We start from the raw sequence: 115,343 nt of genomic DNA, 5'->3' as shown, positions 1-115,343 counted from the left end.
CGCTCACCGACGAGCAGTACCTCGCCCTGGCCACGGCGACCGGGGACGGACTCGCCGCCGTGGCCGGACTCGCCGACCGGATCCGCGCGGACGTGGTGGGTGAGACGGTCACGTACGTGGTCAACCGGAACATCAACTTCTCCAACATCTGCTACACGGGGTGCCGGTTCTGCGCGTTCGCCCAGCGCAAGGGCGACGCCGACGCGTTCTCGCTCTCGGCGGCCGAGGTCGCCGACCGCGCGTACGAGGCGTACGTCGCCGGCGCGTCAGAGGTGTGCATGCAGGGCGGGATCGACCCGGACCTGCCGGTCACCGGGTACGCCGACCTCGTCCGGGCGGTCAAGGAGCGGGTGCCGTCCATGCACGTCCACGCGTTCAGCCCCATGGAGATCTCCAACGGGGCGGCCAGGTCGGGAGTGGGGGTCAGGGACTGGCTCACCGAGCTGCGGGCGGCCGGACTGGACACCATCCCCGGGACGGCGGCCGAGATCCTCGACGACGAGGTCCGCTGGGTGCTGACCAAGGGAAAACTGCCGGCCTCCGAGTGGATCGACATCGTCACCACGGCCCACGAGGTGGGGCTGCGCTCGAGTTCGACCATGATGTACGGGCACGTCGACACACCGCGGCACTGGGTGGCGCACCTGCGGACGCTGAGGGGCATCCAGGAGCGGACCGGGGGGTTCACCGAGTTTGTCCCGCTGCCCTTCGTGCACCGCAGCGCCCCGCTCTATCTCGCCGGCGCGTCCCGCCCGGGGCCGACGCGGGAGGAGAACGTCGCGGTCCACGCGCTGGCCCGGATCATGCTGCACGGTGCCGTCGACAACATCCAGACCAGCTGGGTCAAGCTCGGGGTCGCGGGCACCCGCACCATGTTGCGCGCGGGCGCCAACGACCTCGGCGGCACGCTCATGGAGGAGACGATCTCCCGGATGGCCGGGGCGGAGAACGGGTCGGCCAAGACCCCGGAGGAGATCGCGGAGATCGCCACCGGGATCGGGCGGCCCGTGCGGCGCAGGGACACCGTCTACGGCACCGCTCCCACCCAGATTCCAGTGACCGTGGTCACATAGAGATGCGGGCTCCGGGGCGCCGTCGGCGCGCGCACGAGGTGTGACATACGATGCAGGCCATACCGCTATGAGGAAGGTGGCCGACGTGACCTACACGATCGCAGAACCGTGCGTCGACGTGATGGACAAGTCCTGCGTCGAGGAGTGTCCGGTCGACTGCATCTACGAGGGTGGACGGATGCTGTACATCCATCCCGACGAGTGCGTCGACTGTGGCGCGTGTGAGCCCGTGTGCCCGGTGGAGGCCATCTTCTATGAGGATGACACCCCGGAGGAGTGGTCCGAGTACAACACCGCGAACGTCGACTTCTTCGTGGAGCTGGGATCGCCGGGCGGCGCGGCCAAGGTGGGCAAGGTCGACTACGACCATCCGTTCATCAAGGCGCTGCCCCCCATGAACCAGGAGTGACCTCGGTCGTGTCGCGCCCGGAGCGCCGTCCTCCCGCGCGCGCACTTCCCGTGTTCCCGTGGGACACCCTCGCCGAGGCCAGGACCCTCGCCTCGGCGCATCCCGGTGGCCTGGTCGACCTCACCGTGGGCACCCCGGTCGATCCGGTCGCCCCGGTGATCCGCGAGGCGCTCGACGCCGGATCCGACGAACCGGGGTACCCGACCACCGTCGGGACCCAGGAGTTGCGGACGGCTGCCGTCGACGCGCTCGCCAGGCGCTACGGCGTCACCGGCCTGAACGCCGGCTCGATCCTCCCCGCCATCGGCACCAAGGAGCTCATCGCGGGTCTGCCCGCACAACTCGGACTCGGTCCGGGCCACACGGTCGTCGTACCGGAGGTGGCCTATCCGACGTACGAGGTGGGGGCACTGCTCGCGGGGGCTGCCGTCGTGCGCGCCGATTCGCTGACCCAGCTCGGCCCGTCGTCGCCCACCCTGCTCTATCTCAACTCGCCGGCGAACCCCAGTGGCCGGGTACTCGGCGTGGACCACCTGCGCAAGGTGGTCGAGTGGGCCCGCGAACGCGGGGTGATCGTGGCCTCCGACGAGTGTTACCTCGGGTTGGTGTGGGAGGGGGACGCGCCCTCGATCCTGGACCCGCGCGTGTGCGACGGCGACCATTCCGGCCTGCTGGCCCTGCACTCGCTGTCCAAGACCTCGAATCTCGCCTCGTACCGCGCGGGCTTCGTGGCGGGTGACCCGACCCTGGTGGCGGAGCTGCTGGCGGTCCGGAAGCACGCCGGTCTGATGATGCCGCTGCCCGTCCAGAACGCCATGACCGCGGCGCTGCGGGACGACGCGCACGAGGCCGAGCAGCGCGAGCGGTACCGGGCCCGGCGCGAGCTCCTGCTCCCGGCCGTGGAGGCCGCCGGATTCCGGGTGGATCACTCGCAGGCCGGGCTGTACCTCTGGGCGACGCGGGACGAGCCCTGCCGCGAGACGGTGGACTGGTTCGCCCGGCGCGGTCTGCTCGTGGCGCCCGGCGAGTTCTACGGCTCCGCGGGTGCCCGGCACGTCCGCATCGCCCTCACCGCGACGGACGCCACGGTGGCCGAAGCGGTGCGCCGTCTGGCCTGAGGCCGCTGAGCCCCGGCCGGCGCCGCCGTCGCCCTCGCCCGTCCTCGCCCGCCCTCGCCGGCGCCCGCCCTCGCCGTCGCCGGCCCTCGCCCGTCCTCGCCGTCGCCGGCGCCCGCCCCCGCCGTCGATAAGAGCGTTCCGCACACCCCCACTCGGCCGATGCGTGCGGAACGCTCTTATCGATGTGGGATACCGGACGCGGGATGTCCCCCTGAGGTCAGTCGTTGGCGTGGAGGGCGTCGTTGAGTTCCACGCCTTCCTTCTTCCACGGCACGGCCTCGACTGCGCCGGAGACGGAGTTGCGACGGAAGAGCAGGTTGTCCATTCCGGAGAGCTCGCCGGCCTTGACGGGCTCGCGGTCGGCCCAGGCGCCCGCCCGGACGTCCACCTTCGTACCGGCGGTGACGTAGAGCCCGGCCTCGACCACGCAGTCGTCACCGAGGGAGATCCCTATCCCGGAATTGGCTCCCAACAGGCACCGCTCGCCGATCGAGATGGTCTCCTTGCCGCCGCCCGAGAGGGTGCCCATGATCGAGGCGCCACCGCCGACGTCGGAGTCGGCGCCGACCACGACCCCGGCCGAGATGCGTCCCTCGACCATCGACGGCCCGAGGGTTCCGGCGTTGAAGTTGACGAAACCCTCGTGCATGACGGTCGTGCCCTCCGCCAGGTGAGCCCCCAGACGGACGCGGTCGGCGTCGGCGATCCGCACCCCGGACGGCACCACGTAGTCCACCATGCGCGGGAACTTGTCGATTCCGTATACCGTGACCGGTCCGCGGGCGCGGAGATTGGCGCGGACGAGCTCGAAGCCCGGGACCGCACAGGGACCGAAGTTGGTCCACACCACGTTGCTCAGGGTCCCGAAGAGACCGTCCATGTTCGCGTAGTGGGGCTTGATGAGGCGATGGCTGATCAGGTGGAGCCGGAGGTAGGCGTCGTACGCGTCGGTCGGGGCCTGCGTGAGGTCGTCGATCTCCACCCGGACCGCGACCCGCTCGACCCCGCGGTCGGCATCGGGTCCGGTCAGCGGGGCGAGCTCGGCGGGGACCTCGTCCCCCGACAGGATGCGGTGGCCCCCCTCGGAGGCCGCACCGAGCTCCGGCGCGGGATACCACACGTCGAGAACGGTGTGATCGGACGTCAGGGTGGCGATTCCGGTGGCTACGGCTCCGTGTGCACTCATACCCCGATGCTAGCGGTCGGCCCCGGCGCACAACGGCGACGGGCATCTAAGGTGGACGCCGTGACCGCCGCCCTCGATCTGACCGCAGACCCGGTCGACCTCGCCCGCGCGCTCGTCGACATCCCCAGCCCCTCCCGGGCGGAAGCGGCGATCGCCGGCGCCGTCCACGCCGCGCTCGAGAAGGTGGTCGCCGGTTTCACCGGGCCGGCCGCCGGGCGGACCGAACTCATCCGTGACGGCGACCGCGTCCTGGCCCGGACCACCAGGGGCCTGCCCACGCGCGTGGTACTCGCGGGCCATCTCGACACCGTCCCGGTGGCGGACAACGTGCCGTCCTCGATCACCGGAGAAGGCGAGGACCTGGTCCTGCACGGGTGCGGAGCGGTCGACATGAAGTCCGGCGACGCGGTGTTCCTGCACCTGTTCGCGACCCTGGCCGACTCCGCCGGGCTCGCGCACGATCTCACCCTCGTCCTCTACGACTGCGAGGAGATCGAGGCCACCGCCAACGGCCTGGGGTTTCTCGAGCGCAGCCACCTTGACTGGCTCCGCGGGGACGTGGCGATCCTCGGCGAACCCACCGGTGGCCTGATCGAGGCGGGCTGTCAGGGGACCCTCCGTCTACGGATCCACACCCGCGGCACCCGGGCCCACTCGGCGCGGAGTTGGCTGGGCGACAACGCGGTACACCGGCTCGCCCCGCTGTTGGCGGCGCTCGAGTCGTACGAGCCGCGCTCGGTGGACATCGACGGATGCGTGTACAGGGAGGGGCTGCAGGCGGTGCGGATGTCCGCAGGCGTGGCCGGCAACACCGTCCCGGACGAGGCATGGCTCGACGTCAACTTCCGGTTCGCCCCGGACCGGGATCCCGATGCGGCGCTCACGCACGCACTCGAGGCGCTCGGGCTGACCCGGCCGGACCGCATCCCCACGGGTGAGGATCCGCCGAACGAGCCCGGCGTGTACTGGGAACTGACCGACATGTCACCGGGGGCACTGCCCGGTCTCGCGGCCCCGGCGGCCGCCGACCTCGTTCGTGCGGCGGGTGGGCGGGTGCGGGCGAAGTACGGGTGGACCGACGTGTCGCGGTTCGCTGCTCTGGGCATCCCCGCGGTGAACCTCGGCCCAGGCGATCCCGGGTTGGCGCACACGCGGGAGGAACACTGCCCGGCCACCCAGATCACGGCGGTGGCCGGGATGCTCCGCGCCTATCTCACTGCATCCGACTGAACCCTGCATCCGACTGAAACCCGCATCCGACTGAAACCCGGAGCCGATTGAACCCCGGAGCCGACACGATCCGGGCTCCGATTCCGGGCCGACCACTGTAGGAGATCTGACCCTGATGGCACAGAACGATTCGGTACACCTGCGCGGCCCGCTCCTCCTGCGACGGGACAAGGGCGGCGATCGCACGACCACGGACCAGCGGTTGCTGGACAAGAACCAGGACACCGACTGGTTGCACACCGACCCGTGGCGGGTCCTGCGTATCCAGAGCGAGTTCGTCAACGGGTTCGGTGCACTCGCGGAGCTCTCCGACGCGGTGAGCGTCTTCGGCTCGGCGCGGACGCGCCCGGGCGATCCCGCCTACGAGCAGGCGGTCGAACTGGGTCGTGCGCTCGCCGAGGCGGGGTACGCCGTCGTGACCGGTGGTGGGCCCGGTCAGATGGAGGCGGCGAACAAGGGCGCCTGGGAGGCGAACGGTGAGTCCGTGGGTCTGGGGATCGAGCTGCCCACGGAGCAGGGGATCAACCGCTGGGTCGACCTCGGCCTGCACTTCCGCTACTTCTTCGTCCGCAAGACGATGTTCGTCAAGTACACGCAGGCCTTCGTGTGCACCCCGGGCGGTTTCGGCACCCTCGACGAGTTCTTCGAGGCCATCACACTGGTCCAGACCAACAAGATCACCCGGTTCCCGATCGTGTTGCTGGGTGTGGACTTCTGGACACCTCTGGTGGACTGGATCCGGGGCACCCTCGCCGAGCAGGGCATGGTCTCGGCGTCCGATCTCGACCTGTTCCTGGTCACGGATTCCGTCGACGAGGCCGTCCAGTACATCCGCCGGGCGCACCATCAGGCCGCGCTGACCGCAGAGCAGCGGGAAGACCTGTTCGGCGAGGAGCACCGCGGGGTCGAACGATGATGTCCCCCGTGCCCGGGCGCAGGGTCTGCGTCTACTGCGCCTCCTCGTCGTACGACCCCGAGCTGCTGGGGATCGCCACCGAGGTGGGTGAGGCCATCGCCCGCCGCGGGTGGTCCCTGGTCTCCGGTGGAGGTCACGTGTCGATGATGGGCGCGGTCGCGGAGGCGGCGCGGGACGGCGGAGCCAGGACCGTCGGTGTCATCCCCGAGGGGCTGCGGGTGCGAGAGGTGGCCGACACCGCCGCGGACGAGCTGGTGGTGGTGACCACCATGCGGGAGCGCAAGCGTGAGATGGAGGAGCGCTCCGACGCGTTCCTCACCCTGCCCGGGGGGATCGGGACGATGGAGGAGATGTTCGAGATGTGGACGTCCGCCTCACTCGGTTTCCACCACAAGCCGGTGGTCCTCTACGACCCGATCGGGTTCTACCGTCCGTTGCTGGACTGGGTCGGTGGCCTCGTCGAGTCGGGACTGGTCTCGCCTCAGGCGTTCGAGCACCTCGTGGTCCGTGATGAGCTGGAGGCAGCCCTCGACGCCTGCGGAGGGCGTCGGTGACCCCACCGCCCTCGACACCACCGCCCTCGACCCCACCGCCCTCGCCCCGACTGCCCCCGGCCCCACCGCCCACGCTCTGCGGTCACCCGGTGCCCGTCGACCGGCCCCTGGTGATGGCGATCGTCAATCGCACCCCCGACTCCTTCTACGACCGTGGAGCGAGCTTCACCGACGCGGCGGCGATGGAACGGGTCGAGCGGTGCGTGGCGGACGGCGCGGACATCCTCGACATCGGTGGGGTCAAGGCGGGGCCCGGTGAGCTCGTCGACGCCGATGAGGAGGTGCACCGGGTCGTCCCCTTCGTCGAGGCGGTGCGCAGCAGGTACCCCGAGGTCGTCCTCTCCGTCGATACCTGGCGTGGGTCGGTCGCCAAGAAGGCACTGGCCGCCGGGGCGGATCTGGTCAACGACACGTGGGCCGGACACGATCCCGAGGTCCTGGCCGCAGCCGGTGAGGTGGGGGCGGGGTTCGTGTGCTCCCATACCGGCGGCGCGGTCCCGCGGACCCGTCCCTTCCGGGTCGGTTACCGCGATGTCGTGCTCGACGTGGTCTCGGAACTGTCCGCCGCCGCCGACCGCGCGATCGCCGCGGGCGTCCCGGCCGACGGGATCCTGATCGACCCCACCCACGATTTCGGCAAGAACACCTTCCACGGGCTGGAACTGCTGCGGCGGCTGGACGAGATCGTCGCCCTGGGCCACCCCGTTCTCATGGCGCTGAGCAACAAGGACTTCATCGGCGAGACCCTGGACGCGGGTATCGACGACAGGGCCGAGGGCACCCTGGCCGCGACCGCCGTTGCGGCGATGATGGGCGCCCGCGTGTTCCGTACCCACGACGTGCTCGCGACCCGTAGGGCGGTGGAGATGGTGGCCTCCATCTCGGGGACCCGTCCACCTGCGCGAACAGTCCGGGGCCTGGCCTGACCCCGGCCTAGTCTCCGCGGCCGACGTCGGGGCGGGTGTGCCAGACTGGGGGGGCCGGCCCGGAATCAGAGGGGGACTCGCCCGCATGCTCACCGTCGTCGTCTACGTGGTGCTCACCCTGATCGTCGCGGCAGCGCTGTTCGCCCTGTCGGTCGTGGTCTTCGGCCGCTCCGAGCCACTGCCGGCCGTGGCGCGGGGCCACACGGTCACCTCGCTGCCGGAGGGCCCGCTCCGTGGAGACGATCTGCGATCGGTCCGGTTCGGGATGTCCGCACGTGGGTACACGATGGCGGAGGTGGACTGGGCGCTGGAGGAGGCGGCCGCGGAGATCGACCGCCTCCGCGCGCGACTCGACGGCGCGGGAAAAGGCCCGCAGCCCTCGGACGAGGTGGGCCCAGAACGCGCTCCCGCGTCCGGGCACGGTGTGACGCGCTAGAATCGCAGCATCCATTCAGCAACACCGCACGTGGGCGCGGTCGTCCTCACCGGACGCGGTCCACTGCCAAGGACGAAGGGAATCGACCTGATGGCGGCTATGAAGCCCAGGACCGGTGACGGACCGATGGAAGCGGCCAAGGAGGGCCGCGGGATCGTCATGCGCGTCCCTCTCGAGGGTGGCGGACGCCTCGTTGTGGAGTTGACCCCCGACGAGGCGAGGTCGCTTGGCGAGGAGCTGACCCAGGCCATCTCCTGATCGTTCTCTGCTCTGTCGACTCGACGCACCCGACCCACGTGGCGGGTGCGTCGTTTCGGCTCTACGGAAGGTGAACCCGATGCCCGAGATCCCCTCACGTCCTTTGCCCACCGTCCGGGTGGTCGGCGGATCGGAGGCCGTCGACGGATGGCCCCTGGCCACCCGGCCCGCGACGAAGGACGGATACCTCCGTGGTCGCCCGGCGGAGGCGCGGACGAGCGTGGTCGACGGGCGGCCGGTGGTGGAGGTGGAGGTCGACGCGTCGTCCCCGCGCCCCGGCTGGGCGGGCACGGTGGACGTCGGGATCGGCTACCGCCGGGCGGGGGCGGCCGTGGCGAGGCACCTGCGCGACACGGGCAGGACCGAGCAGGTCACGGTCGCCGTCCCCGGGGTCGTGCCGGTCGACCGGCTGGGGGATCTGGTGCTGGGGTACCTCCTGGGCGCCCGGGGCCAGGACGTCTTCGCCGCCGATCCGACGCCGGTGCCACCGGCCCTGGTGGTGCGGGTGTCGACCGGGACGGGGACGGAGGACGACGACGAGGAGGGCGTCCGCGCCGCTGTGGCGGCCGCCGAGGACGCCGCACGGGCGACCGCCCTGGCCCGCGATCTCGCCGGCGCTCCCGCCGACCTCAAGACCCCTGCGTGGCTCGTGGCGCAGATGGCCGACGTGCTGTCCGGTGCCGGCATGAGGACCCGGGTGCTCGAGGGAGACGAGCTCGTCGAGGGCGGATTCGGCGGTGTCCTCGCGGTGGGTGGTGGGTCCGCCGCGTCGCCCCGGGTCCTGGTGGCGCGCCGACCAGGCCCCGGTACGCGCGTGCTGCTGGTGGGAAAGGGCATCACGTTCGACACCGGTGGGATCTCGGTCAAACCGGCGGACGGGATGAATCTCATGCGCACGGACATGGCGGGCTCGGCCGCGGTCGTGGCGGCCGCGGCCTCGTACTGCGCCGACGCGAGTGAGCGGTACGCCGATCTCGACGTGACCGTCGTGGTGCCCTCGGCCGAGAACATGCTCTCCGGTTCCGCGTACCGCCCCGGGGACGTGGTCACGCACGTGGGGGGTACGACGTCGGAGGTCACCAACACGGACGCGGAGGGCCGGATGGTGCTGGCCGACGCGTTGGTGCACGGCATCGCGGAAAGTGATCCGGACGTGGTCGTGGACGTGGCCACCCTGACCGGGGCGATGAAGGTGGCGCTCGGGATGCGGACGGGTGCGGTGATGGCGACCGACGACGATCTCGCGGACCGTGTGTCGGCGGCGGGTGCGGGGGCGGGGGAGCGGTGGTGGCGGCTCCCGCTTCCCGACGATCTGCGCCGGGCGGTCGATTCCGGCATCGCGGATCGGCGGCAGGCCCCCACGGGCCCGGGCGCCATCACCGCGGCCCTGTTCCTGGAGGGGTTCGTCGACGGTCGGCCGTGGGCCCACCTCGACATCGCCGGCCCGGCGCGCTCGCCGGAGGAGATCGACGAGGTCGGGCCGGTGGCGACCGGTTTCGCCACCCGCACCCTGGTGGGGCTGCTCCGGGATCTCGCGGACCGGCCGCGGCGGTGACCCCGGCCCCGGCCGCGCTGACGAGGGCGGTGCCGCTATTGCGGTGTCCGCAGTGCCGGGCCGGCCTGGAGTCGACAGGGGCCGGCGTGCGGTGCGGCGGCGGGCACGCGTTCGACCGTGCGCGCGGTGGTCATCTGACGCTCCTCGGCGCACGGGGGCGACGGTTCCCCGGCGACTCGGCGGAGCAGGTCGCCGCCCGCGAACGAGTCCTCGGCCACGGGGTGTTCGACGGTGTGGCCGAGGCACTGGTGGAAGCGGCGGTGGAGGGCGTGGCCGGGGTGGCCGGGACGGTCGGCTCAGCCGATCACCCAGTGGTCCTGGACGCCGGTGCCGGCACCGGGTTCTATCTCGACCGGGTCATCGACGCGCTGCCCCGGACCGGTGCCGCGAGTAGTGCGGACGGTGGTGCGGGGAGCGGTGGGGCCGCGGACGCTGCAGGAGGCCCGCTCGGGATCGGCACGGAACTCTCCGTCGCCGCCGCCCGTCGGCTGGCCCGCGTCAATCCTCTCGTCGCGGCTCTGGTCGTCGACACGTGGGACGGACTGCCCCTGGCGGACCGGTGCATCGATGTGGTCCAGGTGGTCTTCGCCCCCAGGAACCCCGCCGAGTTCGCGCGGGTCCTGCGACCGGGCGGGACACTGGTCGTCGCGGTGCCGGGCCCGGGCCACCTCGAGCCCCTGCGGACCCGCGCCGGAATGCTCGCGCCGGCGGCGGACAAGGCGCAACGCCTCGACACCCGACTGGCGGCGGGCTTCGATCCCGGCTCGGTCCGGGTGGTCGATGTCACCACGGCGGTCCCGGCGCGGATCGCCGCGGACCTCGCGCTCATGGGGCCTAGTGGTGTGCACCTGGACCGCGACGGCGTCGAGGCCGCGGTGGGGGCCGGCGACGCTCCCCTCCGCGTCCACGTCGAGGTGCGGTCCTTCCGCAGGTCGCTACAGGAGTGAGGCGTACATCGCGTGGGTCTGCTCGGCGATCGCCTCCCACGCGAACCGGGTCCGGGCCCGCTCCTGACCGGCACGGCCGAAGTCGGCGGCCTTGGCGGGGTCGGCCACCAGCTCGTTGACCGCGGCGGCCAGGCCTGCCTCGAAGGCGTCCGGGTCCGACTCGTCGTAATGGACGAGGATGCCGGTCTCGCCGTCGACGACGACCTCCGGGATCCCCCCGACATCGGAGGCCACGACCGCCGTGTCGCACGCCATCGCCTCCAGGTTGACGATCCCGAGGGGCTCGTACACGGACGGGCAGGCGAACACCGTGGCGGCGGAGAGGATCTCGATGACCTCCTCGCGCGGCAACATGTCACGGAGCCAGAACACACCGTCACGGGTGGACTGCAGATCGCCGACCAGGGACTCCATCTCGGCCGCGATCTCCGGGGTGTCCGGCGCACCCGCGCACAGCACGAGCTGTGCATCCGGGTGGAAGTCGCGGGCGGCACGGACCAGGTGGGGCACCCCCTTCTGTCGGGTGATGCGGCCGACGAACGCCACGATCGGCCGGTCCGGGTCGACACCGTGGCGGCGGAGGACGGAATCCTGGCCCGAGAACGTCTCGACCGGCGACCATACGGAGGTGTCGATACCGTTGAGGATCACGTGGATCCGGCTCGGGTCGACCTCGGGGTAGACGCGGAGGATCTCGTCCTTCATCCGCGCACTCACGGCGACCACCGCATCCGCATGGGCGAAGGCGTTGCGCTCGGACCACGACGAGACGCGGTAGCCTCCGCCGAGCTGCTCGGCCTTCCAGGGGCGGCTGGGTTCCAGCGAGTGCGCGGACACCACATGCGGGATCCCGTAGAGCTCCCCGGCGAGGTGGCCCGCGAGGCCCGCGTACCAGGTGTGGGAGTGGACGATGTCCGCCCCCTCCGCGGCCACACACATGCGCAGGCCCGCCGAGAGGGTGCGGATCGCGGGGTTGGCGTCCTCGCCCAGCTCCGGATCGGGGCGAAACGCCCGAGCGGTGTCCCGGTCGGCGCCCATGCACAGGACGTCGACCTCACACAGCGGCCTCAGGGTGGCCACCAGTTCGGTCACGTGGACGCCCGCCCCGCCGTAGACCTCTGGCGGGTATTCCCTCGTCATCATCGCTACTCGCACACCGGCCAACCTAGCCGCCCACGGCGTCCCCTGGAGCGTTGCGGGTGAACCCCGCCCGACCACGGGGTGTCCTGCCGGGGCGGTGCGGGGGCAAGTCCCGCGATGGCCCGCGTCGGCGGCCCGGAAATCGTTACGGTGGGTGTGTGAGGAACCAGCCGCACGTCCTAGCAATAGTCCTCGCCGGCGGCGAGGGCAAGCGACTCTTCCCGCACACGGCGGACCGCGCCAAACCAGCGGTCCCGTTCGGCGGGTCCTACAGGTTGATCGACTTCGTCCTGAGCAACCTCGTCAACGCCGGCTTCATGCGGATCTGCGTCCTCACGCAGTACAAATCGCACTCCCTCGACAGGCACATCTCGCAGGTGTGGCACATGAGCGGGATGGGCGGTGAGTACATCACCCCCGTCCCCGCGCAGCAGCGGCTCGGGCCGCGGTGGTACACCGGTTCGGCGGACGCCATCCTGCAATCGTTGAACCTGGTCTACGACGAGAGGCCCGACCACATCGTCGTCTTCGGGGCGGACCACGTGTACCGCATGGATCCCCGTCAGATGCTGGAGCACCACATCGAGACGGGAGCCGCGGTCACGGTCGCCGGGATCCGGGTCCCGCGGCGTGAGGCCTTCGCCTTCGGTTGCATCGACGCGGGGGAGGACGACCTGATCCGGGACTGGGTCGAGAAGCCCTCCGATCCGCCGGGGACTCCGGACGACCCGGACGCGACCTTCGCCTCGATGGGCAACTACATCTTCACCGCGGACGCGCTCGTCGACGCCCTCAAGGCCGATGCGGAGAAGCCGGATTCCACCCACGACATGGGCGGGGACATCATCCCCGCGCTGGTGGAACAGGAGCGCGCGTACGTGTACGACTTCGCGCGCAACCGGGTCCCGGGTGAGACGGAGCGCGACAGGGGGTACTGGCGTGACGTCGGGACCATCGACGCCTTCTACGACGCCCACGTGGATCTGGTCTCGGTGCACCCGGTCTTCAACCTCTACAACAAGCTGTGGCCGATCCGTACGCAGCAGGACAACCTCCCGCCCGCCAAATTCGTCAACGGTGGGATGTCCCAGGAGTCGATGGTGGGGGCGGGGACGATCATCTCCGCGGCCACCGTGCGCAACTCCGTGGTCTCCAACAACGTGGTCGTGGAGGACGGCGCCGTGGTGGAGGGCAGTGTGCTCATGCCCGGTGTCCGGATCGGCCGGGGGGCCGTGGTGCGCAAGGCGATCGTGGACAAGAACTGTCAGATCGGGGCGGGTGACGTGATCGGGGTGGACCATGAGCGCGACCGTCTGCGGTTCCCCGTCAGTGCCGGCGGCGTGGTGAGCGTGTCCAAGAACTCGGTCACGTCGCTACCGGGCTGAGACGGGTCGACGGGCACCGGCCGGCCGCCCGGTGCGGTGTGGACTAGCCCGGCGCGGTGTGGATCAGCCCGGTGCGGTGTTAATCAGAGGGTGACGACGGTCAGCCCGCCGCCGACGGGCAGGACGGTGGCGTGAGCGTGCTCGGGCAGGTCCGCTCCCTCCGGCAGCGGAGCGTGCTCACCGATCAGCACCAGCGCGCCACCGGGGCGCAGCAGATGGTGGGCCCTGGCCAGGACCCGGGAGACCGAGTGGTCCGGCACGTCGGCGACGAGCAGGTCGTAGGCCCCGTCGGCGAGCCTGTCCGCCACCTCCAGGGGCCGCGCCGCGATGTAGCGGGCGGCGGACGCGGGGTGGCCGGCGTCCCGCACCGCGGCCCGGGCCGCCTCCAGGTGGTGAGGGTCGTCGGTGATGCAGGTGACCACTGCCCCGGAGCCCTGTCCGGCTGCGGCCAGGATCGCCAACGCGGGGACGCCGGGGGCGGGGGAGATGCACACCGCGGCCCGGGCGCCGGTCAGTCTCGCGACCAACCGGATCACCTCGGCGGTCAACGCGTCCGGAGAGGCGGCCCCCAGTTCGGCCGCGTCCGCGCGTGCGGGGGCGTAGAGCGAGTCGTCGACCAGACCGGCGCTGCGACGCGCGAGATCGGTGAGCCGGGAACGGTCGGTGGCGGGGACATCAGTCGAATCGGGCACCTGATCAGCGTATCGCCGCGTGCGCGTACGACGTGTCCAACGCGCGGTGATCGGATCGGTATGAGACTCTCAGGGGGATCTCAGTACGGGTATACCGTGAGGACAGCCCGATGAGGGAGGGTGGGACCACGTCGCTCCACGAGGGTGCGGCGGAAAACCGCGCGGGCGACTTGCGAGGATCCCGCGCCGGAAGGCGGCGGCAGCGCATGTACTCGCAGACCGTGCACGAGACGTCGATCCTCCCCGGCGGGGACCACGACGAGGCGGTGGGGACCGCGCGCTTCGACGCGAGCGGCGACGCCGCGGACATGCCGTCCTGGTCCCAACTCGTCGCCCAGCACGGGGACAGGGTCTACCGCCTGGCCTTCCGGCTCTGCGGTAACGCGCACGACGCGGAGGACATCACCCAGGAGGCGTTCATCCGGGTGTTCAGGTCCCTGGACAAGTACAAGCCGGGCACCTTCGAGGGGTGGATGCACCGCATCGTCACCAACCTCTTCCTCGACATGGCACGACGCCGGTCCCGGATCCGCTTCGAGGCTCTCCCCGACGACGCCGAGCGGGTGCCGGGCCGGGAACGCAGTCCGGAGCAGGTCCTCTCGGAGGAGACCTTCGATCCGGTCCTCCAGACCGCCCTGGCCAACCTCTCGCCCGAGTTCCGCGCGGCGGTGGTGCTGTGCGACATCGAAGACCTCAGCTACGAGGAGGTCGGGCGCATCCTCGGGGTGAAGATGGGGACGGTCCGCAGCCGGATACATCGGGGACGGTCCGCCCTGCGAGCCGAACTCGAGGCGGCCGGTGTGACCGGGGTGCACCAGGGCATCGACTGATCTCGCGGGGTCTGCGGGGAACCAGCGGCGCCCCCGGCGCGTTGATCCCCTCGGACGGTGGGAGCACCGGGCGCCGGCCGGGATCCGGTGCCGAGGCAGACGGACGAGAAGGGGCGAGGGTGGACCGACACCAGGCGGGACGCGGGTCCACCCCCGAGTACCGGTTGTCCCGGGATTCGGTCCGTGAAGTCGCCGAGAGCACGCCGCCACCTCGCGGGGGACACCACTTCCTGTCCACCGACCACCTCTCCACCGAAGCGGCGGCGGCATACGTCGACGGGTGCCTCCCCGCCGCCGGAAAGGTCCGCGCGGACGCCCATCTCGCTCTGTGCGCGCAGTGCCGCCGCGAGGTGACCGACCAGCAAGACGCACGTCGGGCTCTCCGCGGTTCCGGACCCATCCACATGCCGGGGGACCTGCGCGAGCGACTCCGACGCCTCGGGGAGGGCGCGGCCGAGGCCGTCCCACCGGTCCCGGAGCCCTCGTCGGGCAGCCGATGGTCGAGACTCCTGCGCCGCCTGCGCCCGTCCGGCCGTTAGGCTGGGCCGCGTGGAGGATGAGAATGGAGTACCCGGCCCGGCGGGGCGGGGTGCGGATCCCGACCGGCCGCTCCGCGAGCCGGCCCCGATCCACAAGCCCGAGGTGGACGACGCCGCCGCCGGGCTCTTCTCCCGTCCGCCCGGGGTGACCGGGGGAGTCGATCCCCGGCGCCCGGCGTCTCCGGACGAGCCCTCGTCACCGGACCCCTCGTCACCGGACCACGCGTCCGGGCCGGCGCACAGAGACGAGTCCGACTCCGCGCTGGCCGCCGCGTTCGGCCCGTCCGGGGACACGGACGGGGGGATCGAGCGACACCCGTCGTGGCAGGACCAGACCGAGGAGCCGCCACCCGCATCACCCGACCCCTGGCGCGATCCCCACGCGCCCGTGGGGTTCGGTGCACCCGCCGTGCAGCCGACCGAGGAGTTCGGGCCCCAGGACCTGTCCGGTGACTCTGTGCCCCCGCCCCCGAGGCTGTCGCTCTCCGAGGCCCTGTTCGAACGGCGACTGAGTCGGCAGGCACTCGCGGGAGCAGCGGCCGCCGTTGCCGTCATCGCCCTCGTTGGTGGCGGGATCGGAGCGGTCGTCGCCGATTCGGCGCGAGTGCTCACCACATCGACCGTCCGCATCGCCGACGCGCCGACGAACGTCCTGCGGCCTGACAACCCGGTCGGTGAGGTCGCCCAGCGGGTCCAGCCGGCGGTGGTCAACATCCAGGTCTCGACTCCCTCTGCGCGGGGTGAGGGCTCCGGCATCGTCATCGACCCGCAGGGGTACATCGTCACCAACAACCACGTCGTCACGATGGACGGAGCCGCGGACCGGGCGAACATCGACGTCGTCTTCCCGGACGGGACCAGGGCGTCGGCCGAACTGGTGGGCCGCGACCCGGCGACCGACCTCGCGGTACTCAAGGTCGACGGGGTCCAGAACCTCACCGTGGCGACACTCGGGGATTCCGAGCGGGTCGAGGTGGGCGAGCAGGTGGTGGCGATCGGTTCGCCCCTGGGCCTGGCCAGGACGGTCACCGAGGGCATCGTGTCGGCCACCGAGCGGCCGATCGCGCTGGGGGAGTCGACGTCCGACGGGGACGTCGTGATCGACGCCATCCAGACGGACGCGGCGATCAACCCCGGCAACTCGGGCGGTCCGCTCATCGACGCCAGCGGGGCGGTGATCGGCATCAACACCTCCATCTTCACCCGGTCCGGCGGGTCGATCGGCCTGGGGTTCGCGATCCCCGTCAACGACGTGCGCGCGATCGCGACCTCGCTCATGACCGAGGGGTCCGTGCGCCATGCCACGATCGGTGTGAACGCGCGCAAGGCGGACAACGGCAACGTCGAGGGCGCCGAGCTCGTCAACGTCCGGGAGGGCTCTCCCGCGCGCGAGGCCGGCCTGCGGGAAGGCGACGTGGTGACGATGATCGGTGAACGTCGGGTGCGTTCCTCCGACGAACTCATCGTGGCCGTCCGTCGCGCCGGCGCGGACGTGGACGTCCCGGTGGAGGTCATCCGCGACGGATCACGGATCGAGGTGACCGTCCGGCCCGTCCTCGCCTGACTCCGCCGTGGTCCGAGGTCGTGGTGACCAGGGGCGCCGGGACGACGTATCCTCAGAGACGATGTTCTCAAACGTGGGTTGGTCCGAGCTCCTGGTGTTGGGCGTGATCGCGCTCGTCGTCCTGGGGCCCGAACGCCTGCCCGAAGCCGCCCGGTGGCTCGCCTCCGCGATCCGCAAGGTCAAGGAGTTCGCAGGGACCGCCCAGCAGCAGCTGCGCGATGACTACGGGGCCGACTTCGAGGAGTTCCGCGAACCGCTCAAACAGCTCAGCGACCTGCGGGGCATGAGCCCTCGCGCGATGGTGACCAAACACCTCCTCGACGGGGACGACTCCCTGTTCACGGGCGATTTCGGCGCAGCGGCGCCGGCAGGGGGCCCACAACCCGCCGGCCCCCAGTCCACCGGGCCACAGTCGACCGGACCGCAGCCCACCGGCTCCCAGTCGGCCGGCCCCCAGAGAACCGGACCCCGCCCGGCCGTCCCCGGGTCGAGCGCGCCGACCCCCCCGTCCTCGCCCACGTCTCCGGGCGCCGCGCTCACCTGGGACCCGGACGCCACCTGAGCCACCCGCATCCGTCCCGTCGGACGGGTCGTGACCGCAGTGGCGACGGTCAGAGGTGGCGGGTGGTGTCGATACCGAGGTTCATCCCCGCCAGGCCCCGGGGCCGGACCGCGAGACCGTCCGCGATCTCCCGGTAGGCCCGGCCGGACGGCGAGTCCGGTTCCGCCAGGACGATCGGGGTGCCCTCGTCGCCGTGCTCGCGGACGGCCTGCTCGAGCGGTACCTGGCCGAGCAGCCGGACCGGCGCCCCCACCGACCGGGAGAGGTTCGCGGCGACCTCGGCTCCACCGCCGGTGCCGAAGACGTCCATGCGGGTCCCGTCGGGCAGTTCGAGCCACGACATGTTCTCGATCACGCCCGCGATGCGCTGACGCGTCTGCAGGGCGATCGACCCCGCCCGCTCGGCCACCTCGGCCGCCGCCTGCTGTGGTGTCGTGACCACGAGGATCTCCGCCGACGGGATGAGTTGCGCGATCGAGATGGCCACGTCACCCGTGCCGGGCGGCAGATCCATCAGCAGGACGTCGAGGTCCCCCCAGTACACGTCGGCGAGGAACTGCTGGAGTGCGCGGTGCAACATGGGGCCACGCCAGACCACCGGGGTGTTGCCCTTGGTGAACTGGGCGATCGAGATGACCTTCACGTCGTGTGAGACCGGCGGCAGGATCATCTGCTCGACCTGGGTGGGTCGCGCGTCGGTGCCGAGCATCCGGGGGATGGAGTGCCCGTAGATGTCCGCGTCGAGAACCCCCACGGACAGCCCGCGGGACGCCAGAGCGGTCGCGAGGTTGACGGTGGCGGTGGATTTACCCACGCCGCCCTTGCCCGAGGCGACCGCGTACACCCGGGTCAGGTTGCCGGGCTGGGCGAACGGGATGACGGGCTCGGCCGCGTCGCCCCTGAGGTGTTTGCGGAGTTCCGTTCGCTGCTCGTCGTTCATCACGTCGAGGTCGACCACGACCTCGCCCACACCGGCGACGTCCGCGACCGCGGTGCGGACCCGATCCGTGATGGTGTCCCGCATCGGGCACGTGGCCACCGTCAGGTAGATGCCTATGTCGACCCGGCCGGAACCCTCGTCGATGCTGACGCCCTTGACCATGCCGAGCTCGGTGAGCGGCTTTCGGATCTCCGGGTCGTCGACCTTGGCCAGGGCGGCGCGGATCGCTTCTTCGCTGGGTGCACTCATGATGCCCCCGAGTCTAGGCGTCGGGGTGGGGGCGTCGGGGTGGGGGCGGGCGATTCAGGCGGGTGGTGGCGCGCAGAACGGCGCGATGCAGGGGAGCTCGAAGACCGGCAACGCGGGTGGGGCCGGGGCGACCTGTGCCGGCGGTGCGGGCGGCCGAGGAGCCGGGAAGTTCTCCGGGGACGGGGACGGGGACGGTGGTGCGGGCTCCGTGGGCGGGGCGGGCGTCGGGGTCACCTCGGTACATCCGGGCACCGGGGCACCGGGCTCTCCGGGCTCTCCCTGCCGGGGAGGCGCCGGCGGGGCGGTGGGCCGCCCCACCCAGCCGTCCGGGCAGTGTTCGGGGGTCGCCGGGGGTTCCACGATCGGCTCGGGCTTGTGGATCTCCGGCAGGTCCGCGGGCAACGGGTAGGCGTTGACGGCGTACCCGTGGGCCCAGGCGTTGACGTTGGCGACGTAGGCGAGCGAGTTGTTGTAGGCGAGGATGGCCCGGGTGCGCGCAGCGGGGTCGCCCATCGAACCGCCCTGTCCGCACAGCAGGGTCGCGGCCGCGAGAGCGCCGTCGTAGATGTTGTTGGGGTCGGCAACACCGTCGCCGTTGCCATCCCTGCCCAGCACAGCCCAGGTGGACGGGATGAACTGCACGGGCCCGACCGCCCGGTCGTACTCGGTGTCTCCGTCGAACCTCCCACCGTCGGTGTCGGTGATGACGGCGGTTCCGGGCAGCGACCCGTCCAGGCGGGGACCGAGAATCCGACCGATGGTGTTGCCCTGCGCATCGAAGCGGCCCCGACCCTGGTTGGACTCGACCTGACCGATACCCGCGAGGATGGTCCAGTCCATCTCGCACTCGGGCTTCTCGATCGTGAGGCGGTCGGTGGCGCGGTGGTAGGCGTCGAGGGCGATCCCGGGGATGCCCAGGGGGCCGTCGGGAATCGTCGCCGGCTCGATGTGTGCGGCCCCGGGATCGTCCGTCTCGCTCGGCGGCGGTGTCTCGGTGGTCGGGGAGGTGGTACCGGATGCGGTCGTCGGATCCTGGGCCGCGGTCTCGGCCGCCTGGACGATGCCGGATGCGCCGGTGGGCCGACTGTGGTCCATGGTCAGGCTCACGGCCGTGAGTATGCCGATCACACCCACGGCGACCGCCGCGCTGGTCAGTGCCCGTCGATCAGTATCGTGCGCGATCTTGCGCAAAGCTCCCCCTACAACGTCCGGACGGTGTCTCGAGCGGGGTGCGTCGTGACATCGCTGCCGTGCGGGTCGACGCTACCTCCGGCCCCTGGTGTCTGAATCGCTTTTGACCGGTTCGGTGTTACCGCCATCACAATCCCGGGTCGCGAGCAGGGCCTCGATCCGCTCGACCGAGCTCTTGAGGTCGTCGAGCTCGCGGCGGAGGTAGTCGCGGGTGACCGTCTCACCCACGGAGAGCCGGACGGAGGCCAACTCGCGGGCCAGGAACTCGGTGTCCGCCTTGGTCTGGGTCGCGCGCAACCTGTCCACGGCGATGGACTCCTTGTCCCGGTCCTCCTGCCGGTTCTGTGCCAGCAGGATCAACGGCGCCGCGTAGGCCGCCTGGGTGGAGAAGGCGAGATTGAGGAGGATGAACGGGTAGGGGTCGAAGCGCAGCGCCACCACCGTGACGTTGATGAGGATCCAGACGATGACGACGACCGTCTGGATCAGCAGATACTGGCCGGTTCCGAAGAAGCGTGCGATGGCCTCGCTGTATCGACCCACGGCGTCGGGATCGACGCTGATGCGGGGCCGCCGTGAGGTGACGGGGGTCGAGAGAGTCGAGCGTGTACCGGGTTCGGTCACCGACGTCCCTCTCTGTTGTCGTGCAGGTCCATGTCACGCCAGTCCTCGGGGAGGAGGTGATCGAGGAGATCATCGACCGCCACCGCCCCCAGCAGGTGCCCCTCGTCGTCGACGACCGGGCCGCACACGAGGTTGTACGTTGCGAAGAACCTGGTCACCGAGTCGACCGAATCCGTGGGGCGCAGGGTGGACAGGCTGGTGTCCACGGTCTCGGCGACCATCGTCGACGGCAACTCCCTGAGCAGTGCCTGGATGTGGACACAGCCGAGGTACTTCCCCGTCGGGGTGGCCGTGGGGGGCCGGACCACGAAGACGAGACTCGCCAGCGCCGGGCTCAGGTCGGGATTGCGGCAGTGGGCCAGGGCCTCCGCGACGGTCGTCTGCGGCGACAGGATGATGGGCTCGGGGGTCATGAGCCCGCCGGCGGTGTCGGCGTCGAACGTCAGCAGGCGCCGGACCGGAGCGGAGTCGTCCGGGTGCATGAGCTCGAGGAACGATTCCGCGTCCTTCTCCGGCAGTTCCCCCAACAGGTCCGCGGCGTCGTCGGGGTCCATCGCCTCGAGGACGTCCGCCGCCCGTTCGAGTTCGAGCCGGGTCACGATCTCGGTCTGCTCGTCGTGGGGGAGTTCCTGGAGGATGTCCGCGAGCCGCTCGTCGTCGAGGGTGCGGGCTACCTCGAGCCGGCGCACCTCGGGCAGTTCCCGCAGGGCGTGCGCGACGTCCGCCGGCCGGAGATCGGCATAGCGTTCGACCAGGCTCTCGGCCCCGTGTTCGGGGGTGCCGATGGCGTCGTCGTCCAGCCCCTCGATCCGAGCCCACGGCTGGATCGACACCGGCCCCCGGCGACCGAGTGGTCCGCGCCCGCGTCGAACCCGGACGGCCAGACGGGAGACGAGCCAATCGCGGGTGCGCTGCTGCTCGATCTCCACGTCGACCACCTGGTAGCGCGCCGCCGGCGCCGACAGGGCCGTGCCGGCAGACCCGGACGCGCCGGGGGACGCGATGCCGGTCGTACTGCGGTCCGGATCGACCCCGACGATCGAGTCCACCAGCGCACCGAGCACGAGGTTCTCCCCGGGCCTGGACTGGAACCGGTGAAGATTGATGGTTCCGGAGATGAGCGCGACCGAACGGGGCTCGACCGCCGCGACCCTCAACATCGGGACGAAGATCCGCCGACGGGTCGGAAGCTCCACCACCAGTCCGAGCACCCGGGGCTGCTTGTGCCGGGCACGCATCGTCACCACGACGTCACGGATCCGCCCGATGTCGTCCCCGTCAGGGCCGATCACGGGCAGTCCGGCTAGCCTGGCGACGAAAGCCTTGTTGAGGTTCGCCATGCGGACCAGGTTAGTCACCGGGTGGTGGATCGCACCCCGCCCGCACCGCACCGGAAGGGAGTGCCCGCAGATGACCCCCGCCCAGCACACGGATCCCGCACTGTCGGATTCCGCCGCGGCGACGATCGCCGGTCTCCGCGCCCGCCCACGGCGCACGGTCCTCGCCGTCCCCGGCAGCAGCGTCAAGATGATCGACAAGGCGCGCGGCCTGCCGGTGGACGAGGTGTTCCTCGACCTCGAGGACGCCGTGGCGGGGCCGGCCAAGGAGCAGGCCCGGGAGAACGTCGTCGACGCGCTCACCACGGGGCGCTTCGCCGCGCCGACCGTCGTCGTGCGGGTCAACGCGTGGGACACCGAGTACACGGTCCGCGACGTGACCGAGGTGGTCGGCCGGGCAGGCGCGCACGTCGACGCACTACTGCTGCCCAAGGCGCGGTCGGCCGCGGAGGTCCGGGCCCTCGACCTGGTCCTGACCCAGGTCGAGAAGTCAGCGGGGTTGCCGGTAGGGCACATCGGGATCGAACCCCAGATCGAGGACGCGCTCGGGCTCACCCACATCGATGAGATCGCCACCGCCAGCCCCCGGGTCCTGACGCTGGTGTTCGGACCCGCCGACTTCATGGCCTCGATCGGTATGCGCACGCTCACCGTGGGGGAGCAGCCCGAGGGATACGCGCCGGGGGACGCCTACCACCACGTGCTGTTGAGCATCCTCGTCTCGGCCCGTGCGCACGGGCTGCAGGCGATCGACGGGCCGTTCCTCAAGGTGAGGGACGTGGAGGGTTTCACGCGGGCGGCGGCGCGCACCGCGGCGTTGGGGTTCGACGGCAAATGGGTCCTGCATCCCGCCCAGGTGGACGCGGGCAACGAGGTGTTCAGCCCACGCCAGGACGAGTTCGACAAGGCGGAGGGGATCCTCGCCGCCTACGCCCACTCGACGTCGGCCGAGGGAGGGGCCCGGGGCGCGCTGATGTTCGGAGACGAGATGCTCGACGAGGCCAGCCGCAAGATGGCCCTGGTGGTGTCCGCGCGGGGCCGCGCCGCAGGGATGACCACGTCGGGCGCACAGGAGACCGACCCCTCCGGGTCGGCGACGGAAGGACCGAACTGATGACCACCCCGATCTCCCCGACCTCCGGCAGGCGCGGCCGCGGGCAGACGCCCGGGCTCCCCACCCCACCCACCGGGTGGGTCGTGGGTTCCTACCCGACCTATGCCCAGGCGCAGGCGGCTGTGGACCACCTCGCCGACGAGGACTTCCCCGTCCACGAGGTGACCATCGTGGGCGTGGACCTCATGCAGGTGGAACGTGTCACCGGCCGTCTGACCTGGCCCAAGGTTCTGCTCGGGGGACTGGCGACCGGGGCGTGGCTGGGGCTCTTCGTGGGTCTGCTCATCGGGATCTTCACCCAGCCGATGTGGGGGGTCGTCCTCACCGGGCTCGTGGGCGGTTCGGTGTTCGGTGTGGTCTCGGCGTCGCTGTCCTACGCCGCGACGCGGGGCAAGCGCGACTTCGCCTCGACCTCGCAGCTGGTCGCCGGGCGCTACGACATCCTGTGCGAGCCCGCGAACGCCGAGAAGGTCCGCGACGAGCTCGCGCGCCTCGGCCTCTCGTGACCCTCCCGGGAACCGGATCCGACCCGGCGGCCGTCCTGGCAGCGGTCCGGGAGCACCTGGTCACCCATCTCGGCCCGGAACCGCAGGAGGCGTCGGTCACCTTCCTGGGTGCGGCTCCGATCCGGGTCCTGCGCTTCGTGGACGTGGAGTCTGGGCTGGTCCGCTACGCCTCGCTCGGATGCTCGGCCGATCCCATGGGGGACCCGTCCGCCCTCGTCCCCGACCCGGCGGCGCCACGGGCCGAGCTCTGCCTGGTGCTCCGGGGCGGGGTCGACGGGGTCGTGCGCGCGCTGGCCGTCCTCGCGGCCGCGCCGGCGGTCGAGGGTCTGGTGCTCTCGGAGGGCGCACTCATCGACCTGGGCGAGCCGCTGTGGCCGGGCGCGGCGTTCACGGCCGTCGTCCTGCGCGCGCCCGAGGTCCCCGACGTCGAGTTGAGCGGGGAGGCCGCGCCCGTGCGGGTCTTCCGCGCGGTCCCGGTGACACACACCGAGGCGGCCTGGGTCCGGCTCAAGGGGGCCGCGGAACTCGAGGACGCGTGGACCGAGGCCGGGATCGACGTGACCGACCCCGCGCGCCGAGCGGTGAACCCGGGCCTGGCGCGCTGACTACAGCCAGCGGTTCTTCCGGAAGAGCAGGAACAACCCCGTGCACGCGGCGGCCATGACCCCGAGCACCACGTAGTAGCCGTACTCGGACCGCAGTTCGGGCATGTTGGTGAAGTTCATCCCGTAGATCCCCGCGATCATCGTGGGCACCACGGCGATCGCCACCCACGCGGAGATCCGCCGCATGTCGGTGTTCTGCTGGACGCCGATCATCGCCATGGCGGCGTGGACCAGAGAGGTGATCTGCTCATCGAGAGTCGAGATCCCCGCGGCGACCCGGGTGTGGTGGTCGTGGACGTCGCGGAAGTAGTGCCGCACCACCGAGGGGATCAGATCCAGATGCTCGACCGACAGCCGCCGCAGGGGAAACGCGAGCGGCGCGATGTCGTGCTTGAGTTCGAGGAGCTCGCGCTTGAGCACGTAGATCTGCTCGATGCCGACCCGCGTTCGCGGGGCGAAGACCGCGATCTCGAGATCGTCCACCTCTCGTGACATCTTCTCGGCGACCCGCAGGTAGCCGTCCACCACCAGGTCGACCACGGCGTGCATCACCGCCGCGGGTCCCCGGGCCAGCCTCTCGGGCGTCCCCTCGAGTTCTGTGCGGAGGCCTGACAGGCCCGCGACGTCGCCGTGGCGCACGGTAATCACGAAATCCCGGCCCAGGATCACCATGATCTCCCCGGTGGAGACGATGTCTGTGGTGTCGGTCACCTTCTGATGCTCGAGGTACTCAACCGTCGACATCGCCAGTACCAGGGAGTTCTCGTAGACCTCCAGTTTGGGCCGCTGCCGCCCGGCGGCCGCGTCCTCGGTGATCAGCTCGTGCAGACCGAACACCGACGCGAGCGCCTCCATCTGGTGCCGGTCCGGATCGTGGAGGCCGATCCACACGAAACCCCGCCCGGTCTCGCGGACGCGTTCGAGCGCGGCCTGGTGGGTGACATGGCCCGGCTCGCGGACGCCGTCGACGTAGACACCGCAGCCGACCACCGCGCGTTCGGTGGGGACGGTCAACCGGGAGGGTGGGGGCGCGGGAGCGGTCGTCGTGCTCTGCAGTCTGCGGATACTGGGCACCTGGGCTCCCCTCGATCGTTGCCCTGACACTATCGGGCAATCGCGCGTGGGGCCTGGACACGAGACCGTTAGGGTGCTGCTGGGAGACTGTAGGGCAGGTGCTGCACCAGCGGGTGCGGGCGTGGCGAGGAAGGACGTGGTCGGGTGCGACTGTCGCGGGGTGGGGCCGGGGTCCGGGCACTGGCGATCGCCGGGGCCGCCGTGGTGGGGTTGAGCGGATGCCAGGCGCAGTCCTCGATAATCCCCGCCCACCAGCCCGATCCGGTGGTGGTGATCGAGACCGCATCCTTCGGTGAGGCCGAGATCGTCGGCCACATCTACGGCAACGCGCTGTTGCGCTCCGGCTCCCGGGCCACCATCCGGTCCCAGTCCGGGAGCCAGACCGAGGTTCTCGAGTCGGTGACGAGCGGGGACGCCACCTTCACCATCGGATACACCGGGGAACTGTTGCGCTCGTTCGATCCCCGCTCGACGGCGGTCGACGCGGACGAGGTCTACAGCGCGATGATGGCCGCACTGCCCGAGGGTGTGACGGCGGCCGACCCGGCTCCCGCCGAGGACGCCCCCGTGTACGTGGTGACCCGCCACACCTCGGAGACCCGCGGTCTACGGACCATGTCCGACCTCGAGAGCCGGTGCGGCGAATTCACGCTGGGCGGACGCCAGGAGGCGCTCGCGGACCGCGAGCTCGCCACCGCCGTGGGCGGGACGTACGACTGTGGGTTCGGGCGGCGGGTGGCGCTCGGACCGAACCCTCGCGCGGTCCTCGAGGCGCTGCGGGCGGGCGAGATCGGCGTGGGGTTGGTCCAGTCGACCGACCCGGTGCTGGATCCCGACGACATGGTGGTGTTGGACGACGACGAGGACGCGATCCTGGCCCAACACCTCGTCCCGGTGTTCCGCAAGGGCTCCCTCTCGGAGGACCAGTTGGCCCTGGTCAACCGGATCAGCGGGGAGCTGACCACCGACGACGTCCGGGAACTGCTCCTCGGGGTGGAGTTCGGGACATCCACCCCGACCGCTCTCGCCGACTACTGGCTCGACTCGCACGACTACTGACTCCCGGAGCCGAGTCCCCCCGACGCACGAATCCGCTACCCCCCGGTCGGATCCGCTACCCCGATTCGGGTAGCGGATCCTGCGGTGGGGTAGCGGATTCGGATGATCGGACTCGGGGGCGCGGAGGCCCGCGCCTACCCCGCGCCTACCCCGTGGCCGTGATCAGGAGAACGCCTCGTCGACGAGAGCCTTCTGCTCGACCGCGTGGACCTTGCTGAGCCCGGTCGACGTGGCCGCCATGGCCCGCCGCGACACCCGCTTGATCGGGGGGAACTCCGGGATGACCTCCGGCAGGTTGAGGGCCAGGAAGCTCCACGCGCCCTGGTTGGCCGGTTCCTCCTGCACCCACCGCACCTCGGAGAGGTTCGGGTAGTGCCCGAGTGCTTCGCGGAGACGGCGGAACGGGATCGGGTGGATCTGTTCCAGCCGCACGATCGCGATGTGGTCGTGGCCTTCCTTCTCCTGGCGGGCCGCCAGCTCGTAGTAGAGCTTGCCGGAGACCAGGAGCATGGTCGTGACCTTCTCCGGGTCCTTCCCACCGTCGACGAAGGTGGGATCGTCGAGAACCGAGCGGAACTTGCCCGTCGTGAAGTCCTCGAGGGCGCTGACGGCCTTCTTGTTGCGCAGCATCGACTTGGGGGTGAAGACGATCTGCGGACGCTTGATCCCGTCCGTGGCGTGACGGCGCATGAGGTGGAAGTAGTTCGCAGGTGTGGACGGCTGGGCGACCGTCATCGAGCCCTCCGCACACAGCTGCAGGAAACGCTCCATGCGACCCGACGTGTGATCCGGTCCCATGCCCTCGTGTCCGTGCGGGAGGAGGAGCGTGACCGAGGACTTCTGGCCCCACTTGGCCTCACCGGAGGAGATGTACTCGTCGATGATGGTCTGGGCACCGTTGACGAAGTCGCCGAACTGGGCCTCCCACAACACCAGCGCCTCCGGGTCACCGACCGAGTATCCGTACTCGAATCCGACGCCGGCGAACTCGGTCAGCGCCGAGTTCCACACCTCGAAGCGACCCTCGGCGTCCTCGAGGTTCTGCAGGGGCGAGTACGGCTCCGATGTGGTCTTGTCGACCACAACGGCGTGGCGCTGCGTGAAGGTCCCGCGCTGCGAGTCCTGCCCGGCCAGACGCACGGTCCGGCCCTCCTGGACCAGCGAGCCGATCGCCAGCAGTTCGGCGAACGCCCAGTCGATGTTTCCGTTGTAGGCCATCTTCTGACGCGCCTCGTAGACCGGCTTGACCCGCGAGTGGATGTGGAAGTCCTCCGGCAGGTTGCCGAAGGCGTCGCCGATGGCGTGGATGACCGACTCGTCGACCGCCGTCACCAGGCGCTTGGGCAGCGGCTGGTTGGGCAGGATCGACTCGGACGCCTTGACCGGGTGCTTCTCGAGCTCCCGGACCTCGTTGAAGACCCGCTCGAGCTGACCCTGGAAGTCGCGGAGGGCGTTCTCCGCCTCCTTCTCGGTGATGTCGCCGCGTCCGACCAGATCGTCGGTGTAGGACTGGCGGACGCTCTTCTTGGCGTCGATGACCTCGTACATTCGCGGTTGCGTCATCGACGGGTCGTCGGCCTCGTTGTGCCCGCGGCGGCGGTAGCAGACGAGGTCGATCACGACGTCCTTCTTGAACTGCTGGCGGAAGTCCATGGCCAACCGGGCCACCCGCACACAGGCCTCGGGATCGTCACCGTTGACGTGGAAGATCGGCGAGCCGATCATCTTGGCCACGTCCGTGGCGTACTGGCTCGACCGGCCCGCCTCGGGCGCCGTGGTGAAGCCGATCTGGTTGTTGACGACGATGTGGATCGTGCCGCCCGTGCGGTAGCCGTCGATCTGGGAGAGGTTGAGGGTCTCCGCGACCACACCCTGTCCGGCGAACGCGGCGTCACCGTGCAGCATGAGCGGCACGACCGGGTACTCCGCGCGCCATTCCGGGTCCTCGATGAGGTCCTGCTTGGCGCGCACGATCCCCTCCAGGACGGGGTCGACGGCCTCGAGATGCGACGGGTTGGCGGTGAGCGAGACCTTGATCTCGTTCTCCCCGAACATCTGGTACTGGATCCCCTCGGCGCCGAGGTGGTACTTGACGTCCCCGGAGCCGTGAGCGGCCGAGGGGTCCATGTTCCCCTCGAACTCGGTGAAGATCTGGCGATAGGGCTTACCCACGATGTTGGCCAGCACGTTGAGACGCCCGCGGTGCGGCATCCCGATCACGACCTCGTCGAGGGCGAACTCGGCGGCCTCGTCGATGACGGCGTCCATCATCGGGATGACCGACTCCGCGCCCTCCAACGAGAAGCGCTTCTGACCGACGTACTTGGTCTGCAGGAAGGTCTCGAACGCCTCGGCGGCGTTGACCTTCGACAGGATGTACTTCTGCTCGGCGACCGTCGGCTTGTCGTCGACGCCCTCGAGCCGGTCCTGGATCCACTGTCGCTGGTCGTTCTCGAGGATGTGCGTGTACTCGATGCCGATCTTGCGGCAGTACGCCGCGCGGAGCGCCGAGAGGACGTCGCGCAGGCGCATCTTGTCCTTGCCGACGAACCCGCCCACGGAGAACTTCCGGTCCAGGTCCCAGAGGGTCTGCTCGTGCGAGTTGACGTCGAGATCCGGATGGAAGGTGCGCCGACGCTGGGCGTGCCGACCGTCCAGTGGATCGATGTCCGCCATGAGGTGACCACGGTCGCGGTAGGCCGCGATGAGCTCGAGGACGCGGGCGTCCTTGTCCACGCGCGGGTCGGTGATGTCCTGGCGCCACCGGACCGGCTCGTAGGGGATGCCGAGGACGTCGAAGATCTCGTCGTAGAACTCGTCGGCGAGCAGGAGGCGGTGGATCTCGCGCAGGAACTCGCCGGATTCCGCCCCCTGGATGATCCGGTGGTCGTAGGTGGAGGTGAGCGTGGTGATCTTGCCGATGGCGTTGTTGGCGAGCTGTTCGTCGCTCGCACCCTGGAACTCCGCCGGGTACTCCATCGCGCCGACGCCGAGGATCGCGCCCTGTCCCACGGTGAGGCGCGGGACCGAGTGGACCGTGCCGATACCTCCGGGGTTGGTCAGGGAGATGCTGACGCCGGAGAAGTCCTCCATCGTCAGCTTGCCGACGCGGGCGCGGGAGACGATGTCCTCGTAGGCGTCGAGGAAACCGCGGAAGTCGAGCTTCTCGCAGTTCCGGATGGCGGCCACGACGAGGGTGCGCCCCGCCTTGGTCTTCATGTCGATCGCCAGGCCCAGGTTGATGCCGTTCGGGGTGACGACGTTGGGCTTGCCGTCGATCTCCTCGAAGTAGTTGTTCATGTTGGGGTAGGCCTTGACGGCCTGCACCATGGCGTACCCGATGAGGTGGGTGAACGAGATCTTCCCACCGTGCGTCCGCTTGAGGTGGTTGTTGATGACGATCCGGTTGTCGATCATCAGCTTCGCCGGGACCGCACGGACCGAGGTGGCCGTGGGCAACGTCAGCGACGCGTTCATGTTCTTGACGATGGCGTTGGCCGGGCCGCGGAGGACCTTGTTCTCGGGCTCCTCCGGCGGCGTGTACTCGGGTTTCGTGGTCCGTTTCGCGGCCGGGGCGTCGGGCTTCTTGCGCGTCTCGTTCGATCGGACGGGGGCGGGAACGCCCTGGCCGCGGGCCTTGCGCGCGGGGGTGCTGTCGTCGGCGGGCTTGGCGGCCACGTCTTTCGCCGAGGACTCCGGGGACACGTCGGCCACGGTCAGCTCCGAGGTCTTCTGGGTGTTGGCGTCGGGGGTGGCGTTGTCGCCCCCGGATGCGTCGGCGGAGACCTTCTTGCCCTTCTTCCCGCCACCGTTCCTCTCGCCACCGTTCTTCCCACCGGTGCGTGTGTCACCCCCGTCCGCGGCCCGGCCGGCTCCGGACGAGCCCGTCGACGCATCACGGCCGGCGGCTGCCCCGGGGTTCGCGTCGAAGAACTCGTGCCAGGACTTGTCCACGGAAGAGGGGTCCTTGGAGAACCTCTCGTACATCTCGTCGACGAGCCACTGGTTCTGTCCGAACTGTGAGACGGTTTTGCTCACGATGTTGTGGTGCCTTCCTGATCTGTGGTGGGTTTCACACGCGATGGTCCCAGGCTAGACCTTCCGCGCGTTCCGGGCCTTCCGATCTCACCTGACAGGGGGATGCGGCGACCGGGTGGACGGCGGTCAGGTCGCGGGCCAGCTGTCCGGCGGGGTGCCGAAGGTGGTCGCCGCCGCGCTGACGACGGTCCGACCCAGCCGGCGGTTCCCCCAGCCCCCCACGGCCGCGCCGATGCCGGCGGGGGCCAGTTTGCCCATGGCGAGGGTGGCCCGCTTGACCGCGAACTTCCGGGCGAACCGGGACACCATGCGCCGGTTGACCTCCTTGAGGCCCGGAAGTCCCAGCGACCGTCCGGCGAGTGCTCCGCCCGCGGAGGCACCGCCGTTCGTGCTGACCGCGTTGGCCAGGATCGCGGTGCCCGATGCGCCGAGCATTACGGTCATGACGAGCAGTTCCTCGTGCTCGCCCAACTTGACGTCGATGCCGTGCACCTCCGCGACGGCCAGGGTGTAGAACGCCGCGGCCTCGATGAACACGAGTGACTCGGCACCGATCGCGCCGAACGCGATCACGGTGCCCACACCCGGCACTGCCGCCGTGGCGCCCACGGCCGCGCCGGACGCGGTGACGGCTGCGAGGAAGCGGGAGTCGAGCCGCTCGCGGATCAGTGCGGGACTCTCGTCGGGGTGGCTCTGGCGGAGCTTGCGGACATAACCCCTCGCCGCCCCGGCCTGGCTCCGTATCGCCTTGCGCAGGGCCCCGGTGGCGATTCCTGCGAGCGGACCGGAGACGTCGGTTTCGGCGGGGACGCGTTCTGGCACGGGATCTCCTCGGGGGTGGTCGCGACAGGAACGGCTGACCCTGTCCATCACCCCACGGTACGGAGATTCAAGTGGCCCCGCCTCCTACGGCAGGACCTGTTCGGTGTACTGGTTCGCGAAGACCCGGTCCGGGTCGAGTCGGTCACGTACCGCGACGAAATCGTCGAAGTGAGGCACGGTGGCCGAGAGATCGGCGGCGGTTCGGGTGTGCATCTTGCCCCAGTGGGGCCGGCCGTCCGCGGCGAGGAAGATCTCCTCGGCCGACCGGAAGAGTTCGGTGTGGTCCATCTGGTGGAACTGGTGGACCGCGATGTAACAGACGTCCCGCCGGTAGGCGGTCGACATCCAGACGTCATCCGCCGCGGCGAACCGCACCTCGACGGGGAACGGTGTGACGACGCCGGTGCGGTCGATCATGTCGCGCAGGTCGCCGAGCACGGCGGTGGCAGCAGCCACCGGCACCGCGTACTCCATCTCGCGGAAGCGCACCCGCCGCGAGGACGCGAAGACCCGGTAACTGCGATCGGTGTACGCGCGGGACGACATCGCCCGTGCGGTGACGCGGTTGAGTCGGGGGGTCAGTGACGGCCGCCGTGCGGCCGCCCGGCACAGCGCACCGAAGGCCTCGTTGGACAGGAACTCGTCCGCGACGAGCTCGCGGATGCGGCCGAGCGGACGCAGGTCCGCGTCACCCGGCAACCGGGTGTTGCGTCTGACGGTGACGGCGTCGGTGTGCGGGAACCAGAAGAACTCCGCGTGGTCGGCGGAGCTCGCGAAGCCCTCCAGGTCGGCGAGCGCCGCCGCGAGGGTCCACGGGTGTTCCTCGGCGCTCAGTGCGAATGCCGGCACGCAGTGGATGGTCAACTTGGTGATGATCCCGATCGCACCGATCCCCAGGCGGGCCGCCTCGAACACCTCGGGATCCGACTCGCGCGAACAGTCCAGGACGGAGCCGTCCGCCGCGACGATCTGCAGTCCGACCACGGTGGCCGGCATGCCGACGGCGGTCCGGCCCGTGCCGTGGGTGCCCGTGGACACCGCGCCCGCCAACGACTGCTCGGCGAAGTCGCCGAGGTTCGGCTGGGCGAGCCCGAGGTCCCAGAGCAGGGGGCCGAGTCGGTGGAGTCGGGTGCCCGCCCAGACGGTCACGTCCGCCCCGTCGACGTTCCCCTCTGGATCGCGGGTCGGGACGATCGACTCGATCCCGGTCAGGTCGTCGAGCGAGATCAGCACCCCGTCGGTCGCGGCGGCGGGGGTGAAGGAGTGTCCGGCGCCCACGCACTTGACCCTGGTGCCGCGCTCCGCGGCCGAGATCACGACCCCGGTGACCTCGGCGACCGTCGTGGGGTCGGACCGGCCCGACGGCGAGGCGAGGACGTTTCCGGCCCAGTTGTGCCACCGCGTGGTCGAGGTCGTCATGGGTGCAGAGGCTACCTCCCGGGGCGATCCCGGGGGCCGAACTGGACAACAGACCTGATGCCGGTCCGACGGCTGGCGGGGGCGCGAGGTGTAGTGCGCCCCTCGCCTCGTCGTCGTCGTACCATGGACGGGTGACCAGACGCCTGCCATCCGATCAGCGCCGAGCGCAGCTCCTCCGGGCCGCCCTCGAGATCGCCGAACACTACGGGCTCGGCGCGGTGACCGTCCGCGGTGTCGCGGAGCGCGCCGGCGTCTCCCTGGGGGTGGTGCACTACTGCTACACCGACAAGGAGGAGCTCCTCCGCGAGGTGATCGGTGCGGTTAACGCGGAGGTGCACCAGGCGGCCAGGGCGTTCATCAACGTCGACTTCGACTCGGGCGCCCTCGGCAGGGAGGGTCTGCGACGCAGGTTGTACGAGGCCATCGACCTGATCTGGGCCGTCATCTCCGCCTCTCCGGACCGTCAACTCCTCACCTACGAGATCGTCTCCTACTCGCTCCGCACCCACGGGTCGCCGGAGATCGGTCTGGCACGTCACCAGCAGGAGTCCAACGAGGAGATCATCCGGTCCGTCCTCGAGCGCACCGCGCAGTCGGCGGGTATGCGCTGGGGTATGGGGCTCGACGACATGGTCGGCGTCGTGGAGGCCACGGTGGCGGGGATCGGGTTGCGCTGGCAGATCTGCCGGGATGACGACGAGGCGATCGCGCTCCTCCACCGGGCCGTCGACCTGGTGGTGGCGGACGCGCACCCGGTCGACGGCGACTAGGTCGTCCCGGTGAGGGTCGAGGGGGTGACCAGGACCGTGTCCGGACTCGCGCCAGACGCCGTCGAGGCGGTCGATGTCGCCACCGCCGGACTCGACGCACCGCTCGCCGCGCTCCACCTGCCCACCCTGCGGACGAACCTCGCCGATCTCCGGCGCCGAGCGGGCGGGACGCGGATCCGCATCGCCAGCAAGTCCGTGAGGTCGCGAGGTGTGCTCGAGGAGGTCCTGGGCCCGGGGCTCCGCGGCGACGAGACGGTGCGCGGGATCATGGCCTACTCGCTCACCGAGGCCCTGTGGCTCGTCGGGGCGGGCTGCCGAGACGTCCTGCTCGGGTACCCGACGGTCGACCGTGGGGCGCTCGGCCGGCTGGGCGCGGATCCGGCCGCTCTCGCGGCGGTGACGCTGATGGTCGACGACGAACGCCATCTGGAGATCGCGCAGGAGTCGGGTGCGGGCGGCGCGAGGGTGTGCATCGACGTGGACGCCTCCCTCCGGCTCGGACCGGTCCACCTGGGTGTGAGGCGCTCCCCGCTGCGTGGCCCGGTCGACGTGGAGCCTGTAGTCCGTCGCGCCGTCGATCTGGGATTCAGGGTGGTCGGGGCGATGTTCTACGAGGCGCAGGTCGCCGGCGTCCCCGACGACGTCCGAGGGGTGGGCGTGGTCAAGCGCCTGTCCATGCGCCGCCTGCTGGGAGTGCGTCACGCGGTCGCCGACGTGATCGCCGGGGTCACCGGCGAGAGGCCGGAGATCGTCAACTCGGGCGGATCCGGTTCGATCGCCGAGAGCGCAGCGGATCCGGCGGTCACGGAGGTGACCGCCGGATCCGGTCTCTTCGTCCCCGGTCTGTTCGACCACTATCGGTCATTCACCCCTCGCCCCGCGCTGTTCTACGCCCTGCCCGCCGTCCGGACCCCGGCGCGCGGCCTGACGACGTTCCTCTACGGCGGGTACGTGGCATCCGGGGCGCCGGGGCCGGACCGGCTGCCGGTCCCCGCCCTCCCCACGGGGTTGCGCTACCTCGGCAGGGAAGGCGCCGGCGAGGTGCAGACCCCGGTTCGGGGGGACGTGGCGATCGGGGACCGCGCCTGGTGGCGTCACGCGAAGGCAGGCGAGGTCTGCGAGCGGTTCGACACGCTCCACGTGGTGGACGAGACTGCACAGGGGCCCGCGGTGGTGGACCGCTGGCCCACCTACCGTGGGGAAGGGAAGTGCTTCGGATGACGGACACCGTGCCGATGACCGACGAGATGCGGGCCCTCCTGCACTCCGAGGTCGTCTCGATCACCGCCGACCTCGTCTCCATCGACTCGACCAACACCGGCGACCCCGCCTCGATCGGCGACGGTGAGACCCGCGTGTGCCGACGGATCGCCGAGTACCTGGACGAGGTGGGCATCCCGAGTGAACTGGTGGAGTCCGTGCCCGGCCGGGGCAGTCTGTTCGCCCGTGTGGACGGGTCCGATGCCGCCGCCGGAGGCCTCGTGGTCCACGGCCACGTCGACGTGGTGCCCGCCGTCGCCGAGGACTGGTCGGTCCCGCCGTTCGCGGGGGAGATCCGTGACGGCTGGCTCTACGGCCGGGGAACCGTCGACATGAAGAACATGATCGGCATGATCCTGGCCGTCGTGCGCCACTACCGCCGCGAGGGGATCGTGCCGCGCAGACCCCTGTTGCTCGCCTTCTTCGCCGACGAAGAGGCCGCGGGGACGATGGGGGCACAGTGGGTGGTGCGCGAACGCCCCGAGATCTTCGACCGAATGACCCACGCGCTCAGCGAGGTCGGCGGGTGGTCCGTTCCGGTGTCCGGGCGCCGGCTCTATCCGATCGCGGTCGCCGAGAAGGGCGTCGCCTGGGCACGGGTGAGCGCGAAGGGTGCCGCCGCCCACGCGTCCCGTCCGACTCCGGACAACGCAGTCGCCGCGATCGCCGGCGCCGTACATAGGGTCGCGAGCCGCCACTTCCCCGTCGCACCCACGGAGGCCAACACCGCCCTCGCGTCCGCGGTCGGGGAGCTCGCCGGGACGAGTGGCGACGTCGCGGACCTGCCAGCGCACCTCGGCGTGCTCGGGCACTTCGGCCCGCTGGTCGAGGCGTCGCTCTCGCACACCGCGTCGCCGACCGTCCTGTCCGCCGGGTACAAGACCAATGTCATCCCCTCCGAGGCGTTCGCGGAGATCGACTGCCGCGTGCTGCCCGGGGGAGAGGAGACCTTCCGCGCGGAGATCGAGGCCGAGCTCGGGCCCGACGTCGCGGTCGACTGGATCTGGCAGCCGCCGATCGCCGCGCCCGCGGACGATCCTTTGGTCGCCACCATCCGTGAGGCGGTCCTGGAGGCCGACCCCGGAGCCTTGGTCGTCCCGTACCTCCTGCCGGCCAGCACGGACAACAAGCACCTCGCTCCTCTGGGGATCCACGGGTACGGTTTCGTCCCGCTGAGGGTCCCGGACGAGTTCGACGTCTTCGGCCATTTCCACGCCGTCGACGAGAGGGTCCCCGTCGACGCCCTGCACTTCGGCGCCGACGTCCTCGCCCGGGTGCTCCGGTCGGCGTGAGAGGCCTGTTCCCCGCTTGTCGCCGGACCGCGCATCCGCGGACCCCGCTACCCGCGGATGTGTGGGTGCTGGTCGCCGCCGCGTTCGCCGTGGCAATCGGTTACGGTCTCGTCGCCCCCGTACTCCCGCAGTACGCACGGAGTTTCGACGTCTCGGTGACCGCCGCGTCGGTCGTCGTGAGCGCCTTCGCCTTCTTCCGTCTGGTGTTCGCACCCGCCGGTGGGTTCCTCGTGGACCGCCTGGGCGAACGCTGGGTCTACATGTCGGGCCTGCTCATCGTGGTCGTGTCGACCCTGGCCACCGGCATGGCCCAGTCCTACTGGCAGTTGCTGGTGTTCCGGGGGCTCGGCGGGCTCGGGTCGACGATGTTCACCATCTCGGCGATGGCGCTGCTCACCCGCCTCTCGCCCCCCGGCGCCAGGGGGCGGATCGCCGGTCTGTACGCCACCGCGTTCCTGATCGGCAACATTGGCGGGCCGGTTCTCGGCGGGCTGCTGGCCGGGTTCGGCATGAGGGTGCCGTTCTTCGTCTACTCCTTCACCCTGCTCGTCGCGACCGGGGTGGTGGCGGTGTTCCTGCGGGGAGGGCGCCGGCCCTCGGCGGACGACGGGATGCCCGAGCAGGAGGCGCTCCCGGTGCGGGAGGCGCTACGCGACAGCGGCTACCGCGCAGCGCTCGTGTCCAGCTTCGTCAACGGGTGGAGTTCGTTCGGCGTGCGCGTGGCGATCGTCCCACTCTTCGCCGCCGCGAACTTCGATGCCGGCGCCGGTGTCGCCGGCACCGCGCTGGCCTCCTTCGCCGTGGGCACCGCGGCTGTCGTCTCGGTGGCGGGGTGGTTGTCCGACAGGTACGGACGACGGCCGCTGGTGATCGGTGGACTGGTGGTCTCCGGGGTGGCCACGCTCGCGCTGGGCTGGTGCGATACCGTCCCCCTCCTCGTGGCGGCCTCGGTCGTGGCGGGAATGGGCGCGGGGGTGCTCAACCCCGCGCAACAGGCCTCCGTCGCGGATGTGATCGGCGCGGATCGTGCGGGCGGTAAGGTGCTCGCGACCTTCCAGATGGCGAGTGATTCCGGAGCGATCCTCGGTCCGGTGCTGGTGGGTCTCGTCGTGGACGGGTTCGGCTACACCGCCGGATTCGTGCTCTCCGGAGCACTGCTCCTGGCCGCTGTGGTGCCGTGGGTGTTCGCCAGAGAGACGCATGAGCGCCTCGGCCGGGAGGGCGACGGGGGAGTGACCAGCGCCGCGGTGTCGCGAACGGGGTCGTCGACGCCGTAGCATGAGTCTTCTCATGAGCAACGACAACGAGGACCGTACCGCCACCGCCGGCGACGAGGTCGAGACCGCCGCCAGCGCCCCAGACGCCACTGAGCCCGCCGCGGAGCCTGCGGCGGAGCCCGCCGCCGAGCCCGCCGCCGAGCCCGCGGCCGAGTCCGGGCCGAGGGGAGCCACCTCGGGGAACCGCGCCCCGGCCACGGAGAGCGCGGAGAACGCGGGCGACGACGCCGTCACGTTCGCCGACATGGGGCTCGCCCCGGCCGTCGCCGAGGCGGTCAAGGAGGTCGGGTACGAAGTCCCCTCGGGCATCCAGGCCGCCATCATCCCCCTGGTGATGGAGGGCCGCGACGTGGTGGGGTTGGCCCAGACCGGCACCGGCAAGACCGCGGCCTTCGCGCTGCCGATCCTTTCCCTCATCGACCCGTCGGTGAAGAGCCCGCAGGCGCTCGTGCTCGCCCCCACCCGCGAGCTCGCGCTCCAGGTCGCCGAGGCGTGCATCACCTACTCCGCCAACATGCCCCAGGTCAGCGTCCTGCCGATCTACGGCGGGCAGGCCTACGGGATCCAGCTCTCCGGTCTGCGTCGGGGGGCCCAGATCATCGTGGGGACGCCCGGCCGGGTGATCGATCACCTGAAGAAGGGCACGCTCGACCTGTCGGGACTGCGCCATCTGGTCCTCGACGAGGCAGACGAGATGCTCGCGATGGGCTTCCAGGAGGATGTCGAACGGATCCTCTCGGACACCCCGCAGTCCACCCAGGTCGCACTGTTCTCGGCCACGATGCCGGCTGCCATCCGCCGGATCTCCCAGAAGTACCTCACCGACGCGGCCGAGGTGAAGGTCGCGTCGAAGACGGCCACGGCGCCGACGATCCAGCAGCGCTATGTGTTGGTGAACCACCGCGACAAGCTCGACGCGCTGACGCGGATCTTCGAGGTCGAGGACTTCGACGCGATGATCCTGTTCGTCCGCACCAAGTCGGCCACGGAGGAGCTGGCGGAACGTCTGCGGGCGCGCGGATTCTCCGCGGCACCGATCAACGGCGACATCCCGCAGAACCTGCGCGAGCGGACCATCGAGGCGCTCAAGGGCGGTCGGACCGACATCCTGGTGGCCACGGACGTCGCAGCCCGTGGTCTGGACGTGCCCCGGATCAGCCATGTGGTCAACTACGACATCCCGCACGACACGGAGTCGTACGTCCATCGGATCGGCCGCACGGGCCGCGCGGGTCGCAGTGGTCAGGCGCTGCTGTTCGTCACCCCGCGGGAACGGCGGCTGCTCTCGCAGATCGAGCGGGCCACGCGGCAGCCGCTGACGGAGATCCAGCTGCCGAGCGTGGATGACGTCAACGAGATGCGGATGGCCAAGTTCGCTCAGTCGATCACGGAGAGTTTGAACGACCCGAACCTGGCGATGTTCCGCCGCCTCGTGGAGGAGTACGCCGCCGAACACTCGGTCTCGATGGCTGACATCGCCGCCGCCCTCGCCACCCAGTCCGGGAACTCCGCCGACTTCCTCATGCGGGAGCCGGAGCGGCCGGCCCGGCGTGACCGTCAGGACGATCGCCGCGACTCGCGGCGGGACGACCGGCGCGAGCGCCCCGGGCGGGGTTTCTCGGACGGGCCCCGCCCCTCGCGGTCCGGCAAGGACATGGCGCAGTACCGGATCGCCGTGGGCAAGCGGAACAACGTCAAGCCCGGGTCGATCATGGGCGCGTTGGCCAACGAAGCCGGACTCAGCGGGGGCGACATCGGACGCATCTCGATCCGTTTCGACCACTCGATCGTCGAACTCCCCGCGGGTCTGTCCCGCGACCAGATCGACTCGATGCGCGGGATTCGGGTCGCCGGTACGGAGATCGACATCCGTCCGGACTCCGGTCCTCCCGCCGGCCGCCCGTCCGCGACGAGGGACGACCGCGGAGGCCGTCCCCGCGGTGGGGATCGCGGTGGCCGCGACGACGCCCGGAGAGGCGAGCGTCGCGACGAGCGCGGGGGAGGATTCCGGCGGGGAGGCGACGGCGACGACCGCCGCGAAGGCGGGTTCCGTGGCCGCTCGGGTGGCGGATCGGACAGGTACTGACCGCACGATCAGACCCCGGCCGGCCCGAGCGTCGCCGTCCCGCGGTCACCCGCCGCGAGGACAGCGCCGGACCGCCGCTGCCAACGCCTCCCGGTCCTCTGCGGTCACCGGCAGTCCGTAGGCCACCGCCGCGGTGAGGTAGCGGGCCGCGTAGAAGCAGTGCCTGCCGGGGTCGGGTGGCAGCCAGTCCTCCGGTGTCAAGTCGCTCTTGCGGGTGTTCACGGATCCGGTCACGGCGAGCAGGTTGCGCTCGACGTCGTTGGCGAACGCCGCCCGCCGTCCTGGAGACCATTCCCAGGCGCCCAGGTCCCACGCGGCGGAGAGCGGGAACACGTGGTCCACGTGGATCCCCCGGAGACCGGATCCGCCCACGTCCATGACCCGGCCGGTGTAGGGATCCACCAGGGTCCCCCCGTCGACCGTGCACCCCGAGGCGGGATCCGCGGGGGTGCCCCGGAGGTCACGGGCCAGCACGTCGTGACGCGTGGAGCAGCCGTTCCCCGAGCCCGGCGCTCCCGTCGCGTCGCTCCAGGCCGGCCCGAACACGCACGCGGACGCGCCGGAGCACTCTCGCTCGTAGCCCGGCACCGTTATCCGTTCGGGGACCACGTCGACACGAGCGAGCAGGGCCTCGACGGCCTCTCTGCCCGGACTCCCGGGCGCCGAGTGCCTGGGTTCCGCCCACCACAGGACCACGCAGAGCGACACCGCGACCGCCATCGTGAGACAGAGCGCCCTCGGGCCGATCGGGGGGATGATCCGCCCGGAGCCCAGGGGCCGGGGCCGCGTGGGGCAGTGGTCGGTCACGGGATGAGTATGGGTGACCGCCCGGCCCCGGGGGCCGTTCGTCGGTGGCCGGCGCCCCGGGCCTGTGGACACGGCGACCGGGTGTGGAGCGGCGGCGTCGCGACAAGGGGCGGAGGCCGCCCCGGTCGCGTGCGGTACCGTCCCCGCACTCGGGGGAGTGTCGGACGAACGTGCTTACATGGCGAAGTGACCCCGACCGCCGATCCCCGTCTCCACGCCGTCTGGCACTCCGGGGTCGTGGGGTTGTGGTGCGACACGGGGCTGCGACGGCCGCACTCGGTGGCGCCGGCTGCCGCCGTGACGGCCGTCGCCCGGGCCGGCGCCCCGGATGAGGTGGTGGATTTCCTCGGGCGGTATCGGCTGTCCCACCGCATCGGGGTACGTGCGATCGTGGACGGCAAGGCCAGATCGGCGACGGTGCCGGGGGTCCGGGTGTCCGTCGGTGACGCTGTGGACCTCTGCCGCCTCCTCGGACCGGAGGAGCGATGGGTGGGGGCCGGACTGCAGGCACTGGCCGCGCTGTCCTCGGGCGTGGCGTCCCTCGTGGCCGCGGGTCACGCGGTGCCCCGTCTCACTCGCCTCGACGGGGCGTGGGGCGCCACCTGGGATCTCGTCGCCTCGCCGGTCATCGGGGCCTGGACGGCCGAGAGCCTGCACCGTAGTCACGGGTTGGTCGCGACCCGGGAGGAGCTGGACCGGCTCCTGTCGGAGTTGGCGGATCATCACGCCCGCGCGGCACTGGCTCCCCTCGCGACCGAACGCCGCAGCGAACTCGGCGAGGCGTTGGTCGCGGGTGGTCAGGTGGCATCGGCCGGGCAGGCCCTGGCCGATGCGGTCCGCGAGTTCGGCCGCGCGGCTGCGGCGAAGGACGTGGACGTGGTGTTCCGCGTGGTCGAACCGTCCGACGACGACACGGAGGGCGGGGGAATCGCCGTCGGGGACGCTGCCGTGGACGGGGGCACTGCGGCGGACAGGGGCACGGCGCCGGACAGGGGCACGCTGGACGTCGCCTCCGTGGGGGGTCAGGCCGAGGAGCCACCGGGCGTCGACGTCCTCTGGCGGTTCCAGGTGCTCGTCCGGACGGGCGCGGATTCGCTCCGTCCGTTCTCCGATCTCGCCGACACCTCCTCGGTGGACGGGCCCGTACGAGATGTGGTGGCGCGGGCGGTCCGCTCGTGGCCGCCGTTGTCCCGCGCCACCCAGGCGGCCGGTGCTCCCGATCTGCTGCTCCCGACCGACCTCGTGGTCGACCTGGTCGACGAGGGAATCGAGGCGCTCCGGGGCCGTGGGATCGAGGTCCTCCTCCCGAGATCCTGGACGAGGGTCAGAACCGCGGTGAGGGCGACCGTCACGGAGCCCGGGACCGAGACGGTGGACTCGGGGCAGAGACTCGGGCTCGACCAGCTGGCGGACGTCGACTGGGAGCTGGTGGTCGACGACAGCCCGCTGGACGCCACGGAAGCCCGGATGTTGCTCGACGCCGCCTCGGATCTGGTCAAGCTCCGCGGACAGTGGGTCCGCGCCGATCCCGGCGCGCTACGACGGGCGGCACGCTTCCTCGCGGCCAGGCGAGGTCAGAGGACGACAGCCCCGGCCCTCGTCGCGGCACTGATGTCCGACGAGGCGGAGGGCGTCGAGGTCGAGGCGCCCACCACTCTCGACTGGATACCCTCGTCGTCGTTGCCGATCGCGCTGCCGGAGTGGTTCCGGGCCTCACTACGGCCGTACCAACTGGACGGCGTCAGGTGGCTCGCGGCCCTCTCACGGGCCGGCACCGGGGCGGTTCTGGCCGACGACATGGGGCTCGGCAAGACGATGCAGGTCCTCGCGCTCACGGCGACCGAACACGCGGCCGGGGGGCCCGGTCCCACCCTGGTGGTCGCGCCACTGACTCTGGTGTCCACGTGGGAGCGCGAGGCGTCGAGATTCGCCCCGGAGCTCCGGGTCCACGTCCACCATGGTCAGGGGCGCGACAGGGGGGAGGTGGCCGCCGAGCGGATGACGGACTCGGATCTCGTCCTGACCTCCTATGGAACGGCCACCCGGGACGTCGACCTGCTGGCCGGCGTGGAGTGGCGTCGCGTGGTCGCCGACGAGGCCCAGACCGTCAAGAACCCGGTGACCGCGGTGTCCCGCGCGATCCGCTCCATCCCCGCCCGGCACCGGATCGCGCTCACCGGGACGCCGGTGGAGAACAGGTTGGACGAGCTGCGGGCGGTGTTCGACTTCGCCAACCCCGGGCTGCTCGGGTCGGCCAGTACCTTCCGCGCCCGGTTCGCGGTCCCCATCGAATCGCACAGAGACGAGGCCGCGGCCACCCGGTTGCGCGCCCTGGCGGCCCCGTTCGTCCTGCGTCGGCTCAAGTCGGACCCGCTCGTGGCCGCGGATCTCCCGGCCAAACAGCACATCAGGGTCGACGCGCCCCTGACCCGTGAGCAGGCGACCCTGTACCAAGCGGTCGTCGAGGACATGATGGAGCAGGTCAAGGAGTCGGAGGGCGCGTCACGCAAGGGTGCGATCCTGTCCGGTCTCACCGCGCTCAAGCAGGTCTGCAACCATCCCTCGCACTATCTCGGGGACGGGTCCTCGCTGCTGCGGGGTGGGCGACACCGGTCCGGCAAACTCGCGGCGCTGGACGAGGTCCTCACCGAGATCCTCGACGCGGGGGAGAAGGTCCTGTTGTTCACCCAGTACCGCGCTTTCGGAGATCTCATCCTCCCGCTGCTCGAGCGTCGCGCGGCGACAGGGGTGCCCTTCCTCCACGGGGGCGTCACCGCAGGCGGTCGGGCATCGATGGTCGAGGAGTTCCAGAGCCCGCACGGGCCGCCGCTGATGCTCGCCTCACTCCGGGCGGGCGGAACCGGGCTCACGCTGACGGAGGCCAACCACGTGGTGCATCTGGACCGGTGGTGGAACCCCGCCGTGGAGAACCAGGCGACTGACAGGGTGCACCGGATCGGTCAGACCCGTCCCGTCCAGATCCGGACCCTCGTGGCCCCCGGGACGGTCGAGGACCGCATCGACGAGTTGCTCGAATCCAAACGCGAGCTGGCGGATCTGACACTGGGGCCCCTCGCGGGCGTGCTCACCGAGCTCACCGACGCGGACCTGGCCTCTCTGGTCGCACTGACCGATGAGGGGAGGGACGACGCGTGAGCCGACGCGGCAGAGGCGGGCGGAGCACAGGCGGGCGGACGGGCATCCCCACCAGGTCGAAGGCCGGGCCGTTCGGGACGCACATGTGGAGCCGCCGGTGGTCCTCGGACATCGAGTCCGGTGCGACCCGCAGCGAGGTGTCCCTCGGCCGCAGGGATGCGCGTGAGGGTCGGGTGCTCTCGCTCGAGCACTCCGGCCGGATCGTGCGGTGCGACGTCGACGGCAGCCAGGCGGACCCGTTCACGGTGGAGTTCGAGTTCTCCCCGCTCGACACCACGGACACCGAGGCGCTACGGGTGGCGCTCCGGGGTGAGGACGGGGGAGTCCTGGGCGCGCTCGCCGGTGAGTTCTCCGACACCGTCGGGTTCCTGCTGCTCCCGGCGGTCCACGGCGCCACCCGGTTCTCATGCCGCTGTCCGGTGCAACCGGGTCCCTGTCGGCACGTGCTGTCCGCCGCCTATGTGCTGGTGGAATGGTGGGACGCCACCCCCGAGGTGATGTTCGCCCTCCGGGGACTGAGCGCCGAGGCGGTCGGTGCGGTGCTGGGAGGGCACGCCGACGGAGACGCCGGCGCGATCGCGTTCGATGTGGAGGACAGCCTGTGGGGGCGGGATCCGCTGCTCCCCGCTCTTCCCACACCGGCCCCGGCAGGCCTCGAGGACCTGCTCGACGCGCCGGTGACCAGGAGGCTCGCCGCGGCGGCGACCGGGGACCCGCTCGAGCAGTTGCGGGTGGTGGCCGACCTCGAGGATTTTCTCGACGCCTTCACCCGGTACCGGTACCCGTGATCGGCGCGGCCGGGGTGCATCCCGAGGAGACCGTGTCGGAGCGTCGACCTACGATGCGGCCATGGACAGGCGACGGGACGGCGGCATGATCCGGTTCCTTCATTCGGCGGACTGGCAGCTGGGGATGACCCGGCGATTCCTCGGCACGGAGTCGCAGGCGGTATACACCGCGGACCGTCTCGCCGCGGTGGCGTCGCTGGGTGATCTGGCCGTCGAGCACGGCGCCGAGTTCGTCGTCGTCGCCGGTGACGCGTTCGAGGACAACGCGGTCCCCCGCTCGATCGTGCTCCGTGCCGCGGAGGTTCTGGCCGCGTTCCCGGTGCCGGTGCTGATCCTCCCCGGGAACCACGACCCGCTCGACGTCTCCTCGGTCCTGCGGTGTCGGGACTTCTCCTCGGCGGTGGAGGGCGGAGCAGTCACCGTCCTCTGCGACTCCGATCCCGTCGAGGTGCGTCCCGGAATCGAGGTGGTGGGGGTCCCGTGGACCTCGAAACGCCCGGATCCCGCCCGGCTTCCCGCGCTTCTCAGCGACCTCGAACCGACGGACAACCTGCGAGTGCTGCTCGCGCACGGCGGTACCGATGAGGTCTACGGCGGTGACTCCCCGTCCGTCGAGGCCATCCGCGTCGCAGACCTCGAGGCCGCCGTCGGGTCGGGGCTGATCGACTACGTGGCCCTCGGCGACAGGCACTCGGTCACCCGTGTGGGGACCGGCGACAGGATCTGGTACTCGGGAAGCCCGGAGACCACGGCCTTCGACGATGTGGAGAAGGCATCCGGTCATGCACTCCTCGTCGAGCTCGGGGCGGAGGGGGCGACCGGGGGCCCGGGCAGCTGCCTGGTCACACCCGTGCGCACCGGGCGATGGGCGTTTTGCGCGATCACCGCGGAGATCGAGACCGACTCGGACCTCGATGCGCTCGCGGAGGTCGTCGACGCCGTTCGGGACAAACCCAGGACGGTCCTCAAACTGGGCCTCACCGGAACCGTGGACGTGGCCCTCCGCGCCAGGATCGACGATCTCCTGGAGAGGTGGGCGGAGTTGTTCGCCGCGGCCTACCTGCGGGAGCGGCTCACGCATCTCGTGGTCCGCGCCGACGACTCGGACTTCGCCGGGATGGTCGACGGCTACGCCGAGCGTGCGGTGCGGGACCTCGTGGGGTTGGCGGCCTCGGACGGATCGGACTCCGAAGACGCGGGCAACGCTCTCAGCCTGCTGTACCGGCTCGTGGACGGAGGCACCAGATGATCCTGCACCGACTCCGTGTCGAGGACTTCCGCGGCGTGACCCGGGAGGAGGTGCAGGTGCCCCCTCGCGGTGTGTTCGTGATCGAGGGCCCCAACGAGTCGGGGAAGACGAGCCTCATGGACGCCCTGGAGATGCTCCTCGAACACAAGGCGTCCTCCGGGCGGGCGGAGATCAAGGCGGCAAGCCCGGTGGGGCGTGACGTCCCGGTGGTGGTGGAGGCGGAGTTCACCGTGGACCGCGAGCGGATGCGGTACCGCAAGGAGTTCGTCCGCGGAAAGCGCACGTCGCTCGAGTTCCCTGAGTCGGCGAAGGTGGCGCTGACGGGCGACGACGCCCACGACTACGTGCGGGATGTCCTCGACCGCAGGGTCGACAGGTCTCTGTGGAGGGCACTTCGCATCGCCCAGGACGAGCCCATCGGCCAGGTGGAGGCGGGTAAGGGGATGGAGTCGCTGAGACGAGCCCTGGACACCGCAGCCGGTGGGGCCGATCCCACCGGCGACGACACCCTGCTCACGCGGGTCGCTGAGGAGCGTCACCGCTATCTCACGGCGCGACGGGGAGAACCGACCGGTGACCTCGCGCGGTCCGAGACCCGGCTCGCCGATGCACGGACCGCCCTTTCCGAGGCCAGAGGGAGACTGGCCGAGCTCGATGCCGCGGTGGCCGAGCACGCCCACCACCTCGCAGCCCATTCCAGCAGACGTTCATCCCTGGAGGCCGTCGAGGCGGAGGTGGCGCGATTGGAGGAGTCGGGACGGTCCGTCGACCGGCTACGAGAGGCAGTGAGGGCTGCGGAGGGCGAGGTCGACCGCGCTGCGGTCGCGCACGATGCGGCGACCCGGCTCCAGCGGGAGCGCGCGAGCCTCATCGCACTCCGAGGGGAGGCGATGACCCGGGAATCCGAGCTGCGGGATGCCACCGAGGCTGCGGCGCGGCGACTGGAGCCGGCGGAGAACAGGGCGGGTGAGGCGCGAGCCGCACTTGAGGCGGCAGAGGACCGGGTCACCAGAGCCCGCAGGCTGGCCGACGCGGATCGGGACGCCCGCGACCAGGCACGGCGTCGCGCGGACCTGTCGGGCCTCGATTCTCTTCTCGAGACCCTCGGTTCTGTCGGGCGGGAGCTCGCCGCCACCGAGGCGGAGCTCGCGGCCATCGACCTTCCCGGTGGCACCGTCGACCGGATCCGCGCGGCGGAGGCATCCCTGCGCGAAGCCGTCGTCCGGAGCGCTGCCAGCGCCCCGACGGTGACGGTCGCCGGCGAGGGGACGGCCCGCATCGGCGAGGAGACGATCGATGCGTCCGTGGGCTGGGAGCGCGAGATCGTCGAGGACACGGTGTTCCGGGTGGGAACGGTGTCGCTGACCGTCGTCCCCGCCGGGGACACCGACGCCGTCCGACGCGCGGAAACGACGGCCAGAGCGCGCCTCGAAGAACTACTGCTCGAGTGTGGCTGCGAGTCGCTCGCCGAGGCCGAGACGCGTGAACGACGAGCCGAGGGACTCCGGGCCGACATCGCGGCACACCGGCGACGCAGGGCCGACCTGCTCAACGGGGACACCTCCGAGGACCTGGCCCGACGTCGGGAGGCTCTCGCCGCGGCGGTGGCGTCTGACGAGGATGCGCCCGCGGACTCGATCGACAACCCCACAGTCGCCGGCGAACCGGGCGACGGCGGTTCACCGGATCCGATTGCGGAGGCGGCAACGGCGGAGGAGGAGCTGAGCAGGTGCCGCGCTGAGGACCGGTCCGCGGCCGCTGAGGCCCAGACCCTGAGAACCGACCTCGCCACCCGGGGTGCGTTGGCCGCAGAGGCCGCGGAACGGCTCCGGGAGTCCGAGGAGGCGCTCTCCGCTGCGCGGACCATCACGTCTGACGACGAGCTCGACGCCGACATGGACAGGACCAGACGGGAGCTGGACGCCCGACGCGAGGCCGCGCGGGAGGCGCGAGCCCGGCTGGACGAGGCTCTCGCCGACGCACCTCCGGAACTCCTCGACAACGCACGGGCCTCGCTGGCCGCGCTCGTCGCGGAGGAACGGGAGAGCGCGTCGGCGGTGGCCACCGCGCTCGGCCGGGTCAACGCCATCAGTGACCAGGGACGACTCGGGGATGTCGCGGTAGCGGAGCGTGAGGTCGAGGCGGCGGAGAGGGAGAACGCCGCGTTGTGGCGCAGGGCCCGCGCGGCCGACCTCCTCCACCGAACGCTCGAACAACGTCGGTCCGAGGCGCTCCGGTCATACCAGGAGCCGTTCCACCGCGCGGTGGTCGAGCTCGGGAGACTCGTCTACGGGCGCGATTTCGACGTCCGGCTGGGGGAGGATCTCACCATCCTCAGCCGGAGGATCGGGGACGTCTCCGTGGACTACGAGTCCCTGTCAGGTGGGGCCAGGGAGCAGCTGGCGGTGATCGTGCGGATCGCCTGCGCCAGGCTCGTGGGGGACAACGGTGTCCCCGTGTTCCTCGACGACACCATGGGATACACGGATCCCTCCCGGCGCCTCACGATGGGAGCGGTGATCGCCGCGGCGGCGTCGACCTCTCAGGTCATCGTCCTCACCTGCGACCGTTCACGTTTCGCGGGTGTCGGTGGCGCGCGCACCCACGTGATGCGGGGGACGGGATCGGCCCCCGAGTGAGAGCGGTGATCCCCGGTCGACGGTGGACCGGTGGCTGAAGGTCCTTGCGGTGGAAGGTCGTGCTGTAATAACCCCATGAGCGAGACACGCTGGTTGACCGACGAAGAGCAGTGCATGTGGCGCCGGTACAGGGAAGTCAATCAGTTGCTCGACCTCGCGACCGAACGCCAGCTTCAGCGCGACGCGTCGATGTCCCAGTCCGACTACGCGGTGTTGGTCAGCCTCAGCGAGGCGGACGGTCGGGGTCTGCGCGCCCGGGACCTGGGAGCTGCTCTGGGGTGGGATCGCAGCCGCGTCTCACACCAGGTCCGTCGTATGGAAGCTCGGGGACTGGTGGCGAAGGGCGAATGCGCCGAGGACGGCCGGGGCACGATCGTCACCCTGACCGCCGCAGGAGCCGAGGCGATCGCCAGGGTCGCCCCGATGCACGTGGAGAAGGTCCGGGAGCTCCTCATCGACGTTCTCACGAAGGACGAGATCAGCACACTGACCGGCATCTTCGAGCGGGTGGTCGCGCGCATCGGTGAGGTCGACGGGATCATCCTGCCTCGTTGAGCGTGCTCTGCTGACCCTGCCGTGCCGACCCGGTAGAGCGGGTAGCCGGTGGGCGCCGGTCAAGACAAAAGAGCGGGGCCCGGGCTGATCAGCCCGGGCCCCGCTGTAGTGGTGCCCCCGAGAGGAATCGAACCTCTGACCTTTGGTACCGGAAACCAACGCTCTATCCCCTGAGCTACGAGGGCGGGATACCGGCCCCGCGGGGCCGGAGGCTGACCACCGGGCGGCTGCATCGAACCGCCCTGCTGAACAGCGAGACCGATCGTAGCACCGGGGCGCTCCCGGCCCCGCATCGGCCCCGAACCGGCCCCGCATCGGCCCTGAACCAGCCCTGCATCGGCCCTGCATCGGCCCCGCGCGGCTCGGCCGCCTGGGCACCAGCCGGTGTCCGATTCCGCTGCCGAGATGCTGACACCTAGGATAGGAAGACGTGACTCCCGCCGACCTCGCCGCCGTCATCCGTGCCGCATTGCTGACCGTCCTCTCCGAGCGCGGAACCGACATCTCGGTGGTGCCGGACACGGTGACCGTCGAACGGCCGCGCAATCCGGACCACGGTGACTACGCGACCAACGTGGCGCTGCAGTTGGCCAAGAAGGTCGGGGCCGCGCCGCGGGAGCTGGCCCAGGAGATCGCCACCGCGCTCGCCGCTGATCCCGGCGTCGCGTCGGCGGACATCGCCGGCCCCGGATTCCTCAACATCCGCCTCGACTCCGGCGCCCAGGGGGCGCTCGTGGCCTCCGTCATCGAACAGGGCGAGGCGTACGGCACCGGCGAGGCGATGGCCGGCCGCCGCGTGAACCTCGAGTTCGTCTCGGCTAACCCGACCGGCCCCATCCACCTGGGCGGCACGCGGTGGGCGGCGGTCGGGGACGCCCTCGGGCGTGTCCTCGAGGCGTCCGGCGCGCAGGTGACGCGCGAGTACTACTTCAACGATCACGGTGCCCAGATCGACCGGTTCAGCCGGTCGCTGCTCGCCGCCGCCCGCGGCGAGGCGACGCCGGAGGACGGGTACGCGGGCGCGTACATCGAGGACATCGCCGCTCGCGTGGTCGCCGAACACCCGGACGTGCTCCAGCAGCCGGAGGCCGAGGCCCTGGAGACCTTCCGGGCAACCGGTGTCGACCTGATGTTCACGCACATCAAGGCCTCGCTCGCCGAGTTCGGCACGGTCTTCGACGTCTACACCCACGAGAACTCCATGTTCACCTCCGGCGCCGTGGACCGGGCCATCGAGGTGCTCAAGGGCAACGGCAACCTGTACGAGTCCGAGGGCGCCTGGTGGTTGCGCTCCACCGACTTCGGGGACGACAAGGACCGCGTGGTCCTGAAGTCCGACGGCAACGCGGCCTACATCGCCGGCGATATCGCGTACTTCCTGGACAAGCGGGACCGCGGGTTCGACCTGTGCATCTACATGCTCGGGGCCGACCATCACGGGTACATCGCACGGCTCAAGGCCGCGGCGGCGGCGCTCGGTGACGATCCCGCAGCGATCGAGGTCCTGATCGGTCAGATGGTCAGCCTCGTGCGGGACGGTGTCCCGGTCAAGATGAGCAAGCGGGCGGGGACGGTGATCACGCTCGACGACCTGGTGGAGGCGATCGGCGTCGACGCCGCGCGGTACGCGCTCATCCGCTCCTCGGTGGACCAGACCATGGACATCGATCTGCAGCTGTGGGCATCGGCGACCAACGACAACCCGGTCTTTTACGTCCAGTACGCGCACGCCCGCCTGTGCTCCCTGGCCCGGAACGCCGCCGACCTGGGGGTCACGACCGACGCGGCCGACCTCGCGCTCCTTGTCGAGGACCGCGAGGGCGCCCTCATCAGGACGATCGGCGAGTTCCCCAGGGTCGTGGCGAGCGCCGCCGAACTCCGGGAGCCACACCGGGTCGCCAGGTACCTGGAAGAACTCGCCGGCGCCTACCATCGCTTCTACGACACGTGTCGGGTCCTGCCGATGGGTGACGAGGAGGCCGGTCCGCTCCACGCGGCCCGACTCGCGCTCAGCACGGCCACCCGACAGACCCTGGCCAACGGTCTGCGGTTGATCGGCGTCACCGCCCCGGAGAAGATGTGAGCGCGCACCCGGCCGGGTCCCGGCACGAGTTCCCGCACGCGCCCGGCATCGGCGAGCGTCCCGCCGACGCGGCCCGGGTGATGGCCCTGGACCCGGCGGTCTGGCCGCGCGGCGCGGGTCGACGTGACGACGGTGTGGTGGAGTTCGCCGGGGTGGCCGCGGGTGACCTCGCGGCCGAGTACGGGACCCCGCTGTTCGTGATCGACGAGGACGACTTCCGCTCCCGGTGCCGCGAGATGGCGGAGGCCTTTGGTGGCGCGGACCGGGTCCATTACGCCTCCAAGGCGTTCCTGTGCACCGAGGTGGCGCGCTGGGTGGCGCAGGAGGGGCTGAGCCTGGACGTCGCCTCGGGCGGCGAGCTCGCGGTGGCCCTGCGCGCCGACTTCCCGCCCGCCCGGATCACGGTGCACGGCAACAACAAGTCCGCCGACGAACTGCGACTCGCCGTGCGCAGCGGAGTCGGACACGTCGTCCTCGACTCGATGTCCGAGATCGCGCTGCTGGACCGTATCGCCGCCGAGGAGGGGCTGGTCCAGGACGTCTTCATCCGGGTGACGGTGGGCGTCGAGGCACACACCCACGAGTTCATCGCCACCGCGCACGAGGATCAGAAGTTCGGGTTCTCCCTCGCGGGAGGCGCGGCCATGGCCGCCGTCCGCGCGGTGTTCGACGCACCGCACATCCGGCTCACCGGACTCCACAGCCACATCGGTTCGCAGATCTTCGACGTCGACGGCTTCGAACTCGCCGCGCGTCGCGTGATCGGGCTCCTGCGCGACATCGTCGACGAGTTCGGCGCCGAACGCACGGCCCAGCTCGACCACCTGGACCTGGGCGGCGGCCTGGGCATCAGCTACGTCCCGACCGACGACCCGCCCCCGGTGGCGCACCTGGCCACCGCGCTGAAGGAGATCGTCGACGGGTTCTCGGCCGACGTCGGGCTCGCGCCCCCCACGTTGGTCGTCGAGCCCGGCCGCGCGATCGCCGGACCCGGCACGGTCACCCTCTACGAGGTCGGCGTGGTCAAGGACGTCGAGCTCGCCGGAGGGGAGAGACGTCGCTACATCAGCGTCGACGGCGGGATGAGCGACAACATCCGGACCGCCCTGTACGACGCCGAGTACGACGCCCGTCTGGTGGGCCGCTCGTCGACCGCGGAGCCCGTCGTGGCGAGACTCGTGGGGAAACACTGCGAGAGCGGTGACGTGGTGGTCCGCGACCTGTGGATGCCCGAGGACACCGGGGCAGGGGATCTGGTGGCCGTCGCGGCGACCGGCGCCTACTGCTATTCGATGTCCAGCCGGTACAACCTGATCGGTCGGCCCGCGGTGGTCGCGGTCCGTGACGGACGGGCACGCCTGGTGCTCCGACGTGAAACCCTGGACGATCTGACGAGCCTGGAGGTGGGACAGTGAGCGACGCAACGGCGTCTGGCGTGCGACCCGTGGGAGTGGCGGTGCTCGGAATGGGCACCGTCGGCACCGAGGTCATCCGCTACATGACGGAGAACGCGGAGGCGCTCGCCTCCCGGATCGGGGCTCCGCTCGTCCTGCGGGGTGTCGCGGTGCGCGACCTGTCCCGCGACCGCGGGATCGACCCCGATCTGCTGACGGCGGATCCGTCCTCGCTCGTCTCGCGGGACGACGTCGACGTCGTCGTCGAACTGATGGGCGGTATCGACGTCCCGCGTCCCCTCCTGCTGGAGGCGCTTGGCAACGGCAAGGCCGTGGTCACCGCCAACAAGGCCCTGCTCGCCGAGTACACCGACGAACTGGCGGAGGCCGCGGACTCGACCCGCTCCGACCTGTACTTCGAGGCGGCCGTGGCCGGCGCGATCCCGGTGATCGGACCCCTGCGGCGTTCCATGGCGGGTGACCAGGTCCAGCGGGTCCTCGGGATCGTCAACGGGACGACCAACTACATCCTCTCCGCGATGGGGTCCACGGGCGCCGACTACGCCGAGACCCTCGCCGAGGCCTCCCGGCTCGGATACGCGGAGGCCGACCCCACGGCGGACGTCGAGGGATACGACGCGGCGGCCAAGGCCGCGATCCTGGCCTCGATCGCGTTTCACAGCCGCGTGACGGCGGGCGATGTCTACCGGGAGGGCATCTCCCGGATCACGCCCGACGATTTCGCCTCGGCCCGCGATATGGACTGCACCATCAAACTCCTCGCGATCTGCGAGAAGCTGCAGCGCGAGGACGGCAGTGAGGCCGTCTCGGCGCGCGTCTACCCGGCGCTGCTCCCCGACAGCCATCCGCTCGCCACCGTCAACGGCGCCTTCAACGCCGTCGTGGTCGAGGCGGAGGCGGCAGGCCGGCTCATGTTCTACGGGCAGGGAGCCGGGGGATCCCCGACCGCGTCCGCCGTCCTCGGGGACATGGTCGCCGCGGCCCGGAACAAGGTCGACTCGGGCCGGGCACCGGGGGAGTCGACCTACGCGGCGCTGCCGGTGGCATCGATGGACGAGGTCTCCACCCGCTATCACGTGCGGATGCGCGTGGCCGACAAGCCCGGGGTCCTGGCTCTGGTCGCGGCCGAGTTCTCGCGCCACGGGGTGTCCATCGCCCAGGTCCGGCAGACCGAGGTCGAGTTCCCCGATTCCGAGCTGGACGACGCCGAGCCCACCGCCGAGCTCACCGTCCTGACCCACCGAGCCTCGGAGCGCGCGCTCGCCGACACGGTCTCAGCGCTCTCCGACCAGGACGCGGTCTCGGTCATCACCAGCGTCATCCGACTCGAGGGAGTGGACACAGAATGAGCAGCACCCATCAGCCCGTGCATCACCGCTGGCCCGGTCTCATCGAGGCCTACCGCGACCGCCTCCCGATCGGGGACACCTGGGAGACGGTGACGCTCTTCGAGGGTGGTACCCCGCTCCTGCCGGCCCCCTACCTCTCCGGGGTGACCGGGTGCGAGGTCTACCTCAAGGTGGAGGGCCTCAACCCGACGGGCTCGTTCAAGGACCGCGGGATGACGATGGCCGTCACCGACGCCAGGGCGCGCGGTCAGAAGGCCGTGCTGTGTGCCTCGACCGGCAACACCTCCGCCTCGGCCGCCGCCTATGCGACCCGGGCCGGGATGGGCTGCGCGGTGCTGATCCCCCAGGGCAAGATCGCCGCCGGGAAGCTGGCACAGGCGGTCATGCACGGTGCCACGATCATCCAGGTCGACGGGAACTTCGACGACTGCCTGGAGCTGGCCCGCAAGACCACCGCGACGTACGCGGAGATCGGCCTGGTCAACTCGGTCAACCCGGTGCGGATCGAAGGCCAGAAGACCGCCGCGTTCGAGATCGTCGACGTGCTCGGGCGGGCTCCCGATCTGCACTTCCTCCCGGTCGGCAACGCGGGCAACATCACCGCGTACTGGAAGGGCTACAGCGAATACCACGCCGACGGCGTCATCTCGACCCGTCCCCGGATGATGGGCGTGCAGGCAGCGGGCGCGGCGCCCCTGGTGGACGGCGCGCCGGTCAAGAACCCCGAGACCATCGCCACCGCCATCCGCATCGGCGCGCCGGCGTCCTGGGACGGCGCCGTCGCCGCCCGCGACCAGTCCGGCGGGACGTTCCGCAAGCGCACCGACGAGCAGATCCTCGAGGCCTACCGCACCGTCGCGGGTAAGGACGGCGTGTACGTGGAGCCGGCCTCCGCGGCGTCGGTCGCGGGCCTGCTCGACGCTCACGCCAACGGAGAACTCGAGCCCGGCCAGACGATCGTCTGCACCGTGACCGGCAACGGACTCAAGGACCCGGACACCGCCCTTTTGGGCATGCCTGAGGTGGAGGCCATCCCGGTGGATCCCTCCGCCGTCGCCGGCGCCCTCGGGCTGGAGTGAGCGCCGTGAGCGGTGCCGGTCCGGAGGTCTTCGGCAGCTCCGGGGGACGTATCCTGCCGGTCGGCCGCTCGGTCACCGTCGAGGTGCCCGCCTCCAGCGCCAACCTCGGTCCGGGGTTCGACGCCCTCGGTGTGGCACTGGGACTCTACGACACCATCACGGTGACGACGATCGCGTCGGGCCTGGAACTCGAGGTCTCGGGGGAGGGGGCCGGGCAGGTTCCCGAGGACGCCTCACACCTTGTCGCCAAGGCGGTCGAGGCCGGTCTCCGGGCCGGCGGCACGGGCGCCCCCGGGGTCAGGATCACCTGTACCAACGCGATCCCCCATTCCCGGGGTCTCGGTTCCTCCGCGTCGGCGGCGGTGGGGGGACTCGTCGCGGCGAACGGGCTGATGGGTCAGGTGCTGACAGACGAGCACCTGGTGCAGCTGGCGAGCGAGTTCGAGGGCCATCCTGACAACGCCGCGGCCAGCGTCCTCGGTGGGGTGGTGGTCTCGTGGACCGAGAGGTCGGCGACCGCCGTGACCTACCGGGCGGTCCGCATGGAGGTGGACCCGACGATCGTCGCCACCGTGCTGGTGCCCTCCGAGACCTCGTCGACGGCTCAGACGCGCGGTCTGCTCCCGGAGACGGTGCCCCACGAGGATGCGGCCTTCAACGCCAGTAGAGCCGCGCTGATGTCGGTGGCGCTGGCCGCGCACCCCGAGTTCCTGCTCGCCGCGACCGAGGATCGATTGCACCAGTCCTACCGGGCGCCGGCGCTCGTCGGCACCACGGAGTGGATCGCTAGGCTACGGGGCCGGGGTCTCGCCGCCACGGTCTCCGGAGCAGGACCCACCGTTCTGGTGCTGGGGACCACCCCGCTGCCGACCGACCTGCGCGCTGACGCCGAGGCGCAGGGGTGGCAGGTCCTGGACCTGGAGATCGCCGAGGGCGCACGGGTGCTCGCCGAGCAGTGAGTACGACACCGGCGTGATCAGGTGGCGGAGCCGGGCGAGATGGTCGTGACCCGATAGGCCCCCTCGGCGTGCAGCGAACGGATGGCCCGCTTGTCGTACTTTCCCACCGACGTGCGCGGGATGTCGTCGACGAAAGCCCAGTGATCGGGCCGTTTCCACAGATCGACGTGGCCCTCCAGGGAGTCCCAGAGGGCCCGGGCGGTGGCGGTGGCCCCGGGTTTGAGGTGGACCAGGACCATGGGGCGATTGCCCCAGCGTTCGTCCGGCACCCCGATCACCGCCGCATCGGCCACCCGATCGTCCCGCAGTACCGCGTGCTCGAGTTCTACCGAGGAGATCAGCTCGCCCCCCGAGGCGATGATGTCGTCCACCCGGTCGACCACGTCGAGGTAACCGCGCGGAGAGATGGTGGCCATGTCCCCGGTGCGCAGCCACCCGTCGACGAACCGGTCGGTGGAGTCGTCGCCCAGATAGCGTGCAGTGACCCACGGGCCCCTGAGTTGGAGTTCGCCGACGGACCACCCATCGTTCGGGAGGACCCGTCCGGACTCGACGATCCGGGCGTCAACCCCGGCGGGAAACCGGCCCTGCCCGAGGATCTGGGCGCGGCGATGGGTCGCCGAGGAGTGGGGATCGGCGCGGGCGAAGGTGGCGATCGGGCTGGACTCCGTGAGCCCGTAGGCCTGCATGATGGTGACCCCGTGACGGGTGACGAAGGCGTCGAACAGCGCCTCCGGCACCGGAGAGCCGCCGACCAGGACCTCGCCCAGGTGACCGAGTGGTTGCGGGTGGTTCTCCAGGTGTCGCAGGAGGCGTTGGAGCGAGGCCGGCGTCGTCGCGACCTTGTTGGGCCTGAACGTGGCCAGTAGTTCCGCCAGTTCGCGTCCGGAGTGCATCGCCTGACCCGGCCGCGGCCGGGCGGTGATGATGCTGGCCCCGGTCATGAAGGCCGCGTACGGCAACCCCCAGGACAGCACGTGGTGCATCGGCACGGTCGTCAGGACGCTGTCCCCACTACGGAGCGCGGCACTCTCCGCCATGCACATCTGCATGGAGTGAAGCCATATCGACCGGTGCGTGAACGCGACTGCTTTCGACAGCCCCGTGGTGCCGGAGGTGTACGCGAGCGCGGCGGCGGTGCGTTCGTCCACTGCAGGCCACGGGAAGGTGGTCGGTCGCCCATCGAGCAGTGCCTCGAGGGCGTGGAGCTGCCCGCCCTGTGCGTCCCCGGGCAGTGCGGTGGTGTCCCCGTGGACCTCGTCATCGAACACGACCACGTGGGGTGCGTGCTCCAGATCACCGATCACGTCGAGTGCGCGGGGCAGCAACTCCGGATCGACCAGCAGCACTGAGACATCGTTGTCGCGCAGCGCGGCGAGGAGGAACGAGCGGGACCGGAAGACGTTGAGCGAGAGCACCGCCGCGCCCATCGACGGGATCGCGAACATCGACTCGATGACCTCGGGGCGGCTGCCGGACAGGACGGCCACGACGTCGCCTTCACTCACACCGAGATCCGTCAGGGCGTGCGCGGTGGCCGCGGCCCGGGCCGCGATCACGTCGAACCGGGAGGTCCGCGGCACCATGTCGCCGACGAAACCGGTGACCGTGGACCCGGAGTGTCGCTCCGCGGCGTGGTCGAGGATCCGCGACACGAGCAACGGGGTCTCGAGCATCGTTCCGAACATCCGACCTCCTTCCACTCGGCCGCAGTGGGCTGTTAGATTACCGCCCGCCGGTCGGGATGAGGACACGCCGGGCGGGACTCGCGAGGGGGACGCGTGTAAGGACGGACGGCGGGTAGTATGCTTTTCTGAAGCCACGGACGCCCGGTCGTCCCTGAAGCCCGAGTCATCTCCCGTACGCTTACCCCGCCAGCGGGGAGCAGTCCGCGAGGCGATCCCGGGGGAGCGGCCGAACGGCGCGTGGCCAATCGGGATTGTCGTGCCCGTGAGTGGGTCTCGTCCGACGTCGACGGTCAACATGAAGCCGACTCGGCAGGAATCACCTCGTGCACATCCCCCTCAGACGACTCCGTGTCCGGCCAGTTCGCCGCCACGGAAGGCCTCAGCGGCCACCCGGGACGCGTGTCTGCGTCCCGGACAGTTGCCCGGCGCGGAGCGGTTGACACCGACTCGGCCCGGGCCCAGAAAGGACACCCGTGACCTCGACGGAAACCCACTCCACACCTCCGCAGGGGGCTGCACTGGCAGCCATGCGTCTGGCGGATCTCAAGTCTCTCGCCCAGCAGATGGGCCTCAAGGGCCTGTCAGGCAAGCGCAAGAGCGATCTGGTGGCGATGATCGACGCCGCCCGTGGCGGGCGGCCCCAGGCCGCCGCCAAGTCCTCGCCCACCCAGTCCTCGCCCGCTCAGCCCTCGAACGCCCAGTCCTCGCCCGCCCAGACTCCCGCCGAGGCCACGCCGGCCGCTGCTGCGGACACCGCCCCCCGGCAGGACCGCCAGGAGGCCGCGGACGGGCAGGAGGCCGCGGACGGGCAGAAGACCGCTGCCGGACGGAGGGCCGGGGGTGGTCAGAGGGCCGGGGGGCAGGCGAAGAACGCCGATCAGGAGGCTCGCCGCGACGAGGGCCAGGACCAGCAGGAGTCCCAGAACCAGGGCGCCCGGCAGCGACGGGGCGGCCAGAACCGCGACGAGCAGCAGTCGGGTCGCCAGGACCAGGGTCAGCAGGGCGGTCGCGGTCGTGATCAGCAGGGTCGCGACAACCAGGGCGGTCGCGGTCGCGGTCGCGACCAGCAGGGCGGCGATTCCGGGAACCCTCGTAACCAGGGCAACCAGGGCAACCAGGGCGGAGACAGTGGCCCGCGGGGCGACGGTCAGAACCGTGACGACGACGACGGGGGCGGCCGCGGCCGTCGGAGCCGCCGGCGGCGCGAGCGTAACCGCGGTGGTGGCGGTGGCCGTCCGCAGGAGGGCGAGACCGAGGTGCGGGACGACGACGTCCTCCAGCCGGTCGCGGGCATCCTCGACGTCCTGGACAACTACGCGTTCGTCCGTACCTCCGGCTACCTCGCGGGGTCGAACGACGTCTACGTCTCGATGAACATGATCCGCAAGTACGGGCTGCGTCGCGGCGACGCGATCACGGGCGCGGTCAAGATGCCGCGGGACGGTCAGGGCGACGCCCAGAACGACGGGTCCGGCGGCGGGCAGGGTGGCGGTCGCGGCGGCGGTCAAGGGGGGAAGAACAGGGCGAAGTTCAACCCGCTGGCCCGAATCGACTCGGTCAACGGGGGTCCCCCGGAAGACGCGCGCAACCGCCCGGAGTTCGGCAAGCTCACGCCGCTCTACCCCAACCAGCGGCTGCGTCTCGAGACGGAGAAGAACGTCCTCTCGACCCGGGTGATCGATCTGATCATGCCCATCGGCAAGGGCCAGCGGGCGCTCATCGTCTCCCCGCCCAAGGCGGGCAAGACCACGATCCTGCAGAACATCGCGAACTCGATCGCCATCAACAACCCCGAGTGTCATCTCATGGTCGTGCTCGTCGACGAGCGACCCGAGGAGGTGACCGATATGCAGCGCTCGGTCAACGGCGAGGTCATCGCCTCGACCTTCGACCGCCCGCCGTCGGATCACACCCAGGTCGCAGAGCTCGCGATCGAACGCGCCAAGCGACTGGTGGAGATGGGGCAGGACGTCGTGGTCCTCCTCGATTCCATCACCCGGTTGGGTCGCGCCTACAACAACTCCTCACCCGCCTCGGGACGCATCCTGTCCGGCGGTGTCGACTCCACCGCGCTCTATCCGCCCAAGCGGTTCCTGGGAGCGGCACGCAACATCGAGAACGGTGGCTCCCTGACCATCATCTCCACGGCGATGGTCGAGACGGGGTCCGCCGGTGACACGGTGATCTTCGAGGAGTTCAAGGGCACCGGTAACGCGGAACTGAAGCTTGACCGGCGCATCGCGGAGCGGCGCGTCTTCCCCGCGGTCGACGTGGGGCCCTCGGGCACCCGCAAGGAGGAGCTCCTGATGACTCCGGAGGAGGCCGGTGTCATGCACAAGCTGCGGAGGGTGTTGTCCGGGCTCGACTCGCACCAGGCGATCGACCTGCTGATGTCGCAGCTGCGCAAGACCAACACCAACTACGAGTTCCTCCTGCAGGTGGCCAAGACGACTCCGACCCTGCCGCAGGACGAGGAGTGACGCAGGCCCCGGGGCGTTCGCCGTCCTCCATCGACGACGTCCTCTCGGAGTACGGGGGGCTCGAGGCGCAGCTGTCCGACCCGGCGCTCCACGAGGACCCGGTGGCCGCGCGCAGGGTCGGCAAGCGATTCGCCGAACTGACCCCCGTGGTGCAGTGTCACCGTGCTCTGGAGTCCACCCGGGGCGACCTGTCCGCCGCGCGTGAGCTGGCCGGCGACGACTCGTCGTTCGCCGAGGAGGCCGATCGGTTGGCGGAGGAGGTGACGACACTGGAGTCGCGGTTGGCCGACCTGCTGGCGCCGCGGGACCCCCACGACGCGGATGACGTGCTCATGGAGATCAAGTCCGGTGAAGGCGGGGAGGAGTCGGCACTGTTCGCGGCGGACCTCGCCCGCATGTATACGCGGTACGCGGAGAAGCACGGCTGGGTGGTCGAGGTCCTCGGGGTGACCGAGTCCGACCTGGGCGGGTACAAGGACGCCTCGTTCTCGATCAGGTCTCGTCACCCCTCAAGGGACGGTGTGTGGTCACGCCTGAAGTTCGAGGGCGGGGTGCACCGCGTCCAACGGGTGCCGGTCACCGAGTCGCAGGGCCGGGTCCATACGTCGGCCGCCGGGGTGCTCGTCTTCCCCGAGCCCGAGGACGTGGGGCCGGTCGAGATCGACGAGTCGGACCTGAGGATCGACGTGTACCGCTCGTCGGGCAAGGGCGGCCAGGGGGTCAACACCACCGATTCGGCGGTGCGGATCACGCACCTGCCCACCGGCACTGTCGTCACGTGTCAGAACGAACGTAGTCAACTGCAGAACAAGCAGCGCGCGCTGGAGGTGCTCGCCGCCCGGCTCCAGGCCGCCGCCGAGGAGGCTGCGAGCGCCGAGGCCTCCGAGGGGCGGTCCACCCAGATCCGCACCGTCGACCGGTCGGAACGCATCCGCACCTACAACTTCCCCGAGAACCGGATCGCCGATCACCGGGTCGGGTTCAAGGCGCACAATCTCGACGCCGTCCTCGACGGTGACCTCGACGCGGTCCTCGACGCACTGGCGGTCGAGGACCGGCGCAGACGCATGGAAGACGCCTAGGCGGTGCATCCGCGCCCCGTGCCGGCGACCGCGGTCGTGAGGTCGGCCGCACACGATCTGCGGGCCGCCGGTGTGGACTCCGCCGTCGTGGAGGCGCAGCTGATCTGCGCGCATGTCCTTGGAATAGACCGCTCCGCACTCCCACTGGCCGACGCGGTGGACGCCTCCGGACTCGCGGAGATCGACCGGATGGTCGCCGCCCGCATCGCCGATCGCACCCCGATCCAGTACCTCCTCGGGCGGGCCGTGTCGGGTCGTCTGGATCTCGCGGTGGGGCCCGGTGTCTTCATCCCCAGGCCCGAGACCGAGCTGCTGGTGGAGGACGCGCTGGCCGCGCTCCCCGCCCCGGGCGACGGGCCGGGCCCCGTCGTCGTGGACCTCTGTGCCGGTAGCGGAACGCTGGCCCTCGAGATCGCCCATGCCCGACCCGATGCGCGGGTCCACGCCGTCGAACTGCACGATCAGGCTCTGGATTGGCTGCGGCGCAACGCCGCCGAACGGGCGGCCGCGGGGGACACTCCACTCGTGGTGCACTCGGGGGACGCGACGGACCCCGGCATCCTGGCGGAACTGCGGGGCCGGGTCGACGCGGTGGTGTCCAACCCGCCGTACATCCCGCGGACGGACGATCTCCCTGCGGAGGTCCTCGGGCACGAGCCGGCGACCGCGCTGTTCGGGGGAGTCGACGGCCTCGCCGTCATCACTCCGCTCGTCGGTGTCGCGGCCGGGCTCCTGGCGCCGGGGGGCCACCTCGCCGTGGAGCACGACGAGGAGACCGGCGCCTCCGTCGCGTCGGTGGTCGAGGCGCAGGGACGCTTCGGTACCGTGGAGCAGCACACCGACCTCGCCGGACGTCCGCGGTTCGTCACCGCGACCAGACTCGGCGATCGTGACGACGACGACGAGCTCGACCCGACAGTCCGGAAGGGGACCACCCGGTGACCATCACCTACGACTGCACCGAGGACACCGGTCGAGAGGTCGGCCTCAGTTCCGCGGCCGGGGCACTGCGTGCGGGTCGGCTCGTCGTGACCCCCACGGACACCCTCTACGGCATCGCGGCCGACGCCTTCGACCCGGATGCGGTCACCCTGTTGCTCTCCGCCAAGCGGCGCGGACCGGACATGCCCGTGCCCGTCCTGGTCGGTTCCTGGGAGACCATCGACGGCCTGGTCGTCAGCACACCCGCGACGGCGCGAGACCTCATCCGGGCGTTCTGGCCCGGCGGCCTGAGCCTGATCGTGCACCAGGCACCGTCCCTCAACTGGAACCTGGGACACACGCAGGGCACGGTGATGCTCCGGATGCCGCTGCATCCCGTCGCGATCGAGTTGCTCCGCGAGGTCGGGCCGCTCGCCGTATCCAGCGCCAACGTCTCCGGGCAGCCCCCGGCGACCACTGTCGCGGAGGCTCGTGAGCAGCTGGGGGACTCGGTCGCCGTCTATCTCGACGGCGGCCCGTGCTCGGTCGGCCAGCCCTCGACGATCGTCGACCTCACTGGACCGGCGCCCCGGATCGTCCGGGAGGGGGCCGTGAGCGCAGAGCGTGTCGGGGAGGTCCTGAACACCGACGCCGCGTCTCTGCGCGGCTGACCGGGGTGATCTGAGCGTGGGCATAGGGGTTCCGTTCCGCGAGCTCCTGCTCATCGCGGTCACGGCGGGCCTGGTCACGTTCGTCGTCACAGGTCTGGTCAGGGGGGTCGCACCGGCGATCGGGGGACTGGCCTACCCCCGCGACAGGGACGTGCACGTGGTGCCGACGCCCCGCCTCGGCGGGGTCGGCATCTTCACCGGAATGCTGGTCGCCGTCTACCTGTCCGCGCAACTCCCCGCTCTCAACCGGGCGTTCCCGCCATTCGCCCCGGACGTCGAAGCGACGATCATCGCGGGCGGCGTGATCGTGCTGGTGGGCATCGTCGACGACATCCTCGGCCTCGGAGCGGTCACGAAGCTCGCAGGTCAAGCGGCGGCGGCGGGCGTCCTTGTGGCCATGGGCGTGTCCTGGAACCTGGTGTACCTCCCCTTCGGGGACGGCAACATCCTGGTCCTGGATCAGCTCCAGGCGGGGCTGCTCACCGTGGTCTTCACACTGGCCATCGTCAACGCGATGAACTTCGTCGACGGTCTGGACGGCCTCGCCGCCGGCCTCGGTGCCATCGCGGCCACCGCGATCTGCGTGTTCTCCGTGGGGATCATGCTCGACCAGGGAGGGACGGTCGGGGCGTACCCCCCGGCCCTGGTCACGGCGGTCCTCGCCGGGGCGTTGCTGGGCTTCCTACCGCACAACTTCCAACCGGCCCGGATCTTCATGGGGGACTCGGGGTCGATGCTGATCGGCCTGGTCCTCGCGGCGGCCTCCACCAGCGCGTCCGGGAAGATCTCCCAGAGCCTGTACGGGCCGCAGGAGATGATCGTCCTGCTCTCGCCGATGATCGTCGTCGCCGCGGCGATGTTCGTTCCGATGCTCGACCTCGTGATGGCGGTGGTCCGTCGGGTGGGCGCCGGCCGCAGCCCCTTCGCCCCGGACAAGATGCATCTCCATCACCGTCTGCTGGATCTGGGTCACTCCCATCGGCGGGTCGCCCTCGTGATCTACGCGTGGGTCTCGCTCATCGCGTTCGGCGCCGTCGGCGCGACCATGCTCCCGACCGAGGTGATCGTCCCGCTCGCCGCCGCCGGGCTCATCTCGGTCCTGGCCGCCACGCTGGTCCCGCGATTGAGGAGCTCGCGCGGCGAACGCGGAACCGTCGAAACCGGGGGCTCGGGTTAGGCTGCTGGTCATGACGGACACTCCCGCGACACCCGCGCAGCCCGCCGACAGTCCCCACACCGCAGGTCTCCGCAAGGCGGTCCGGTTCGGCGCTCTGGCGCTGGCCGTACTCGCCGTGGTCAGTGCCGCGGCGTGGACCGCGATCGACGGGACCCCCGGGCTGTGGGGCGCGCTGATGGGGGCCGCCGTGGGCGGGGCGTTCGTGCTGACCACGGCGATCGTGGTCATCGCCACGGCGCACTCGGCTCCGCAGACGACCGCGGCCGTCGTCCTGGGAACCTGGCTGGTCAAACTCCTCGCGGCGATGGGTATCGTCGCCGTGCTCTCGAGGTACGACTTCTACTCGCGCCCCGCCTTCGCGGTCACGGTCATCGCCGCACTGATCGTGGTGCTGGCGGTGGAGACGTGGGCCATCCTCAAGACCCGCGCGCCCTACGTGGAGCCCGCGGCCGCGTGACGGGTCCCCCTGTGTCCCCGCGCCGAGACCAGGATGTTATTCTGATCGACGGTGAGACGAGCACGTCACCGGGCTGCTTCACGGCCCGAGGCGTTCGCGCGGAATCCCAATACGGCCGCGATCACCGGGCCACTCGTACCGAACGCGCTCGGGCGCACGTCGCCCAACACGACCAGGGGAGAACACACTGAGTACCACGCTTCTGGCCTTCAAGGGCGAGTTTCATCCCCCGAACATCGACTATGAGTTCTTCCCCTCCCAGCAGTGGTTGACCGGTTTCGCCGGTGACGCGTTCGTCCTGGACCGGCTCATGATCATCCGGTTGCTCATGACGGTGGTGCTGCTGGGCTTCTTCATGATCGCCATGCGGAACCCCAAGCTGGTCCCGCGCGGGGTCCAGAACTTCGCCGAGATCTGCCTGGACTTCGTCCGGGTCCACATCGCGGAGGAGATCCTGGGCAAGGAGCAGGGGCGCCGTTTCCTGCCGGTCATCGCGACGATCTTCTTCGCGGTCTTCGCGATGAACCTCCCGACGATCATCCCGGGCCTCAACATCTCGCCCAACGCCAGGATCGGCTTCCCGCTGATGCTCGCCGTCCTGGGCTACGTGACCTTCATCTACGCGGGGTCCAAGAGGTACGGCTTCGCCAAGTTCATCAAGGCGAGTGTGGTGATCCCGGGGCTTCCCCCGGCGCTGCACATCCTGGTGGTGCCGATCGAGTTGGTGTCGACGTTCATCCTCCGCCCGGCCACGCTGACCATTCGTCTCATGGCCAACATGCTGGCGGGGCACCTGATCATCGTCCTGCTGTTCAGTGCCACGAACTTCTTCTTCTGGCAGTTGAACGGCTGGTCACTGCTGGCGGTGGGCACCTCGTTGCTCTCGGTCGCCTTCACGCTGTTCAAGCTGCTGGTCCTCTTCCTCCAGGCCTACATCTTCGCGCTGCTGGTCTCGGTGTACATCGACCTCGCACTCCACGCGGAGAGCCACTAGACCCCGGGCCCCCGGGCCCGGCACGACCATCCCGTCTACCCGACACATCACGTCCGACCGGTGCGGACAAGCCCGCACCGGCCATCTGAAAGGGAACTCCCATGGACATCGTCACTCTCGCCCAGGCCGCCGAGACCGTCACCCGCAACGAGGGCTTCGGCGCCATCGGCTACGGCCTCGCCGCCATCGGCCCCGGCATCGGCATCGGCATCCTCGTCGGCAAGACCGTCGAGGGCATGGCCCGCCAGCCCGAGATGGCCGGCACCCTCCGCACCACGATGTTCCTCGGTATCGCCTTCACCGAGGCGCTCGCCCTGATCGGTATCGTCGCCGGCTTCCTGTTCTGATCGACGACCACCGACCTCGTAGGGACGCACCATGAACAACGTCATCGCCATCTTGGCGGCCGAGGGTGGAGAATCGCTCCCCCTGGAGGACAGCCCCAACCCGCTGCTTCCTCCGCTGTATGACATCGTCTGGTCGCTCATCCCGCTCGCCGTCATCCTGTGGCTCTTCTGGAAGTTCATCCTCCCGAAGTTCCAGCAGGTCCTCGACGAGCGCTCCGAGCGCATCGAAGGCGGTCTGCGTCGTGCCGAGCAGACCCAGGCCGAGGCGAAGGAAGAGCTGGCCAAGTACAAGGCCCAACTCGCCGAGGCGCGCAGCGAAGCGGCCAAGATCCGCGACGACGCGCGCGCACAGGGTCAGCAGATCCTCGCGGACATGAAGTCGGAGGCGCAGGCGGAGAGCGACCGCATCATCGCGTCCGGCGAGCAGCAGCTCGCCGCTCAGCGCCAGCAGATCATCGCCGAGCTCCGCAGCGACCTTGGTCGTCAGTCCGTGGATCTCGCCGAGCGGCTCATGGGTGAGCAGCTGTCGGATCCGGTCCGGCGCTCGGGCACCATCGATCGCTTTCTGGCGGACCTCGACCGGGTCCCCGGCGCGGGCAGGAACTAAGGGAAGTGGAGCCGATGCACGCAGCGAGTCGCGAAGCGCTCGACCAGACCCGGAGCGCACTGGAGCAGACCCTGGCGGCGAACCCGTCCGGGGGAGCGACGGGAGCGAAGGTGGGCCAGGAACTCTTCGAGGTCGTGGGCGTCCTCGAGGACAACCGTGCCCTCCGGGTGTCCGTGGCCGACACCGCGGCCCCGGTGGAGGCCCGACAGGACCTGGTCCGTGGGGTGTTCGGGTGGAAGGTCGACCAGGCGACCCTGGACCTTCTCCTCGCTGCGGTGTCCCAGGACTGGTCCACCCCCCGCGAGCTGCGGGAGGGTCTGGTCCTCCTCGGCCGCGAGGCGCTCCTGCGCTCGGCGGACCAGCAGGGCCAGCTCCAGACCGTCGAGGACGAGCTGTTCAGGCTCGGGCGGATCGTCGCCGGGGATCCCCAGTTCGAGCAGCTCCTGGCCGATCGGACCGCCGACGTCGGAGCCAGGCGCGGCCTGCTCGCCGAGGTGCTGTACGGCAAGGTCACGGCGGTGACCGAGGCTCTGGCCTCCCAGGCGGTGGCTCGGCCGTCGGGTATGCCCGCGGACGACATCATGGCGGTCTCGGTGCAGGCCGCGGAGTTGCGCGGCCGGTCCGTCGCGGTGGTGACCAGTGCGGAGCCGCTGACCGACCAGCAGTCGGATGATCTCCGGGCCCGACTGGCGTCGTTGTACGGGCGGGAGATCGCCATCCACAACGATGTCGACCAGTCCCTCCTGGGCGGCGTCGTCGTCCGGGTCGGAGACGAGATCATCGACGGTAGCGTGGCAGGACGGCTCGACGCCATGCGTCGGTCCCTCCGCTGACCTGCCGGGCCGGCACAAGACGAGCTGCGACTCGGCCGTGTTCCAGCGGTAGTGGCTCACGTAAACACCCATAAAGCACAACCCGACTTTGAGAGCAGGAATGACATGGCGGAGTTGACGATCTCCTCCGAAGAGATCCGCAGCGCGATTGCGAACTACACCTCGACCGTTTCGACCGACGCGACGAAGGAGGAGGTCGGCGTCGTCGTCGACACCGGTGACGGCATCGCCCACATCAGCGGCCTCCCCTCGGCGATGGCCAACGAGCTGCTGGAGTTCCCCGGTGGGATCCTCGGTGTCGCACTGAACCTCGAGGACCGGGAGATCGGTGCGGTCATCCTCGGCAACTTCGACGAGATCGCCCAGGGGCAGGAGGTGCGCCGTACCGGGAACGTCCTCTCCGTCCCCGTCGGCGACGGCTTCCTCGGCCGCGTGGTCAACCCGCTCGGCAAGCCCATCGACGGGCGCGGCGAGATCGAGTCCGCGGGCACCCGCGCACTCGAACTCCAGGCGCCGTCGGTCCTGGAGCGTCAGCCCGTCGAGGAGCCGATGCAGACCGGCATCAAGGCCATCGACGCCATGACCCCCATCGGCCGCGGACAGCGTCAGCTGATCATCGGCGACCGCAAGACCGGCAAGACCGCGGTCTGCATCGACGCCATCCTCAACCAGAAGGCCAACTGGGAGTCGGGCGACAAGAGCAAGCAACTCCGGTGCATCTACGTCGCGATCGGCCAGAAGGGCTCGACCATCGCGGGCGTCAAGGCGACGCTCGAGGAGCACGGCGCGATGGAGTACACCACCATCGTCGCGGCCCCCGCCTCCGACTCCGCCGGCTTCAAGTGGCTCGCGCCCTTCACCGGGTCGGCCATCGGCCAGCACTGGATGTACGAGGGTGCGCACGTCCTGGTCGTGTTCGACGACCTGTCCAAGCAGGCCGACGCCTACCGCGCGATCTCGCTGTTGCTGCGCCGCCCGCCGGGTCGCGAGGCCTACCCGGGTGACGTCTTCTACCTGCACTCCCGTCTCCTCGAGCGCTGCGCCAAGCTCTCCGACGACATGGGCGGGGGATCGCTGACCGGCCTGCCGATCATCGAGACCAAGGCCAACGACGTCTCCGCGTTCATCCCGACCAACGTCATCTCCATCACCGACGGCCAGGTCTTCCTCGAGTCGGACCTGTTCAACCGCGGTGTGCGGCCCGCCGTCAACGTCGGTATCTCCGTCTCCCGAGTCGGCGGCGCCGCCCAGACCAAGGGGATGAAGAAGGTCTCCGGGTCCCTGCGTCTCGACCTGGCCGCGTACCGCGACCTCGAGTCGTTCGCGACCTTCGCCTCCGACCTCGACGCCGCGTCCAAGGCGCAGCTCGAGCGCGGTCAGCGTCTGGTCGAGATCCTCAAGCAGGACCAGAACTCCCCGGTGGCCGTCGAGGACCAGATCGTCTCGATCTACCTCGCCGGCGAGGGCTTCTACGACACGGTCCCCGTCGAGGACGTCCGTCGGTTCGAGGGCGAGCTGCTCGAGAGCCTGCGGCACTCCGCGGCCGACGTCTACAGCCAGATCGACGGCGGCGCCGCTCTCTCCGACGAGTCCAAGGCGACGCTCGAGGCCAAGACCAACGAGTTCAAGGAGGGCTTCGTGGCCTCCGACGGCTCCCGCGTGGTCAACGAGCCCGAGGCCGAGGCCCTCTCGGAGGACGAGATCGACCGTGAGACCCTCACGGTCACCAAGAAGAAGAAGGCCTGAGGCCGCGAGATGACAGCCATCCGATTCAAGGCCGAGAGGAGAGTGATCTGAAGTAATGGCGAACATGCGTGAACTGCGCGACCGGATCAAGTCCGTCAACTCGACCAAGAAGATCACCAAGGCCCAGGAGCTGATCGCCACCTCGCAGATCTCCAAGGCCCAGGCGAGGGTCGAGGCCGCTCAGCCCTTCGCCGATCAGATCACCGCCATCCTGACCGATCTCGCCAGCGCGTCGTCGGTCCAGCACCGGATGCTCAACGAGCCGGAGGACGCCACACGCTCCGCCGTGCTGGTGGTGACGTCCGACCGCGGGATGTGCGGTGGGTACAACCACAACGTCCTCAAGGAGGCCGCCGAGCTCATCGCGTTCCTCGAGGAGTCCGGCCGCGAGGTCGACATCTACGTGCTGGGCAACAAGGGCATCGTGTACTACACGTTCCGCGAGATCGAACTGGCGGGGTCGTGGCACGGGCACTCCCAGAAGCCGGACTACCAGGAGGCCCGTCCGGCCTTCCAGCTCCTGTCCGCCGCCTTCGCGGCCGGGGGGGAGGCGACGTTCGACGCGACGGAGTTCCTCGGTAGCGACTACACCGGTGACACCACCCGCAAGGGCGTCGACGAGGTCCACATCGTCTACACCCAGTTCAAGTCGATGCTCACGCAGACCCCGCGGGCACGGCGTCTGGCCCCGATCGAGACCCGTGTCGAGGTCGAGGAGCTGGATCTCGGCGAGGACATGCTCGACACGTCCAAGACGGACTTCAAGCCCGAGGTCACCTTCGAGCCCGACGCGGACACCCTTCTCGACAACCTCCTCCCGAGGTACATGTCGACGCGGGCGTTCGCGTCGCTGCTCGAGTCGGCGGCGTCGGAGTCGGCCGCGCGACGCACGGCCATGAAGTCCGCGACGGACAACGCGACCGAACTGGTGGAAGGTCTGAGCCGCGAGGCCAACCAGGCCCGCCAGGCACAGATCACCCAGGAAATCAGCGAGATTGTCGGTGGCGCTGGTGCGCTCGCCGCTAGCGCAGGAAGTGACTAAGCAATGACCACAGCTGTTACCGATCAGAGCACGACGGGCACGGCCGGTCTCACCGGTCGGGTCGCCCGCGTCCTGGGTGCGGTCGTCGACGTGGAGTTCCCGCGCGGCGCCCTCCCGGCCCTCTTCAACGCCCTGACCACCGAGATCACCCTCGAGGCCGTGGCCAAGACGGTGACCTTCGAGGTCGCCCAGCATCTCGGCGACAACATGGTCCGCTGCATCTCCATGCAGTCGACCGACGGACTCGTCCGTGGCGCGGAGGTCGTCGACTCGGGTAAGCCGATCTCGGTCCCCGTGGGCGACGTCGTCAAGGGCCATGTCTTCAATGCCCTCGGCGACTGCCTCGACGCGCCCGGCACCGGCCGTGACGGTGAGCAGTGGGGTATCCACCGCGAGCCGCCCGCCTTCGACCAGCTCGAGGGCAAGACCGAGATCCTCGAGACCGGCGTGAAGGTCATCGACCTCCTCACCCCGTATGTCAAGGGTGGCAAGATCGGCCTGTTCGGTGGTGCCGGCGTCGGCAAGACCGTGCTGATCCAGGAGATGATCACCCGTATCGCCCGCGAGTTCTCCGGCACCTCGGTGTTCGCCGGCGTCGGTGAGCGCACCCGTGAGGGCACGGACCTCTTCCTCGAGATGGAGGAGATGGGCGTGCTGCAGGACACCGCGTTGGTGTTCGGCCAGATGGACGAGCCGCCGGGGACGCGTATGCGCGTCGCACTCTCGGCGCTGACCATGGCCGAGTACTTCCGCGACGTCCAGGGGCAGGACGTCCTGTTGTTCGTGGACAACATCTTCCGCTTCACGCAGGCCGGCTCCGAGGTCTCGACCCTGCTCGGTCGCATGCCGTCCGCCGTCGGTTACCAGCCGACCCTGGCGGACGAGATGGGCATGCTGCAGGAGCGGATCACCTCGACGCGTGGCCGGTCGATCACGTCGCTGCAGGCGATCTACGTCCCCGCCGACGACTACACCGACCCCGCGCCGGCGACCACGTTCGCCCACCTCGACGCGACCACCGAGCTCTCCCGCTCGATCGCCTCGAAGGGCATCTACCCGGCCGTCGACCCGCTCACCTCGACCTCCCGCATCCTCGAGCCGGGCATCGTGGGGGAGGAGCACTACCGGGTGGCTCAGAACGTCATCCAGATCCTGCAGAAGTACAAGGAGCTCCAGGACATCATCGCCATCCTCGGCATGGACGAGCTCTCCGAGGAGGACAAGGTCACCGTTCAGCGGGCCCGTCGCCTCGAGCGCTTCCTCGGCCAGAACTTCCTGGTCGCGGAGAAGTTCACCGGGCAGGTCGGTTCGGTCGTCCCGCTGTCGGACACCATCGAGGCGTTCGACAAGCTGTGCAAGGGCGAGCTGGACCATCTCCCGGAGCAGGCGTTCAACGGTATCGGCGGTCTGGACGACGTCGAGGCGGCCGCCAAGAAGCTCTCGGGGAAGTGACCGCTGACCATGGCTGACATCGAGGTCGAGTTCGTCACGGTCGAGCAACGCTTCTGGTCCGGTACCGCCACCATGGTGGTCGCCAAGACCACCGAGGGCGAGATCGGTATCCAGTCCGGGCACGAGCCGCTGCTCGGTGAGCTGGACGCCGGCGGCACCGTGACGGTCTACACGGACGAGGGCAAGAAGGTCGCTGCGGTACAGGGCGGGTTCCTCTCCGTGACGGCGAACAAGGTCAGCATCCTCGGCGAGACCGCGGAGTGGGCGGAGTCCATCGACCGGGCCGAGGCCGAACGGGCGCTGTCCGAGGCCGGGGATGACCAGCAGGCCGCCGCCGCCGCACGCGGTCGTCTCCGGGCGGTCGAGAAGGCCGGCAGCTAGCTGTACGATTCGGTCCTCCCGTGACCTGACGGCCGCGGCCACCGGAAGGGGTTGGGTAGATGGCGATCCCCGGGATCATTCTCGGTGTCGTCGTGCTGCTCGTCCTCGCCCCGGTGGCCGCGGCCGTGGTGTATCGCCTGGTCGTCGTCCGCAGGAATTCCACCTCGGTCCTCGTCAGGCGGGACGGTGAGGATTCCTGGCGGCACGGCGCCGTTCGGTATTCCGATACCGATCTGGCCTTCTACCGGTTGGTCAGCGTGAGATTCGGCGCGGACGTCCGGTTGGACCGGCGGAGCCTCGAGCTGGGCCCCCGGCGACAGCCGACCGGCCACGAGCTCGACATCGCGGAGTCGGGGGAGCTGATCGTGTCCTTCGCGGGTCGTGACCGCAGGCGCGGGATCAGAGAAGGCGAACTGTGTGTGGGCCCGGCCGAGCTGACCGCGCTGCTGGCGTGGGTGGAGGCCTGCTCCACCGATCAGATCCGCTCCGCCGACCAGTTCCGCTCCGCTGACCAATTCCGCTCCGCGGACCGCCGACGGCGGTGACGGTCTCGAGCACCGCGCTCGGCGACGACTGTCCGGAGGGCGGTCCCGCACACCCCGAATCGAGGAGGATCCGTGCGTCTCGTCGTCGCCACATGCCAGGTCGATTACGTCGGCCGTCTGACGGCCCATCTCCCCATGGCACCCAGGCTGCTGTTGCTCAAGGCGGACGGGTCCGTCAGCGTGCACGCCGACGACCGCGCGTACAAGCCGCTCAACTGGATGACGCCACCCTGTTCGCTCGTCGAGCAGGAGCATCCGGAGGATCCCGAGCACCTGCTCTGGGTGGTGGAGAACAAGGCCGGTGAACAGCTCCGGATCACGCTCTCCGAGGTCCACCACGACTCCCGTCACGAGCTGGGGGTCGACCCCGGCCTGGTCAAGGACGGGGTGGAGGCCCATCTCCAGGAGCTGCTGGCCGAGCACCTCGAGACTCTCGGCCCCGGGTACACCCTGGTCCGCCGCGAGTACATGACGGCGATCGGGCCTGTGGACATCCTCGGCCGGGACGCCGATGGCGTGACCGTGGCGGTGGAGATCAAGCGCCGTGGTGAGATCGACGGCGTGGAACAGCTCACGCGCTACCTGGAACTGCTCAATCGTGATCCGTTGTTGTCCCCGGTGAGAGGGGTGTTCGCGGCCCAGGTGATCAAGCCGCAGGCCAGAACCTTGGCCGAGGACCGGGGCATCCGTTGCGTGACCCTCGACTACGACTCGCTCCGCGGCATCGAGTCGACGGACCTGCGGCTGTTCTGAGGTGAGGGGACCAGGTGCCGAGACGTCACAGACGCGCGGGGGGTGACCGTCCGGCGCCCCGGAGGGACGGCCTCGGAGGCGCCGCACTGGAATCCGGCCCGTCGGGGGATCCGGACGACTACCACGTACGGCGAGTACCTGGCTCGCGCGCCGCGAAGGCCTATCGCTGTCCGGGATGTGACCAGGTCATCACCGCGGGTTCCCCGCACGTGGTCGCGTGGCCCGACAGGCCGGGAGGCGAGGACGACCGGCGCCACTGGCACAGCGGATGCTGGTCCGGGAGGGCGAACCGCGGCCTCACCCGTCGGTGGAGCTGAGCCGACGATCGTCACCCTGAGAATCGTCACGCTGCGGAGTGTCGACAAGGGGATCGGCGGGCAGGACCGGATCGTCGCCCAGGCGGCCGGGGATCGGTTCCAGCCGGGCTCGTATCGACGCGAGGTCGGCGACGATCTGCTCGCGCACCGACTTCAGCTGCTCCACGTGGGCACGCGCCTTCGAGACGAGAGCCGCCGCCTCGGAGGAGGCCCGGTCGATCGTCCCGCGAGCCTGCTCCTCGGCCTCCCGCCGGACCGCCTCCGCGGCGGCCTCTGACGCCTCCCGGCGGTCGCGGTCCTCGAGCAGGGACCGCGTCCTCCTCGCGTCGGAGGCGATGCGGTGGTCCTCGTCGATCAGGTCGCGCCGGTGGGCGGCCTCGAGGTCGAGCCTGGCGGCCTCCCGCTCGGCGGCGAGGACGATCTCCTCCGCCCTCGCCCGCGCCGCATCGAGGATACCGGTCTGTTCCGTCCGCACCGCTGCAGCGCGCTCTCGCGCAGCGATGAGCTCCGCGGCGGCGGCCCCCCGGTCGGCCTCGGCGTCTCGTCGGGCCGAGTCACGCAGGTTCCAGGCGTCGTCCTCGGCGTCGGCCCGGATGCTGTCGGCGGCGGCGAGGGCGGCGTCGCGCATCGACTCGGCCTCGGCGGAGGCGAGGGACAGCATGGTGGACAGTCGGTCGGACATCTGTTCGTTGGTCACCGGGGTCCGGCCGAGTTCCGCGACGCGGGCCTCGAGGGACGCGGTCCGGGCCCGTTCCTGCGCCGCCTCGGCCGCCGCCCGTTCAGCCCTCTCGACGGCGGCGTCGCGGTCCGCGCGGAGGAGTTCCACCTCGGCCTCGAGGCGTTGGAGCGCTGAGGTCACCTGCTCGCGGTCGAAGCCCCTGCGGACCACCGCGAACGGGCCGGCGCCCGTGGCGGCCATCTGTGTGCTCGACATGACCCCACCCTAGCGGGGCGGCCACGCCGGGGGACTAGTGCGATCCGGCGGCCGGCTCGACCAGTTCGAGCAGGACGCCCCCTGCGTCCTTGGGGTGGATGAAGTTGATCCGCGAACCCGCGGTCCCGTTCTTCGGAGCCGGGTACAGCACCCGCACCCCCCGCCCGGTGAGGTGGGACGTGATCGCGTCGATGTCGGTTACCCTCACCGCCATCTGCTGGATTCCCGGACCGTTGCGGTCGAGGTACTTGGCGATGGTCGAGGACTCGTCCAGGGGTGCGAGCACCTGCAGCAGCGCGCCACCGTCCGGTCGTCCCGGCGATCCGAGCATGGCCTCGCGTACGCCCTGCTCCTCGTTGACCTCCTCGTGCAGGTTCTCCAGCCCGAGGTTGTCGCGGTACCAGGCGACGGCGGCATCGAAGTCGGGGACGGCCACGCCGACGTGGTCGATCGCCACGACGAGCTCGGAGGGCAGTAGGGGCTGGTCGGCTGGGGTAGAGGTCATGGGGACCACGGTAGTCGGTGAGTGGAGACGGTAGTTTGGCGTGTACACGTTCAGCCCCTCGAATGGAAGGTCCGCAATGCCCGCCGACTCCACCCGCACCGTCATCGTCTCCGGGGCCCGCACCCCGTTCGGCCGCCTCCAGGGCGGGTTGTCCTCGCTCTCGGCCCCGGAACTCGGTGGCATCGCGATCAGCGCCGCCCTCGAGCGGGGCGGTGTCTCCCCGGAGGCCGTCGACCAGGTGATCATGGGACAGGTGCTCTCCGCCGGAAATGGTCAGATGCCCGCTCGTCAGGCCTCGCTGGCCGCGGGCATCCCCAAGCGGGTCGACGCCCTGAGCATCAACAAGATGTGCCTGTCCGGACTGACCGCGATCGCGCTCGCCGATCAGGCGATCCGCTCCGGGTACTCCGAGGTGGTCGTGGCCGGGGGTCAGGAGTCGATGTCGCAGGCTCCGCACCTGCTGCCCAAGAGCCGCGCCGGGTACAAGTACGGATCGATCGAGGTCCTCGACCACATGGCCTACGACGGCCTGCACGACGTTCCGACCGACCAGCCGATGGGCGCCCTCACCGAGGCGCGCAACGTCGAGCTCGAGATCACCCGTGAGCACCAGGACGAGTTCGCCGCGACCTCCCATCAGCGTGCCGCCGCCGCCGCGGAGGCCGGCCGGTTCGCGGACGAGATCGTCCCGGTGACGGTCAAGGGCCGCAAGGGCGACACCGTCGTGGAGACCGACGAGGGGGTCCGTGCGGAGTCGACCGCGGAGTCGATGGGCAAGCTCCGGCCGGCGTTCTCGAAGGACGGGACCATCACCGCCGGGTCCTCGTCGCAGATCTCCGACGGCGCCTCGGCGGTCATCGTGACCTCGGCCGCGCGCGCGGAGGCCGAGGGGTGGCCGGTCCTCGCCGAGATCGTCGGGTACGGCACCGTCGCGGGCCCGGACTCGACCCTGCAGCACCAGCCCGCGGACGCGGTACTGGACGCGTGCAGGCGAGCGGACGTCGACGTGAAGGACGTCGACCTGTTCGAGTTCAACGAGGCCTTCGCCTCGGTCGGACTGCACTCGACCCGCATGCTCGATCTGAGCCCGGACCAGGTGAACGTGAACGGCGGCGCCATCTCGATCGGTCACCCGATCGGCGTGTCGGGCAACCGCGTCGTCCTGACCCTCGCGCTCGAGCTCGCCCGCCGTGGTGGTGGCCTCGGGGCGGCCGCCCTCTGCGGCGGCGGTGGGCAGGGAGATGCTCTGTTGATCCGCGTGCCCGCGACCAGCTGACCCCCGATCGGACCGGCCGTGGCAGGATCGAAGGCGTGACGAGACCAGGTAACCGACCCCCGTCCGCGTCCGAGCAGAAGCTCGCGGCCTCCCTCGCCGGCGCCGTCGACCTGTCGGGGTTGAAGAAGCGGGCGGAGGCGAAGCGGGACCCCGTCGCCGCCCGCACGCCCGGTGGGGACACGGGGCCGGTGACCCTGGTCGAGGTCGACGAGGCGACCTTCGAGCAAGAGGTGTTGGTCCGGTCGACTCAGGTCCCCGTCGTCGTCGAACTCATGTCCCGCCGGGCACCCACGGTACTGACCACCCTGCTGTCCTCGCTGGCCGAGGAGGGGGGCGGTCAGTGGGTACACGCGGTCGTCGACGTGGACGCCAACCCGGGGATCGCGCAGGCGTTCCAGGCGCGGGCGGTCCCGACCGTCGTCGCCGTCGCGGCGGGGCGGCCGCTGGCGGACTTCGAGGGGGAGCAGCCCGAGGACGCGCTGCGTCAGTGGATCGCGGCCGTCCTCCAGGCCACCGAGGGGAAGCTCAGCGGAGTCCCCGGGTCCGAGGCCACCGGGCAGCCGGACGACCCGGCCGATCCCGAACGTGACGCGGCCGAGGACGCACTCGCGGACGGCGAGTTGGCCACCGCGGAGGAGCGCTTCGCCGCGCTGGTGGACTCACGCCCGCGTGACCACTCGCTCCTCGAGGCGCTGAGGTACGTGCAGGCCGCTCGTCGTGCGGCCGAGGACGCCGATGCCGGCGAGGGCACGGTTGCCGCGGCCCTGCGGGCGGCCGACAGGGCTCTGGTGGGCGGAGAGTACGAGTCGGCGTTCGCGGTCCTCGTCGACGCGATCCGGGTGAGCGCGGGCGACGACAGGGCGGTCCTGCGGTCCCGGCTGGTCGATCTCCTCGAGTCGCTCCCGACGGACGACCCGCGAGCCCTGGCCGCCCGCCGCAACCTCGCCAACGCGCTGTACTGACGCCGCTGCGCATCCCCCGGTCACCGGGTGTGCCGCAACCAGATCGTGGCGCGGGGACCGACGGTGATGCCCGCGGAGTGCGAGCGACCGTGGTGTGGCCGCTCCTCGGCGTCGACTCCGCCGAGGTTGCCGAGACCGGATCCCTCATAGGCCGCGGCGTCGGTGTTGAGGACCTCCTCCCAGAACCCGGCCTCGGGGAGCCCGATCCGGTAGTCGTGCAGGGCGCTGCCCGAGAAGTTCACCACGCAGGCGATAATGCTGCCCGAATGATCCGTCCGCAGGAAGGACAGGGCGTTGTGGTCGGAGTCGTTGGCATCGATCCACGAGAATCCCGACGGGTCGTCGTCGAGTGACCAGAGACCGGGGTTCTCCGCGTAGCGGGCGTTCATGTCGCTGACCGAGGCGAGGATGCCGCGGTGGTACTCGCCCTCCCAACCCTCGAGGTCCCCCCAGGTCACGCCCTGTTCGTCGTTCCACTCGCCGACCTGGCCGAACTCCAGTCCCTGGAAGAGGAGCTTCTTGCCCGGGTGGGCCCACATGTAGGCGTAGAGTCCCCGCAACCCGGCCGCCCGGTCCCACGAGGAACCCGGCATGCGCTGCCACATCGATCCCTTGCCGTGCACCACCTCGTCGTGGCTGAGCGGGAGCACGAAGCGCTCGCTCCAGGCGTACATCAGCGAGAACGTGATCTCGCCGTGGTGGTGGCCCCGGTAGACCGGGTCGAGGCCCACGTACCGCAGGGTGTCGTTCATCCACCCCATGTTCCACTTCATGGAGAATCCGAGCCCGCCGGTCTCGGTGGGGGCGGTGACGCCGCCCCACGACGTCGATTCCTCGGCGACCATGAGGAATCCCGGGTGCTCCCGCTGCACGGTCGCGTTGACCTCCTGGAGGAACGAGATGGCCTCGAGGTTCTCCCTCCCGCCATAGCGGTTGGGGGTCCACTCGCCCTCGTTGCGCGAGTAGTCCAGGTAGAGCATCGACGCCACGGCGTCCACGCGCAGACCGTCCACGTGGAACTCCTCGGCCCAGTACAACGCGTTGGCCACCAGGAAGTTCCGGACCTCGTGACGGCCGAAGTCGAAGACATAGGTGCCCCAGTCGGGCTGTTCACCGCGGCGGGGGTCCGCGTGTTCGTAGAGCGGGGTGCCGTCGAAGCGGCCGAGGGACCACTCGTCCTTGGGGAAGTGTGCGGGGACCCAGTCCATGAGCACGCCGATGCCGCGCGAGTGCAGGTGGTCGACCACGTAGCGCAGGTCGTCCGGGGAGCCGAAGCGACTGGTGGGGGCGTAATAGGAGGAGACCTGGTAACCCCAGGAACCGCCGAAGGGGTGCTCGGCGACGGGCATGAGTTCGACGTGGGTGAAGCCGGTCTCGGCCACGTGGTCGGCCAACTGGTGGGCGAACTCCCGGTAGCCCAGCCCCGGCCGCCAGGAGCCCACGTGGACCTCGAGGACCGTCATCGGGGACCGGGAGTGATCGCGGGTCGCGCGGGTGGCGACCCACTCGTCGTCGTTCCACTCGTACCCGGACGTGAACACCCTGGATCCTGTCGCGGGTGGCACCTCGGTGGCCACGGCCAGCGGATCGGCGTGGTCGACGGTGCGACCGTCGGCGCCGCGGACGCAGTACTTGTACACGGCGCCGTCGGCGACGTCGGGAACGAACACCTCCCACACCCCGGAGGCGCCGATCGCGCGCAGGGGCAGCGCGACGGCGTTCCACCCGCAGAAGTCACCCACCACGCTGACGCCACGGGCGTTCGGGGCCCAGACGGCGAACGACGTGCCGGTGACGGGACCGCCGGGGGTCTCGTACGTGCGGACGTGCGCCCCGAGGACGGTCCACAGCCGCTCGTGACGGCCCTCGTTGATCAGATGGAGGTCCATCTCGCCCAGGGTGGGCAGGAACCTGTACCCGTCCGCGACGGTCCGGGTGTGTCCGTCCGGGTAGGTGACGTGGAACCGGTAGTCGGGGACATCCGGCTCGTCCATCGTCGCCCCGAACACGCCGTCACCGAGCGGATCCATGGGGACGGTGCGGGAGCCGAGCACGATCTCCACCGAGGTGGCGCCGGGCTGCATGGTCCGCACGACGGAACCGCCGCCGGCCCGGTGGGCGCCGTAGACCGAATGCGGGTCGCGGTGGGTCCCCGAGCGCAGCGCGTCGAACTCGTCGCGGGGGATCTCGCCCGCCGGACCCGCCGGCGCGGTCGGACCTTCCGGCGCGGCCGGAGCCGGGGTCTGCCCCGACGAGTCCCGCGCGAGATCCTCGGGCGTCCGCCAGGTGGCCTCCGGGTCGACGGGCGGAGGCACCCGGCCTGGCGTGGTGGTGGGCTTGCCGGAGGCGGGCCTGCCGGAGGCGGGTCGACCCGCGCCGTGGTGCTTTGCCATGCCGTTGTCCCTCAATCCACGATGTGCGTGCGGTAGGTCAGTTCGACCCTACGTGCTTCGTCGCAGGGCGGGACCACGACGATGTGCGCGACCGCCGTCCACGGCTCGAGTCGCACGTAGTTGCTCGAGCCCCAGTGGAACTCGTTGCCGGAGACCTCGTCGTGGACGCTGAACCGGGCGTCGTCGTCGTACCCGAGGGCGGCCATGTCCAGCCTGAGCGTGCCCTCCTGCACCCCGTGGGAATCGAGCGAGACGACGGTCAGGACGCAGTCGCCGGTGGCGGGGTCGACCTTGGAGTAGGCGATGATCTGATCGTTGTCCACGTCGTGGAAACGCAGCGTGCGCAGCTGCTGGAGAGCGGGATGCTCACGCCGGATCCGGTTGAGGGTCCGCAGCCACGGGGCCAGGGACTGCCCCGCCGCCTCGGCGCCGGCGAAGTCCCGGGGTCGGAGTTCGTACTTCTCCGAGTCCAGGTACTCCTCGCTGCCCTCGGTGACGGGTTGCCATTCGAACAGCTCGAAGCCCGAGTACACGCCCCACGCCGGGCTGAGCGTGGCCGCGAGGGCCGACCGGATCGCGAACATCGCCGGGCCTCCGCGCTGCAGCGACTCGTGCAGGATGTCCGGGGTGTTGGTGAACATGTTCGGCCGGGCTTCGTCGACGTGCGCCAGCAACTGCTCGCAGAACTCGACCAGGTCGGACTTCGTGGTCTTCCAGGTGAAGTACGTGTAGGACTGCGAGAAACCCCGCTTCGCGAGCCCGAACAGACGGGCCGGGCGGGTGAAGGCCTCGGCGAGGAACAGCACGTCCGGTTCGGTGCGCTTGACCTCCGCGATCAGGCGGCTCCAGAAATCCGCGGGCTTGGTGTGCGGGTTGTCCACCCGGAAGATCCGTACGCCCAGGGAGGTCCACATCCGCACCACCCGGAGCACCTCGGCGTAGATCCCCTCGGGATCGAGGTCGAAGTTGACGGGGTAGATGTCCTGGTACTTCTTGGGTGGGTTCTCGGCGTAGGCGATGTGGCCGTCGGGCAGCACCGTGAACCACTCCGGGTGGGCCTGCGCCCACGGGTGGTCCGGGGCGCACTGCAACGCCAGGTCCAGGGCGATCTCGACGCCGCGACCGGTGGAGTACTCGACCAGTTCGCGGAAGTCCTCGATCGTGCCGAGTTCCGGGTGCACGGCATCGTGTCCACCGTCCGCCGAGCCGATGGCCCACGGCGACCCGACGTCTCCCTCCTCCGGGGTGAGGGAGTTGTTCCGGCCCTTGCGGTTGACCACCCCGATCGGGTGGATCGGCGGCAGGTAGACCACGTCGAAGCCCATGTCCGCGGCGTGGTCGATGTACCCGCGGGAGGTGGCGAAGGTGCCGTGGACCGGCCGACCCTGCTCGTCCCATCCGCCCGTGGAGCGGGGGAAGAACTCGTACCAGGAGCTGAACTGGGCCTCACGGCGGTCGACCCACACGCGGTGGGTCTGGCCGGGCGTCACGAGCTCGCGGACGGGCCCCGCGGCCATCGCGGCCGCGACGTCATCGGACAGCGCGAGCGACGTCCGTGTCCCGGCGTCCCCGGTGCCGCGGAGCGCGGTGGCCGCCTCCGTCAGGAGCGTGGCGCGGTCGGTGTCGCCCGACGCGGCCGCCTGCGCGGCCCCGGCGTCCAGGACCCGCGCGCCCACCTCGAACTCGTTGCCCAGGACGTCGGCGCCCTGGCCGGCGTCCATCTTCTTGACGATGCCGCTGTTCCACGTGGCGAACGGGTCGGACCACGCCTCGACGCGGAACGACCACATCCCGGGGACATCGGTGTTCAGATGCGCGTGGACGGTGTCCGCCTCCTCCCCGGGGATCATCGTCGTGCGGGAGGAGGCACCGCCGGGTCGGCGGACCACCAGGCTCGCCGACAACGCGTCGTGGCCCTCCCGCCACACGGTCGCCGAGATCGGCAACACCTCACCCACGACCGACTTGGCGGGGAACCTCCCGCAGGAGACCAGGGGGCGGACCTCGTCGATGGCCAGACGGTCGTTCACGTCGGTGCTCCTCTCGGCTGCGGGCTCCGGGGTGTGGACGCCTCTACGACACGACGCTATCGAAGCGGGCACCGATCCGTCAGGGGCGTGGCGCCGGTGTTCAGGGGCTCGTGCCGTGTTCCTCGACACCCGGCCACCGGGGAGGGGGTTAGATGGGGGTCGTGAGAACGCCTATCGAGACCGACCCCGACCTCGTCCTGGATCTGACCGACGTCTCGCTTCGCAGGGACGGGCGGACGCTCGTGGGACCCGTCACCTGGCAGGTCGAGCTGGACGAGAGGTGGGTCGTCCTGGGGCCCAACGGTGCGGGCAAGACCTCGCTGCTGCGCATCGCCTCGGCGCTCGAGTACCCGAGCACCGGCTCGGCGGTGATCCTCGGTGAGCAACTGGGTCGCACCGAGGTCACCGAACTCCGGAGCCGGGTGGGGTTGTCGTCCGCCGCGGTGGCCGGCCGGATCCCGGGCGACGAGGTGGTCAAGGACCTGGTGGTCTCCGCCGGGTACGCCGTGTTGGGGAGGTGGCGGGAGGCCTACGACGAGGCCGACTTCGACCGCGCGGCGGACACCCTGGAGATGATCGGTGGCGAGCACCTGGCCGACCGCACCTGGGGGACCTTGTCGGAGGGCGAACGCAAGAGGGTGCTGATCGCCCGCGCGATGATGACCGACCCGGAACTGCTCCTGCTCGACGAACCCGGAGCGGGACTGGATCTGGGGGGCCGGGAGGATCTGGTCGCCCGTCTGGCGGACATGGCTCTCGACCCCGACGCCCCGGCCACGGTCCTGGTGACCCACCACGTGGAGGAGATTCCCCCGGGTTTCACCCACGCGATGCTGCTCGCGGAGGGCGGGGTGACGGCCACCGGGCTGATCGACGACGTGATCACCTCCGAGAACCTCAGTCGCGCTTTCGCGCAGTCGATCGTCGTCGACGCCGTCGACGGACGCTACTTCGCCCGCCGCGCGCGCCGGTCCGGCCGGCACCGACGTCCGTGAGCCGCGTCTGCGACCCCGTGACGACCCCACCCGCGGACGTCCCCGTCCGCGAGGCCGCCACGGTGGCCCTGGTGCGTGACGCCCGCGTGGGCGGGGGAGTCGAGGTGTTCCTGCAGCACCGTGTGGCCACCATGCAGTTCGCGGCCGGGATGTCCGTCTTCCCCGGGGGCGGGGTGGAACCGCGTGACTACCGGGGCTCCCGGCCCTGGCGGGGCCCCGATCCGCGCTGGTGGGCCGACGCGTTCGGGATCGACGACGCCCGCGCGGCCGCGGCCGTCCGGGGCGTGGTGCGGGAGCTCTTCGAGGAGACCGGCGTGCTTCTGGCCGAGCCCGACCGGACCGCCACCGGGCGGCCCCGTCCCGGTGGCGCACCCGGTCCCGGACCCGAGGAGCGTCGCGCGCTGGCCGCGGGGGAGGGCGACCTGGATGCGCTTCTCGAGGAGCACCGGCTGACCCTGTCCGCGCACCTGCTGCGTCCGTGGGACCGTTGGACCACTCCGCCGGGACCCCCTCGCCGGTACGACACGCTGTTCTTCGTGGCCGCGGTGCCGGCAGGGATGGAACCGGACGCCGGCACGAGCGAGGCGCGCGCGGCGGGATGGATGCGCGCCGACGACGCGGCGACCGCGGGAACCCTCGGGCGGCTCGGCATGCTGCGCCCGACCCTCGACGTCCTGGCCGGTCTCGCGGCGGCGGCCGACGTCTCCGAACTCCTCGCCACGGCCCGGTCCATCGCACCGGGCGGCAGGTAGGTGGTGGGACGGTGACCCCGGAGGACCTCGACTTCCTGCTCACCGCCGCCGGCCGGGACCTGCTCGATCTGGCCGCCGGGCTGGACTGGTCCCGTGACCGCCTCGTCGCCTCGACGGCTGCCGTCAGGAGGGCCGACGCCGGCCACGCCGCCGCGGCGATCGACCTCGTCACCGCGCGCCGCCGCGCGGACGGTCGGATCCGGGGTGCGGACCGGATGCTCGTGACGGACGACGCGGTTCAGCAGGCCACCGCCTGGCCCGTCGCCGCACTGCGGGCCGCGCGGTTGGCGGGCCGGGACGTCCACGACGTCACCTGCTCGGTGGGGGCCGAACTGGGCGAACTTGTGCGGACCGCCGACCGGGTCGTGGGGTCCGATCTCGACCGGGTCAGGGCCCGGATGGCCGCGCACAACGTGCCCGACGCGCTGGTGTGTGTGGCGGATGCCCTCGCCCCGCCCAGTCGGGACGTCGTGCTGCTCGGCGACCCCGCCCGACGGTCCGGGGGCCGCCGGATCCACGACCCCGCCCGGCTCAGCCCCCCTCTGCCGGACCTGCTGGCCGTGGCGCGCGGCGCGGACTACGCGATCAAGTGTGCGCCCGGTCTGGACACCTCGGTTCTCGACCACCCGGGGGAGGTCGAACTCGTCTCACTGGACGGGTCGGTGCGCGAGGCGTGCCTGTGGTCGGCGGGCCTGTCCGGCCGGGCGCGGCGCCGCGCGACCGTGGTGCGCACCACCGTCGCCGACGCGCCCGCGCCGTGGGGGGCACCGCGACTGGTCGCCGACGGCATCGCGGTCCATGCGGAGGAGGTGACGGACGAGGACGACGACGAGGTCGACGCCCACGGGGAGGCGGACCGGTTCATCGTCGATCCCGACGGGGCGGTCGTCAGGGCCGGCCTGGTGCGGCACTGGGCCCGCCGTCGCGGACTCCGTCAGCTCGACCCCCGGATCGCCCACCTGACCGGGCCGCACATCCCGGCCGGGTACACGGGGTTCGAGGTGCTGGAGCGGTGCCGGCTCGACCGCAAGGAACTGCGCAGGGCCCTCAGGCGCCGGGACTGCGGGTCACTGGAGATCCTGGTCCGCGGGGTGGACACCGACCCGGACGTGCTGCGGCGGTCCCTGGCCCCGGGCGGCTCCCGCCCGCTGGCGCTGGTGGTGACGAGGATCGGCAGGGCCGCTGTGGTGTTCGTGTGCGGGCCGCGGACCGATCAGTCCGCCGACGTTCAGTCGTAGAGACGCCGGCGTTCACTCGTAGAGATAGACCGCACCGACCGCGGTCGTGAGCGCGATGCGGCCGTCGTCGTCCACACTCAGGCCGGAGACCGGCCCCGCGGCGGCCGGGACCTCGATCTCGTGCAGGGTGCTGCCGTCGTCGCCGTCGAGCAGGAGCAGGGCGATCCCCGGCTCGTCGTCGGTCCCGCCCGACCTCACCGCCACCAGCACCCGCCCGTCGGCGGTGGCGGCGGGGTTGGTGAGCTGGCGCAGGTCGTCGCGCCGCCACACCTCGCCGCCCTGGCCGTCCTCCCCCCGGCCACCGGCCCCGCGGACGGCGACCACGGGCGCGGGGCCGGCGTCGGCGGCGTGGTCGTCGTCCTGCCCCCTCCACACGGTCGAGGTGCGACCACCGGTGACCAGCGTGCCGTCCGGGAGCAGGGCGGGGGGCGTGTCGGGTCGGTATCCGATCGGGGACGACCACACGGGTGACCCGTCGGCGGTCGAGTAGGCGGACAGGGCGCCGTCCTCGGAGTGCAGGTAGACCTCGTCCCGGTCGTCCGACAGGACCACCGGGACCCCGAGACGACCCTCGGGGAGCCCGGCGCGCCACAGCACCTCCAGGCGCCCCGCGTCGCCGGCGGTGAACCGCACGGCGACCAGCTCGGGGGCCGGGCCCCCTGGTGTCCACGCGGTGAGATAGGCGGTGCCAGTCTCCGTGTCGACCGCTGCCGGGCCGGGCACGGGGCACCCGCGTTCACCGATGCCGCACCACGGCGACCCGAACCCCGGATCGGACGGTGCGATCTCCCCGGCGACCGGCAGTTCGGGCGAGGCGTCCAGACCGGTCTGGGTGTTGACCACCCGGACGATCCCCAGGTGGGAGACCGTCAGGAGGTGGCGGTTGTCGAGCAGCGTGATGGTGGTGGGGATGCCCCGGGTCCGGGCGAACCACCGGTTCTCACCCTCCGCCGACACCGCACCCACCCCTCCGTAGAAGGGAACGAAGAGGGATCCTCGGCCGTCGACGGTCGAGGTGATCCGCGGCCCGTGCGTCGGGAGGCGCAGGCACCACCGCTTGCGGCCGTCGTCGGCGGTCAGTGCGAAGAGGTTGCACCCCTGCTCGGAGACGGTCGCCTGGAAGAAGGAGCCGATCCCGTCGGAACCGGCGACCCCGGTCGCGGGCGCCCCCAGTGGTCGTGACCAGACCAGCGCCGGAGAATCGGAGACCGATGCGTGTGCGCGTCCGGAGTTCGGGGGGCCGCCGGCGACGGACGACCAGCTCTCGGCCTGCTCCAGGCGGGCGCCCCCGCTCTCGGTGTGGGACGCGCACCCCGCGGCGAGCCCGACCGCGACCGCACCCACCGCCAGAGCCCGCGCGGTCGGTGCGGCCCGCCGCGGAATCGATGCCGGTGCCACCTGGAGGTCCCCTTCACGTCGGATCGTCACCGGAGAGCGTAGTCCGAGGGGCGTCGCCGGGGGGACCGGGGCGCAATCCGCCGGTGCGCGAGAGCCGCCGCGGCTACCGTGACCGTGATCACCCGAGACCGGGCCACCGGACGACCCCACGAGAGGCGGACCCCGCGCGATGGCAGCCAGTTCAGGACTCGACACCGCTCTCACCCCTCTCGCCTTCCTGGAGAAGGCCGCGCGCGTGGTCCCTGACGCGACCGCCGTGGTGGACGGGCCCCGCCGGCAGAGCTACGCCGAGTTCGCCGACCGGGCCACGCGCCTGGCCTCGCTACTGCGGATGCGCGGGGTCGCCAGGGGAGAGCGCGTCGGGGTTCTGGCCCCCAACTCCGCCGAGGCGCTCCTGGCCCAGTTCGCCGTCCCGCTCGCCGGGGGAGCGGTGGTGGCGCTCAACACCCGTCTCGCGCCCCCGGAGGTCTCCTACATCGTCGAGCACGCCGGGATCTCCGTGCTCATCGCCGACGCCGGGCTCCTGGAGGGGTTGGGGAACGAGGTGCCGGAGTCGATCAGCCTGATCCTGGTGACCCCGGACGCCGACGGCACCCAACCGGACCCCGCCCGCTTCGGCCCCCGCGCCGAGGCGCTGGAGGAGAGCCTCGCGCTGGCCTCCCCGCAGCCGGTGGCGTGGACGGTGGAGGACGAGGACTCCGTCATCGCCGTCAACTACACCTCGGGGACCACGGGACGCCCGAAGGGCGTGATGTACACCCACCGAGGTGCGTACCTCAACGCGCTCGGCGAGATCATCACCCAGGGGCTCGACGCGGACTCCCGCTATCTGTGGACGCTGCCGATGTTCCACTGCAACGGCTGGTGCACCACGTGGGCCCTGACCGGCGCGATGGGTACCCACGTGTGTCTGCGCGCCGTCCGGGGCGAGGAGATCTGGAGACTGTTCGACGACGAGGGGATCAACCGCCTCGCCGGCGCCCCGGCGGTGTTGAGCACGATCGCCGACGATCCGGCGGCCCGGCCGGTGGAGGGGATCCGCATGGTCACGGCCGGTGCACCGCCCTCGCCCACGATCCTGCGACGGTTCGAGGACCTGGGCATCGACGTGACGCAGGTCTACGGGCTGACCGAGACCTACGGACCGTTCACGGTGTGCACGCCCCAGCCCGGGTGGGGGGAGCTGGACCCGGACGAGCGGGCGAGCCTGAAGTCCAGGCAGGGCGTGGCGATGATCCACGCCGACACGGTCCGGGTGGTCGAGCGGACCGGCCCCGGGGAGAAGCACCTGGTCGACGTCCCGGCGGACGGTGTGACGATGGGCGAGGTGGTCATGACCGGCAACGGCGTGATGAAGGGGTACTTCGCCGACCCCGAGGCCACCGCCACCGCGTTCGCCGGCGGGTGGTTCCACTCGGGCGATCTCGGGGTGATGCATCCGGACGGGTACGTCCAGCTGCTCGACCGCGCCAAGGACGTGGTCGTCTCCGGCGGCGAGAACATCTCCACGATCGAGGTCGAACAGGCGATCGTGGCGCACCCCGACGTGGTCGACTGCGCCGTGGTCTCGATGCCCGACGAGAAGTGGGGAGAGCGACCCAAGGCCTATGTCGTGGTCAGGCCCGGGTCGGAACTCGACGAGCACGGCGTGATCGACCACTGCCGGACGAGGATCGCCCGCTACAAGGTGCCGGGAGCGGTGGAGATCACCGAGGCCCTGCCGCGGACCTCCACCGGCAAGGTCCGCAAGAACGAACTGCGCGACGCGGCGTGGGCGGGGTGGGACACGCGCATCAACTGACGGCCCCGCTCCGGCGGCACCGACGGCCCCGCTCCTGCGGTGAGGGCCCGGGTGGCGTTATTGTTGTCCCCAGGACCACAATCCGGTGCGCCCGGTCAGTTCGGAACGCACCCAGCCCCGACTCGCAGGAGGTCGACGCAGGCCCATGACGAACATCGTCGTACTGATCAAGCAGGTTCCGGACACCTACTCGGAGCGCAAGCTTTCCGATGGGGACTTCACCCTGGACCGTGAGGCCGCGGACGCGGTGCTCGATGAGATCAATGAGAAGGCCGTTGAGCAGGCACTCCAGATCAAGGAGGCCGAGGGGGGCGAGGTGACCGTCCTGACCGCCGGTCCCGACCGCGCCACCGAGGCGATCCGCAAGGCCCTGTCGATGGGCGCGGACAAGGCCGTCCACCTCAACGACGAGGCGCTCCACGGTTCGGACGTGGTCCAGACCGCGTGGGCCATCGCCAACGTGCTGGGCACCATCGAGGGCACCGAACTGGTCATCTGTGGCAACGAGGCCACCGACGGCCGCATGGGCAGCGTCCCGGCCATCATCGCCGAGTACCTGGGCCTGCCGCAGGTCACGCACATGCGCACCCTCGAGGTCTCCGGCGGGACGATCAAGGGCGAGCGCGAGACCGACGAGGGCGTCTTCGAGATCGAGGCCTCGCTGCCGTGCGTCGTGTCGGTCGGCGAGAAGATCAACGAGCCGCGGTTCCCCTCCTTCAAGGGCATCATGGCCGCCAAGAAGAAGCCGGTCGAGGTCCTGACGCTCGCCGACACCAACGTCGAGGCCGGCCAGGTGGGCAAGGACAACGCCGCGTCCACCGTGACCTCGTCCGTCCCGAAGCCGCCGCGCAGCGCCGGTGAGAAGTTCAACGACGAGGGCGAGGGCGGCAACGAGGTCGCCAAGTACCTCGTGGCGCAGAAGCTCATCTGATCGCGCTCACCCCCGAACGACTCCCACCACTGTTTTCCAAGGAGAATCCACTATGGCTGAAGTCCTCGTCGCGGTCGAGCACGTCGACGGCGAACTGAAGAAGGTCACCCTCGAGCTGCTCACCGCCGCACGCGCGCTCGGCGAGCCGTCCGCTGTCGTGTTCGGTGAGTCCGGCACCGCAGCGGCGCTCACCGACGCCCTGAAGGAGGCCGGCGCGGAGAAGATCTACGTGGCCGAGGGCGACGCGGTGCAGAACTACCTCGTCACCCCCAAGGTCGACGTCCTCGCCGGGCTCGCCGAGCAGGGCGCGGCGGCGATCGTCCTGGCCGCCACGTTCGAGGGCAAGGAGGTGGCGGGTCGGCTCGCCGCCCGCACCGGATCCGGCACCCTCTGCGACGTCGTCGAGATCAAGTCCGACGGGTCCGCCGTCCACTCGATTTTCGGTGGCGCCTTCACGGTCGAGGCGACCGTCGCCGGCGACACGCCCATCTACACACTGCGTCCGGGTGCCGTCGAGGCCGTACCGAGCGCCGGTGCCGGTGAGGTCGTCGAGATCGACGTCCCCGAGCCCGAGAACGCCGCCAGGGTCATCTCCCGCAACCCGATCGTCGGTGGCGACCGTCCGGAACTCACGGAGGCGACCGTCGTCGTCGCCGGTGGCCGCGGCGTGGGTTCGGCCGAGAAGTTCGAAGAGGTCGTGGAGCCGCTGGCGGACTCGCTCAAGGGCGCCGTCGGTGCCTCGCGTGCGGCCGTCGACTCGGGGTACTACCCGGGTCAGTTCCAGGTGGGTCAGACGGGCAAGACCGTCTCGCCGCAGCTGTACATCGCCCTCGGCATCTCGGGCGCCATCCAGCACCGCGCCGGGATGCAGACGTCCAAGACGATCGTCGCCGTCAACAAGGACGAGGAGGCCCCGATCTTCGAGATCGCGGACTACGGCATCGTCGGCGACCTGTTCGCTGTTGCCCCGCAGCTCACCGAGGCCATCAACGCCCGTAAGTGAGAGCGTCGTAGCGGCGTCGAGCCGCATCGACCGGACCCCGGCACCCCTGCGGTGCCGGGGTCCGGCGCGTTCGGGCGTATTCTTGCCGACGTCATGCTCACGATCCGCACACCGCACTATCTCGACCACGCCGCCACCACCCCGATGCGTCAGTCGGCTCTGGCCGCGTACATCGAGGCCGCCGCGAGCGTCGGTAACGCCTCGTCTCTGCACGGAGCCGGCCGACACGCGCGTCGTCGGCTCGAGGAGGCCCGCGAGTCGCTGGCCGCCCACCTCGGGTGCAGGCCCTCCGAGGTCGTGTTCACCTCCGGTGGGACCGAGTCCGACAACCTCGCGGTGTTGGGTCAGGCGGCCGCCTCGAGCGGTGACGTCGTGGCCGTCGGGGCGACCGAACACCACTCGGTTCTCGACTCCGCCGCGCACCTGGCCACCCCGCGCGGCGGGGGTATGGACGTCCGCCTGCTTCCGGTGGACCGGTGTGGGGCCGTGGCGCCCGCCTCGGTCCGCGGGATCGTGGACGAGGTGGGTGGGCGCCTGGCCCTCGTCGCCGTCATGCTCGGCAACAACGAGATCGGCACCCTCAGCGACGTCGCCGGGGTGGCGGCCGCAGCCACCGCCGCGGGTGCGGCGGTCCACACCGACGCCGTACAGGCCGTCGGACACATCCCGGTCGACTTCGGCGCCCTGGGTGTGACGTCCCTGAGCCTGTCCGCGCACAAGTTCGGTGGCCCGCTGGGGGTCGGTGCGTTGATCATCGACCGCGGCGCCGCATGTCTCCCGGTGGGCTTCGGCGGAGGCCAGGAGCGGGATCTCAGGTCGGGGTCGGTCGACGTCCCGGGCGTCGTGGCGATGGCCGCTGCCCTCGACGAGGCCGTCCGGGACATGGAGGCCGAGGCGACCCGCCTGGAACGTCTGCGGGACCGGTTGGTCGCCGGTGTCCTCGCCGCGGTCCCGGACGCCGTGCCGAACGGAGGCGGGCCGAGGCTGCCGGGGATCGCCAACCTCACCTTCCCGGGCTGCTCCGGGGAATCCCTGATCCTGCTGCTCGACGCCGCGGGGATCGAGTGCTCCACGGGCTCGGCATGTACGGCGGGGGTGGCCGAGCCCAGTCACGTGCTGCTGGCCCTGGGCGCGGGGGACGCGGCCGCGAGGAGCAGTCTCCGACTGAGTCTCGGCCACACCACGACCGAGGACGACGTGGACGCGGCGATCGCCGCACTGGCCCCCGCGGCCGAGAGGGCCCGCGTCGCGGGGCTCGGGTTGATCGGCACCGGGGTGACGACGTCGTGAGGGTCCTGGCCGCCATGAGCGGGGGAGTCGATTCCGCCGTCGCCGCCGCGCGCGCCGTGGCCGCCGGTCATGAGGTGGTGGGTGTGCACCTCGCTCTGAGTGCGGACCCGGCGACGCTGCGGACGGGCTCCCGCGGGTGCTGTTCGCGTGAGGACGCGGGTGATGCGCGCCGAGTGGCCGATCTGTTGGGTATCCCGTTCTACGTCTGGGACTTCGCGGAGCGGTTCAGGGCGGACGTGATAGACGACTTCGTCGAGTCGTACTCCCGCGGCGAGACCCCCAATCCGTGCCTGAGGTGCAACGAGCGGATCAAGTTCGAGGCCCTCCTCGACCGGGGGATGGCGCTCGGGTTCGACGCGGTGGCCACCGGACACTATGCCCGACTGTCCGTCGAGGAGACGGAGTCCGGCGAGTCGCGCCCGGTCCTGCGCCGCGCGGTCGATCCCGGCAAGGACCAGTCCTATGTCCTGGGTGTGCTCACCCCGCGACAACTCGCGCACTCGATGTTCCCGCTGGGGGACTCCCACAAGTCCGAGGTCCGCGCCGAGGCCGAGTCATCGGGTCTTCCCGTGGCGACCAAGCCCGACAGCCACGACATCTGCTTCATCCCCTCCGGGGACACACGAGCCTTCCTCGGCGCGCGGATCGGCGTGCGGCCCGGTGCGGTGGTCGACGCCGACAGCGGTGACGAACTCGGCCGGCACGACGGCGTGTACGGGTTCACGATCGGACAGCGCAAGGGACTCGGTCTGCCGGGCCCGGCGCCCGACGGCCGCCCCAGATACGTGACGTCCATCGACGCGGACTCCGGGACCGTGACCGTCGGGGGGGCCGAGCACCTGCTGTCCCGGGCGATGACCGCGTCCTCGCCCTACTGGTTGGTCGACGAGACCATCCGGGAGGCCGCGTGCCACGTGCAGATCCGTGCGCACGGACAGGCCACTCCGGGGTATGTCAGACGGGTGGGGGACGGTGCGGACGCCCGGTTGGAGATCTCGCTCGACGAACCCGTGCGTGGGGTCGCCGCCGGCCAGGCGGCCGTGCTCTACCGGCCCGAGCCCGGTGGCGACCGCGTTCTGGGAAGTGGCACCATCACCGCCTCCGTCCCGGCCGCGACCGCTCCGTGACCTCCGTCGTGCCGGGGTTCACCGGCCCTGGCCCCATGCGGGGAACGGATCCCCGGGAGGCCGCGCGGGTGGTTCTCGGTGAATGCCACCGGATGCCGTTCCTCCCGGAGCTGACCGACCGGGGGCTCGGAGCCGATCAGGTGGGCAGGACCCTGGCCATGCTCGCCGACCTCCCGGTCGACGTCTCCACCCGGGGCTGGCGACTCGCGGGCTCACCGGGGCGACCGGCCCGGAGGGCCTCCGATCTGCTCGACCGTGACCTCGACGCGCTGGAGGAGGCCGACGAATCGGTGAGGGATCCCGAGGTCGATCGCGCCTCGGAGGACCGTCGCCTCGTGGTGCGGGTACTCGGCCCCTGGTCTCTCGCCGCGCGGGTGGAGTTGCCCGCCGGGTCACCGGTCCTCACCGATCGAGGGGCCCGGAGGGACCTCGCCGAGGCGCTGGCCGAAGGGGTGGCCGCCCGCGTCACCCGGCTGGCGGCGCGCCTGGGCGCCGGTGCGAGAATCCTGCTCGACGAGCCGATGATCTGGCACATCGCGGCCGGCTCCGTTGCCGGACCGAGCCGATTCGACCCGATCCCGGCGGTGCCCGAGGATCGGCTGTCGCTGTCCCTCTGCCGGTTCGCCGACGTCCTGCGGCGCCACGGGGTGGCGGAGGTGATGCTCCGCGTCCCCACGGACGGTGGAGACGAGGCGCCCGCCAGATGGGCCGCCCTCACCCGCACCCCCGACGGTGAGACCCCCCTCGACGGGCTCTGCATGGCGGCCGACACACTCCACTCGGGTGGCTCCCATGCCGCTCTCGACGCCGCGGGGACGGTCCTCGACGGCGGGCGGATCCTCCAGCTCGAGGGCCTGCCGGGGTCGACGAGACCCCCGTCGTCCGGGCCGGAGGTGGAACGTCGTGTCGCCGCGATCCTGGCGCTTCTCGAGCGGCTGAGCGCACCCCGGTACGCGGGGTTGCGACAGTTGGTCCTCACCCCGACCGTGGACGACATGGTCTCGCCACACCTCACCTCAGGGGAGGTACTGGGGACTGTGCGTCGGGTGGCCGAGGCCGCGCCACGGTTGGCCGAGTAGCCGGTCCCGCGTCGATCGGTCGCGGGTCGGTGTGCCCCGGGTCGATTGGTCGCGGGCCGGTCCGGTCGAGGGCGACCGGCCACTGCGTGTTGACGTCCGAGGCGTCCTTGCCCGACTGCTGGAGATAGGCGGCGAAATCCCGCTGCCGCGCTTCGTGCCACAGCGCCTGCTGGGCGTTGACCGCGCGCCAGTCCGCTCCGGCCAGGTCGGGGAGCGAGCCAAGCAGTTTCCATGCCAGGCGGGCCGCCGCGAGTGCGTCGGCACCGGCCTCATGTGCACCGTCCAACCTCACGCCGTGGTGAGTGCACAGGGCCCCGAGGGTGCGCTTGCCCCGGCGGTACGGGTCTACCGCGCGGTCGATGACGAACGGGTCGACCACCGGGCCGAGCACCTCGAATGACGGGTCCCATCTCCTGAGGATGGTGAGGTCGTACGCGGCGTTGAACACCACCAGGGTCCGCCCCTCCCGCCACCCCGTCCGGACGCCCGCGATGGTCTCGGCCACCACCTCCGCATGCGGACGTCCGTGGGCCCGGGCATGGGCGGTCGTGATGCCGTGGACCGCCGTCGCGCCCTCCGGGATGTCGATCCCGGGATCGGCCAGCCAGGTGCGCTCCACCTTGCGGGGCCCGTCGATCGCCAGGAGGGCCGAGGTGACGACGTGGGCGGTCCGGGGATCGGGCCCGGTGGTCTCGAGGTCGAAGGCCAGCAGCCGGTTCCGATCGGGTGGGACGGCGTTCGTGATCTCCGGGTTCATGCGGCCACCGTAGGCCAGCGCCCCGACATCGCGGGCACGTGTCGGATTACCCTGTGCTGGTGACCCACGCCAGTCGAAGCACCGCACCCCTCGGCACCGGGGACATCCCTCCGGAGGTTCGTCAGCAGTGGACCGAGCTCGCGGAGACGGTGAGGGACCACCAGTTCCGCTACTACGTCAGGGATGCCCCCATCGTCTCCGACGCCGAGTTCGACGCACTGTTCCACGAGTTGGAGGCGCTCGAGGAGCGCCACCCCGCCCTGCGGACCGCGGACTCGCCGACACAGCTCGTGGGTGGTGGGTTCTCCACCGACTTCGCGCCGGTGGAGCACCTGCAGCGGATGACGAGCCTGGACAACGTGTTCTCCGAGGAGGAGCTGCGTGCGTGGGTGGCGTCAGCCGTCGAACAGTCGCACCTCGCGGCGGACGACCTGCGCTTCCTGTGTGAAGTCAAGATCGACGGGGTGGCGCTCGACCTGGTCTACCGCGACGGCAGGCTGGTCAGTGCGGCCACCCGCGGCGACGGTCGGACAGGTGAGGACGTGACCCTCAACGCCCGGACGATCGACGACATCCCGGTCACGCTCACCCCCACACGGGACCGCCCCGTACCCGCGGTGCTCGAGGTGAGAGGGGAGGTGTTCTTCCGCCTCGAGGATTTCGCCGAACTCAACGCCCGGCTCGTCGCCGAGGGCAAGCCGCCGTTCGCCAACCCGCGCAACAGTGCCGCCGGGTCACTGCGCCAGAAGAACCCGGCGATCACCGCCCAGCGACGACTCGGCATGTACTGCCACGGTCTCGGAGTGGTCGAGGGCGCGACCTTCGACAGCCTCCACGACGTCTACCTCGCGCTCGCGGACTGGGGGCTTCCCGTCTCGCCACACACCGCCCCGGCGACCGGGATCGACGAGGTCCTCGAGCGGATGCGGTACTGGGGAGAGCACCGCGACGACCCGGAGCACGAGATCGACGGCCTCGTCGTCAAGATCGACGACCGGTCGGTCCAGCGTCGACTCGGTCAGACGTCGCGGGCACCGCGGTGGGCGATCGCCTACAAGTACCCACCCGAAGAGGTGATGACCGACCTCCTCGACATCCGGGTCTCCGTGGGCAGGACGGGGCGCGTCACCCCGTTCGCCCACATGAAGCCGGTACTGGTCGCCGGCTCCACGGTCTCACTCGCGACCCTGCACAACCAGACCGAGGTCAGGCGGAAGGGCGTGCTGATCGGCGACACCGTCGTGATCCGCAAGGCCGGCGACGTCATCCCCGAGGTGCTCGGCCCGGTGGTGGAGCGCCGGGACGGTACCGAGCGGGAGTTCGTCTTCCCCGAGCGCTGTCCGGAGTGCGACACGGTCCTGGCCCCGGCGAAGGAAGGTGACGCCGACTGGCGCTGCCCGAACCAGCGTTCCTGTCCGGCACAACTCCGTGAGCGACTGTTCTACCTGTCGTCGCGCAACGCCCTGGACATCGAGGCGCTCGGCTACGAGGGGGCCTCCGATCTGCTCACGAGCGGGGTGTTGGTCAACGAGGCAGGCCTGTTCGACCTCACCGAGGCCGACCTCCTCCGCACCTCCCTCTACACCCGCGTGGAGAAGGCGACCCGCAAGCAGGTCGAGGAGGGCGCCGACCCCGAGCGCACCGTGCTCAACGAGAACGGCCGCAAGTTGCTGGCGAATCTGGAGACGGCGAGCGACCGACCCCTGTGGCGGGTGCTGGTGGCACTGTCCATCCGCCATGTGGGGCCAACGGCCGCGCGGGCGTTGGCCACACGCTTCGGTTCGATGGAGGCACTCCGCGCCGCCACCGAGGAGGAGTTGGCCGAGACGGACGGCGTCGGGTCGACCATCGCGGCCTCGGTGGTCGAGTGGTTCGACGTGGACTGGCACCGCGAGATCGTCGACCGGTGGGCGGCCTCCGGAGTCTCGATGGCCGACGAACGCGACGAGTCGATCCCGCGCACCCTGGAGGGCTTGACCATCGTGGCGACGGGATCCCTCGAGGGGTTCACCCGTGACGGGATCAAGGAGGCGATCATCGCCAGGGGCGGCAAGGCCTCGGGATCGGTGTCCAAGAAGACCGACTACGTCGTGGTGGGGGACAACCCGGGGTCGAAGGCGACCAAGGCGCAGGAGCTGGGGCTGACCATCCTCGACGAGGCCGGATTCGTGGAGCTGATGGAGAACGGCCCGGAGCCTCGGGCCGACGGGGCGCCTGCCGGGACCTGACTTCGGATGCCCCGCCGCCGGGTCGCCGTTCGGGGTGACCACTCGGGGTGACCGTTCGGGTGCGCTGCGTGTCGGGACCCAACCGGCCGCGCAAGCCTTCGGGATGCGGGCAAAGGGGCCGCGCATGCCGGGGGCGGGCAAAGGGGCCGCGCAAGTCGGAGGGCCGGGGTGTGTCGGCTCAACCGGCGTTGAGAGACCGCAGGATCCCCGTGAGATATCCGAGTCGCGCGATCTCGGACGGTCGGAACGACGGCCCGCCCGGTCGTCCGACGACGAGGACGTGACCGGAGGCCAGCGGCGCCGCGGCGACGGCGGTGTCCATCGCCGTCCACTCCTCGGGCAGGTCGTCCTCCAGCGCGGTCGCCCTCTCGAGGCTGCACACAGCCCCGACCTGGCCACCGTCCCACAACGGCGCGGCGGGTCCCCGGGCGATCAGTCGGCAGCCATCGGCCGTCTCCTCCACCACGAGCGCCCATCCGAGGCGCAGCGCGGCCGGCAACTCGTCTGCGAGCATCTGGTCCGCACCGGCACCCGCACCCGCCACCGCGTCGATGAGCTCGAGTTCGCGGTGCGCGTCGAGTATCCCGCCGAACGGCCGCAGTGAGTCCACCATGACGCCGTCGAGCTGCTCGGCGGCGGTGATCAGGGTGTCGGGGAAGGTTCCGTTGGGGACGTTCACCACGATGTCGTCCACGGCCACACCGTCGAACCTGTCCACCACGTCGAGGCTGATGATGTCCGCGCCCGCGGTACCCAGTGCGACCGCGAGGGAGCCGAGGCTCCCCGGACGATCGGGGAGCAGGACGCGGAGCAGATAAGACATAGCGCCCATTGTGCCGCACTCCGAGGGCCTGACTAGGCTGGGTCGGTACCGACACGCCACGCCGAAGGGACTACACACGTGACCTCGATCTCACGCGGGGACGTCGCGCATCTGGCCAGGCTCTCCCGCCTGGAACTGAGCGACTCCGAGCTGGAGTCGTTCGCGCGACAGCTCACCGACATCCTCGACCACGTGCAGGCGGTGTCCGAGGTGGCGGCGGACGACGTCCCGGCGATGAGCCACCCCACCGCGATCTCCAACGTGTACCGCGCCGACGTGGTCACCCCGGGGCTGACCCCGGACCAGGCGCTCGACCAGGCGCCGGCCGCGGACCAGCAGCGCTTCGAGGTCCCGCAGATCCTTGGGGAGGAGGCATGAGCACGCTCACCACCGCCACCGCCGCGGAACTGGCCCGCCGGATCGCCGCGGGGGAGGTCTCCTCCGAGGAGGTCACCCGGGCGCACCTCGACCGGATCTCGGAGGTCGACGGGGAGATCAACGCCTTCCTGCACGTCGGCGCCGACGAGGCTCTCGAGGCCGCGCGCGCCGTGGACGCCCGACGCGCGGCCGGCGAGGAACTCGGCCCTCTGGCCGGGGTCCCGGTCGCCCTCAAGGACGTGTTCACCACCACCGACGCGCCGACGACGTGTGGCTCGCGGATGCTCGAGGGGTACCGCTCGCCCTACGACGCCACGGTCACCGCCAGGCTGCGGGAGGCGGGGATCCCGATCCTGGGCAAGACGAACATGGACGAGTTCGCCATGGGGTCCTCGACCGAGAACTCGGCGTACGGACCGACGCGCAACCCGTGGGACACCAGCCGGACCCCGGGTGGCTCCGGCGGTGGTTCCGCAGCGGCCCTGGCGTCACACCAGGCCCCGATCGCCATCGGCACCGACACCGGCGGCTCCATTCGTCAGCCCGCCGCGCTCACCGCCACTGTCGGGGTCAAGCCCACGTACGGCACCGTGTCCAGGTACGGCCTCGTGGCCTGTGCGTCGTCGCTCGACCAGGGCGGGCCGTGCGGCCGCACCGTCGAGGACACGGCGCTCCTGCACCAGGTCATCGCCGGACACGACCCGCGCGATTCGACCAGCGTCGACGTGGCGATCCCGGACATGGTCCGCGCCGCGCGCGAGGGCGCGCGGGGAGACCTGGCGGGTGTGCGCGTGGGCGTGGTCTCCGAGTTCGCCGGGGAGGGATACCAGCCGGGGGTCGAGGCGTCATTCCGTGCCTCGGTGGACACCCTGCGGGGCCTGGGTGGCGAGGTCATCGAGGTCTCGTGCCCGAACTTCCGGTACGCCCTGCCGGCCTACTACCTGATCCTGCCCTCCGAGGTGTCCAGTAACCTCGCCCGGTTCGACGCAATGCGGTACGGCCTGCGTGTCGGTGACGGGTCGGCGGACCAGGTCATGGCGGCGAGCCGGGAAGCCGGGTTCGGCCCGGAGGTCAAGCGCCGCATCATGCTCGGCACCTACGCCCTCTCCGCCGGGTACTACGACGCCTTCTACGGCCAGGCGCAGAAGGTCCGCACGCTCATCGCCCGGGATTTCGACGCCGCCTACGAGAAGGTGGACGTCCTGGTCTCGCCCACCACGCCGACGACCGCGTTCCCGCTGGGGGCCAAGGTCGAGGACCCGGTGGCCATGTACCAGTTCGACCTCTGCACCCTTCCGCTCAACCTCGCCGGGCACTGCGGGATGTCCGTTCCGTCCGGGCTCGTCGACGGGCTCCCGGCGGGCCTCCAGATCATGGCCCCCGCACTGGCCGACGACCGGTTGTACCGGGTGGGCGCCGCCTTCGAGGCGGCGAGAGGCCCGATCGCGTGACCACAGTCCCCGAGAGGGACGCATGGAAGGCGTTGACGGCACTCGTCATCGGGTTCTTCATGATCCTGGTGGACCAGACGATCGTCGCGGTCGCCACCGATGCCTTCGTCTCGCAGCTCGGCGCGTCGACCAACCAGGTCATCTGGGTGACCAGCGCCTACCTGCTGGCCTACGTGGTGCCGCTGCTGTTCACGGGTCGACTGGGCGACCAGATCGGCCCGCGCACGGTGTCGATCGCGGGACTCGTGCTGTTCACGGGTGCCTCTCTGTGGTGCGGGTTGGCGGGCAGCATCGAGACACTCATCGTGGCGAGGGTCTTCCAGGGCCTCGGCGCCGCGTTGCTCACCCCCCAGTCGCTCAGCGTGATCACCCGGGTCTTCGCTCCGGCGCGTCGCGGGGCGGCCATGGGGGCCTGGGGGGCGGTCGCGGGAATCGCCTCGGTCGTCGGTCCCGTGCTGGGTGGGGTGCTCATCGACGCGTTCGACTGGCGGGCCATCTTCTTCGTCAACATCCCCTTCGGGATCCTGGCGGTGATCCTGGTGTGGCGGTGGGTCCCGAGGCTCGAGACCCGCTCGCACTCCTATGACGTCCCCGGCATCGTCCTGTCGGCCGCGGGTATGTTCCTGCTGGTCTTCGGCATCCAGCAGGGCGAGTCCCACGGATGGGCGGGGACCACCCTCGCGCTCATCCTGGCCGGTACGGCGGGCCTTGCGGCGTTCCTCTGGTGGCAGTCACGGGTGCGTACCGAGCCGCTGGTCCCTTTACGTCTGTTCCGGGACCGGAACTTCTCGATCGGGACCTTCGGGGTCTCCACGATCGGCTTCGTCACCGCGGGCACCATGGTCCCGCTGATGTTCTACCTCCAGGGGGTCAAGGACCTCAGTGCCACACGCGCGGGCCTGATGCTGTTGCCGATGGCCCTGATCGCCGGTGTCCTCGCGCCGGTCGTCGGACGCTGGGCGGACAGGATCGATCCGCGGCTGTTCACGGGGATCGGCTACTTCTCCTACGCGATCTCCCTGTTCTGGTTGGCGGTGGTCATGGACTCCCAGACCTCCATCCCCGCGTTGCTCGGTCCGATCGCGTTGATGGGGGTGGCCAACGGGTGTGTCTGGGCGCCTACCTCGTCGACCGCGATGCGGCGTCTCGAACTGGCCTCCGCGGGGGCTGGATCGGGGGTCTACAACACCACCCGTCAGGTGGGCGCCGTCCTGGGCTCCGCGGCGATCGGTGCGTTGATGCAAGCACGGTTGGTCGTCCACGGCGACGTGGGGCAGGCGGTCGCTGACGCCATGTATCTCCCCGCCGTGGTGGTCCTGCTCGGTGGCCTGGCCACGATGGCGTTTCGTACCGGTGAACAGTCACCGGACCCTGGCGCGATGAGCAGGCCCCGGCCCTAGACTGCTGGAGAACCGAGAGGAGTCCGACGTGCGTATAGGCGTGCTGACCGCAGGTGGGGACTGTCCCGGACTCAACGCGGTGATCCGGGCGTTGGTGCGGACCGCCAACTCCGAGTACGACTCGCCGGTCCTGGGTTTCCAGGACGGGTGGTCGGGGCTGGTCCACGACCGTGCGGTGCCACTGTTCGACGACGAGGGGATCGACCGCATCCTGCTCCGCGGGGGCACGATCCTCGGAACGGGCCGGCTCAACCCGGACATCCTCACCGCGAGCCTGCCGCAGATCCGCCGGACCCTCGCGCGTCACTCCCTCGACGCGCTGGTGGCGATCGGCGGGGACGGGACGCTGAAGGCCGCCAGGTGGCTCACGGAGAACGGCATCCCGGTCGTGGGCGTGCCGAAGACCATCGACAACGACGTCGCCGGGACGGACTACACGTTCGGCTTCGATACCGCCGTCTCGATCGCGTCCGACGCGATCGACCGGCTGCACACCACGGCGGAGTCCCACGAGCGGGTGATGCTGGTGGAGGTGATGGGGCGGCACGCCGGGTGGATCGCCCTGCACGCCGGGCTCGCCTCCGGGGCGCACATGATCGTCATCCCCGAGGTGCCGTTCGACATCGACTACGTGTGCAAGGTGATGAAGCGCCGATTCCAGATGGGGGAGGCGTACGGGATCTGCGTGGTCGCGGAGGGTGCCACTCCCGCCGAGGGCTCGGGGATGACGTTGCGGCGGGGAGGCACCGACCAGTTCGGGCACGAGGTGTTCACCGGTGTCGCCGACCAGATGGCGTCGGCGATCGCCGAGCGGATGAACCGCGACGTCCGCACCACCGTGCTGGGACATATCCAGCGCGGGGGGACCCCGACCGCGTACGACCGCGTCCTGGCGACCCGGTACGGCGTCCATGCCGCACACGCCGCCCACCGTGGGGACTTCGGTCAGGTGGTGGCGCTGCGGGGGGAGTCCATCGAGATGGTGCCGGTCGCCGAGGCCGTGGCCGTGCTCAAGACCGTTCCGGAGGACCGCTACCGCGAGGCCGCCTGCCTCTTCGGCTAGATTGTTCCGCATGGAGTTCACCGAGGTCGTGTCACGTTTCGATCCCGTCATGGGCATGGAGGTGCACGTCGAGTTGCACACCGCCACCAAGATGTTCTGCGGGTGCCCGACGGCGTTCGGAGCCGACCCCAACACGCAGGTGTGCCCGGTGTGTATCGGGCTGCCGGGGGCGCTGCCGGTGGTCAACGGGCAGGCCGTCGAATGGGCCATCAAGATCGGCCTGGCCCTGGGGTGTTCGATCGCGCCGTACAGCCGGTTCGCGCGAAAGAACTATTTCTATCCGGACCAGCCGAAGAACTACCAGATCTCCCAGTACGACGAGCCGATCGCGCACGACGGGTTCCTCGACGTCCAGCTCGATGACGGCTCCACCTGGCGCGTCGAGGTCGAGCGGGCGCACATGGAGGAGGACACCGGCAAGTCCACGCATGTCGGCTCGGCCACCGGCCGGATCCACGGTGCCACCCATTCGCTGCTCGACTTCAATCGCGCCGGCGTTCCGCTGATCGAGATCGTCTCCAAGCCGATCGTCGGGGCGGGGGAGCGTGCACCCGAGATCGCCCGCGCCTACGTCTCGGCGTTGCGCGACCTGCTCCGGAGCCTCGACGTCTCGGACGTCCGCATGGACCAGGGATCGATGCGGTGTGACGCCAACGTCTCCCTGATGCCCAAGGGGGCCACCGAGTTCGGCACCCGCACGGAGACGAAGAACGTCAACTCGCTGCGCAGTGTCGAGATCGCCGTGCGCCACGAGATGTGCAGACAGGCCGACGTGCTGACCTCCGGTGGTGAGGTGGTGCTCGAGACGCGGCACTTCCACGAATCCGACGGCACCACCACGGCGGGCAGGCCCAAGGAGTCCGCCGAGGACTACCGGTACTTCCCGGAGCCCGATCTCGCCCCGGTGGAACCGCTCGACGAGCTCGTCGAGAAGATCCGAGCCGAACTGCCCGAACTGCCATGGGTGCGCCGCGCGCGGGTGCAGGCGGAGTGGGGCGTCTCGGACGAGGAGATGCGCGACCTGGTCAATGCCGGGGCGCTGGACCTGATCCTCGCCACCGTTGACGCCGGCGCTGCGCCCACCGAGGCCCGCTCGTGGTGGGTGTCCTACCTGTCCCAGCAGGCCAACAAGCGTGGCGTGGGCCTGCAAGGTCTCGAGATCTCCCCGGCCCAGGTGGCACGCGTCATCGAGCTCGTGGCAGAAGGCAGGCTCACCAACAAGCTCGCCCGTCAGGTCGTGGACGCGGTCCTGGACGGCGAGGGTGAGCCCGACCGCGTCGTGGCGGACAGGGGCCTCGAGGTGGTCCGTGACGACTCCGCGCTACAGAAGGCCGTCGACGACGCCCTCGCGGCCCAGCCGGATATCGCGGAGAAGATCCGCTCCGGGAAGGTCCAGGCGGCCGGGGCGATCGTGGGTGCGGTCATGAAGGCCACCCGCGGTCAGGCGGACCCGGCGAGGGTCAAGGAACTGGTCATCGCCGCCTGCGGCTAGGTGTGCAGCCAGGCCCCGGTCTCAGGTGCGAGCGTCGCCGCCGCCGCCGGCGGACTGAGGCAGGATGACGGCGCGGTCATCGGTGGGGACGGGTGAGCCACCGCTCTTGTTGGTGGTCCCTCCCAGCAGTACCCCGTCACCGACTGACGCCAGGCCGGTGATACGTCCGTAGCGACCCTCGGCCAACGCCTCGGGTTGGCCGCGCGCCGCCCCACCGGTCAGGGCGAGGGTGTCAGCGCGTTCGCCGTCCGGCAACGCGAGGGCGAGTGAGTCCTGGGCCGCGGCGCACCCTCCGGCCGAACGCTGGTCAGGCCAGGTCCAGATGACGCGATCGGCGCTCCGGATCACCGCACCGCGGTCGGTGACGGTGGCGAGGTAGAGCTCGGACCCATGGGTGCACAGTCCGGTGATCCGGCCCACGTCGCGGACGACGACCTCGGGGTTCTGCGCGGTGCCGATGCCCCTGAACCCGGGGAATCTCACGACCTCCGAGCCCACACCCACCGTCAGGACCGCGTCGACAAAGGCGAGCCCCCCGGTCTCGGCGGGGGCGAGTTCGGCGACCGTCCTGGGCGCGTCCCCGCGCGCGAGCCGTTCGACCCTGGAGGGGCCGTCGCCGACGACGAGGAGATACAGCAGCCTGTCCTGGGCGAAGTCCGGGGAGGGCGCCACGGCCGCCACGCGACCGCCACGCGGGTCGACCCGGCCGAAGTCCTCGGGAGGGCCGTCCACAGACACGATCTTCACGCCCCCCGTCGACTCCGCCACCAGCGCCCGCTCTCCGAGGCCGGCGACCGCGACGGCCGGTTCGAGGCACGTCGCGATGACGGCCGGGTCCGGGTCCACACACGGGCCGGTCTCCGGGGGTGCGTCCTGCTCGCCCGGGATGGGAGACGAAGACGGCGGGGGGATCCCCGGCGGGGTGGACGGCGGGGCCGCACCCATCCCCGGGCCCGGTGCGGGGGTGAAGGGGGCCTCGAGACGATCGTCGAACCTCGCGCACCCGGCCATCACCATGACCAGGACCACCAGCAGCGAGAGCGATCTCATGACGACAAGACTACGGTGCGCCGTGTCCTGGGTGCGGGGGCCCGGGAAGCGGCCTATGGTCGCAGGGTGACTTCCTCAACGCCCGGAGACGACGCTCGAACCGAGATGATCCACGATGTCGACTACCCGCTCGACGTCCCCGAAGCCACGAGGACCGGCCCCACCCCGGGATCCGCGGACTCGGCGACCACGGCATTCCCGGCGGCGACCCGGACGGACTACTCCCACTACCCGGACTCCGGTGCCTACGACACGTCGACGCCGTTGCCGTTCGGCGACCAGCCCACGACCATCGCCCCTGAGAACCGGGACGAGATCCCCCGGCGCGGCACGGCGGACTTCGGATTGTTCCTCCTGCGTCTCGCGGTGGGCGTCCTGCTGACGATGCGGGGTCTGCAGAAGCTCTTCGGTCTGTTCGGGGGCCCGGGTCTCGACGGGTTCACGCAGACACTCACCGAGTCGGGCTTCGACCAGGCCCGGCTCCTCGCGGTCACCGGCGGCGTCGTCGAGCTGGTGGCGGGAGCCCTGCTCGTCGTGGGCCTGGCCACTCCGGTAGCGGCGGCGGGGTTGCTCGGCATCGTCGGTCTGGGCCTCGCGGTCCGGCTCACCGGCGGCGACCCCATCCCGCTGCTCGGGGAGACGACCCGTGGTCTGGAGACCTCGGTGCTGTACATCGCCGCTCTGCTCGCCCTGCTGTTCGCGGGTCCCGGACGGTGGTCTGTCGACCGTAAATGGCGATGGTCGCACCGCCCCCGGTTCAGCGGTGCGATCTGGCTGCTGCTGGCCGTCATCGCGGCGGGAGTGATCTGGTATCTGCTCAACGGCACCAACCCGCTGACGTCCACCACCGACAGCCCAGCGGTCACCGCCGGCTGAGGGCCGGGACCGCGGGGGCCCGAACGAGGATCAGTCGGGCAGGATCCGGACCGCACCCTTGTCGGCGGACGACGCCATGGAGGCGTAGGCCCGCAGCGCGGCGGAGACCTTCCGGTCGCGGGAGTCCGGACGCCAGGGGGTGGGTCCCTTGGCCGCCCGGCGACGGTCCATCTCGACGTCGTCGACGTCCACCGAGATGGACCGGGTGGCCACGTCGATCGTCACCACGTCACCGTCCCGGACCAACCCGATCGGGCCACCGGCCGCGGCCTCCGGCGCGATGTGCCCGATTGACAGTCCCGACGAGCCCCCGGAGAAGCGGCCGTCGGTGATGAGTGCACACTTGGTCCCCAGGCCGGCGCCCTTGATGAACGCGGTGGGGTGGAGCATCTCCTGCATCCCCGGCCCGCCGGCGGGGCCCTCGTACAGCACAACCAGCACCTCACCGGGCCGCAGGGTCTTGTTGAGGATCACCGACACCGCCTGCTCCTGGGACTCCACGACCCGGGCGGGGCCGCTGAAGTGGAAGTTCTCCTCGGACACGCCGGCCGTCTTGAAGACCGACCCGTCCGGGGCGATGTTCCCGCGCAGCACGGCCAGCCCGCCCTCGGCGGTGGCCGGGTGCTCGACGGAGTGGATGCACCCGTGCGCGGCGTCCGTGTCGAGTGACTCCCAGCGGTTGTCGGTGGAGAACGGCTCAATCGTCCGGACCCCGCCCGGGGCGGCGTGGAACAACTCCACGGCCTTCTCGGTGGCCGTGCCGCTACGGATGTCCCAGTCCGCGATGTACTGCTCGAGCGAGGGGGAGTGGACGGAATGGACGTCGGTCTCCAGCAGGCCACCGCGGAGCAGTTCGCCGAGGATCGCCGGGATGCCACCGGCCCGGTGGACGTGCTCCATGTAGTAATCCGAGTTGGGTGCGACCTTGGCCAGGCACGGCACCCGACGGGAGATCTGCTCGATGTCCGACAGGTCGAATTCCACCTCGCCCTCCTGCGCGGCGGCCAGGATGTGCAGCACGGTGTTGGTGGACCCGCCCATGGCCACGTCGAGCGTCATGGCGTTGGCGAAGGCCTCCTTGGTGGCGACCGACTTCGGCAGGACCGACTCGTCGTCGTCGCGGTAGTACCGGGTGCACAGGTCCACGATGACCCGGCCGGCCTCGGCGAAGAGTTCCCGGCGTGCGCTGTGGGTGGCGAGGGTCGAGCCGTTGCCCGGGAGGGACAGCCCCAGGGCCTCGGTGAGGCAGTTCATGGAGTTTGCGGTGAACATGCCCGAGCAGGACCCGCACGTGGGGCACGCCGAGCGCTCGATCGTGTCGAGGTCGTCCTGTCCGACTGCGGTGTTGGCCGAGGCGGAGATCGCGGTGATGAGGTCGGAACCGGCTTTGACCACGCCGTCGACGACCACCGAGAACCCGGACTCCATGGGGCCACCGGAAACGAACACCGTGGGGATGTTCAGACGCATCGCCGCGTTGAGCATTCCCGGGGTGATCTTGTCGCAGTTGGAGATGCACACCAGTGCATCGGCCGTGTGGGCGTTGACCATGTACTCGACGGAGTCGGCGATGATCTCGCGGCTCGGAAGCGAGTACAGCATGCCCGCGTGACCCATGGCGATGCCGTCGTCCACGGCGATGGTGTGGAATTCGCGCGCGACGCCGCCCGCCGCGGTGATCTGCTCGGCGACGATCTCACCGACGTTCTTCAGGTGCACGTGACCCGGGACGAACTGCGTGTACGAGTTGGCCACCGCGATGATCGGCTTGCCGAAGTCGGCGTCGGTCATGCCGGTGGCGCGCCACAGGGCGCGCGCCCCCGCAGCGTTGCGTCCGGCTGTGCTGGTGCGTGACCTCAGGGCAGGCATGGGACCTCGATCGGTTCTCAGGACTACGGGCGGAGCGCCCCGTCTGGGCAGCACCGCGACCGGACCGGGGAACGGACCAGGGAACGGTCCTGCGACCGGGCCCGTGACGTGCGGCGGAGCGCCCGAGGGGACGGGTACACAGTACCCGCGGGGGCAGGAGTAGCTTCGTTCCGGTCGGGCGAGTGACCGACCGGCGCTGCACACGAATGAGGTTCACCATGACCGACTCGACCGACTCGACCCACGTGACCGACTCGGGCCACACCGGAGGCGTCCGTGAGTTCGTCTCGCACTCCGCAGGCGCGGTCGTACTGGTCTGCGGGTTGTTTTTCCTCCTGTCGTTCATGTACCTCGGGGGCACCGCGGACCCCCAGGCCCATGCCCGCCACATCCCCGTGGCGGTGGTGGACTCCGACGCCGGCGCCTCGTTGGACACACCGGTCGGGGTGCGGGACCTCGACGTGGGATCGCAGATCACCGCCGGCCTGCTCCAGAACAACGACTGGGAGAGGATCCGGCTGCACGTCGTGGATCCCGAGACGGCGGAGGAAGGTCTACGCACGGGGACGTACTTCGGCGCGGTGAGGATTCCCGCGGATCTGAGTGAGCGGGTGGTCGGCCTGGTCGAGGCGGCCGCCACCGAGGCGGGGGACGCCGCCGAGCCTCCTGCGCCCGCGCGGATCACACTCGAGTACTCCCCCCGCGTCTCGATCGTCTCGAGTCAGGTCCTGAACACCATGGCGAATGCGATGCAGGAGTCGTTGCGCGACCGGATGGGATCCAGGATTCTCCAGGACTCACAGCTGCTCGCCGAGGCGGAGGGCAGGACTATCGGTGCCGCGGCGACCCTCGCGCTCCAGGATCCGGTGGGGATCGACGTGGTCGCGTGGAACCCGCTGCCGGAGGGTGTGTCGAACGCCTCGCTGCCGATGTTCTACGCGCTGATCGTGGTGCTCGCGGGGTTCACCGGGGCGATGATCATCTCCGCCGTGCTCGACGCCCGTCTGGGGTTCATCCCCCTGGAGGTCGGACCGCTGGCGTTGCACGTCCACGTGGCCCCGTTCGGTCGGCTCCAGACCCTCGCCCGAAAATGGGTGGTGACGCTGGTGACGGCCCCGCTCGTGTCGGGGTTGACCCTTCTCGTCGCACACGTCATCGGGGTCACGGGGTACGACCCGTGGCACCTGTTCTGGTTCTCGAACCTGGTCATCGTCGCGGTGGGGGTCTGTGCCCACACCATCATCGCGGCGATCGGCAACGCCGGCCTGCTGGTCAACCTCGTGGTCTTCGTGGTGTTGGGGATCCCCACGTCGGGAGGCGCCACCCCGACCCAGATGCTGCCGCAGGTGTTCGTGGTGATCGGAAACCTCCAACCGATGCACCAGGCCTACCTGGGGATCCGCTCCGTCATGTTCTTCGACTCGAGCTGGGACGCGGGTCTGGGCCACGCGGTCTGGGTGCTCGGCGGCTGGGCCGTGGCGGGACTCCTCGCCGGGGTCGTGATCACCCTGCTGTACGAGCGGATGGGGATGCGGCGTCAGGCCGTGGCGGAGCGGGTCCCGGCGGGCCGTCGCTCAACCGGCGTCGTCGGCCCGCGAGGCGGAGTAGGGGTCGCGGATGCGCCCCCGACTGGCGACCGAGAGTCGGGGGAGGTCGTGGAACGAGACCCCTCCCATCGGGAATGAGTGGTCCGTGGTGGTGACCAGGCGGGCGAAGCCGTTCTTTGGGAACAGCACCCCCTTGACCTCGTCCCACGGCACGAACCTGCTCGACCGCCAGGACGACAGGTGGACGCCGTCCTCGTCGAGTCTGGTGTTGGTCCGCGCGACCCACCACCCGAACGCGATCGGGAGCAGCACGAGCCATCCGAGAGCGACGGGGTAGGTGCTGACGGGCCAGAGGATCGCCAGGACGACGATGACGATGACGGCGTAGGACATGGGGTTGACCCGGAACAGGGCGCGGTCGCTCGGCGTGGATTCCGGGTGGGGTGCTCTGAATGGGGCGCTCATGGTGCCCTCCACTGTCTCACGGTCCACCATGTGGGATCGGGTATCCACGAGTTGACGACCGTGACGGCCGGGGCCTAACCTGAGCGCGTGAACACCTGGAACGGTCTAGTACTCGGCCGGCGCGTCGGCGCCTGAGCCGCTACCTGGCTTTTTCGTCGACGCGCACCCTCGCCGGCCCCCGTGGTCGTCGGGGGTTTTTTGTTGCCGGGTTCCCCTGGTCCCACCGGACCGGGTGCGGCGACGAACGTCAGCTCCACGACCACCATGAAGGACAGTTGAAGTGAGCGCACCAACGGCACAGCCCGGACCACGTCCGGGTGCAGAGCACAGGGCCCGGTCCGCGGCCCCCGAGAGGATGACGGGCGCGCAGGCGGTCGTCCGGTCCCTCGAGGAGATCGGCACCGAGGTCGTCTTCGGCATCCCCGGCGGCGCGATCCTGCCCGTCTACGATCCCCTCTACGACTCGGTCAAGGTCCGACACGTGCTGGTCCGGCACGAGCAGGGCGCAGGTCACGCGGCGACCGGGTACGCGCAGGCCACGGGCAGGGTCGGCGTGTGCATGGCCACCTCGGGCCCCGGGGCCACCAACCTCGTCACCCCGCTGGCGGACGCGCAGATGGACTCGGTTCCGATCGTGGCCATCACCGGCCAGGTGGGCACCGCGCTCATCGGCACGGACGGTTTCCAGGAAGCCGACATCTCCGGCATCACGATGCCGATCACCAAGCACAACTTCCTGGTCTCGCACGGGGACGACATCCCGCGGATGATCGCGGAGGCGTTCCACATCGCGCAGACCGGCCGGCCGGGGGCGGTCCTCGTGGACATCCCCAAGGACGTCCTGCAGGCCGAGATGACCTTCTCCTGGCCCCCGGAGATGAAGCTGCCCGGGTACCGACCGGTGACCAAGCCCCACGGCAAGCAGATCCGGGAGGCGGCACGGCTCATCGCCAAGGCCCAGCGCCCGGTCCTCTACGTCGGCGGGGGAGTCATCAAGGCGGACGCCTCGGCCGAGCTGCTGGCCCTGGCGGAGCTCACGGGAATCCCCGTGGTCACGACGCTGATGGCGAGGGGCGCGTTCCCCGACTCACACCGGCTCCACTACGGCATGCCCGGCATGCACGGCACCGTGGCCGCGGTCGCCGCACTGCAGAAGTCGGATCTGCTCGTCACGCTGGGTGCCCGTTTCGACGACCGGGTGACCGGCCAGCTCGACACCTTCGCACCCGGGGCCAAGGTCATCCACGCCGATATCGATCCGGCGGAGATCGGCAAGAACCGCGCCGTCGACGTCCCGATCGTCGGTGACATCAAGGAGGTGCTGGTCGAGCTCGTCCAGACGCTGCGCGGAGAACGCGACGCCGGCTCGCTCGCCGAGCCCACCGGGTGGGTGGGCGAGCTGGACGCGATCCGGTCCGAGTACCCGCTGGGCTACGGGCCGCAGTCCGATGGATCGCTCTCCCCGGAGTTCGTGATCGAGCGACTCAGCGCGGCCGCCGGGCCGGACGCGATCTACTGCGCGGGAGTCGGCCAGCATCAGATGTGGGCCGCGCAGTTCGTGCAGTACGAGAAGCCGCGCACGTGGCTCAACTCGGGCGGACTCGGGACCATGGGGTACTCGGTGCCCGCGGCGATGGGCGCCAAGTTCGGTCGGCCGGAGGCCGAGGTGTGGGCCATCGACGGTGACGGCTGCTTCCAGATGACCAACCAGGAGCTCGCCACCTGTGCGATCGAGGGCGCCCCCATCAAGGTGGCCCTGATCAACAATGGAAACCTCGGCATGGTCCGCCAGTGGCAGACGCTGTTCTACGACCAGCGCTACTCGCAGACGGACCTGTCGACCCAGTCCATGCTCATCCCCGACTTCGTCAAGCTCGGGGAGGCACTGGGGTGCGTCGCGCTCCGGTGTGACCGCGAGGAGGACGTCGACCGGGTGATCGCCCGCGCCCGGGAGATCAACGACCGACCGGTGCTCATCGACTTCATCGTGGGCAAGGACGCCCAGGTGTGGCCGATGGTCGCGGCGGGCACGTCCAACGACGAGATCATGGCGGCGCGGGACATCCGGCCGCTGTTCGACGACACCGATTCCGTGGCCGACGACGCCGCGGACGTCCACGAGGTGACCGAGCGGATCGACGCCGCCGTGCTCGCCGCCCAGGAGGAGGACCAGTGACCGCCCGCTCCCACACCCTGAGCGTGCTGGTGGAGGACAAGCCCGGCGTGCTCGCGCGCGTGGCGTCGCTGTTCTCCCGGCGCGGGTTCAACATCGAGTCCCTCGCGGTGGGTCCCACGGAGACCGACGGCCTCTCGCGGATGACGATCGTGGTGGCCGTCGAGGACTTCCCCCTCGAACAGGTGACCAAGCAGCTCAACAAGCTGGTCAACGTGATCAAGATCGTGGAGCAGGACCCGGCCGGTTCGGTCGCCCGGGAACTCACGCTGGTCAAGGTCCGCGCCGACACCACCAACCGCGGCCAGATCGTCGAGATCGCCAGTCTGTTCCGCGCCCACGTCGTGGACGTCTCCCCGGAGTCGCTCACGCTCGAGGCGACCGGCACCCCCGACAAGCTCGACGCGCTGCTGCGCATGCTCGACGGCTATGGGATCCGCGAGATCGTGCAGTCCGGCATGGTCGCGCTGGGACGCGGCCCCAAGTCCATCACCACCACTCGATAGTCTCGACTTCTACACAAGTCTCGGCTTCACGAAAACAACACGAAGGGAATCCACCATGGCAGTGGAGATGTTCTACGACGACTCGGCGGACCTGTCGCTGATCCAGGGCCGCAAGGTCGCGGTCATCGGTTACGGCTCGCAGGGGCACGCGCACTCGCTGAGCCTGCGTGACTCCGGTGTAGAGGTCGCGATCGGTCTGCGCGAGGGATCCAAGTCGCGCGCGAAGGCCGAGGAGGCCGGACTGAAGGTCATGACCGCCGCCGAGGCCACCAAGTGGGCCGACGTGGTCATGCTGCTGGCCCCCGACACCTCGCAGGCCCAGATCTTCACCGAGGACATCGAGCCCAACCTGAACGACGGCGACGCGCTGTTCTTCGGCCACGGCCTCAACATCCACTTCGGTCTGATCAGGCCCGCCGAGGGCGTCACCGTCGCGATGGTCGCCCCGAAGGGCCCCGGCCACCTGGTGCGCCGACAGTTCGTCGACGGCAAGGGCGTCCCGGCGCTCATCGCCGTGGAGCAGGACCCCAAGGGCGAGGGCGAGGCGCTGGCGCTGTCCTACGCCAAGGCGATCGGCGGAACCCGCGCGGGCGTCATCAAGACCACCTTCAAGGACGAGACCGAGACCGACCTGTTCGGCGAGCAGGCCGTGCTCTGCGGCGGCACCGAGGAGCTCGTCAAGACGGGCTTCGAGGTGATGGTCGAGGCGGGATACGCACCCGAGCTCGCCTACTTCGAGGTGCTGCACGAGCTCAAGCTCATCGTCGACCTCATGTACGAGGGCGGCATCGCGCGGATGAACTACTCGGTGTCCGACACCGCCGAGTTCGGCGGCTACCTCTCGGGCCCGCGCGTCATCGACGCCGGCACCAAGGAGCGCATGAAGGCCATCCTGGCCGACATCCAGGACGGCACCTTCACCAAGCGTCTCGTGGCCAACGTCGAGGGCGGCAACAAGGAGCTCGAGCAGCTCCGTAAGGAGAACGCCGAGCACCCGATCGAGGTCACCGGCCAGAAGCTGCGCGATCTGATGAGCTGGGTCGACCGGCCGATCACCGAGACCGCCTGAGGCCCATGTAGGGTCCAGCGGGATCGATTCCCGACTGTCAGGAGGACCGCCGTGCGCCACTTCAACCGAGGAGTGGGGGCGGCGGTTCTCTCGTTCTGTCTGGTCGCGGCCACCTCCGCGTGCACCTCCGGGCCCGACGACGCGGCGCCGGGCATCACCGCCGCGCAGGTCGAGGGTGCGAGGGTCGCCGTGGACACCGACGAGTCCGGTGTCGAGGCGACCCGCCTGCTGGTGGAGGCCGCCCCGGTGGTCGTGGTGGCGGCGCCGGACGAGGCCGCCCAGGCCCGCGCCGCGTCGGTGGCCGTGGGGCTGCGCGCGCCGATGCTCACCGCGGTGGCCGGTGGCGATGACGCGCTCGCGGGCGAACTCGACCGGATGGGCACGGAGCGGGTGCTGCGGGTCGGCGAGGTGACGTTCACCCCCGACGACGGCGAGGTCGTCGATTCCCCTGAGGACCGCGCCGATCTGGAGGAACTGACCGGGATCACGTTCCACTCGGAGCAGCAGATCCCCGGCGACCGCGTGGACGACGTCACCGTCCACCAGTCCCCGGGTTCACCGTCCCTGATGGTGGTCGGGCAGTTCACCGCCGGCGGTGAGACCGCCTCGGACACCCAGCAGTTCACCGTCGGCGGGCCCGCCTGGTCCGCGGACGACGCCCCTCGCGTCCTCGTCCACGACCAGACCCCGGTGGCCGCGGTCGCGACCGCCGTCGCGGGCGGGGCGGCGGTCTCCCACCTCCGGGCACCGGACCCGCGTGTCGACGGCGGTTCGGTCGAGGCCGTGACCGACGCCGACACCGTGATCGCCCTCGGGCCCGGGTGGGGGACCGAGGAGGAGTTGGCCGAGCGGATCGACGAGGCCCGGACCGTTCCCGAGCTTCCCGGCGGGGGGCAACTGCTCTTCCCGGGCCGACGGTTCGTGGCGGCGTACGGCTCGCCCATCACCCCGGCGCTGGGCGTCCTCGGCGAGCAGGGACCCGAGGAGAGCGCGGAACGGGTGCGCCGGTTGGTCGAGGAGTACCAGCCGTACTCTCCCGAACCGGTCATCCCCGCGTTCGAGATCATCGCCACCGTCGCGGCGACCGAACCCGGTCCCGACGGCAATTACACCAACGAGTGGCCTCCGGAGGAGTTCGAGCCGCTTATCGACGCGATCACCGAGGCCGGCGGTTACGCCGTGATCGACCTGCAGCCCGGGATGGCGGACCTGCTCGACCAGGCCCGGTTGTTCGAGGATCTGCTCCGGCGGCCCAACGTGGGACTGGCCCTGGACCCCGAGTGGAAGCTCGAGCCCGGACAGCGTCCGGGGGCGCAGATCGGCAGCGCGAGCGCCGAGGAGATCAACCGGGTCACCCACTGGCTCGCCGATCTCACCCGCGACTCCGGCGGCCCGCAGAAGCTGCTCATCCTGCACCAGTTCAGCCTGGCGATGATCACCGACCGCGAGGACATCGACACCTCGCGGCCCGAGGTGGCGATCTCCCTCCACGCCGACGGGCACGGAACGCCGGAGATGAAAATGGAGACGTGGGAGGTCCTGCAACAGGGATTGTCCCCCGATATCTGGATGGCGTGGAAGAACTTCTACGACGAGGACACGCCGACCTTCACTCCGGAACAGACGATGGCGGTCGAACCCCGGCCCTGGTTCGTGTCCTACCAGTAGGCGGCCCGACCGCCCGGCCGAGACGGGTCGGGCGGTCGAGCCGACCCGTCAGCCTCGGAGGATCCGCTCGGCGACGTGCTGGCCCGCCATCCCGTGGACGCCCGGCCCCGGGGGCGTCGACCCGGACGCGTGCCACACACCGGGCACGCCGGTGGCGAAGGGGTCGACGCGGGGGACCGGACGGGCGACGAGGCCGCGCAGGTCCACGCGACCCGCGGCGATGTCCCCCCCGGCGTAGCTCGCATTATGCCGATCCATCCGGGACGCGGGAGTGCACCGGGTGGCCACCACCACGTCGCGGACCCCGGGTGCGACCGCCTCGAGCGCGGCGAGCACCTGCTCGGTCTGGTCCTGCCCCGAGTAGGCGGGCACGTGGGCGTAGGTCCACAGTGGCCGTCGTCCGTCGGGAGCGATCCGACCCGGATCCGTCACCCACGGCTGGGAGACCAACACCATCGGACGGTCCGCGTGACGTCCGTCCGCCACCGCGCGCTCGGCCGCGTCGATGTGGGCCGAGTTCCCACCCAGGTGAATCGTGCCCGCGGCGCGCAGGCGTCGGTCTCTCCACGGCACCGGACCCGACAGGACGATGTCGACCTTCGCCGCGGCGCCTCCCACGGGCGCGCGGGTGAGTCGGCGGGCCCGCCGCTCCACGGCCGGCGATGGCGAGGACGACAGCAGGATCTCGCCGAGGATCCGCGAGGAGGTGTTGAAGACGATGTCCCGCGCGTCGATCCGCGCCAGCGACTCGACGCGGACCCCCGTGCGGATCTCCCCGCCGGCCCGGCGCAGCGCCTCTGCCAGAGCACCGGTGATCGCACCGCTCCCCCCGACGGGAAGGGCCCACCCGAGCGGGGAGTGCAGGAGGGAACCGAGGACCAGCCCGACCCCGGTCGCCGCCGGCGAGGAGAGGCGCGAGATCGCATGGGAGGCGATCCCCGAGAGCAGTGTCCGGCCATCCGGCCCGAACCGGTCAGCCGTGATACCCAGGGGATGTGCCCGGGCGAAGGTCCTCGCCAGCGCCGCCACCACCGTGACCGGCGGGATCGACCGCTGATCGGACAGCGCCGTGGCCGCCACCTCGAGTGGCCGCCCGGCCAGCGGTCCCATGACCTGCCACCAGGCCCGGGCCTCCGTCTCGGACCCCATCCCCTCGGCCAGGGTCGCGGGGGAGGGGTCGGAGGGCACCACGATCGCGTCGCGACCGGGGAGCGCGTGGCCCAACTGAACCGGCGGCGTCCTCAACTCGACGCCGTGCGCGGCCAGGTCGAACTGCCGGAAGAACGGTGCGGCGCCGGCCATCGGGTGGACAGCCGAACACGGGTCGACCAGCAGGCCCTCGCCGAGATCGCCCGGCATGCCGTCCATGGGCAGGGTGCGACACCCGCCCCCGATGGTGTCCTCGGCCTCGAGGACCACGACCCGTCGGCCGGCGCGGGCGCACAGGAGCGCGGCGGCGAGTCCGTTCGGACCCGACCCCACCACCGCGACGTCGGCGCGAACCGGGGCGGAACGGGTCATTCGAATACTGCCAGACCGTAGGTGCGTCGCAGTTCCTCGAGCAGGACCGCCTGTGCCGCGGCCTGCTCGGCCAGGTCCATCAGGACGCGTCGGGTCCCGGGGCCGCCCACCGTCGCACCCTCACCACCGGAGGGCGCGTCCGCGACCCAGGATTCCGCGAGCAGGTCCCACATCGAGCGTTTGGCCACGACGAGGGTGCGTAGCGCCTCCAACACCCCCAGGCGGGCGAGCGGGTCGCTGAGCACCGGCCCCACGGGCAGGACGCCCAGCGCGATCCCGGAGGATCGGCGCAACAGCCCCCGACCCGGCGTCCCGATGGGGGTCAGCCGGGACAACACCTCGGAGGCGAAGGTGATCTCCTGCTCGAACTGTTCCCGCAGTGGCTCGAGGCGGGCCCGGTCGGGATCGTCGACCGCCCGGATGCAGCGGTCGAGCAGGCTGCGTCCCACGGCAGCGCCGTACAGGTGGGCCCTCAGGTAGGTGGCCACCGCGGTCGAGCCGCGAGCGGGCGCGAGGACGGGCAGCCAGGGACTGGGCAGGCCGGCCGGGAATCCGGTCGACCGGGGAGTGAGCGGCATGGGTGTTCCGTTCGTCTGGCGGAGGTCGGGTGCTGCGGTGACACGGTCGGGTGCTGCGGTGACATCAGCCACGGTAGGCCTCCGTCGCCAGCCCGGCCACTGGTCGTGGGCGGGGCGCGGTGACCTAGATGTATTGACCACGCAGGTTGTGTCTCCGGTC

The 115,343-nt window shown here is 70.6% G+C and carries 99 protein-coding genes, 1 tRNA gene and 1 pseudogene (1 of these 101 running past the window's edge); 75 read left to right on the top strand and 26 right to left on the bottom strand.

The window, feature by feature from the left end:
• The 3 genes from CEY15_RS10200 to dapC form a co-directional block, all read left to right on the top strand.
• Nucleotides 1-1,073, top strand: the 3' end of a protein-coding gene (locus CEY15_RS10200; RefSeq protein ID WP_095718371.1) for a bifunctional FO biosynthesis protein CofGH. 1,522 nt of this gene lie to the left of the window's left edge; the window shows 1,073 of its 2,595 coding nt (coding positions 1,523-2,595); the start codon falls outside the window, past its left edge; it ends in the stop codon at nucleotides 1,071-1,073.
• Nucleotides 1,074-1,158: 85 nt separating this feature from the next.
• The gene (gene fdxA / locus CEY15_RS10195; protein ID WP_095718370.1) at nucleotides 1,159-1,482 is read left to right on the top strand and encodes a ferredoxin; all 324 of its coding nucleotides are present in this window, start codon (nucleotides 1,159-1,161) and stop codon (nucleotides 1,480-1,482) included.
• 8 nt (nucleotides 1,483-1,490) lie between these two features.
• Nucleotides 1,491-2,600 carry a succinyldiaminopimelate transaminase gene (gene dapC, locus CEY15_RS10190; RefSeq protein WP_176475075.1) on the top strand — a complete coding sequence of 370 codons (1,110 nt, stop codon included), beginning with the start codon at nucleotides 1,491-1,493 and terminating at the stop codon, nucleotides 2,598-2,600.
• Nucleotides 2,601-2,817: 217 nt separating this feature from the next.
• Here the strand turns inward: dapC and dapD are convergent, their stop codons facing one another.
• The gene (gene dapD / locus CEY15_RS10185) at nucleotides 2,818-3,786 is read right to left on the bottom strand and encodes a 2,3,4,5-tetrahydropyridine-2,6-dicarboxylate N-succinyltransferase (protein ID WP_095718345.1); all 969 of its coding nucleotides are present in this window, start codon (nucleotides 3,784-3,786) and stop codon (nucleotides 2,818-2,820) included.
• A 60-nt stretch (nucleotides 3,787-3,846) separates the two neighbouring features.
• Between dapD and dapE the strand changes: the two genes are divergently transcribed.
• The 8 genes from dapE (at nucleotide 3,847) to CEY15_RS10145 (ending at nucleotide 10,608) form a co-directional block, all read left to right on the top strand.
• Complete coding sequence (dapE, locus tag CEY15_RS10180; protein WP_428844195.1) at nucleotides 3,847-5,016, top strand: succinyl-diaminopimelate desuccinylase; 1,170 nt, start codon at nucleotides 3,847-3,849, stop codon at nucleotides 5,014-5,016.
• A 115-nt stretch (nucleotides 5,017-5,131) separates the two neighbouring features.
• Complete coding sequence (locus CEY15_RS10175) at nucleotides 5,132-5,932, top strand: TIGR00730 family Rossman fold protein (RefSeq protein ID WP_095718343.1); 801 nt, start codon at nucleotides 5,132-5,134, stop codon at nucleotides 5,930-5,932.
• Nucleotides 5,932-6,486: a TIGR00730 family Rossman fold protein gene (locus tag CEY15_RS10170; protein WP_095718342.1), complete on the top strand. Its 555-nt coding sequence runs from the start codon at nucleotides 5,932-5,934 to the stop codon at nucleotides 6,484-6,486. The genes CEY15_RS10175 and CEY15_RS10170 overlap by 1 nt, the downstream gene beginning before the upstream one ends.
• 113 nt (nucleotides 6,487-6,599) lie before the next feature.
• Complete coding sequence (gene folP / locus CEY15_RS10165; RefSeq protein ID WP_428844196.1) at nucleotides 6,600-7,412, top strand: dihydropteroate synthase; 813 nt, start codon at nucleotides 6,600-6,602, stop codon at nucleotides 7,410-7,412.
• A gap of 85 nt (nucleotides 7,413-7,497) precedes the next feature.
• A complete protein-coding gene (locus CEY15_RS10160; protein ID WP_095718341.1) occupies nucleotides 7,498-7,848 on the top strand; it encodes a DivIVA domain-containing protein in 351 nt (116 codons plus the stop codon).
• A 90-nt stretch (nucleotides 7,849-7,938) separates the two neighbouring features.
• A complete protein-coding gene (locus CEY15_RS10155; RefSeq protein ID WP_081615186.1) occupies nucleotides 7,939-8,106 on the top strand; it encodes a DUF3117 domain-containing protein in 168 nt (55 codons plus the stop codon).
• 79 nt (nucleotides 8,107-8,185) lie between these two features.
• Complete coding sequence (locus CEY15_RS10150; RefSeq protein WP_095718340.1) at nucleotides 8,186-9,661, top strand: leucyl aminopeptidase family protein; 1,476 nt, start codon at nucleotides 8,186-8,188, stop codon at nucleotides 9,659-9,661.
• Nucleotides 9,658-10,608, top strand: a complete 951-nt coding sequence (locus CEY15_RS10145) for a putative RNA methyltransferase (protein ID WP_245847508.1) — start codon at nucleotides 9,658-9,660, stop codon at nucleotides 10,606-10,608. Before CEY15_RS10150 ends, CEY15_RS10145 begins: the two co-directional genes overlap by 4 nt.
• On the opposite strand, the gene glgA is transcribed toward CEY15_RS10145, so the two are convergent.
• Nucleotides 10,597-11,763 (bottom strand): glycogen synthase, encoded by a 1,167-nt coding sequence (gene glgA, locus CEY15_RS10140; protein ID WP_095718338.1) that lies wholly within the window; start codon nucleotides 11,761-11,763, stop codon nucleotides 10,597-10,599. The genes CEY15_RS10145 and glgA overlap by 12 nt on opposite strands.
• Nucleotides 11,764-11,906: 143 nt before the next feature.
• Here glgA and glgC point away from each other — a divergent pair, with 143 nt between their 5' ends.
• Nucleotides 11,907-13,133, top strand: a complete 1,227-nt coding sequence (gene glgC, locus CEY15_RS10135) for a glucose-1-phosphate adenylyltransferase (protein WP_095718337.1) — start codon at nucleotides 11,907-11,909, stop codon at nucleotides 13,131-13,133.
• Between the two features lie 83 nt (nucleotides 13,134-13,216).
• Here glgC and CEY15_RS10130 read toward each other — a convergent pair whose 3' ends face one another.
• Nucleotides 13,217-13,825: an O-methyltransferase gene (locus tag CEY15_RS10130; RefSeq protein WP_095718336.1), complete on the bottom strand. Its 609-nt coding sequence runs from the start codon at nucleotides 13,823-13,825 to the stop codon at nucleotides 13,217-13,219.
• 206 nt (nucleotides 13,826-14,031) lie between these two features.
• On the opposite strand from CEY15_RS10130, the gene sigE reads away from it, so the two are divergent.
• The 4 genes from sigE (at nucleotide 14,032) to tatB (ending at nucleotide 17,320) form a co-directional block, all read left to right on the top strand.
• Nucleotides 14,032-14,655 (top strand): RNA polymerase sigma factor SigE, encoded by a 624-nt coding sequence (gene sigE, locus CEY15_RS10125; RefSeq protein ID WP_095718335.1) that lies wholly within the window; start codon nucleotides 14,032-14,034, stop codon nucleotides 14,653-14,655.
• Between the two features lie 119 nt (nucleotides 14,656-14,774).
• Complete coding sequence (locus CEY15_RS10120; protein ID WP_095718334.1) at nucleotides 14,775-15,194, top strand: anti-sigma factor family protein; 420 nt, start codon at nucleotides 14,775-14,777, stop codon at nucleotides 15,192-15,194.
• A 10-nt stretch (nucleotides 15,195-15,204) separates the two neighbouring features.
• On the top strand, nucleotides 15,205-16,758 hold the full coding sequence (locus tag CEY15_RS10115; RefSeq protein ID WP_095718333.1) for a S1C family serine protease: 1,554 nt from the start codon (nucleotides 15,205-15,207) through the stop codon (nucleotides 16,756-16,758).
• Between the two features lie 61 nt (nucleotides 16,759-16,819).
• Complete coding sequence (gene tatB, locus CEY15_RS10110) at nucleotides 16,820-17,320, top strand: Sec-independent protein translocase protein TatB (protein ID WP_095718332.1); 501 nt, start codon at nucleotides 16,820-16,822, stop codon at nucleotides 17,318-17,320.
• A gap of 49 nt (nucleotides 17,321-17,369) precedes the next feature.
• Here tatB and CEY15_RS10105 read toward each other — a convergent pair whose 3' ends face one another.
• From CEY15_RS10105 to CEY15_RS10090, 4 genes are all read right to left on the bottom strand, one after another.
• A complete protein-coding gene (locus CEY15_RS10105; RefSeq protein WP_095718331.1) occupies nucleotides 17,370-18,509 on the bottom strand; it encodes an Mrp/NBP35 family ATP-binding protein in 1,140 nt (379 codons plus the stop codon).
• A 54-nt stretch (nucleotides 18,510-18,563) separates the two neighbouring features.
• Complete coding sequence (locus CEY15_RS10100; protein WP_245847505.1) at nucleotides 18,564-19,616, bottom strand: lytic transglycosylase domain-containing protein; 1,053 nt, start codon at nucleotides 19,614-19,616, stop codon at nucleotides 18,564-18,566.
• 156 nt (nucleotides 19,617-19,772) lie between these two features.
• Nucleotides 19,773-20,324, bottom strand: coding sequence for a DUF1003 domain-containing protein (locus tag CEY15_RS10095; RefSeq protein ID WP_095718329.1), 552 nt, complete (start codon nucleotides 20,322-20,324; stop codon nucleotides 19,773-19,775).
• On the bottom strand, nucleotides 20,321-21,664 hold the full coding sequence (locus tag CEY15_RS10090) for a magnesium transporter MgtE N-terminal domain-containing protein (RefSeq protein ID WP_095718328.1): 1,344 nt from the start codon (nucleotides 21,662-21,664) through the stop codon (nucleotides 20,321-20,323). Before CEY15_RS10090 ends, CEY15_RS10095 begins: the two co-directional genes overlap by 4 nt.
• A 70-nt stretch (nucleotides 21,665-21,734) precedes the next feature.
• Between CEY15_RS10090 and CEY15_RS10085 the strand changes: the two genes are divergently transcribed.
• From CEY15_RS10085 to CEY15_RS10075, 3 genes are read left to right on the top strand one after another with little or no spacing between them, the layout of a single operon-like run.
• Nucleotides 21,735-22,775: an HpcH/HpaI aldolase/citrate lyase family protein gene (locus CEY15_RS10085; RefSeq protein WP_095718327.1), complete on the top strand. Its 1,041-nt coding sequence runs from the start codon at nucleotides 21,735-21,737 to the stop codon at nucleotides 22,773-22,775.
• On the top strand, nucleotides 22,775-23,281 hold the full coding sequence (locus tag CEY15_RS10080) for a general stress protein (RefSeq protein WP_017837105.1): 507 nt from the start codon (nucleotides 22,775-22,777) through the stop codon (nucleotides 23,279-23,281). Before CEY15_RS10085 ends, CEY15_RS10080 begins: the two co-directional genes overlap by 1 nt.
• A complete protein-coding gene (locus CEY15_RS10075) occupies nucleotides 23,278-23,886 on the top strand; it encodes a suppressor of fused domain protein (protein WP_176475074.1) in 609 nt (202 codons plus the stop codon). The genes CEY15_RS10080 and CEY15_RS10075 overlap by 4 nt, the downstream gene beginning before the upstream one ends.
• Here CEY15_RS10075 and CEY15_RS10070 read toward each other — a convergent pair whose 3' ends face one another.
• Nucleotides 23,887-24,960, bottom strand: a complete 1,074-nt coding sequence (locus CEY15_RS10070; RefSeq protein ID WP_245847501.1) for a magnesium and cobalt transport protein CorA — start codon at nucleotides 24,958-24,960, stop codon at nucleotides 23,887-23,889.
• 144 nt (nucleotides 24,961-25,104) lie between these two features.
• On the opposite strand from CEY15_RS10070, the gene CEY15_RS10065 reads away from it, so the two are divergent.
• A complete protein-coding gene (locus CEY15_RS10065) occupies nucleotides 25,105-26,019 on the top strand; it encodes a glycine betaine ABC transporter substrate-binding protein (protein WP_017837102.1) in 915 nt (304 codons plus the stop codon).
• A 162-nt stretch (nucleotides 26,020-26,181) separates the two neighbouring features.
• Here the strand turns inward: CEY15_RS10065 and CEY15_RS10060 are convergent, their stop codons facing one another.
• The 3 genes from CEY15_RS10060 to CEY15_RS10050 all read right to left on the bottom strand — a co-directional run bounded on the left by CEY15_RS10060 (nucleotide 26,182) and on the right by CEY15_RS10050 (nucleotide 32,298).
• Nucleotides 26,182-30,057, bottom strand: coding sequence for a multifunctional oxoglutarate decarboxylase/oxoglutarate dehydrogenase thiamine pyrophosphate-binding subunit/dihydrolipoyllysine-residue succinyltransferase subunit (locus CEY15_RS10060; protein ID WP_428844194.1), 3,876 nt, complete (start codon nucleotides 30,055-30,057; stop codon nucleotides 26,182-26,184).
• A 126-nt stretch (nucleotides 30,058-30,183) separates the two neighbouring features.
• On the bottom strand, nucleotides 30,184-30,879 hold the full coding sequence (locus CEY15_RS10055; RefSeq protein WP_095718324.1) for a hypothetical protein: 696 nt from the start codon (nucleotides 30,877-30,879) through the stop codon (nucleotides 30,184-30,186).
• 84 nt (nucleotides 30,880-30,963) lie between these two features.
• Nucleotides 30,964-32,298 carry a D-arabinono-1,4-lactone oxidase gene (locus CEY15_RS10050; protein ID WP_095718323.1) on the bottom strand — a complete coding sequence of 445 codons (1,335 nt, stop codon included), beginning with the start codon at nucleotides 32,296-32,298 and terminating at the stop codon, nucleotides 30,964-30,966.
• A gap of 131 nt (nucleotides 32,299-32,429) precedes the next feature.
• Between CEY15_RS10050 and CEY15_RS10045 the strand changes: the two genes are divergently transcribed.
• The 5 genes from CEY15_RS10045 (at nucleotide 32,430) to CEY15_RS10025 (ending at nucleotide 38,983) form a co-directional block, all read left to right on the top strand.
• A complete protein-coding gene (locus tag CEY15_RS10045) occupies nucleotides 32,430-33,068 on the top strand; it encodes a TetR/AcrR family transcriptional regulator (RefSeq protein ID WP_095718322.1) in 639 nt (212 codons plus the stop codon).
• Between the two features lie 24 nt (nucleotides 33,069-33,092).
• On the top strand, nucleotides 33,093-34,289 hold the full coding sequence (locus CEY15_RS10040) for an alanine racemase (RefSeq protein ID WP_245847499.1): 1,197 nt from the start codon (nucleotides 33,093-33,095) through the stop codon (nucleotides 34,287-34,289).
• On the top strand, nucleotides 34,286-35,620 hold the full coding sequence (locus tag CEY15_RS10035) for a M20/M25/M40 family metallo-hydrolase (RefSeq protein WP_095718321.1): 1,335 nt from the start codon (nucleotides 34,286-34,288) through the stop codon (nucleotides 35,618-35,620). The genes CEY15_RS10040 and CEY15_RS10035 overlap by 4 nt, the downstream gene beginning before the upstream one ends.
• A 65-nt stretch (nucleotides 35,621-35,685) precedes the next feature.
• A complete protein-coding gene (locus tag CEY15_RS10030) occupies nucleotides 35,686-36,897 on the top strand; it encodes an MFS transporter (RefSeq protein WP_095718320.1) in 1,212 nt (403 codons plus the stop codon).
• 13 nt (nucleotides 36,898-36,910) lie between these two features.
• Nucleotides 36,911-38,983, top strand: a complete 2,073-nt coding sequence (locus tag CEY15_RS10025; protein WP_095718319.1) for a DEAD/DEAH box helicase — start codon at nucleotides 36,911-36,913, stop codon at nucleotides 38,981-38,983.
• 45 nt (nucleotides 38,984-39,028) lie between these two features.
• On the opposite strand, the gene CEY15_RS10020 is transcribed toward CEY15_RS10025, so the two are convergent.
• Nucleotides 39,029-39,790 (bottom strand): HNH endonuclease family protein, encoded by a 762-nt coding sequence (locus CEY15_RS10020; protein WP_176475072.1) that lies wholly within the window; start codon nucleotides 39,788-39,790, stop codon nucleotides 39,029-39,031.
• A 186-nt stretch (nucleotides 39,791-39,976) separates the two neighbouring features.
• Between CEY15_RS10020 and CEY15_RS10015 the strand changes: the two genes are divergently transcribed.
• The 5 genes from CEY15_RS10015 (at nucleotide 39,977) to CEY15_RS09995 (ending at nucleotide 48,177) form a co-directional block, all read left to right on the top strand.
• A complete protein-coding gene (locus CEY15_RS10015; protein WP_095718318.1) occupies nucleotides 39,977-42,946 on the top strand; it encodes a DEAD/DEAH box helicase in 2,970 nt (989 codons plus the stop codon).
• Nucleotides 42,943-43,734, top strand: coding sequence for a hypothetical protein (locus CEY15_RS10010; protein WP_245847497.1), 792 nt, complete (start codon nucleotides 42,943-42,945; stop codon nucleotides 43,732-43,734). The genes CEY15_RS10015 and CEY15_RS10010 overlap by 4 nt, the downstream gene beginning before the upstream one ends.
• 61 nt (nucleotides 43,735-43,795) lie before the next feature.
• Entirely contained in the window at nucleotides 43,796-44,983 is a 1,188-nt protein-coding gene (locus CEY15_RS10005) for a metallophosphoesterase family protein (RefSeq protein ID WP_095718316.1), read from the top strand.
• On the top strand, nucleotides 44,980-47,622 hold the full coding sequence (locus tag CEY15_RS10000; RefSeq protein ID WP_095718315.1) for an AAA family ATPase: 2,643 nt from the start codon (nucleotides 44,980-44,982) through the stop codon (nucleotides 47,620-47,622). Before CEY15_RS10005 ends, CEY15_RS10000 begins: the two co-directional genes overlap by 4 nt.
• Nucleotides 47,623-47,697: 75 nt before the next feature.
• Complete coding sequence (locus CEY15_RS09995) at nucleotides 47,698-48,177, top strand: MarR family winged helix-turn-helix transcriptional regulator (RefSeq protein WP_017837088.1); 480 nt, start codon at nucleotides 47,698-47,700, stop codon at nucleotides 48,175-48,177.
• A gap of 109 nt (nucleotides 48,178-48,286) precedes the next feature.
• Here CEY15_RS09995 and CEY15_RS09990 read toward each other — a convergent pair.
• A tRNA-Arg gene (locus CEY15_RS09990) sits at nucleotides 48,287-48,362 on the bottom strand.
• A 245-nt stretch (nucleotides 48,363-48,607) separates the two neighbouring features.
• Between CEY15_RS09990 and argS the strand changes: the two genes are divergently transcribed.
• Genes argS through thrB form a run of 5 tightly spaced genes read left to right on the top strand, consistent with a single transcriptional unit; the run spans nucleotide 48,608 to nucleotide 55,062 of the window.
• The gene (gene argS / locus CEY15_RS09985) at nucleotides 48,608-50,260 is read left to right on the top strand and encodes an arginine--tRNA ligase (RefSeq protein WP_095718314.1); all 1,653 of its coding nucleotides are present in this window, start codon (nucleotides 48,608-48,610) and stop codon (nucleotides 50,258-50,260) included.
• A complete protein-coding gene (lysA, locus tag CEY15_RS09980) occupies nucleotides 50,257-51,675 on the top strand; it encodes a diaminopimelate decarboxylase (RefSeq protein ID WP_095718313.1) in 1,419 nt (472 codons plus the stop codon). Before argS ends, lysA begins: the two co-directional genes overlap by 4 nt.
• A complete protein-coding gene (locus tag CEY15_RS09975; RefSeq protein WP_095718312.1) occupies nucleotides 51,672-53,024 on the top strand; it encodes a homoserine dehydrogenase in 1,353 nt (450 codons plus the stop codon). Before lysA ends, CEY15_RS09975 begins: the two co-directional genes overlap by 4 nt.
• Entirely contained in the window at nucleotides 53,021-54,103 is a 1,083-nt protein-coding gene (gene thrC, locus CEY15_RS09970; RefSeq protein WP_095718311.1) for a threonine synthase, read from the top strand. The genes CEY15_RS09975 and thrC overlap by 4 nt, the downstream gene beginning before the upstream one ends.
• Complete coding sequence (gene thrB / locus CEY15_RS09965) at nucleotides 54,100-55,062, top strand: homoserine kinase (RefSeq protein ID WP_095718310.1); 963 nt, start codon at nucleotides 54,100-54,102, stop codon at nucleotides 55,060-55,062. Before thrC ends, thrB begins: the two co-directional genes overlap by 4 nt.
• A gap of 17 nt (nucleotides 55,063-55,079) precedes the next feature.
• Here thrB and CEY15_RS09960 read toward each other — a convergent pair whose 3' ends face one another.
• Entirely contained in the window at nucleotides 55,080-56,750 is a 1,671-nt protein-coding gene (locus tag CEY15_RS09960; protein ID WP_095718309.1) for an AMP-binding protein, read from the bottom strand.
• Nucleotides 56,751-57,223: 473 nt separating this feature from the next.
• Here CEY15_RS09960 and rho point away from each other — a divergent pair, with 473 nt between their 5' ends.
• From rho to CEY15_RS18780, 17 genes are all read left to right on the top strand, one after another.
• Nucleotides 57,224-59,230 (top strand): transcription termination factor Rho, encoded by a 2,007-nt coding sequence (rho, locus tag CEY15_RS09955; protein WP_095718308.1) that lies wholly within the window; start codon nucleotides 57,224-57,226, stop codon nucleotides 59,228-59,230.
• Entirely contained in the window at nucleotides 59,227-60,312 is a 1,086-nt protein-coding gene (prfA, locus tag CEY15_RS09950) for a peptide chain release factor 1 (protein WP_095718307.1), read from the top strand. Before rho ends, prfA begins: the two co-directional genes overlap by 4 nt.
• Before the next feature lie 3 nt (nucleotides 60,313-60,315).
• A complete protein-coding gene (gene prmC, locus CEY15_RS09945; RefSeq protein WP_245847494.1) occupies nucleotides 60,316-61,254 on the top strand; it encodes a peptide chain release factor N(5)-glutamine methyltransferase in 939 nt (312 codons plus the stop codon).
• On the top strand, nucleotides 61,251-61,904 hold the full coding sequence (locus tag CEY15_RS09940; protein WP_017837076.1) for an L-threonylcarbamoyladenylate synthase: 654 nt from the start codon (nucleotides 61,251-61,253) through the stop codon (nucleotides 61,902-61,904). The genes prmC and CEY15_RS09940 overlap by 4 nt, the downstream gene beginning before the upstream one ends.
• Before the next feature lie 16 nt (nucleotides 61,905-61,920).
• Entirely contained in the window at nucleotides 61,921-63,081 is a 1,161-nt protein-coding gene (locus CEY15_RS09935; protein WP_095718306.1) for a glycosyltransferase family 4 protein, read from the top strand.
• Between the two features lie 10 nt (nucleotides 63,082-63,091).
• Complete coding sequence (locus CEY15_RS09930) at nucleotides 63,092-63,538, top strand: hypothetical protein (protein ID WP_095718305.1); 447 nt, start codon at nucleotides 63,092-63,094, stop codon at nucleotides 63,536-63,538.
• 268 nt (nucleotides 63,539-63,806) lie between these two features.
• Nucleotides 63,807-64,532 carry a F0F1 ATP synthase subunit A gene (gene atpB / locus CEY15_RS09925; protein WP_245847490.1) on the top strand — a complete coding sequence of 242 codons (726 nt, stop codon included), beginning with the start codon at nucleotides 63,807-63,809 and terminating at the stop codon, nucleotides 64,530-64,532.
• Nucleotides 64,533-64,633: 101 nt separating this feature from the next.
• On the top strand, nucleotides 64,634-64,879 hold the full coding sequence (locus CEY15_RS09920; RefSeq protein ID WP_095718303.1) for an ATP synthase F0 subunit C: 246 nt from the start codon (nucleotides 64,634-64,636) through the stop codon (nucleotides 64,877-64,879).
• Between the two features lie 31 nt (nucleotides 64,880-64,910).
• Nucleotides 64,911-65,486, top strand: coding sequence for a F0F1 ATP synthase subunit B (locus CEY15_RS09915; protein WP_095718302.1), 576 nt, complete (start codon nucleotides 64,911-64,913; stop codon nucleotides 65,484-65,486).
• Between the two features lie 14 nt (nucleotides 65,487-65,500).
• Complete coding sequence (locus CEY15_RS09910; RefSeq protein WP_095718364.1) at nucleotides 65,501-66,319, top strand: F0F1 ATP synthase subunit delta; 819 nt, start codon at nucleotides 65,501-65,503, stop codon at nucleotides 66,317-66,319.
• Between the two features lie 105 nt (nucleotides 66,320-66,424).
• Nucleotides 66,425-68,065, top strand: a complete 1,641-nt coding sequence (gene atpA / locus CEY15_RS09905; protein ID WP_095718301.1) for a F0F1 ATP synthase subunit alpha — start codon at nucleotides 66,425-66,427, stop codon at nucleotides 68,063-68,065.
• 55 nt (nucleotides 68,066-68,120) lie between these two features.
• Complete coding sequence (locus CEY15_RS09900) at nucleotides 68,121-69,107, top strand: F0F1 ATP synthase subunit gamma (RefSeq protein ID WP_095718300.1); 987 nt, start codon at nucleotides 68,121-68,123, stop codon at nucleotides 69,105-69,107.
• 3 nt (nucleotides 69,108-69,110) lie between these two features.
• Complete coding sequence (gene atpD / locus CEY15_RS09895; protein ID WP_017837067.1) at nucleotides 69,111-70,559, top strand: F0F1 ATP synthase subunit beta; 1,449 nt, start codon at nucleotides 69,111-69,113, stop codon at nucleotides 70,557-70,559.
• Between the two features lie 9 nt (nucleotides 70,560-70,568).
• The gene (locus tag CEY15_RS09890) at nucleotides 70,569-70,940 is read left to right on the top strand and encodes a F0F1 ATP synthase subunit epsilon (RefSeq protein WP_095718299.1); all 372 of its coding nucleotides are present in this window, start codon (nucleotides 70,569-70,571) and stop codon (nucleotides 70,938-70,940) included.
• Between the two features lie 59 nt (nucleotides 70,941-70,999).
• The gene (locus tag CEY15_RS09885) at nucleotides 71,000-71,485 is read left to right on the top strand and encodes a DUF2550 family protein (protein ID WP_095718298.1); all 486 of its coding nucleotides are present in this window, start codon (nucleotides 71,000-71,002) and stop codon (nucleotides 71,483-71,485) included.
• Between the two features lie 72 nt (nucleotides 71,486-71,557).
• Nucleotides 71,558-72,238 carry an endonuclease NucS gene (nucS, locus tag CEY15_RS09880; protein WP_095718297.1) on the top strand — a complete coding sequence of 227 codons (681 nt, stop codon included), beginning with the start codon at nucleotides 71,558-71,560 and terminating at the stop codon, nucleotides 72,236-72,238.
• 14 nt (nucleotides 72,239-72,252) lie between these two features.
• Nucleotides 72,253-72,555 carry an ATP/GTP-binding protein gene (locus CEY15_RS18780; protein ID WP_245847488.1) on the top strand — a complete coding sequence of 101 codons (303 nt, stop codon included), beginning with the start codon at nucleotides 72,253-72,255 and terminating at the stop codon, nucleotides 72,553-72,555.
• On the opposite strand, the gene CEY15_RS09870 is transcribed toward CEY15_RS18780, so the two are convergent.
• Entirely contained in the window at nucleotides 72,536-73,489 is a 954-nt protein-coding gene (locus CEY15_RS09870; RefSeq protein WP_095718296.1) for a hypothetical protein, read from the bottom strand. The genes CEY15_RS18780 and CEY15_RS09870 overlap by 20 nt on opposite strands.
• A 34-nt stretch (nucleotides 73,490-73,523) precedes the next feature.
• The gene (gene mce / locus CEY15_RS09865) at nucleotides 73,524-73,994 is read right to left on the bottom strand and encodes a methylmalonyl-CoA epimerase (protein WP_095718362.1); all 471 of its coding nucleotides are present in this window, start codon (nucleotides 73,992-73,994) and stop codon (nucleotides 73,524-73,526) included.
• Between the two features lie 76 nt (nucleotides 73,995-74,070).
• Here mce and CEY15_RS09860 point away from each other — a divergent pair, with 76 nt between their 5' ends.
• Both CEY15_RS09860 and CEY15_RS09855 read left to right on the top strand, forming a co-directional pair.
• Nucleotides 74,071-75,270: an acetyl-CoA C-acetyltransferase gene (locus CEY15_RS09860; protein ID WP_095718295.1), complete on the top strand. Its 1,200-nt coding sequence runs from the start codon at nucleotides 74,071-74,073 to the stop codon at nucleotides 75,268-75,270.
• A gap of 35 nt (nucleotides 75,271-75,305) precedes the next feature.
• Nucleotides 75,306-76,232: a tetratricopeptide repeat protein gene (locus tag CEY15_RS09855; protein WP_017837060.1), complete on the top strand. Its 927-nt coding sequence runs from the start codon at nucleotides 75,306-75,308 to the stop codon at nucleotides 76,230-76,232.
• Nucleotides 76,233-76,252: 20 nt separating this feature from the next.
• On the opposite strand, the gene glgB is transcribed toward CEY15_RS09855, so the two are convergent.
• Nucleotides 76,253-78,625: a 1,4-alpha-glucan branching protein GlgB gene (gene glgB, locus CEY15_RS09850; protein ID WP_095718294.1), complete on the bottom strand. Its 2,373-nt coding sequence runs from the start codon at nucleotides 78,623-78,625 to the stop codon at nucleotides 76,253-76,255.
• 11 nt (nucleotides 78,626-78,636) lie between these two features.
• Nucleotides 78,637-80,655 (bottom strand): maltotransferase domain-containing protein, encoded by a 2,019-nt coding sequence (locus CEY15_RS09845; RefSeq protein WP_095718293.1) that lies wholly within the window; start codon nucleotides 80,653-80,655, stop codon nucleotides 78,637-78,639.
• Between the two features lie 152 nt (nucleotides 80,656-80,807).
• On the opposite strand from CEY15_RS09845, the gene CEY15_RS09840 reads away from it, so the two are divergent.
• Genes CEY15_RS09840 through CEY15_RS09830 form a run of 3 tightly spaced genes read left to right on the top strand, consistent with a single transcriptional unit; the run spans nucleotide 80,808 to nucleotide 83,640 of the window.
• A complete protein-coding gene (locus tag CEY15_RS09840) occupies nucleotides 80,808-81,650 on the top strand; it encodes an ABC transporter ATP-binding protein (RefSeq protein ID WP_017837057.1) in 843 nt (280 codons plus the stop codon).
• Between the two features lie 17 nt (nucleotides 81,651-81,667).
• On the top strand, nucleotides 81,668-82,402 hold the full coding sequence (locus CEY15_RS09835) for an NUDIX hydrolase (RefSeq protein WP_141244244.1): 735 nt from the start codon (nucleotides 81,668-81,670) through the stop codon (nucleotides 82,400-82,402).
• A gap of 11 nt (nucleotides 82,403-82,413) precedes the next feature.
• Nucleotides 82,414-83,640 carry a THUMP-like domain-containing protein gene (locus CEY15_RS09830; RefSeq protein WP_095718292.1) on the top strand — a complete coding sequence of 409 codons (1,227 nt, stop codon included), beginning with the start codon at nucleotides 82,414-82,416 and terminating at the stop codon, nucleotides 83,638-83,640.
• A 12-nt stretch (nucleotides 83,641-83,652) separates the two neighbouring features.
• On the opposite strand, the gene CEY15_RS09825 is transcribed toward CEY15_RS09830, so the two are convergent.
• Nucleotides 83,653-85,068 carry a PQQ-binding-like beta-propeller repeat protein gene (locus CEY15_RS09825; RefSeq protein WP_095718291.1) on the bottom strand — a complete coding sequence of 472 codons (1,416 nt, stop codon included), beginning with the start codon at nucleotides 85,066-85,068 and terminating at the stop codon, nucleotides 83,653-83,655.
• Between the two features lie 139 nt (nucleotides 85,069-85,207).
• Here CEY15_RS09825 and CEY15_RS09820 point away from each other — a divergent pair, with 139 nt between their 5' ends.
• The 6 genes from CEY15_RS09820 (at nucleotide 85,208) to CEY15_RS09795 (ending at nucleotide 92,269) form a co-directional block, all read left to right on the top strand.
• Nucleotides 85,208-86,839 carry an AMP-binding protein gene (locus CEY15_RS09820; protein ID WP_095718290.1) on the top strand — a complete coding sequence of 544 codons (1,632 nt, stop codon included), beginning with the start codon at nucleotides 85,208-85,210 and terminating at the stop codon, nucleotides 86,837-86,839.
• Nucleotides 86,840-86,984: 145 nt separating this feature from the next.
• Nucleotides 86,985-87,770, top strand: coding sequence for an electron transfer flavoprotein subunit beta/FixA family protein (locus CEY15_RS09815; RefSeq protein ID WP_017837052.1), 786 nt, complete (start codon nucleotides 86,985-86,987; stop codon nucleotides 87,768-87,770).
• Between the two features lie 52 nt (nucleotides 87,771-87,822).
• Nucleotides 87,823-88,773: an electron transfer flavoprotein subunit alpha/FixB family protein gene (locus CEY15_RS09810; RefSeq protein WP_017837051.1), complete on the top strand. Its 951-nt coding sequence runs from the start codon at nucleotides 87,823-87,825 to the stop codon at nucleotides 88,771-88,773.
• 93 nt (nucleotides 88,774-88,866) lie between these two features.
• Complete coding sequence (locus tag CEY15_RS09805; RefSeq protein ID WP_095718289.1) at nucleotides 88,867-90,063, top strand: cysteine desulfurase family protein; 1,197 nt, start codon at nucleotides 88,867-88,869, stop codon at nucleotides 90,061-90,063.
• Nucleotides 90,060-91,190, top strand: a complete 1,131-nt coding sequence (mnmA, locus tag CEY15_RS09800) for a tRNA 2-thiouridine(34) synthase MnmA (RefSeq protein ID WP_017837049.1) — start codon at nucleotides 90,060-90,062, stop codon at nucleotides 91,188-91,190. Before CEY15_RS09805 ends, mnmA begins: the two co-directional genes overlap by 4 nt.
• Nucleotides 91,187-92,269 (top strand): cobalamin-independent methionine synthase, encoded by a 1,083-nt coding sequence (locus CEY15_RS09795; protein WP_095718288.1) that lies wholly within the window; start codon nucleotides 91,187-91,189, stop codon nucleotides 92,267-92,269. Before mnmA ends, CEY15_RS09795 begins: the two co-directional genes overlap by 4 nt.
• Before the next feature lie 70 nt (nucleotides 92,270-92,339).
• Here CEY15_RS09795 and CEY15_RS09790 read toward each other — a convergent pair.
• Nucleotides 92,340-93,026 (bottom strand): annotated as a pseudogene (locus CEY15_RS09790) (exonuclease domain-containing protein); the annotation flags it as partial.
• A gap of 59 nt (nucleotides 93,027-93,085) precedes the next feature.
• On the opposite strand from CEY15_RS09790, the gene ligA reads away from it, so the two are divergent.
• Complete coding sequence (gene ligA, locus CEY15_RS09785; RefSeq protein WP_042329865.1) at nucleotides 93,086-95,254, top strand: NAD-dependent DNA ligase LigA; 2,169 nt, start codon at nucleotides 93,086-93,088, stop codon at nucleotides 95,252-95,254.
• Nucleotides 95,255-95,432: 178 nt separating this feature from the next.
• Here ligA and CEY15_RS09780 read toward each other — a convergent pair whose 3' ends face one another.
• Nucleotides 95,433-96,077 carry an amino acid-binding protein gene (locus CEY15_RS09780; RefSeq protein WP_017837045.1) on the bottom strand — a complete coding sequence of 215 codons (645 nt, stop codon included), beginning with the start codon at nucleotides 96,075-96,077 and terminating at the stop codon, nucleotides 95,433-95,435.
• Between the two features lie 78 nt (nucleotides 96,078-96,155).
• Here CEY15_RS09780 and gatC point away from each other — a divergent pair, with 78 nt between their 5' ends.
• Genes gatC through gatB form a run of 5 tightly spaced genes read left to right on the top strand, consistent with a single transcriptional unit; the run spans nucleotide 96,156 to nucleotide 101,861 of the window.
• Complete coding sequence (gene gatC / locus CEY15_RS09775; protein WP_017837044.1) at nucleotides 96,156-96,455, top strand: Asp-tRNA(Asn)/Glu-tRNA(Gln) amidotransferase subunit GatC; 300 nt, start codon at nucleotides 96,156-96,158, stop codon at nucleotides 96,453-96,455.
• Nucleotides 96,452-97,906 carry an Asp-tRNA(Asn)/Glu-tRNA(Gln) amidotransferase subunit GatA gene (gatA, locus tag CEY15_RS09770; RefSeq protein WP_095718287.1) on the top strand — a complete coding sequence of 485 codons (1,455 nt, stop codon included), beginning with the start codon at nucleotides 96,452-96,454 and terminating at the stop codon, nucleotides 97,904-97,906. Before gatC ends, gatA begins: the two co-directional genes overlap by 4 nt.
• Complete coding sequence (locus CEY15_RS09765; protein ID WP_017837042.1) at nucleotides 97,903-99,306, top strand: DHA2 family efflux MFS transporter permease subunit; 1,404 nt, start codon at nucleotides 97,903-97,905, stop codon at nucleotides 99,304-99,306. The genes gatA and CEY15_RS09765 overlap by 4 nt, the downstream gene beginning before the upstream one ends.
• A 28-nt stretch (nucleotides 99,307-99,334) precedes the next feature.
• The gene (locus CEY15_RS09760) at nucleotides 99,335-100,369 is read left to right on the top strand and encodes an ATP-dependent 6-phosphofructokinase (RefSeq protein WP_031264908.1); all 1,035 of its coding nucleotides are present in this window, start codon (nucleotides 99,335-99,337) and stop codon (nucleotides 100,367-100,369) included.
• A 10-nt stretch (nucleotides 100,370-100,379) separates the two neighbouring features.
• Complete coding sequence (gene gatB, locus CEY15_RS09755) at nucleotides 100,380-101,861, top strand: Asp-tRNA(Asn)/Glu-tRNA(Gln) amidotransferase subunit GatB (protein WP_017837040.1); 1,482 nt, start codon at nucleotides 100,380-100,382, stop codon at nucleotides 101,859-101,861.
• 21 nt (nucleotides 101,862-101,882) lie between these two features.
• On the opposite strand, the gene CEY15_RS09750 is transcribed toward gatB, so the two are convergent.
• Complete coding sequence (locus CEY15_RS09750) at nucleotides 101,883-102,911, bottom strand: oxidoreductase (protein WP_095718286.1); 1,029 nt, start codon at nucleotides 102,909-102,911, stop codon at nucleotides 101,883-101,885.
• 66 nt (nucleotides 102,912-102,977) lie between these two features.
• Between CEY15_RS09750 and CEY15_RS09745 the strand changes: the two genes are divergently transcribed.
• Complete coding sequence (locus tag CEY15_RS09745; RefSeq protein WP_245847485.1) at nucleotides 102,978-103,787, top strand: DoxX family protein; 810 nt, start codon at nucleotides 102,978-102,980, stop codon at nucleotides 103,785-103,787.
• 30 nt (nucleotides 103,788-103,817) lie between these two features.
• Here the strand turns inward: CEY15_RS09745 and ilvD are convergent, their stop codons facing one another.
• Nucleotides 103,818-105,656 (bottom strand): dihydroxy-acid dehydratase, encoded by a 1,839-nt coding sequence (gene ilvD, locus CEY15_RS09740; protein WP_095718284.1) that lies wholly within the window; start codon nucleotides 105,654-105,656, stop codon nucleotides 103,818-103,820.
• A 218-nt stretch (nucleotides 105,657-105,874) separates the two neighbouring features.
• On the opposite strand from ilvD, the gene CEY15_RS09735 reads away from it, so the two are divergent.
• A complete protein-coding gene (locus CEY15_RS09735; RefSeq protein ID WP_245847482.1) occupies nucleotides 105,875-107,341 on the top strand; it encodes a DUF3533 domain-containing protein in 1,467 nt (488 codons plus the stop codon).
• On the opposite strand, the gene CEY15_RS09730 is transcribed toward CEY15_RS09735, so the two are convergent.
• Entirely contained in the window at nucleotides 107,231-107,668 is a 438-nt protein-coding gene (locus CEY15_RS09730) for a PH domain-containing protein (RefSeq protein ID WP_176475071.1), read from the bottom strand. The two genes, CEY15_RS09735 and CEY15_RS09730, sit on opposite strands and share 111 nt — an antisense overlap.
• A 280-nt stretch (nucleotides 107,669-107,948) precedes the next feature.
• Here CEY15_RS09730 and CEY15_RS09725 point away from each other — a divergent pair, with 280 nt between their 5' ends.
• From CEY15_RS09725 to CEY15_RS09710, 4 genes are read left to right on the top strand one after another with little or no spacing between them, the layout of a single operon-like run.
• Nucleotides 107,949-109,844 (top strand): acetolactate synthase large subunit, encoded by a 1,896-nt coding sequence (locus CEY15_RS09725; protein ID WP_081615182.1) that lies wholly within the window; start codon nucleotides 107,949-107,951, stop codon nucleotides 109,842-109,844.
• A complete protein-coding gene (gene ilvN / locus CEY15_RS09720) occupies nucleotides 109,841-110,347 on the top strand; it encodes an acetolactate synthase small subunit (protein WP_017837033.1) in 507 nt (168 codons plus the stop codon). Before CEY15_RS09725 ends, ilvN begins: the two co-directional genes overlap by 4 nt.
• Before the next feature lie 55 nt (nucleotides 110,348-110,402).
• A complete protein-coding gene (gene ilvC / locus CEY15_RS09715) occupies nucleotides 110,403-111,416 on the top strand; it encodes a ketol-acid reductoisomerase (protein WP_095718281.1) in 1,014 nt (337 codons plus the stop codon).
• A gap of 51 nt (nucleotides 111,417-111,467) precedes the next feature.
• Nucleotides 111,468-113,084, top strand: a complete 1,617-nt coding sequence (locus CEY15_RS09710) for a hypothetical protein (protein ID WP_095718280.1) — start codon at nucleotides 111,468-111,470, stop codon at nucleotides 113,082-113,084.
• Between the two features lie 48 nt (nucleotides 113,085-113,132).
• On the opposite strand, the gene CEY15_RS09705 is transcribed toward CEY15_RS09710, so the two are convergent.
• Complete coding sequence (locus CEY15_RS09705) at nucleotides 113,133-114,605, bottom strand: phytoene desaturase family protein (protein ID WP_095718279.1); 1,473 nt, start codon at nucleotides 114,603-114,605, stop codon at nucleotides 113,133-113,135.
• The gene (locus tag CEY15_RS09700; protein ID WP_245847478.1) at nucleotides 114,602-115,255 is read right to left on the bottom strand and encodes a hypothetical protein; all 654 of its coding nucleotides are present in this window, start codon (nucleotides 115,253-115,255) and stop codon (nucleotides 114,602-114,604) included. The genes CEY15_RS09705 and CEY15_RS09700 overlap by 4 nt, the downstream gene beginning before the upstream one ends.
• Nucleotides 115,256-115,343 lie beyond the last annotated feature (88 nt).

It is taken from the genome of Dietzia natronolimnaea (assembly GCF_002289575.1).
Classification (GTDB): Bacteria; Actinomycetota; Actinomycetes; order Mycobacteriales; family Mycobacteriaceae; genus Dietzia; species Dietzia natronolimnaea_A.
Note: the sequence above shows the minus strand (reverse complement) of the source record. Positions and strands in the feature narration are given on the sequence as shown.

Coding starts and splice junctions, on each gene's coding strand:
- CEY15_RS10155 (WP_081615186.1), top strand. CDS start 7,939: ATGGCGGCTATGAAGCCCAGGACCGGTGACGGACCGATGGAAGCGGCC.
- CEY15_RS10105 (WP_095718331.1), bottom strand. CDS start 18,509: ATGAGTGCACCCAGCGAAGAAGCGATCCGCGCCGCCCTGGCCAAGGTC.
- tatB (WP_095718332.1), top strand. CDS start 16,820: ATGTTCTCAAACGTGGGTTGGTCCGAGCTCCTGGTGTTGGGCGTGATC.
- CEY15_RS10090 (WP_095718328.1), bottom strand. CDS start 21,664: ATGGCGAACCTCAACAAGGCTTTCGTCGCCAGGCTAGCCGGACTGCCC.
- CEY15_RS10150 (WP_095718340.1), top strand. CDS start 8,186: ATGCCCGAGATCCCCTCACGTCCTTTGCCCACCGTCCGGGTGGTCGGC.
- mce (WP_095718362.1), bottom strand. CDS start 73,994: ATGACCTCTACCCCAGCCGACCAGCCCCTACTGCCCTCCGAGCTCGTC.
- dapD (WP_095718345.1), bottom strand. CDS start 3,786: ATGAGTGCACACGGAGCCGTAGCCACCGGAATCGCCACCCTGACGTCC.
- CEY15_RS09910 (WP_095718364.1), top strand. CDS start 65,501: ATGCACGCAGCGAGTCGCGAAGCGCTCGACCAGACCCGGAGCGCACTG.
- ilvD (WP_095718284.1), bottom strand. CDS start 105,656: ATGCCTGCCCTGAGGTCACGCACCAGCACAGCCGGACGCAACGCTGCG.
- CEY15_RS10025 (WP_095718319.1), top strand. CDS start 36,911: ATGAGCAACGACAACGAGGACCGTACCGCCACCGCCGGCGACGAGGTC.
- atpD (WP_017837067.1), top strand. CDS start 69,111: ATGACCACAGCTGTTACCGATCAGAGCACGACGGGCACGGCCGGTCTC.
- CEY15_RS09960 (WP_095718309.1), bottom strand. CDS start 56,750: ATGTTCGGAACGATGCTCGAGACCCCGTTGCTCGTGTCGCGGATCCTC.
- CEY15_RS09730 (WP_176475071.1), bottom strand. CDS start 107,668: ATGAGCGCCCCATTCAGAGCACCCCACCCGGAATCCACGCCGAGCGAC.
- CEY15_RS10175 (WP_095718343.1), top strand. CDS start 5,132: ATGGCACAGAACGATTCGGTACACCTGCGCGGCCCGCTCCTCCTGCGA.
- CEY15_RS09735 (WP_245847482.1), top strand. CDS start 105,875: ATGACCGACTCGACCGACTCGACCCACGTGACCGACTCGGGCCACACC.
- CEY15_RS09900 (WP_095718300.1), top strand. CDS start 68,121: ATGGCGAACATGCGTGAACTGCGCGACCGGATCAAGTCCGTCAACTCG.
- CEY15_RS09890 (WP_095718299.1), top strand. CDS start 70,569: ATGGCTGACATCGAGGTCGAGTTCGTCACGGTCGAGCAACGCTTCTGG.
- CEY15_RS09805 (WP_095718289.1), top strand. CDS start 88,867: ATGCTCACGATCCGCACACCGCACTATCTCGACCACGCCGCCACCACC.
- CEY15_RS09915 (WP_095718302.1), top strand. CDS start 64,911: ATGAACAACGTCATCGCCATCTTGGCGGCCGAGGGTGGAGAATCGCTC.
- CEY15_RS10170 (WP_095718342.1), top strand. CDS start 5,932: ATGTCCCCCGTGCCCGGGCGCAGGGTCTGCGTCTACTGCGCCTCCTCG.
- CEY15_RS10085 (WP_095718327.1), top strand. CDS start 21,735: ATGACCCCCGCCCAGCACACGGATCCCGCACTGTCGGATTCCGCCGCG.
- CEY15_RS09920 (WP_095718303.1), top strand. CDS start 64,634: ATGGACATCGTCACTCTCGCCCAGGCCGCCGAGACCGTCACCCGCAAC.
- CEY15_RS09840 (WP_017837057.1), top strand. CDS start 80,808: ATGGGGGTCGTGAGAACGCCTATCGAGACCGACCCCGACCTCGTCCTG.
- folP (WP_428844196.1), top strand. CDS start 6,600: ATGGCGATCGTCAATCGCACCCCCGACTCCTTCTACGACCGTGGAGCG.
- CEY15_RS09885 (WP_095718298.1), top strand. CDS start 71,000: ATGGCGATCCCCGGGATCATTCTCGGTGTCGTCGTGCTGCTCGTCCTC.
- CEY15_RS09750 (WP_095718286.1), bottom strand. CDS start 102,911: ATGAGATCGCTCTCGCTGCTGGTGGTCCTGGTCATGGTGATGGCCGGG.
- atpA (WP_095718301.1), top strand. CDS start 66,425: ATGGCGGAGTTGACGATCTCCTCCGAAGAGATCCGCAGCGCGATTGCG.
- CEY15_RS10000 (WP_095718315.1), top strand. CDS start 44,980: ATGATCCTGCACCGACTCCGTGTCGAGGACTTCCGCGGCGTGACCCGG.
- CEY15_RS09995 (WP_017837088.1), top strand. CDS start 47,698: ATGAGCGAGACACGCTGGTTGACCGACGAAGAGCAGTGCATGTGGCGC.
- CEY15_RS09705 (WP_095718279.1), bottom strand. CDS start 114,605: ATGACCCGTTCCGCCCCGGTTCGCGCCGACGTCGCGGTGGTGGGGTCG.
- CEY15_RS10050 (WP_095718323.1), bottom strand. CDS start 32,298: ATGACGACCTCGACCACGCGGTGGCACAACTGGGCCGGAAACGTCCTC.
- ilvC (WP_095718281.1), top strand. CDS start 110,403: ATGGCAGTGGAGATGTTCTACGACGACTCGGCGGACCTGTCGCTGATC.
- gatA (WP_095718287.1), top strand. CDS start 96,452: ATGAGCACGCTCACCACCGCCACCGCCGCGGAACTGGCCCGCCGGATC.
- CEY15_RS09870 (WP_095718296.1), bottom strand. CDS start 73,489: ATGTCGAGCACACAGATGGCCGCCACGGGCGCCGGCCCGTTCGCGGTG.
- thrC (WP_095718311.1), top strand. CDS start 53,021: ATGAGCAGCACCCATCAGCCCGTGCATCACCGCTGGCCCGGTCTCATC.
- CEY15_RS09930 (WP_095718305.1), top strand. CDS start 63,092: ATGACGGACACTCCCGCGACACCCGCGCAGCCCGCCGACAGTCCCCAC.
- CEY15_RS10035 (WP_095718321.1), top strand. CDS start 34,286: ATGACGGACACCGTGCCGATGACCGACGAGATGCGGGCCCTCCTGCAC.
- gatB (WP_017837040.1), top strand. CDS start 100,380: ATGGAGTTCACCGAGGTCGTGTCACGTTTCGATCCCGTCATGGGCATG.
- CEY15_RS09810 (WP_017837051.1), top strand. CDS start 87,823: ATGGCTGAAGTCCTCGTCGCGGTCGAGCACGTCGACGGCGAACTGAAG.
- CEY15_RS10160 (WP_095718341.1), top strand. CDS start 7,498: ATGCTCACCGTCGTCGTCTACGTGGTGCTCACCCTGATCGTCGCGGCA.
- CEY15_RS09820 (WP_095718290.1), top strand. CDS start 85,208: ATGGCAGCCAGTTCAGGACTCGACACCGCTCTCACCCCTCTCGCCTTC.
- CEY15_RS09780 (WP_017837045.1), bottom strand. CDS start 96,077: ATGTCTTATCTGCTCCGCGTCCTGCTCCCCGATCGTCCGGGGAGCCTC.
- sigE (WP_095718335.1), top strand. CDS start 14,032: ATGTACTCGCAGACCGTGCACGAGACGTCGATCCTCCCCGGCGGGGAC.
- CEY15_RS10005 (WP_095718316.1), top strand. CDS start 43,796: ATGGACAGGCGACGGGACGGCGGCATGATCCGGTTCCTTCATTCGGCG.
- CEY15_RS09815 (WP_017837052.1), top strand. CDS start 86,985: ATGACGAACATCGTCGTACTGATCAAGCAGGTTCCGGACACCTACTCG.
- glgB (WP_095718294.1), bottom strand. CDS start 78,625: ATGGCAAAGCACCACGGCGCGGGTCGACCCGCCTCCGGCAGGCCCGCC.
- CEY15_RS10080 (WP_017837105.1), top strand. CDS start 22,775: ATGACCACCCCGATCTCCCCGACCTCCGGCAGGCGCGGCCGCGGGCAG.
- CEY15_RS09860 (WP_095718295.1), top strand. CDS start 74,071: ATGCCCGCCGACTCCACCCGCACCGTCATCGTCTCCGGGGCCCGCACC.